The organism is Nostoc sp. CALU 1950, from assembly GCF_051172895.1.
GTDB lineage: Bacteria > Cyanobacteriota > Cyanobacteriia > Cyanobacteriales > Nostocaceae > Nostoc > Nostoc edaphicum_A.
On sequence record NZ_JBDNJQ010000013.1, the window covers coordinates 1 to 86,794 of the forward strand.

Here is an 86,794-nt window from a genome sequence, read left to right on the forward strand (position 1 = left end):
TTAACATATTTTGGGCTGTTTTTATCGGATTTTTCTTAACATTCAACACTTTTGCCTCAAAATGTAACTAACAATATTTGTATCTAATAAATAAGCCACTTTGTCTATTTTCGCTTTACTGCATCATCGTACATTTTGTTTTGCTCTGGGGTCAAATCATTTAACGTACCAGAAACCGCTTCTAAGACAAGAATCTTATCAATTCTGCGTGTCAGTTCATGCTCGGTTATAGCTCTGATTTCCTCTGGTGATAACTGCCCAAAGAGTTCTACTAACATTTCTATCATTTCCTGTTGGTTTAACTTAACTTGATATAAGCTATTACCTTTAATTAGCTTTTCAACGATTGGTGATATGCGATTACTCACTTCTTGATGATAATTAGCAACTTCTGGCATAATTCCCTCCATTTATCAAATAATTATCTTAATTATAAACAATTTTACTCAGCGAACCTCTGCGTTCCTTTGCGTTAAAAAAAAGGCGGGCCTTTCAGCCCACCCCACAAGATTTTGAGAATATTCTGTTGCTATTAACCCAACAATTGTTTAGCCTTAGCTAACACATTATCAACGCTAAAGCCAAACTTCTCTAAACAAACACCACCTGGAGCCGAAGCACCAAAGCGATCGATACTAACGCAATCGCCTTCAGTACCGACATATTTGTGCCAACCGAAACTGCTAGCAGCCTCTACAGACAAACGCTTGGTGACAGCTTTCGGCAGAACTGACTCTTTATAAGCCGCATCCTGTGCTTCAAACAGTTCCCATGAAGGTAGCGAGACGACACGGACTTTCTTACCTTCGGCTGTGAGTTTTTCGGCTGCGGTGACGGCGAGGCTCAATTCTGAACCAGTTCCAATCAGGATGATATCGGGTGTACCTTGGCTATCCACCACGGTGTATCCACCCTTCGCTACGCCCTCAATTGACGTACCTGCCAAGTTGGGAACGTTTTGACGGGTGAACGCCAACAGAGACGGAGCGTTTTCCTTCGCCTTCTCGATCGCTACTTTATAAGCGCCAGAGGTTTCGTTACCGTCTGCGGGACGGAACACCGTTAAGTTAGGAATAGCTCGCAAGGAAGCCAGAGTTTCAATAGGTTGGTGTGTTGGGCCATCTTCACCTTGTCCAATGGAATCGTGAGTCATCACCCAAATCACGCCAGCTTGGGAAAGGGCGGATAAGCGGATGGCAGCACGCATATAATCTGTGAATATCAAGAAGGTAGCACCGTAAGGGATTAATCCCGAAGTGTGCAGCGCTATACCATTACAGATTGCGCCCATAGCATGTTCCCGCACACCAAAGTGGATGTTGGGGTTTTCGTAGTGCCCTTTTTGGAAGTCGCCCTTGCCCTTGATTTCGGTCAAATTGGAGTGGGTTAAATCAGCCGAACCACCAATCAATTCAGGTAAAACTGCCGCTAGTTTGTTGAGGCAGGTTTCTGAGTGTTTCCGGGTGGGCAATCCTTTGTCTTCTGGGGTGTAGGTAGGTAATACCTTATCCCAACCGTCGGGTAGTTTGCCGCTGATGTAGCGTTCAAATTCAGCCGCTTCTTGGGGATACTTAGCTTTGTAGTCGGCAAATGTTTTGTTCCAGTCGCCTTCGTAGCCTGCACCGCGTTCCACTGCTTTGCGTGCATGGTTGAGGGCGTCTTGTGGGACTACAAAAGGCTCGTGTTCCCAATTCAGTTGTTTACGAGTCAAGGCAATTTCGTCTGCACCCAGAGCCGCGCCGTGAACGCCAGCAGTGTTTTGTTTGTTGGGCGAACCATAACCGATGGTAGTTGTCACCTTAATCATTGATGGTTTATCGGTGACAGCTTTAGCTTCTTCAATTGCTTTGGCGATCGCTTCTAAATCGGTATTCCCGTTCTCAACGTGCAAGACGTGCCAACCGTAAGCTTCAAAGCGCTTGGAAACATCTTCGGTGAATGCCACATCTGTGGAACCGTCGATGGAAATGTGGTTATCGTCGTACAGAGCGATGAGTTTGCCTAATCCCAAGTGTCCTGCAAAAGAACAAGCTTCACCGGAAATTCCTTCCATGTTGCAACCGTCACCTAAAATTACGTAGGTGTAATGGTCAACAATCTTGGTATCGGGTTTATTATATTTAGCGGCAAGGTGTGCTTCGGCGATCGCTAAACCAACTCCATTGGCAATTCCTTGACCCAAGGGGCCAGTTGTGACTTCCACGCCTGGGGTCATGAAGTTTTCGGGGTGTCCAGGGGTTTTGGATTCCCATTGACGGAATTGCTTGATATCTTCGATGGTGACGCTATCGTAGCCTGCCAGGTAGAGTAGGGCGTACTGCAACATCGAGCCATGACCGGCAGACAAGACAAAGCGATCGCGATTAAACCATTTGGGATTCTTGGGATTAAACTTCATAAAGCGATCCCAAAGGACAAAAGCCATCGGAGCAGCGCCCATTGGCAATCCTGGGTGTCCCGATTTTGCTTTTTCTACGGCATCAACAGCCAAGAAGCGGATCGAGTTAATACAAAGTTCTTCGAGGGATTGGGTTGCAACAGCCATAATCTCTTGTTTTTAACGACGGGTTAGCACTCTTCGTAGCTTCTCTTGCTGGGGTTATTTTAGATTCCCCACAGTATCCTCATCATCCCACTCCCGCTTGTCGATGGACAAGCGGGATCTCCTGAGTTTCTGGTGATAAATCAAGCTGATAATTGGGTCATGCTGAACGCTTACTTTATATCGGAATGATATTTCTGATACTTTGGGCATTGGGCATGGGGCATTGGGCATGGGGCATGGGGCATTGGGAATTGGGCAAACGAGCAGAGTCGGATTAAACTACTGAATTCAGAATTCAGAATTCTGCCTTCTGCCTCCTGCCTCCTGCCTCCTGTCTTCTGCCTCCTGACTTCTTTTAAACGTATTTCTTAAAGGCCAGTGTGACATTATGACCGCCAAACCCAAAAGAATTGGATATTGCCACCTCGACTTTTTGAGCGCGGCTAAAGTTAGGCACGTAATCTAAGTCACATTCTGGATCAGGATTTTCCAGATTAATTGTCGGTGGAATTTGGTCATTAGCGATCGCCAGTACTGTTGCCACTGCTTCAATACCTCCAGAACCGCCCAATAAATGACCTGTCATCGATTTGGTGGAGCTAATTGCTACCTTATAGGCATATTCTCCCAAGGCTTTTTTGATTGCTGAGGTTTCAGTTGAATCATTAGCTGGGGTGCTAGTGCCGTGGGCATTAATGTAGCTGATTTGTTCGGGAGCTATTCCCGCATCTTTAAGGGCTAGTTCGATAGCTCTAGCGGCTCCGAATCCACCAGGTACGGGGGAGGTGATATGGTAGGCGTCACAGGTCATCCCATAGCCGATCATCTCGGCATAAATGTGAGCGCCGCGACTCAGGGCGTGTTCCAGTTCTTCTAGAATTAAAATTCCTGAACCTTCACCCAAGACAAATCCGTTGCGATCGCGGTCAAAGGGACGGCAAGCTTTAGTTGGGTCATCATTGCTAAAAGAGAGTGCCTTGCAGGCGGCAAACCCAGCTACCGACAATGGTGTGACAGCTGCCTCCGTACCCCCACAAATCATCGCCTGGGCATATCCCCCTTGAATAAGACGAAAAGCATCTCCAATGGCGTTGGAGCCAGCAGCGCAGGCAGTTACAGGACAGGAGTTTGGCCCTTTAGCACCCGTGTGAATTGCCGTTAATCCTGCGGCCATATTGGCGATCATCATCGGGATCATGAATGGACTACAGCGATCGGGGCCACGGTTGAGGTAGATAGTTTGCTGGTCTTCTAATACCTTAATGCCACCAACGCCAGAACCGATCATGACACCGACCTGTTCTGCATTCAGGTCATTGATCACTAACTCCGCGTTAGCTAGAGCCTGTTTTGCTGCCGCGACCCCAAATTGGGAAAATCGATCCATCCGCTTGGCCTCTTTGCGCTCCAAGTAATCATGTGGATCGAAGTTTTTCACCTCACCAGCAATCCGGCAATCATGGCGAGACGCATCAAAAAATGTGATGTAGTCAATGCCATTGCGTCCACTTAATAATCCATCCCAATATTCTGTTGCTGTGTTACCTATCGGTGTAATCGCGCCAACACCAGTTACAACAACGCGTTTACGTGTATGATCTGTCATGATTCAGTTAAAAATGGCGAAAAAGCAGCAGGCAAAAAATTCGGGGTTAGTGAGTAAGTAGCGTCAGCCAGCGTGGTGTTGGGGGCTTCCACCCCACTTGTTTCTCCTGTTCGGAGACGCTACGCGAATACTTGAGGAAACCCCAATACCGCAGGGCTGCACCATGAGCGACTGGCGTTAGCTACGTTAAAAGCATCACCTCCATGTGACTAGGTGCGGGGAAAAATCTTCCCAATCCCCAATCCCCAATCCCCCATCTCCAATTAAGCTGATGCGGTAACTTTGTTATTGATGTAATCTACTGCGTCTTGAACCGATGTAATCTGTTCGGCAGCTTCGTCGGGAATTTCGATATCAAATTCTTCTTCCAAGGCCATCACCAATTCAACGGTATCCAGGGAATCTGCTCCCAGGTCTTCCATAAACTTGGATTGTGGTGTGACTTTATCAGGGGGGTCAACACTGAGTTGTTCGACGACGATTTTCTTGACCTTTTCAAAAAGTTCCGCTTGGCTCATAAATAAAAGTCCTTAACCACTTGCTACGATCTCCTCTAATGAGGAGACATTGTTTTTAGCATATACATCTTATCGTCAAGCGCGATCACCCGGATACTGCCAAGGATTTTTCTGTTAGAAAACCTTTCTTCTAAAAAGAATTGGCAAGTTTTCTAGCAACACTTAGGCAGTGGAGGTTGCTACGCCATCGCCGACACCGTGTAAATGCTTTGTTTTCCAATTATTGCTAAAATTTTTTACAATGTCTCTATCAGTATTTACAGCCTTGCTAGCAATAAAAATATGTAGCTGCTGCGGCTTTGAACCTAGACGGTTAAAGGGTCGCAAAACATCCAACATTAGAAATTCGGTGCTAACAAGGAATGATAAAACAGTTATTGTTTAGAGCGATCGCTCTAACCCAAACATACTTCTATGCTACCTCAGACACTCAAATACGCTTACTTCCCTGGTTGTGTTGCCCAAGGAGCCTGTCGGGAACTTTACCAGTCAACTCAAGCCCTTACCCAAGCACTAGGTATTGAACTGGTTGAACTTAAAAAAGCTGCTTGCTGCGGTTCTGGCACATTTAAAGAAGATTCCCAACTGCTAGAAGATACAGTCAATGCCAGAAATATTGCTTTAGCAGAAGAATTAAATCTGCCCTTACTTACCCATTGCAGCACTTGTCAAGGTGTTATCGGTCATGTCAACGAACACTTGAAAGAATGTCAGACTTCTAACCCTGTCTACATTGAACAGGTTAATGGCTTGTTGCATAAAGAAGGTTGTTCGCCTTATCGCGGTAGTACTGACGTTAAACATCTTCTCTACGCTTTAGTGACAGATTACGGTTTAGAGGAAATTACCAAACGTGTCACCAGAAAGTTAACTGGATTAAAATGTGCGGCTTTTTATGGCTGTTATCTCCTCCGCGCCCAAAAATCTATGCCTTATGACGATCCGTTCCAACCAGAAGCGATGGAGAATATGTTTCGGGCTGTGGGTGCAACACCAATTTATTACCGAGGTCGGACACAATGTTGTGGTTGGCCGCTTTCTAGTTATGCCACTACCCAATCTTTTAAGATGGCGGGGATGCATATTCAGGACGCTTTAGCATCTGGTGCTGATTGTATAGTTACACCTTGCCCTCTGTGCCACTTAAATTTAGATTCGCGTCAGCCAGAGGTAGAAAAGGTAATTGAACAAAAGCTAGGTTTACCAGTGTTGCATTTACCGCAGTTAATTGCTTTGGCACTTGGGGTTAGTCCAAAAGAATTGGGTTTAGAACGCCACATTGTTTCCACAAAGCCAGTGTTGGAAAAATTAGGATTTTAGGGGAAACAATGTTCACGACTATCAATAATTAGGTGAACACCTACTTATACCGTTTCTTTGTGAAGCTGCATATAATTCACCCCCCGGCTATCGCCGTCCCCCCGATGCCTTGGGGAGACTACAGGGGGGTATTATGATGTGCATCTTCATAGAGAAATAGAAACTAGAAAACAGGGCATCGAACCCTGTTTTCTAGTAATGGATGATAAATTTCACTTGTTGAAGATACCTCAAGTCCCGTAATTTAGGTATTTTGTAGGGTGGACAATAACCACCCAACCCAATTTCTGGTTTCTAGAGTGCGCCTTCATCTGTAGTTTTTGATTTAGCTTTTGCCTTATTGGCACTGCGTTTGAGGGCAGAAAGTCTTGCTTCGTATCTTGACCGTTGGCGCTTACTAGGAGTATTGTCAATCAGGGTTTTTAAGGCGCTACCGAGACTTTTGTAGGCATTGGGGAGGCTATAACCAAAACGAGTTGCCAAAGCGATCGCTTTCTCATCAGCATTGAGCAATTCTTTTAGTTGCTTTTCCCCATTATTCTTTTGGTACAGTCGCCAGCCTGACACGCCACAAAGCGACAAAGCTAACACCAGCAGCAATCCATCTTGTACCCACAATTCGCCTACAGCACCACCTAAACCTATAGCTAGTGCTGCCATTTCCCAACCATCTTTGGGAATTGTGTCATTTTGAACGCGAGCAACTTCATGCCAGAACAGCAGATTACGCTGATCCATTGCGAGGGCATCCCATTTCACCAAGTCAATTTGAATTTCTACCTGGTCTTTACCAATTTCTTCGCAACGAACCAGGGGTGGATTGACCTCAGTTGTGCCTTCAACCGTGACCCAGCTCTGTAATTCTGGCGGTAATAAGCCTTTCAACCGCCGGAGTTCACTCATTTCCGCTTTGGCAGAGGAGGTTGCATAGGATGTCATAATATCCAGCCCCAGAAAATTTCAGTATATAGTGAGGGTATCACTTTGGAGTATAGCTATTTAAGTGATGATCCGTCTCACTCGTTAGGAAAACTTCCTCGCTTTTTCCTCGCCTCCATTGCCTTTTCCAGCAAATCCAACAATCCTGGAGCTTCTTCTTGGATACTGAGTAACAGTCTTTCCCCAAGTTCTATATTCCCCGGATCAAGACCTGTTGCCATCACTTCTTTCAGGCGAGGTATTGCTATACCATCGACAATCTGAATTAACCCACTCAGACAACGGTGAAATTGTCTTTCTGTCAGAATCGAGTCTTCTAGAGGAAACTCAATAATGGCACGGATTTCGCCATCGGATGGGTCATACTCCCATTGCAACATTTTGGTTTCCCAGGAAATGGCAAGCATTGTCTGTAGGATCGCTCCCTTGTGAGGATGGTCTTGAATTCCTGCCAGAACTTGAGGGGCAAATACCCGAAAAAATTTTCCCTCTTCATCCAGCTGGACAACTATTAGGAAATCTTCTAGGTTATCAGCCTCCACACCTGTTATAATCCGGTCTTCTTCATCATCAAAACGGTAGTCCCAACCAAGGTTGTCTAAATAGTTGGCAATCTGTTCGAGGTTAGCTCCCATAAAAGCCTCATAAGGAACGTGGAGCAGTTGTTACCAGACCTAGTTTAACCTGCTAAGGGTAGTTGTTTGGGTTGGTGTGGATACTTCTAATCACATAGAAGTATGCAATTAGGGTAGGGGCATTGGGCATTGGGCATGAAGATAGAAAAAACAGATGATCATTCTGCGCTATGAATGATATTTTATGAAGGATTCTTGCTCATTATTAAAGAAGCGATAATGACTTGTTTTTAAATCTTACGTGGTGAAAGATATAGCACTAACTCACTTAAACTTTAATATTATCTTATGATTTTAATGAATTTACTGCTAGGACAAGCATGGTAGCAGTATTTCAAATCAAACTTGAAAGCTGAAGTCAATTTTAATTAATTTCTATGTAGCATCTGAGGCTTTTGAAAATATAAGTAAAAACGGTTCTTGCGCTTTTAAAAGCGAATAAAAATAGCACATAGACTGGTAAAGTTTTATATTACAAGCAACAAATTGTTTTCACTGAATGATTGTAGTGAGTAATACATTATTTCTGGTCTAGTAATTATGAACTTTATGCGTAAATCAGCTTTGATTCTAGCGATCGCACCTCTAGTTTTTGCGATCGCTGCTTGTGGTGGAGATTCAGGGCAAACAACAAATACACCCAGCACTCCAGGCAGTAGTCCAGCAGCACCAGTAACTCAAAATCGTTGGGATAGCATTAAAAGCCGTGGTCAGTTAACTTGCGGTGTCAGTGGTGAAGTGCCAGGGTTTAGCTTTGTGGGAACTGACGGTAAATACAGCGGCATTGACGTAGATATTTGTCGTGCGATCGCCGCAGCTTTATTCGACAACCCAGATGCAGTAGAATTTCGCAATCTCAATTCCAAAGAGCGGTTTACAGCTTTGCAAACTGGCGAAGTAGACGTTCTCAGCCGCAATACTACCTGGACACTTAGCCGCGATACCTCCGTAGGTCTAGAATTTGCACCTGTAGTCTTTTACGACGGACAAGCCATAATGGTTCGCAAAAATAGCAACATTAAGTCCCTAGCAGACTTGAAAGGTAAAGCTATCTGCGTTCAAACTGGAACTACGACTGAACAGAACTTAGCAGACCAAATGCGGAAAAGGAGCATCACCTACAAACCCGTTGTCTTTGAAGACGTTAACGTTACCTTTGCTACTTATGCTCAAGGTCGTTGCGACGGCATTACGGCTGACCGTTCAGCATTAGTTTCGCGGGGTACAATTTTACCCAAACCAGAAGATAACGTGATTCTCGATGAAGTGATTTCTTCAGAACCCCTTGCACCAGCAGTCGCCAAAGGGGATGCTAGGTGGGGTGATGCTGTCAAGTGGGTGGTTTATTCCCTAGTAAAAGCTGAAGAGTTGGGCATTAATTCCCAGAACGTAGGTCAGTTTGCTGCTAGTAATGACCCAGATATTAAGCGCTTTTTAGGAACCGAAGGCAACCTTGGCGAAGGACTGGGCTTAACAAACGACTTTGCAGCCAGGATAATTAAGCACGTTGGTAACTACGCCGAAGTTTACGATCGCAACCTCGGCCCCAAAACAAAACTTAATCTAGCTCGCGGTCAAAATCAACTCTGGAGCAAAGGCGGACTACTTTATTCTCCACCATTCCGGTAGAAGAGATTAGGGAGATGAGGAGAATAACTCATGCCAAATGACCAATGACAAATGACAAATGACAAACTCAAAACCGCTTATATGGCGTGATGTCCGCTTTTGGAGGATTGCCTTGCAATTAGTTGCCGTATTTTTAGCAGCAATTGTAGTAGTAATCCTGTGGGGCAATCTTCAGCGCAATTTGCAGCAATTGGGTATTCAGTTTGGATTTGATTTTCTTAAGCAACAAGCATCTTTTGACATTGGCGAGGCGCTGATTAACTATAAACCCACTGACACCTACAGTCATGCTTTGTGGGTGGGGTTAATTAACTCCTTGCGGGTGGCGGTTGCAGGAATTTTTCTCACAACAATTGTAGGGGTAGGTGCTGGGATTGCCCGACTTTCTGACAACTGGCTAGTGCGGAATATCACGATGGTTTACGTGGAGATTTTCCGTAATACGCCCTTACTGCTGCAATTGCTGTTTTGGTACTTTGCTGTTTTTCTTAGTTTTCCCAAAACAGAAAATAAGATATCCCTTTGGGGTTTTATTGGCGTTAGTCAAAATGGCTTAGAACTCCCTTGGTTTACCTTATCCCCAGAGTTTTCAGCTTTATTATTGGGATTAACTTTTTACACAGGTGCGTTTATTGCTGAGATTGTCCGAGGTGGGATTCAATCAGTACCGAAGGGACAATGGGAAGCAGCGCGATCGCTAGGATTAAAACCAGGGTTAGCAATGCGGTTAGTGATTTTTCCCCAAGCTTTGCGGGTAATCATTCCACCGTTAACGAGTCAGTATCTTAATTTGACCAAAAATACCAGTTTAGCGATCGCGATCGGCTACCCCGATATTTATTTTGTCGCCTCCACCACCTTTAACCTAACGGGGAAAGCCGTAGAAGTGATATTACTGATTATGCTCACCTATCTCACCCTAAGTTTAACCATCTCTGTAGTGATGAATTTATTCAATCGCAGCGTGCAAATTAAAGAGAGATGAGGAAGCAGTTGAACTCGAAAATTGAGTGTCTAAGTTTGAAGTATGAGTCTTTACAAATGACAAATGACAAATGACAAATGACCAATAACAAATTAACTTGGCTACGTAAAAACCTATTTAGTACTTGGTACAACAGCTTGTTAACTGTTGCCTGTTTGGTGTTGCTATTTTGGGCAGTGCGAGGAATTATAACTTGGGCAACTACTCAAGCACAATGGGCAGTAATTCAGGTTAATTTACCTTTATTTTTAGTTGGTAGATTTCCGCAAACGCTATATTGGCGAATTTGGATTGTGCTGGCGATCGCTTCGACTTTAGCCGCCATAACGGTAGGTGTATTCTTTGGTAAGCAACAGTTAACAAAACGTGGAATTGCTTTGTTTGCTTTTATCATCGGAATTTTGTTAGTTGTTTTACCACTAGACTTTACATCCCGCCTTTGGTTACTGTTAATTGCAGTTTTACTATTTGTATGTTTTTGGCTTGGAGGAAAGTTTACTAAGGTAGTAACTCCTTGGCTTTCCCTATTATGGTTATTGTCTTTCCCCATAATTCTTTGGCTAATTGGCGGTGGATTTGGATTGCAGCCAGTATCTACAAATTTGTGGAATGGTTTGCTACTTACCCTCCTGATGGCAGCAGTCAGTATTGTGCTTTCCTTTCCCATTGGGGTTTTACTGGCTTTAGGGCGCACAAGCAATTTACCCGTAGTCCGTTGGTTTTCTATCCTGTATATTGAAATCGTCAGAGGAGTGCCACTGATTGGAATTTTGTTCCTAGCTCAGGTAATGCTGCCATTGTTTTTATCAGCAGATGTGCGTTTAGATCGAGTATTGCGAGCAATTGCCGGATTGGTTTTATTTAGTGCCGCATACATGGCAGAAAACGTGCGTGGTGGACTCCAATCAGTTCCTCGCGGGCAAATTGAAGCTGCAAAAGCGCTAGGATTAAATACAGCCTTAGTAATTTTGTTAATCGTCTTACCTCAAGCCTTACGTACCGTTATTCCTGCAATCGCTGGTCAGTTTATTGGCTTATTTAAAGACACTTCACTATTATCTTTGGTGGGATTAGTAGAACTAACAGGTATTGCCCGTTCAATATTGGCACAACCACAATTTCTTGGACGTTATGCAGAAGTTTATCTATTTATTGGATTTATTTACTGGGTATTTTGTTACTCCATGTCGTTGGCTTCTCGGCGGTTAGAGAGACAGTTGAGTAATTAGTTATTGGTCATTAGTCATTAGTCATTGGTTATTGGTTGTTATCAAAATAATATTGATTATTCGGGCTTTGAATAATATGTCAGATATACAAAAGATAATTGTTGCTGAAGATGTTCATAAGTGGTATGGAAAATTCCACGTTCTTCAGGGTGTCAGCTTGACAGTCAATCGTGGAGAAGTCGTAGTGTTGATGGGGCCATCTGGTTCAGGAAAATCTACCTTTATCCGCACATTTAACGCTTTAGAAGAATATCAACAGGGAAAAATTGAAATCGATGGCATTACCCTCAGCCATGACTTGCGAAATATTGAAACGATTCGCAAAGAAGTGGGAATGGTGTTTCAGCAATTTAATTTATTTCCTCATTTGACAGTGCTGCAAAATATCTCTTTAGCACCAATTTGGGTACGGCAATCGCCAAAGGCAAAAGCTGAAGAATTAGCAATGCAACTCTTAGAAAGAGTGGGAATTTTAGAACAGGCGCAGAAGTATCCAGGACAGTTATCTGGTGGACAACAGCAACGGGTTGCGATCGCTCGTGCTTTAGCCATGCAACCCAAAATCATGCTGTTTGACGAACCCACCTCAGCCTTAGATCCAGAAATGGTACGCGAAGTTTTGGATGTAATGCGAGGTCTAGCCCGTGATGGGATGACAATGGTAGTAGTCACCCACGAAGTTGGATTTGCCCGCGAAGTCGCCGATCGAGTTATTTTAATGGATAGCGGTTCCCTCGTTGAGTCAGCTACCCCTGACGCATTTTTCACCAACCCTAAAGAAGAAAGAACACGCAAGTTTTTGTCACAAATTCTCTAAAACCTCTGCGCTACTTTGCGCTTACCTCTGCGCCCCTCTGCATTTCACTTCTAATTGTTATTTCACTAGGTTGTCAATGTATTATTGAAATGGAAAATCTTAAATCAAGCACCACCATAAATTGGAATTAAACCCGTGTCTGCTAAAGATGCTTTTCATACAGTTGTCAAAACAGCACTTGAGAAAGAAGGGTGGTTAATCACTCATGATCCCTATGCTCTCCAGGCGGGAACACTTGAGCTATATGTTGATTTAGGAGCAGAAAAAGTTATTGCAGCCGAAAAACAAGGACAAAAAATAGCTGTTGAAATTAAAAGTTTTCTAAGTCCATCAAAAATAACAGAACTTTATGCTGCATTAGGGCAATTTATCATTTACCGAATTGCTTTACAAAAACAAGAAGCCAATCGGACTTTATATTTAGCAGTTCCTAGTACTGTTTACAATGAGTTTTTTATACTTCCATTTATTCAATCTGTCATTCAAACTAATCAACTCTGTTTACTAATTTATAATATTGAACAGGAGGCGATCGCCCAATGGCAAAGCTAGACGAATATCGACAGTATATTAAGGATTTGCTTCAACAACACGCGAGTATTGTTTGGGATAATCGCATTCAAGCACAGATAATTTATGATACAGAACACGATCATTATCAATTAGTTTATGTAGGTTGGCGCGAACAAGACCGCATATATGGGCCTGTTCTCCATCTAGATATTATTGACGAGAAAATCTGGATTCAGCAAGATGGGACAGAGGTAGGAATTGCTAATGAATTGGTTGAATTAGGTGTCCCAAAAGAAGATATTGTTTTAGGTTTTCAGTTACCTTCTGTGCGTAAATATACAGACTTTGCTGTTAGTTAGTTGAATTTATTAAAAATAGCGATCGCTCTCTTCTTTTGCTTCGCATCCTCTGGTTAAAAAAGAGCGATCGCCTGAACTAAAACAATATCCCAGCCTTAATAATCTTTATTGCTCATAATGATATTTGCAAGTCCCAATAATCAATCTTCTTCAATTTTATAAGTTTGTGATTCAAAGGCAACTTTTTCATATTCATTTAAATTAACAAAAATTAAATTACCTTTTTCTAAATTTTCTAAAGCTTTCAGTAAATGTTTTTTGTTAGTTTCTGATTTCAGAAGATAGGTAGTTTCGTCTTCTTCAGATGGTGGTTCAACTAGCATAATGACTTGTACGAAATCTTTTGCATTTTTCCCACCCTATTGTAACTGTATCTGAGTGAGATGAATTTGAGCGATCGCTTTTTTGTTGGCGTGGACGGTTCGTTAAAAAGAGCGATCGCTAGTAGACAGAATAGAACTCAAATTGGGAATACTGAGTGAAGCACAGATATTTGCTGTGTATAAGTGGCTTGCTATAAAAGATCAGGCTGCTGATGCTTTACCAACTAGGAATCAGTTTTCATGACTGGCTTAAATTAACTCCGTCTACAGAAGTTAAACCAGAGGGTGCAGAATTAATGTGCATCATTCCATCCAAACCTTTAGAGTTACAGCCTTCCATGTGAACTAAGTACAGGATTAAAAATGAATTAATCAAGGTCAAGAAAGTCTCTGGGAGTAATAATCTGGTTTTGATATTCGGCTAGAGTCTTGAGTGATAAAAGGTCTTGATCTCCTGTGATTAAAAATTCTGCATTGGCATCTTTAGCAAGTTCTAAAAATTTGTTGTCATCTGGATCTCTACAGGTGTTTATTTGAGATTTTATTTCTATAAATTGACTGTACTTTTTAACTATGTCCAAAAAATCTTGTCGGTCTTCATCTGAAATATATTTATCGAACTTAGGTTTATAAATTCGTGTGTTTAATTCTTGATAAGTTTCATCGCTTTGAGCAATTTTGAATTCTTTATAGACTTTATCTAAAGCTTTACGGGCTGTTCCATTAGGACTTAGAGCAGCACTAAGTAAAACATTTGTGTCAATGACAATTAGTTTATGATTCATCGGCGAGTAATTCTTCTAGAGTTTCTTCAGTTAATCCTTTGGCTTGAGCATTTCTGCCGATTCTGTCAAAAACACTAAGTAAATCTTCATCTTTATTATTTGAAGAGGTTTTCTTGATTTCTTGAATAAGTTTTTCTTGTTCTTGTGCGGGAAGTTGTAAGACAAGATTAAGAATTTGCTCGAAGGTTAGGGGGAGTTGATAGGTTTTTTTAGTCATGGTGAGTTCTGAAGTTAGGGAATAGAAAATTGTTAGCTTTTTTAATTAGGTTTGAGCCAGTTTTTTACTTTTAAATCACGATTCCTCTATACCTTGGCGAATTGCATTATCCATATCCTCAAGAGTTTTAGGTTTTCCTTGATATTTTAAACAGCCTGCTACATCATCTAATTTAGTTTCTGGAAAAAGTTTCTTAGGCTTTAAAAGAATTCCATCACCCATATCAATAATAATAAATTCTTGACCTACTTCCCATTGATGAGCTTCCAGTAAAGATTGGGGAATAATTACTTGTCCTTGAGGAGATAATTTTGTAATTTCCATTATATTTAGAAGTAAAAAATATCAGACTAATATAAAAATTTTAGCATTTTTGATTATTCCAATTTCTCCTCTTCCTCTGTGTTCTCCGCGCCTCTGCGGTTCGTAAAAAAAAAGGGCGAACCCTAAAAGTTCGCCCGTAACATAGTATTATGCTGTTGCTAAATCCAAACTTAAATCTAAATCTTGGCTTCTTCTCTCACCAACTTATCCCAACCCAAATCTTTCAAATTATTATTCCGACGCAACGGACGAGTCACCAACTCTAACATGTCACGCGCATTCGTAAAGCCGTGAATTTGAGCAAAAGTGAACTCCACCGACCACTTAGTATTAATACCGCGTGCTTCCAACGGATTAGCGTGAGCCATACCAGTAATGACTAAGTCTGGTTTCAACTCATAAATTCGCTGAAGTTGATTGTAATTATCCGGCTTCTCTACAATCCTTGGCAGAGGTGAATTCATTTCCTGGCAAGTTTTCTCCAGCAATGCCAACTCAGCAGCTTGATAGCGCTTATCCATGTAGGGAATGCCGATTTCGTGAACTGTCATCCCACAACGGATTAAGAATCTGGCTTGGGAAACTTCCAGCAAGTTATCACCCATGAAGAATACAGACTTACCGCGAATCAGTTTCACGTAATCTTCCAAGCCTGCCCAAATTTGTGCTTCCCGTTCATCCAAACCCTTGGGAGTAATACCGAACACTGAGCAGATTTTCTCAATCCAAGCGCGGGTTCCATCGGGGCCAATTGGGAAGGGTGCGCCAATGAGTTTACACTTGCGGCGGCGCATTAAGGTGGTAGCTGTGCGGCTGAGGAAGGGGTTGACACCAGCGACATAATACCCTTCTTCCAATACTGGCAATTCTGTGAAGCGCTTCGCGGGTAGCCAGCCGGAAACTTTGATGCCTTGTTTTTTCAGTTCCAAGGTTAACTGAGTAACTACGGGGTCGGGAAGGGAGCCAAAGAGAACTAAGGGTGGATGATCTACGTACTCAGATTCATCTTGGGCGACATCTTCTTTCTTTTTACCGAAGTTGAGCAATTTTGCGATCGCATTACGTTCACTTTTTTCTGTTTCCGCCACCGGAGACTTATCAGGACAACGGTTAGCCATAGCAGCTAATACGGTGTCTTCTCCTTGGGTGAAGGCGTAATCTAGACCATTTGCCCGCGCTACAACGATGGGAATCCCGATTTCCGATTCCAGTTTCGGTGCCAAACCTTCCAAATCTGTTTTGATAATTTCGGTGGTGCAAGTGCCAATCCAGACAATTACACTAGGATTGCGATCGCGTTTAATCTGCAAGCACAACCGCTTTAACTCTTCATAATCACTCAGTTGTGCCGAAATATCGCCCTCTTCCAACTCTGCCATTGCATAGCGGGGTTCAGCAAAAATCATCACCCCCATCGCATTTTGCAGGAAGTAGCCACAAGTTTTTGTGCCAATCACCAAAAAGAAGCTATCTTCAATTTTTTGGTATAACCACGCCACGCAGCTAATTGGGCAAAAGGTATGGTAATTTCCAGTTTCACATTCAAAGCTTAAAGCTTCTGGTTGTTGAGCGACAGTCATTTTGGTTTTTTCTCCCCTTGATATTTAATGGCAGTTCAACCAATTTCAGATTTTAGATTGACGATTTTGGATTGGTGACTGGGACAACAAAAATATCCTATGCCTGACGACAATTTCCCTATATTCCTAATCCAAAACCCCAAATCTAAAACTTAAAATTGTGAGGAACGGCAATAATTAAGCGTTGGGGAAGAGACGGGCAATTTCTGATTCATCAAAAACGCCTGCTGGCAGTTCTTCCCCCAAAAAATCGTTACTTTCTTCAGCCTTTTGCAAAGCTGTTTCATCACCCCAGACATCTGATAACACGTCTTTAAACGCATTCTCATCTAGTGAACTATCTTCAAGTTCCTCGTCTTCATCCAGCTTTACTTCCATCGCAGCTGTTGAATCGAAGGCAATTTCCCCAAACTCATCTGCTTCTAAACTAGAGGTTTGGAGAGACTCATCTTTTGAGTTGTGTCCGTTGGTCAAGGAAATATCGCCAAAGCTATCTTCGGTTTCCTCCAACTCGCTGATCCCCAAACTTTCATCCTCAGAATCCACCATTGTGAACTCTTGAACTACCGCCACCGCCGCAAAGCCATTTGTATGAGAATGTGTCAATGTTTCATCTTCAGGCTTTTCGTCAATGACAGCTGCTGCTTCTTCTACGTAGCTCTCGACATCTGGGTTGACAACGAAGCGATTACCGAGAGCTAAATCTGGGTCAAAATGCAAATCCAGCACGTCAATTAGGGTATCGGCATCAGGATTAAGTTTGGCAAAGGGGAACATTAACTGCGCTAGCTTTGGCTCTAGGGCGTTAAGAACTCCCAGGATGAGGTAAGAAGGTGGTCGCTTCCCGCCATCAGGGGTGTAAACTGATTCCACTTCCATGTGCAGGGTAATCCAGTCTCGATTATTCTGGAAAAATTGCAACCACTTTTGCTTTATTGAATCCGTAAAGCTGTTAAAGAATGCCATGTTATTGTCCCCCATCCTGAGAACTTGGTGATTTATACAATCATCAAGTCTAGTTCCTCTTCTGAATTAGGAACCTGGGGTTTACCCGGATTTAGATAAAAATCGGACAACAAAGCGAACAACTCCCGATCTGGTGTGTCATTCGGTACAACACCTTCAGGACGCGCTAGAATTTGGTCGGCGATGTTGAGATAGTAGTCGCAAACGTAGTCTAGGGAAGGATCTTGCTCTGCCATCTCAAACAAAGTTTTCCCTTTCACACGGGAAACACGGATATCTTCAATTAAAGGTAAAACTTCCAAAACTGGCATTGGCACAGCTTCTATATATTTTTCAATCAAGTCGCGCTTGGAGGTGCGGTTGCCAATTAACCCAGCTAAACGCAGTGGGTGAGTTCGCGCTTTTTCGCGGACTGAAGCAGCAATCCGATTAGCCGCAAACAACGCATCAAAGCCGTTGTCTGTAACAATCAGGCAGTAATCTGCATAGTTGAGTGGCGCTGCAAAACCACCGCAAACTACGTCACCCAGAACGTCAAAAAGAATTATATCGTACTCATCAAAGGCGTTGAGTTCTTTAAGTAATTTTACGGTTTCGCCCACTACGTAGCCGCCACATCCAGCACCCGCAGGTGGGCCACCAGCTTCTACGCAATCAACACCGCCGTAGCCTTTATAAATCACATCCTCCGGCCAGACATCCTCGTAGTGATAATCCTTTTCTTGGAGGGTGTCGATAATTGTCGGAATCAAAAACCCAGTCAGGGTAAAGGTACTGTCATGTTTGGGGTCGCAACCAATTTGCAGCACTTTCTTGCCACGTTTAGCTAGGGCGACGGATATATTACAGCTAGTTGTGGATTTGCCGATACCACCTTTTCCGTAGACTGCTAGTTTCACTGTTGTTTCCCTCTTATAGCTTTTTGTCAAACTTGTGGCTCAAACATTTGCCTTCACCTTTCCTGAGATGGCGATGCGTGAGGTCTGTGAATTTCATTATTGGGCAAGTTACATAGAAAAGAAAGTGGCTCTTAATTTGTAAAACTGTCTTATCCGATGAATTAAAACTTAATTGTATGTATTTAGGGTTTTATCAATATAAAAGACTTTAATAGCTCTAAAAATAGCTAAAAAAAACTTTTTATTACTTACTTTTATAAAAAGAGTTACAAAATACAAAAAGCTATAATAGTCTTTTTTGAATGCTTTTCATGGAATTAGCTGATGTTTGTACAACGTGTTTTCAGGGCATTGAGGCACAGGGTTAAGGGTAAAGCGAGGTATATGCAGCCCTATGCTGAATAATACTATTGGAATTTGCGTTAGCGTGGCTCACCGTACCACTTCCCTGCGGGACGCTACGCGAACGTGGAAGCAAGCTACGCGTAGCGTCTGTCTGCGACACGCTGCGCGAACGTAGAGAAGGTATCGCAGATAAGTTGCCAGTTTTTAGTCGATAGTCACAACCATTTAATTGCTGCTTGAGAGTAAGTTAGTGTGATTTTGTAAAAAATTATTAATTTACCAGATATTGTCTAAGATTATTCAAATATTTCGGCTGCCACCAGACGGAGGCAGCCCACTTATTGACAAGACTAGGAGCGAGGCAAATCAGGACACCTCATTTTCAACTCCGTGGATTTCCTGTAATGTTTGCCAGCCAGCTTGCCACTGGGAGTTATCTTGTAATAATTTGGCATTTATCCAGAAACGGACTTTAGGATCACAAGCAGAAACCATTTCGGCGTAAACCCACTTAGCCTGATTTTTACGATTTACTACTTGGAAGTGCCGCCAGCCATCAACTTTTTGCTGTGCTGTCCACTTAGAACCAACTAGGTAAGGAAATTTTTGTTTTTTAGTCATTTGTCATTTGTCATTCGTCATTTGTCATTCGTCATTGGGAAAACACTTTCTTTATCTCTAGTCCCCAATCCCCAGTCCCCAGTCCCCAACTAAGATGCCACCAAATCACCGTTACGGGTAAACTTATGGCAATGCAACTCACTATCTTGCTGGACACATAGCGAAAACCATCTTATATGGCTCCAGCAGGTGTTGATGTTGTTGGTAATTTTGCGCTTTTTCTTGGAAAGGCGTTGTCTTACAACTTCATTAGGGCACAGAATTTCTAACGTACCCGTACCATCTTCGTAATTGACGATGCGAAATAGACAGTCTTGCAACATAGCCCGACTGCTGCTGTCGAAGAAGCGCTTAAACCGCTGTAGCTTTTCCCCTTCAGTCATTTGGCTGATGGGTTTTATTTTAAATAACTCTTCATCCTCAAAGTCAAAGTCATCATCTTCAAAGTCGTAGGGGTCAATCATTTTCAGCATCCACTAGGCGACCTGGAATTATGGTAACTCTGTGTGGGGACAGGGAAGGTTTATGTAGATGACTGTGCAACAACTGTTAGATATATCTCAGTGAGATTCTGTAAAGTACACCTGTTGTTGTTTATATAGCCTTTATACTGTAATTAAAGGTCTACTGACCACCTCTTTAGATGCCTATCAGCAGCTATGGCGTTTAATTTACCAAAAATTCCCAACTGGGTAAAAATAGTTATCAGTTTTCTAGCGTCTTTATCGCTTGCAGCTTTTAGTGGTGTTATTGGCAACCAAGCAGATAAAGTTTTTTCAGAAAAGCTATTGCCTTTAATTAACGAGCCACTACCTGTCAAACTATGGGTTTTGGCTTTAGTTCTATTAATTACTCTGTTGCCGCTTTCATTGACTGCAATACACTATCATAAAGCGCATCAAATCGCAATCAAGCTTAACGAACTGGATGAATCTTTGCTATTGCTTCTACCTAAGTTAGATGTAAATCCAAACATTCATGAATCACTCAAGCGGCTCTTAGAGCAATTTATCGAAAAAACACTCAACATCATGCCACTTCTAGATGGGTGTGGTATCGCCATTTATGCACCAGATCCTAGTGATCCAGACTTTTTAACTACTTGGTGTCAATCACAATCACCAAATGAATATGGAAATAAAGTACGTTTCTATATTGGTAAAGACCCTAATCCAAATCGAGGGTGTGCGGGTTGTACTTTCATTGACAAAAAACGACGGGTTGTACACTTATCACGCATAAATAATATGTGGCACGCGGATGATCCGCAATACGTTTTTAGCAAAGATAGAACTGGCCGTATTTTAGATTATGCAACATTGATTACTATACCAATAATCGGAGGTACGGATAGTTTAGGAGTTTTGTGTCTCTACAGTAGAGATGTGACAACTTTTGATTCTAAAGCCACCCAAGAGTTGTTATTTGTAATTGCTAATCGCCTAGCTGGAGTTATGCTAGTAGCGCGTAATTACCAAGTACAACATTCAATTACTAATTAAAACTATAATTTCAGCACATAGATAGATACTATCTAAGTTTAATTAGGTCTTGATCTTTGTTTTGCCGCCAAGGAGATGCCAAAAAACGCCAGAGCTTTGGCATGAGCTTATCTTTACTAGCTAATTCGAGGGTAACTGAACCATAATCTGTACCATATTTACGTTCAGCTTCCTGAAATTGGCTTAGGCTTTTCTTCCCGCGCATATAATCTTTGGATTCTCTCATTAACAGAGATTGGCGTTCTTCGGCTGTTAAACTTCTTATATGAATATCTTTCACCTTTTTCACCACTATTAAATAACGATAGATAATTTTACTGGTTTATATTTAGTTTTTATGCATTTTCTGACAGGAATCTTTTCATGACAGATCGTAGTATTATATATTCATTTTACTCAATTTATCAATAAAACTAGCTGCGACTCCCTAGAAACTCATTATATTCATTGTGCTAGCGCTCTGTTAACAGAAATTTACTGAATATCAGCAATAAGTTAATTTAAATTAAATTTCTGATGATTATGATGCTAGGATGCTCAGGGCGATCGCTTTAATGTGTCTTTAGCCTGGGAAATTTGTTTGTAGACGAACCAAAAGACGGTAGCAAAACCAGCAAGGGCGGTAATACTACTACTCTACAAAGACGTGAAGACCGATCCAGCTAAGAGCTTACCTTTTTTTACAATGTCTTTATGGGAGACTATTTGTCTCTCTGTGCCTTGTGCGCCTAGAGTGGTTTCTCTAAAAGCCTGCCTATATGCAACCTACTAATCCTAATCAATTTACAGAAAAAGCCTGGGAAGCGATCGCCCATACCCCGGATATTGTTAAACAATATCAACAACAGCAGATAGAAAGCGAACACCTGATGAAAGCGCTGCTAGAACAAGATGGTCTAGCAACAGGGATTCTCACTAAGGCGGGTGTTAACCTCCAAAAACTGCGCGATCGCACTGAACAATTTTTTAAACGTCAACCAAAAGTATCTGGTAGCAGCAGTTCTGTCTACTTGGGACGCAGCTTGGATACGCTTTTAGACCGAGCGGATGGGTATCGCAAGGAGTTTCAAGACGAATATATTTCAATTGAACACTTATTGCTGGCTTACGCTAAAGATGACCGCTTTGGCAAAGCTTTATTCCAAGAATTCGGTTTAGACGAAGGCAAGCTAAAAAATATTATTAAACAAATTCGTGGGAGCCAAAAAGTGACCGACCAAAATCCAGAAGGCAAATACGAAGCACTGGAAAAATACGGGCGTGACCTCACCGAAGCTGCACGTAAAGGTCAACTCGATCCAGTGATTGGACGGGATGATGAGATTCGTCGCACTGTCCAAATTCTCTCTCGCCGCACCAAAAATAACCCTGTGCTAATTGGTGAACCGGGTGTTGGTAAAACTGCGATCGCTGAAGGATTAGCACAACGCATTATTGCAGGTGATGTACCCCAATCCCTCAAAGACCGCAAGCTGATCTCTTTAGATATGGGTGCTTTGATTGCGGGGGCAAAATTCCGGGGTGAATTTGAAGAACGCCTGAAAGCAGTATTAAAAGAAGTTACTGAATCTGGCGGCAATATTGTTTTATTTATTGATGAAATTCACACCGTTGTCGGCGCTGGTGCAACCCAAGGCGCGATGGATGCTGGTAACTTGTTAAAACCGATGTTGGCGCGGGGCGAATTACGCTGTATTGGGGCGACAACTCTGGATGAATACCGCAAACATATCGAAAAAGATGCCGCACTAGAAAGACGCTTCCAGCAAGTTTATGTCGATCAGCCCAGTGTAGAAGATAGTATTTCGATTTTGCGCGGGTTGAGAGAACGTTATGAAAACCACCACGGGGTAAAGATTTCTGATAGTGCTTTAGTTGCAGCAGCCGTATTGTCGAGTCGTTATATTAGCGATCGCTTCCTCCCTGATAAAGCCATTGATTTGGTAGACGAAGCCGCCGCGAGATTAAAAATGGAGATAACCTCCAAACCAGAAGAACTCGACGAAATTGATCGCAAGATTCTGCAATTGGAAATGGAGAAGCTATCGCTGCAAAAAGAAAGCGATGCAGCTTCTCGTGAACGTCTAGAAAGACTCGAAAAAGAAATTGCTGATTTCAAAGAAGAACAAAGAACGCTGAATACTCAATGGCAATCTGAAAAAGATATCATTGACAAAATTCAGTCTGTTAAAAAAGAGATTGAACGAGTTAATTTAGAGATTCAGCAAGCAGAACGCGACTACGACCTTAACCGCGCTGCTGAGTTAAAATACGGCAATTTAACCAGTTTGCATCGTCAATTGGAAACAGTAGAATCTGAATTGGCAAGCACTCAAAAAAGCGGTAAATCATTATTACGCGAAGAAGTCACAGAAGCGGATATTGCCGAAATTATTTCTAAATGGACAGGAATTCCCATCAGCAAGTTGGTGGAATCTGAGAAAGATAAACTGCTGCATTTAGAAGATGAACTGCACCACCGCGTGATTGGACAAGAAGAAGCAGTCACAGCTGTAGCGGATGCAATTCAGCGATCGCGGGCTGGACTGGCTGATCCTAATCGTCCCATCGCTAGCTTTATTTTCCTTGGGCCGACAGGTGTCGGTAAAACCGAGTTGGCGAAAGCACTGGCGGCGTTTATGTTCGATAGTGAAGATGCGCTGGTGCGAATCGATATGTCTGAGTACATGGAGAAACACGCCGTCTCCCGCTTAATCGGTGCGCCTCCAGGATATGTGGGTTATGAAGAAGGCGGACAGCTTACAGAAGCGATTCGCCGCCGTCCTTACTCAGTGATTCTCTTCGACGAAATCGAGAAAGCACACCCCGATGTCTTCAATATCTTCTTGCAAATTCTCGATGATGGTCGCGTCACTGATGCCCAAGGTCATAAGGTGGACTTTAAGAACGCTATTATCATCATGACCAGCAACATCGGTTCGCAGTACATTCTTGATGTCGCTGGAGATAATGCCCACTACGACGAAATGCGCCGTCGGGTGATGGAGGCGATGCGAAATAGTTTCCGTCCAGAATTCCTGAACCGGATTGACGAAATCATCATCTTCCACGGTTTAGATAAGAAGGAATTGCGGCAAATTGTACTATTGCAAGTGGAGAGATTGCGCCAAAGATTGAGCGATCGCAAAATATCCCTGAAACTCTCGGATACTGCACTTGACTTTTTAGCAGAAGTAGGGTATGACCCAGTGTATGGGGCGCGTCCACTGAAGCGGGCGATTCAGCGAGAGTTGGAAACTCAAATTGCTAAATCCATCTTGCGCGGTGAATTCAACGACGGCGACACCATCTTTGTAGATGTCCAAAATGAGCGTCTTTCTTTTAGTCGCTTACCTGTCGAGGTATTTACTAGCTAATTGAAGATCATCTCACGCCAAGACGCCAAGTTAAGCAAAAGCCTCTTGGCGTTTTTTTGTGAAACATTCCTGGGGTAGTAAGTAGAGTCGTTGGCATAAGGCAGGAGGAAAGAGAGTTTGAGCCTTGTTTACATTTATCTAGAAAGGCAGAGAGCAGAAAACAGTATTCCTTCTGCCTCCTGCCTTTTGCCCTCTGCCTTCTTCAATTACACAGTTTGGTTTTATTGTGCCGACTTACTTAATTACTTAATTACGAATTACGAATTACCTTAACCCTTACAAATAACTTGTCGCATTTTACGCATATTTGCAGGCAATTCTAAATTCATTGCTTGTTGAATGAAAATTGATGGAATTGGAATCAAAGGGGTAGCTTGGACAGTGTAAGCAAGTATCGTGCCATTACCACAATCTTTGAGTTCTAAATTGGCGTTAAAGTCCTCAAAAGTCCCTTTTTCCATGCGAAATTGAATTTGCTGCCCCAGCACTTCTACAACGTTGAGGTAAATTTCCACTTGAGCTGTGAAAAAGAAGAAGGCTTTTTGTGCTGCTTGATACAGACGTTTGACTTCACCTTTATGTAATACCTCGCTCTGGGTGATATCGGGAAAATATTGTACCCACCGAGGATAATCAGTTAATTGCTGCCAAACGTGCGATCGCACCATCGGCAAATACATCCAGGCAGTCACCGCACCACCACACATCTTGTGCGATCGCGTTTCTACAAAAATTTCACCCTGTACCAGCAACTTTTGCTTGTCTTGATTCCAAGCCATATCTGAACCTGCAATAATTGAGTCTGATATATAAGACGCAGACATAATGATTTAAGTTACTCCTCAACTCATCCACCTAAATGGAGTTGAAATTACAAGCCATAAAACTTGATTTAAATCCAACCCATTAAATTTAGTTCCAGTCTAATCCTTATTTTTTCCGGAAACGGTGATTTTTTGCTAATTATTTCAGTCACTTTACTGTAAAAACTGTATTTCTTCTCACAATTCACACAATTAGTACTTAAGTGAGTTTTATCAAAGTAATACTTGTAGATGAAAAACTGCATTATTAACAGCTAGAATGTCACAAACACGAACTAATATCAAGCACCTTACCCCAACTTTTGGATAGCATATCTCAATTTTTACGTATTATTTCTGTTGAAACTGCAACTTCATCGTAACTTCATATCTAAATTATCAATATCAAATGTAATCTCTGTTGAGTTGAGAGGAAAAGTAAGTGAGTCAATCTTCTTTAAATCGTAGATTAATCCAGATTTTTGGTATCCTTCTCGGCGTTAGCGTCGCCGTCTGGGTACTGAGAGGCTTTGGTATTCTCACCTTTATTCCAGGTGGAATAATTTGGCTATTGCTACTTGGGGCGATCGCAATTGGGATTATCAGTTACGCCCAAAGGACATGGTGGCGTTTTTAACAAGAGAGGACTGCCAAAAGTATTTAATATTGAAGCAATGCCAACAATTTACTAGGGGAAAGGAACATGGCAAAGTATCTATGTACTGTTTGCGGCTATGAATATGACCCAGAAGTAGGCGATCCAGATAGTGAGATAGCACCGGGAACAATGTTTGAAGATATACCAGATGATTGGTCATGCCCCGTTTGCGGTGCCACAAAAGAGGAATTTGAACTAGTTGAAGAGTGAAGATAACGGCTAGCCTAGTAAAGTACGTGCTATTGAGAAATTTTAGAACTTGCTACCGTTACAAATTGTAGTTATTGGGGGTGGGGCTGCGGGATTTTTTGGCGCGATCGCTTGTGCTAAAGCTAATCCTGAAGCCGAAGTTACTTTACTCGAAGCCAGTCGCCAACCTCTAGCGAAAGTGCTAATTTCTGGTGGCGGACGCTGCAACGTAACTCACGCTTGCTTTGATCCGGAGGAATTAGTGCAAAATTACCCCAGAGGTGCAAAAGCTTTGCGGGGTGCTTTGACTCGGTTTGGGCCTCAAGATACAGTAGCTTGGTTTGCTGCTAGTGGAGTCTATCTAAAAACGGAAGCTGATAACCGGATGTTTCCTGTCACCAATACTTCAGAAACCATTGTGGAATGTCTGATTAAATCGGTGGCGAAAGCTGGTATAAAACTCCGTATCGGTACACATGTAACTTCGGTGAAACGAACCGCAGCAGATGGGGGTTTTGATATTCTTCTGAAATCGGGAGAGACGATTAAATGCGATCGCCTACTTTTGGCAACCGGCAGTAGCCTTGCGGGTTATAAAATTGTCCGAGAATTAGGTCATCAAATTGAACCGCCAGTACCCTCGTTATTTACCTTCAATATTGTCGATCAAAAATTGAGGGATTTAGCTGGAGTTAGCGTTAACCCTGCCCAATTGCGGTTATCTGCGGGCGGAAAATCCAAATTACAACAAACTGGGCCATTGCTAATTACCCACTGGGGTTTGAGTGGCCCCGCTGTTTTGAAACTTTCTGCTTGGGGTGCAAGAGTCCTGCACGAAAGCCGCTATCAAGCCACATTATTGATTAATTGGCTACCTGATTTGCAACAAGAACAAGTGCGAGAAAAAGTTTTAGCAGTTAAGGATGAATGGGGAAAGAAAGCGATCGCATTGCATCGCGGCGTTGAGTTACCCCATCGTCTCTGGCAATATATCATTGCCCGTGCAGGCATTACTACAGAAGACCGTTGGGCAGAAATATCTAGTAAAACCTTAAATCAACTGGTGCAAGAACTTACTCAGGGACAATACTTAATCAATGGCAAAGGAGCTTTTAAAGAAGAATTTGTTACCTGTGGCGGCGTCAACCTTAAAGAAGTCAACTTCAAGACAATGGAAAGTAGATTAGTTCCTGGTCTTTATTTTGCCGGAGAAATCTTAGATATTGATGGCGTCACCGGCGGGTTTAACTTCCAAAGTGCTTGGACAACCGGTTATTTAGCAGGAATAGCAATGGCGACTAGCGACTAGTACCGCAAGGCGGAATTAAAAATTAAAAATTAAAAATTAAAAATGAAGACAGCGTAAGGGTTTTGTTGATTGGGAATGGGTGGTTTATTTCCGCCGTGCTGTACTAGTAGTCTGTCAATAAATAATTGATGGATAAATTCCTTGTAGAGACGGCGATTTATCGCGTCTCTCTAACCTGAGCGCCGACTTTCAGCGCTCAGACTTTTCAGCGTGTTAACCTCAATCCATTTACAAAATATCTACGAAGAAGCGATCGCTACTTAACTATATTTACTTATAAAAATTCATACTAATCCTTTCGCATTTCCCACCTTGCCACTCCACATTCACACCAGCCACCCTAGAGAAGGCAAATTTTTCCGGGTGTATTACTTTTTTCATGAAAAATATATGATTACTGATAAAAATACTGCGTCTGAAATTACGTTACACGCTAGCCAGTATATGCTGCATGGTTTTCCAGTACTTGGTATTCCTGATGAGGATCGTGCTGTTAAATACTTCAGTCTCAATCCATTTCTGCCAAATGCCCAGAATCGTTGTCCAATTGAATGTGCCTATTGTGTCTGTCATCAAGACCGTGAATGGCATCATTATCCACAAAACTTTCAGGATGTCTCATCTCCGGTTGACCTGCTTGATATTTTGCTAGACTGCATTTTTGCTACAGAGGAAGGACAAAAAGGTTTTCCGATTTCACTATGCGACTACTCTGATCCCTTTATTCCAGCCCATCGAGAACGTGTACTCTCAATTCTGGATGCACTGATTGACCGCAAAGCCGCCAACATAGTCTACATCACCACCAAAGTCCATCCTGGTCAATCTTTTCTAGAGCGCCTCAAAACAACTCTAGAGCGACCTAATTCACTTCGAGTCACTGTCTTTGTCAGTCTACCACCCTTGAAACCAGGCTATGAGCAAGCCTCTATTCAGAGTCGGGTACAGTTGCTACAAGATTTAGTAAAACTTGGCATTCCGTGTTGTTGGTATCTGCGTCCACTAGTTGAAGAGTGGTTTGATGAAGCTTTAATGTGGCAATTAGCACGCACACTATTACCCCATGTTTCCCGCCACGTTATTCTGTCTGGGCTTGTCATGTCTGAGGAGATTGAAGCGAGTCTGTTAAAACAGAAGTTAATCGTTCCAGAATGGGATTGTACACAACCAGGACGTAAGCAATACTTGTCATTGGAGTTCGAGTCAAAACTGCGCTCAATTCTCAGCACAGTTGCTAGTGAACAAAGTATTTCTCTAGGCCCAGTGATGGGACATCGGCTGTGCGGTACTAACGGCAATCATGCCTATGGCTGCTTGATTTGCGCCAAACAAAACCGTTATTGCCAACTTTTTCAACTTCATCACTATGGTGAAACGATCGCAGCCGAAGATAATCAACGCCTCAAGACACTACTGATAGGCTCATCTTTACAACCAGAGCCATCAAAAGAAGAATGTCGGTAAAGTATTCCAACCTGAAGCGAAGTTAGGAAAAATCTGATTAGCTTACTGCTACGCACCTACAAAATTATTGTATTGGAACATAAAGAGGGAAAATTATTTTGCCATCGTAGATCAATTTTGAACACACCCAACAATGAAATTCAGCGAAATCCTCCGTCAATTTGGTGACGCGGCCACCAATAATAGCCTGACTAGCAACCCAGACCAAGACCCAGAAATTACAGGGGTAGCAGCCATTGATGAAGCTAGCATCGGTACTCTCTGTTACGTAGAAGGTGCAAAATTTAAATCTTTTGTCGGCAATACCAATGCTAGTGCTTTAATTTTGCCCCAAGATGAAAAATTACAGGCGCTTGCACAAGAGAGGGGTATTGTTTGGCTAGCAACCCCAGATCCGCGATTATTGTTTGCCAAAGCGATCGCACTTTTTTACCAACCATATCGCCCTACCCCAGAAATTCATCCCACGGCTGTGATTCACTCCACCGCAAAAGTTGGTAGTGATGTTTATATTGGCCCCCATGCTGTGATTCAACAAGGGGTAGAAATTGGCAATGGCGCAATCATTCATCCCAATGTAGTGATTTATCCAGATGTCAAAATAGGCGATCGCACCACCTTACACGCCAACTGTACCATCCACGAACGCACCCGCATCGGTGCAGATTGCGTCATTCACAGTGGTGCTGTCATTGGTGCAGAAGGCTTTGGTTTTGTTCCTACCCGTGCTGGTTGGTTCAAAATGGAACAATCAGGCTGTACAGTCTTAGAAGATGGCGTGGAAGTTGGCTGTAACACTGGCATTGACCGCCCAGCAGTCGGAGAAACACGAGTAGGACGCAATACAGTGATTGATAACTTAGTCCAAATAGGTCACGGTTGCCAAATTGGTTCTGGCTGTGCGATCGCAGGTCAAGTTGGCATGGCGGGAGGGGTTAAACTAGGAAATCGCGTTATTTTGGCTGGACAAACAGGAATAGTCAATCAAGTGAAGATGGGAGATGGGTCGATGACATCTGCTCAAACTGGAATTCACAACGATGTTGCACCAGGAGAAATTGTCTGCGGAACTCCAGCCCTTCCTTACAAACTATATCTCAAGGTATCTGCTGTTTATGGTCGCCTGCCAGATATGTATCAATCGCTAAAACAGTTGCAACGTAAATTCAAAAATAGCAATGATTAAGCTACTGCTGTAATGGATTTAAATCCCTGACTTTTTAATAAGTTGGATATCTGGGTAGCAACTTTATCAAGACTTACGCAAACAATAACCGAAAAGAATGATTTTCAGGTAGGGGCAATTCGTGAATTGCTCCTACAGCATATAGTTTTGCGTAAGTCCTATTTATAAGAATGTTTGTTGAAAACCCCAAATTCAAATTTGGGGGACGGCAGTTGCGATGAGTCGAGAAAGCCGCCCTAACCATTTCATAAAATCTTACTTTTTTCTTGACTACATCTTCATCAAACTCAAATTTGACAGAAATTTTTACAGTTGGTTCAGCATTTTATGCGTCTGGGGTATTACACGCACATGCCTGACAAAGCCCTTCATCAAAGCTTGCCACGTCAAAACTTGATCGCTCGAAGGCACAAGCATAGGTATTGGGGAAAATTGTTCAGATACTGCCAAAGGCGTAACAGGTTGTAAAAATACTGAGATATCTGGACTAACCTCTGCCACCAAGGAAGCTGAACGTTCTAACTCGGCGGGATCTGTGTTTTGAGACACAATTATCTTGACAAAAACATTTAAATATGAGTCATAACATAACTGGAGAAATTTACTATGTTCTTGCCAATGACTTTCGCCGCTAACACTGGGCAATTTGAAATCCATACCTACAGAGTCTAAGTAGGGGAGAATCATTGCTAGTTGTTCTGGGCGATGTCCGCCAGTTTCTAAGTATATAGGTAGACCAGTTATGGCTCGCACTTGAGGTAGAAACTGCGTTAGAAATGAGGCATGAAGAAGTGGTTCGCCTCCAGTTAAGCTAATGCTATCGTGTAGACAAGGTAGATTTTGCTGTTCCACCCATTCGATTAAGATGGGTAATGGGACAGGGTTAGAGTGGATTTCAAAGTCGCGCAATCCAGGCGATCGCTCTATCCGACAAGTTGCAGGTGCATTCCAAGTGTGGGCACTATCACAAAAGTGACAGCGCAAATCACACAAAGCAAAACGAATAAATATCTGACGCGTCCCTACATTCAGTCCTTCCCCTTGAATGGCAGAAAAGACCTCAACCAGGCGTGCGGTAGGTGTAACCGTATTTTTAGCAATCATTTGATGAGAGCAACGCGATCGCGCTGCGTCGGCACAACAGCAAGGATGTTTTTTGGCTTCTTGTTCTATTGTGAATCGTCGCTAGCGATCTCCAATCTCAGCCCCGGTAAATAACAATTAGTCCTTACTACTACTGATTCCAATATTAGGTTAGGTAATTTTGTAGGACAAAATAATGTTTGGCAGATTACATTATACATGGCAACGAAAGTGCAAAGCTTCATGACTAGCCAACCGACAGAGGTCGATTTTCCAGTTAATTCCCTAAACGACACGGCTATAGTGCAGGTGCCCGCGCGGTTGAGCGTGCTGGAGGCTTTAGGGTTTAAGCAAACCTGCCAAGGCTTAATCCAGCCCAATTCATATCCCAAGCAAATCATTATTGATTTTCACCAAACTACTTTTATGGATAGTAGTGGTTTAGGTGCCCTGGTCAGTAATTTTAAATACGCCCAGACCAAAGGGATTACATTAACACTGCGGAATGTGACACCTCAAGTAATGGCAGTCCTAAAACTTACCGGATTGGATCAGGTTTTTCCCTTAGAGCTTGTGGGCGATGAGTCGTTAATCAAACAAGAAGACTTAGCAGATAACCGGAAAACAACTTCCCGTAAAGTAGAGCAGTTACCCACTACTCACCCTTCTGTGGCATCTTGGATGAAACGGTTATTAGACATTGTGGGGTCTGTGGTCGGTTTATTAATTACAGGAGTTTTGTTTATTCCGATTGCGATCGCTATTCAAATTAATGATCCCGGCCCAATTTTCTTTAGTCAAACCCGCTGTGGTTGGATGGGTAAGCGGTTTCAGATTTGGAAATTCCGCTCCATGTGTGTGGATGCAGAAGCGAAGAAATCCCAAGTCAAAAACCAAGTGCAAGGTGCTTTTTTCAAGAATGATAATGATCCGAGAATTACCAAAGTAGGGCGTTTTTTACGGCGAACTAGTCTTGATGAACTGCCACAATTTTGGAACGTCCTCAAAGGACAAATGAGTTTAGTAGGTACTCGACCACCTACACCTGATGAAGTAGAACGCTACGAAGTACCAGAGTGGCAACGTTTAGATGTTAAACCTGGTATGACTGGGGAATGGCAGGTAAATGGACGTTCTACAGTCCGTAGTTTTGAAGATGTAATTCGCCTAGATTTGCAGTATCAAAAAAATTGGAGTTTGGTGTACGATTTAAAGCTAATTTTCAAAACTATAGCTATTCTGTTTAATAGAAACAGTGGTGCTGTTTAGCTAATTACCCTTATTCACAATTTTTTGCTAACTCTCAACTCTCACAATAATTGTTAGATACACCCAAGCCTATATTTAGGCTTGGGTAAATTTTAGGTTTACCTACAGCACCAGGTAAGTATTAGCCAATTTTGGATTTTGGATTGTGAATCATTCAATCCAAAATCTAAAATATGGTAATTCTCTGCGTCAGATTATCCTACTGCCTTCTGAACACCAAGTACTTCAACCGGTTGCACATCTGGCAATAAACGCTTCATGCCTTGCTTAACAAACCCCTGCAAAAAACCAATCTGCTGATTTTGCTGAAATACCTTTTGCAATGTTTGCCGTAAATTCTCCAAATTCAAACCAGTTCCAGAATCTATTGCTATTTCCTGGTGTTGGAAATACTCAACTAGGCTTAACCCTGCTACTCTGGTCAGATAAGCTGCACTTACGCCCTGGACTACGCCACCAGCAACAAAGGTAACGGCATTACTTTTAAGAACAGTACTAATAGCCTTTGTAGAAAGTTCAACTAAACCCAGTTTCAGCATTAAACTTCCCATTGCTCTAGCTACGGTTTGTGCTTGTTCAAGGGAAAATTTCTGCTGATAGATATTACCCAAATCCATTACCATTTGAGCATTAATTGCCGCAGTCGCCAGAATATCAAGGGCTGGGACTGGGTTAGCAAAGGCAGCAGCAGCAGCTATCCATTGATATTGTTCAATAATTGGAGTGGCGCGATCGCGTCTGGTTCCATTCAGCCAGTTTTTCGCCTCAGCTTTCAACAACCCAGCTTTTCTCATGGTAGTAACCCAAACCAGGCGTTGTCCTTGCTGTACCAAAGCTTCACCCAACTGCTGCGTCAACTGCTGGATATCTGCTGCTGGTTGTTCCATCCACTCTTGCACAGAACCATCAGCCTCATGCTTTCGGACTTTGATGGCAATGGGAGAGGCCGCGGTTGCAACTACATTTCCCTGCATCCGCTGTTTTAATGACAGCAAGATGTTGGCGCTTTCATCGGTTAAATACTGATCTTGCTTGTTGAAAACCAGGATTGTGGATTGATTTGCTGCTTTTAGCTGCTGTAAGGTTTGAAATTCTGAATCTGTCAAATCACCGTTTGTCAGGAATAAAACAAAATCTGATTTTGCTACTTCTGCCAAAATAGCCGCATCTGAATTTTCACCGACTTCTCTAAATAAAGGTGCTGTCTCTTCTAAAGACACAAAATTTTGTGTTTCTAGATTTTGCTTTAGCACGTGAATTAAAGTGCTTTTACCCACGGATTTCCCGCCAGTCACAGCCACTTTAATTTTTTGCCTGTCTAATTCCAACAACAATTGGGCAACTTGTTCTCGCAGTGTTTGTAAGGCCGGATGGTTTTCTGATTCTTGTGCCAGTTGGTTAATTACAGTCTCAGTCTTAGCGATCGCACTTTCCACAGTCGTCCGATCCACCACCATACCATCTAGCTGCTCTAAACTGTGTTTCGGGCGATTTTTTTGGAATAACCACAAACCACCGCCTACAGCTAAGGCACTTAATAAACCAAACTCACCCACCTGCACTATAGAATCGTGCCAACTGTCCAACATCCACAGAGAAAAGGACAATCCCAATCCTCCCACTAAAATTGGTCGCTGCAACTTCACAACCATGATTCTCCGCGCCTTTTAGATGGCTATTTCTTCCAGAATAGATCAAAAACCTGCTTTTTCAAGTTCAACAGCCGAACAGACACAACTTTCTTGACTTAGAGATTTTGCTGAAATTAACTCCCAAGCATTCCTATATTGTGCAGAACGCGGTTTACGCTGTCTTTTCTCAGCTTCAACAAGGTGTATTTCGCTACCGTAGCCAATGAATATGTCTATTGGGAAGATATAAAACAGGTCAAGATTTTCTATATAAACTAAAGCAAAATTAAAGTCTGCTGGAGTATACGCTTCTCGAAGCATTTGTCGCCGATTGGTTTTAGTGCGGCGATTATCTACAACATAATTGCCAGAAGGTTCATCAAACCAAGCAGATTTGACTTGAATTTTAACTAGAGTTCCCTCAAGATCAAATACTAAATCATAAGGTAGTCTATCACCAACAGGTTTCAAAACTCCCCAACCACGCTTTAAGGCATGAATAACAGCAGCTTGTTCAGCTATGTCTCCTCTAAGCTTTGTGTCCATCTGCAAAATAAAAATAATTAAATAAAATAAAACCCCAGAATCACTTAAGATTCCGGGGTTTTACTTTAATTTGGTGGCGGGAAGTGGATTTGAACCACTGACCTTCGGGTTATGCTTACCAACTACAACTTTCGTTGCCCAGATGTACTGGTTTGTGGTCTGGACTGTCCCTTCACCCTCGTCATTATCGTTAGGGTGTCTGCCTTCCAGTCTCTACACCTTCTCCATTTCTGGAGCTTGGTTCGGGATTACCGCGCTATTGGCTTCCCCGAGTTTGACAGATAAACGCACATAAGTTTCTTTATGTGCCGCCCATAGCAATATTAACTAATAAGCGTCTAGTTAACTTTGCCCGTTGAGCCCGACGAGCTACCAGGCTGCTCTATCCCGCGTTGCTCTCGACTTATTTATAATAACCTATAGTCAAGAGTTTGGCAACTACAAAAATGATAATTCTCCAATTACTTCTAAACGCTTGTATTTTCCCAAGGTGACAAACTTCTCTGAGAGGCTTTGTGCGGCGCTGGGACTAATCCAACCCATTTGTTGGAGTAAGTGAATAGCAACGGCGTGTTTTGCCCGTTTTGCCCCATCCATGACTTTAATTGCCAATCCCATGCCTTCACCGAGTCTACCAATGCACTGCACTCCTTCGGCTCCAGCTTTACTGACTAGTTCCCCTGGAGTTAAGCGCATCAGTTCCGTATCAAATTCTCCATCTCCTGATACCATCGCGGGGTGATGAGTCATAGCACGGACAATGCGCTCCATATCCAAGTTAGTACTAGAGGCTAACAGTGCATATAAAGATGCCATGTGACCGAGTTGCATCAGATAAGTTGGTGCACCACAGTCATCATGAGCGCTGATAAACTCTTCCGCTGGCATTCGCAGCAATTCTGCTACTTTGCCCAAAATCAACTGCTGTATTGGGTGCTTGCGATCCAAATAGTTATTCAAGGGCCAACGGCGTTGCTGACAAACAGCTAACATCCCTGCGTGTTTTCCAGAGCAATTGTATTCTAAAGGACTCCGCTTACCTTCAGGAATTGGACACTGGAGTATAGTCGGGTCAAGATCGGCCCGCCAAAGAATGTTAAATACCTGTCGGACTTGATCTATTCTGCCTTTATGGGAACTTGTAATAATTGCTAAGTCGCGATCGCTGAGTTGATAGCGTTCCAGTGTACCTGTAGTGGTGACAGCTAGTGCCTGAAACGGTTTGAGGGCTGAACGGATAAATGCAGCAGTTTCAGAATTTCCAGCAACGGTTAAAACCCGTCCTCGTTCGTCGCAGACAACAGCTTGGACTATATGCCTGGATTCAATAATACCTTCCCGCAGCAACCGGACTTCCAGTGCTGTGGCTTGAGTTCGTTTTCCCATTGTCATGGGTTTATATTTATCACCTTTATTTAATTAATTAGTCATTGGTCATTGGTCATTAGTCCTTAGCTAATGACTAATGACCAATGACTTTTTAAAACAAATGCCAAACTATAGTACCAATAACGTACATTCCCGCCAAGCCAGCAAAGGTAAATTGTAACCGCCGCAGAATGGGTTTGATTTCGTATGCAACAATTAAGCGATCGCGGTTGAGGACTTCTTGTGGTTTTGTCCAAGTTTGACCGTCGTACCAGCCGGACTCTTCATAAAAGACTGTGGGACTACAAAGGCGATCGCACACGTAGAACCAGCCTAAGTACAACCTTACCAGTATAAGCACTAACCCGACACTCGCTCCTGCTGCACCACAGAGAATAAAATGTGCAATATACTTGTGAGGTGCAAAACTTGCCGCAGCTATCGGCCCTGCAAAAAGCCAAGATAAACCCCAAATCCAAACAAGTTTCGTGATATACTCGCGCCAATCTAAAGTAGTATCACGAAACAGCCAGGAAGTTTTTAACTCTTCGTATTCATTGAGCGGTTGTTGGTCTGTAGGAACTGGGCAATTAGAAACCGAAGACCTAATCATGTTGGTTTACCCTCACCTTCATCAGATTCTGGAAGGGAAATACGCTCTGCATGAATCCAGAACGCTTCTAAATTATAAAACTCCCGTTCTTTGGGCATCATGATGTGAACGATCACATCACCGTAGTCTTGTAGTACCCAACTCCCCTCGACTTTTCCTTCTGTCCTTAAGGGACGGCGTTGCAACTCAGTTTCAACTTTTCCTTCAATTGCTTGAGCGATCGCCCTGACCTGTACTTTAGAATAGCCAGTCATCATCACAAAGTAATCAGCTAGGTAAGACACCTCTGCTACTTTCAGCAATAAAATCTCACCTGCTTTGCGGTCTGATGCCGCAACAGCGATCGTTGCAGCTAATTTTTCACTCGCCTCTTCGGTTTGGCCGTGGCTTATTACCGCACTCTTTGTCAGTGGGACAGATTGCAATGGGAAATTTCCTTGGAAATAATCAGTCATTAAACCTCAGGTGCTTTCTTCCTTTTGAAACAATTGTTTACATTTACTTACAAACAACAAACAATTGATCTGACCAAATGTGTCAATAGGTTTTTTTGAATACTAACAAAAAAATAGGTGTCTATGGGGCTAGTTTGATAATTGACTGTTTCGATGCAGTTGTGGATGGTTATTATGCAGCGATAAATCAACCAATAGCTTTCCAGAAATAATTTCCAGCGAAAATAATCGCAGATTCATCAAACAGCATAATATGTAATGAAAAGCTAGTAATTCGCAGATAAGACCACATCTAGCCTTTAGACTATCTGCTAAAAATTACGACACAACACAGCATACTCATAACTGGTCTACCAAAAGTGCAATTCCCATACGTGTATTGCTAGGTAGTTTTAGATACTTAATTATCCTTGAGCCACGGATTGAATGAAGCGAAGCCGTGGAATTTTTGGTTCAACAATGTACTTGGAAACCAGCTTTTCTATTGCTGTATATTTCCTAATAAAATTTGGCTACCCTCAAAATCTTCTATACCTAGATTTGAGGGCTTGACACTCTCCGATTCTAGCCTTGTGGTAGTTAAATGTAACTTTGCTGCGGAGATTAAACTTCTTGTTTCGTAACTATGCCTGTAGACTGAATTGCTCGACGATCTGCTGTCAATGAGTAACACAAGGATTCATACTGATTTAAAGCTTGCTCAAAAGCATATTGCTCAACGGCATATTGACGACTTTTGTAACCTAGAGTTTTGACTTTTTCGGGGTTTTGGTACAAATCTAAAATTGCCATCGCTAAGGCTTGGGGATCTTCTGGAGGAACTATAATTCCACCACCACTTTGCCTGATGGCTCTTGCTGCCGTACCATTATCGGGGACAGAGGCAACTAAAGCCCCTCCACTGGCAAGTAGCACTTGAATTTTTGACGGCATATTGAAGGATACAACATTTTTCTTTTGCACCACCAAGCCAACATCGGCAGCTGACAACATTTGTGGCAAATCTTTGCGGGGTTGAAATGGCAGTAGCAAAACATTATCTGCGCCGCAGTGTAGACATTCCTGTTGCAATCGCTGTAAACCTTTTGCCTCTCCAACGATGACAAAAACAATATCCGGGATATGGCGCAACACAGAAGCAGCTTTGACGACGCTTTCTAAGCCTTGGGTTAGAGCTATGTTACCGGAATAAAGTACTACAAATTTGCCATTCAGATTATGTGCTGCCCGAAAAGGATTATCTTCTTTAGGCAAAGGGCGGATAAAATTTACATCAACCCAGTTGGGAATTTGTACAATTTTGTCAGCTTCTACGCCCTTACCTCGCAAATTGTCCACAAACCCATCGGCGATGACGCTAATTTTACTAGCAGTCCGGTAGGCAAATTTTTCCAATAATGTAAACAACTGGATAAGTAATTTATTTTTCAGTAGACCGACGTGGACGGCTGCTTCTGGTAATATATCTTGTAGATTTAAGATCACAGGACAAGCACGTAACCATCCTAAAAGAGCAACTGGTACACAGCTTGGCAAGGATGGCGATGTTGAGAGGATTACATCTGGACGCCAACCGATGAGAGCAGGCAAAAAACTAGTGACAACGAAGCTAGCATCTAGTAATACCCGATCTAATAGGTTGGGTTGTGGACGAATCCAAACGTAACTGCGTTGAATTTGAACGCCGTTTTTATATTCGTTGAGATACCACTTGCCCCGATATTCTTGGTAAATTTGACGCTCAGGGTAGTTAGGCATAGCAGTGACTACGCGCACTTCATGCCCACGTTTCACTAGTCCCTCTGCTAATTCAGTCATCAGTGGGGCTATACCAATTGGCTCTGGATAGTAGTTGTAGGAGTAAATTAAAATCCGCATAAAAGTTAGTCCGAAGTACCCCGGTTTTTTATTTAATGACAAATACTTGTCTTAAACATCATTTGGAGCGTGAAAACTCCTATATCTAATTGTGACTCCAGACTCTTTTTCTGTCAGGGATTTTCCTTAAAGATTGAGTAAACTTTGATATTAGCTACTTAGTGGAATTGTGAATTTTTTTTACTATTTAAGCAATCTTCCAATTGTTCGTTTTTGATTGGTACTTACGTAGAAACCCTAAGTGTATTCGGTTTTACTAACCCTAAGACTAAATTGGGATAGTTAGTCTTAATTCTCCCTAGAGGTAAAGACATAACCAATTTTAGTAATATCTGATATTAATAAGATTGTTTTATGATACTAGTCATTCAATGAGCGATCGCCCTTGTATTTTCTCTTTTTTTGCTGGCTCAGGTTTCCTAGATTTAGGTTTTGAAGCCAGCGGTTTTAATATCGTTTATGTCAATGAAATTTTCCCTCCATTCATCGCTGCCTATCGCCATTCACGGGAAGTTCTGAAAATACGATCGCCTGAATATGGATATCATCACGGTGAAGCAGCAGATGTAACAAAACTTATCGCTGGGAAAGAAGCACAACGCCTTCAAGAATTAGTCAAAGATTGCCGCAAATCTCATAAGACAATTGGTTTCATCGGTGGACCTCCCTGTCCTGATTTTTCTATTGGTGGGAAAAATAGAGGACGTTTAGGAGATAATGGCAAGCTTTCTGCTTCTTACGTTGAATTAATTTGCCACAATCTTCCAGATTTCTTTTTGTTTGAGAACGTTAAGGGTTTATGGAAAACAACAAAACACCGTTTATTTTTTGAATCGCTTAAGCAACAATTACAGGAAGCAGGATATATATTAACAGAGCGGTTAATTAATGCTATTGAATATGGTGTACCGCAGGATAGAGAAAGAATTATTCTAATAGGTTTCAAAAATAATTTTCTTAAGGATATAGGGATAAAATTATGTACTGAACAGTTACTAACTGAGAGATGTTTTCCTTGGAAAAATTATATTTTATATCCTCAAGAAAATGTTTTCGCTTACCCTTGGCGTAAGTGTGATCCATTCCAAGAAAATTCCATCATTCCTTGTCCTGATGGCATCCCTCAAGAGTTAACAGTTGAATACTGGTTTAGAAAAAATAATGTGCTTCAGCACCCCAATGCTGAAAACTGTTTTCAACCAAGAGCAGGTATCACAAAATTTGCTGCTATTGATGAAGGAGATGATTCTAAAAAATCTTTCAAGCGTCTGCACAGATGGCGTTACTCTCCGACAGCTTGCTATGGAAATAATGAAGTACATTTGCATCCCTATCAAATCCGGCGAATATCTGTGGCGGAAGCTTTAGCCATACAATCCTTGCCTGAAAATTTTGTACTTCCAGAGAATATGTCGCTCACTAATATGTTTAAAACTATTGGAAATGGTGTTCCATATTTGGCATCGAAGGCGTTAGCTAAAACTATTTTTGACTTCTTAATAACTAAAGAATACCATTCTGAAAATGAAATCAAACAATTGGAGTTACCATTGATTTTTAGTTAAAGCTATAGAACTCAGTAATGTTCAATAGCCGCTGCAACTAACGGCACTAAATCTGCTTTCCTTGTATATGGGTATGTACCATCTACCAGATGAAAAGTCTGTTCTAGTGCCACACTATGAGGTGCAATTGCTGTACTAAATATTCTTCTATCAGCAGGGGTTAGCTCACTGACAACCATGTAGTATTTCCAACTTCGTTGTAATACATAAGCAATAGCTTTAATCATAGCTGCTTCAAATAAAGGCTGATAACGCCTATCTGGACGATTTGAAGTTTTGAGAGAAACTGCTGCTTTAACTTCTTCTATATGTAGTTTTCCCTTCAAAAAATTATAGAGTACTAAACTATCTGGATTTATTGCCTGTTGCTGTAAAAGTGAGTTAATCCTGGGCACAATTACCTCATTTTCAATAACAACTATAATATAATCTGGACTAGGCATAAAAATTTTGTCTTTAAATGGTTGAGTTTTTGATAAAGAATTATTTACATTAGCAAAACTATCTTTGGTAAATAAGTTTAAAAAATTTGAATATGCTTCATCAATTCCTTCTAATTGTAATTTTGAATTAGGCATAGAAAAAGCCGCAATACACATACCAGTTTCTTTATTAAGATCAAAGATAATTTCAGACAATAAGCTAGTTGCTATTAACTCGTTCCATCCTCCTATGGCCTTGTTGAGAGCGCCGACTTGGGGATTCTGTGAGTACTTTTCTCTAAAAGCTTTAATTGTTTCGTTTTTGATCCAGTCTAAAATCTCACTAACCGATAAGTTTTGAGCTAATTTAGTCACTATCTCAGAAGATAAATTTCTGTAGATAGCTCTGCTGTTAATGCGAAATTTGCCATTTGATATTTCTGTAAACCATACCGTGTCATTAAGCATTTTCTTGTTTTTCAGATAAGTAAGGGAAAAATTTTTGGCAAATAAATATTCTTGCCAAGAAGATTTTACCTTCCTAACCTTATTACCACTTAATGTCAACTTAAATACTTATAGTAGTTCCGGGATATCTGTAAAGCTGATATTCAAGGCAACTCAGCAGATTGTTTTCAGGATAAACTCGTAATAAATGTGGTTTAATATATATATATAAGAAATGTTTTAATTTTTTATAAAGTTTAATAATCAATCACTGGCAGAAGACACGATGGCAGCAGACTATCCAGACATTGATATTGCGCCATTTATCGATCACTCTCTGTTAACGTCAACGGCTACTCCAGAGCAGGTTGAGCAATGGTGTGAAGAAGCATACAGATTCAATTTTGCGGCGGTTTGCCTGTTCCCCGCTCATGTCAAGCAAGCAGTTGAACTTCTCCACGGTAAGAACCCGAAAGTCTGTACGGTGATTGGCTTTCCTTCTGGTGCGACAACTTCAGCAGTGAAACTATATGAGGCTCAAGAAGCGGTGGATAGTGGGGCCACTGAGTTGGATGTGGTAATGAATTTGGGCTGGTTGAAAGCTGGCAAAACTGAAGAAGTCCACCGGGAAATTGCCGAAATTTGCGAAGAGACTGGGCAAACGGTCAAGGTAATTTTGGAAACCAACCTGTTGACAGATGCGGAGAAAAAAATAGCTGCTGAAATAGCTATGGAGGCAGGAGCAGCATTCTTAAAAACTAGTACAGGTTGGAATGGTGGTGCAACAGTGGCAGATGTACGACTTTTGCGGGAATTGGCAAAAGAAAGGGTGGGAATTAAAGCTTCGGGTAGTATCCGTACTATCAATCAAGCTCTAGAGTTAATTGTAGCGGGTGCTACTAGATTAGGCACATCTCGCGGTATCGATTTGATCCGCCAGCGCGATAACCTGGGAAAAGGTGAATAGTCATTTGTCCTTTGTCCTTTGTCATTTGTCATTTGTCTTAAAGCTAATGACAAATGACAAAGGACTAATGACTAATAACTACTAATGATTAGTGACTAATGACTAATGACTAATGAGTAGAACCTACAAAGCAACTGGTATTAATCTTAAAACTCAGGCATTGGGAGAATCGGATAAAATAGTCACGATTTTGACACGTGAATTCGGTCTGATTCGAGCAGTGGCTCCAGGGTCACGTAAGCACAACTCCAGCCTGGGCGGTAGGAGTGGGATGTTTGTTGTGAATGAACTATTGATTGCGAAAGGGCGATCGCTTGATAGGATTACTCAAGCACAGACGTTAAAAACTTATCCTGGTTTAGCTAAAGATTTGGGAAAACTGGCTGCCAGTCAATATTTAGCAGAAATAGTTCTGTGTGAAGCTTTGAGCGAACAACCCCAAGAAGAACTTTATGATTTGTTCAATGAACATCTTCATCGCTTAGAGGCGGTGTCTAGTGTAAATCAATTTGGTGTTTTGGCTCATCTAGCTCATGGTGTGTTTCACCTTTTAGCCTTAGCAGGACTGACGCCGCAAGTGCAAATCTGTTGCATATCTGGGCGCCCCATTAAGCCAGATTTTACAAACCCCAACTGGCAGGTAGGATTTAGTATACCTGCGGGTGGAACAGTTTCCTTAGAAGCTAGGGAACGTTTGCTAAGGGAAATGAGGGCAGAGGGGCAGAGGAGCAGGGGAGCAGAGGAGCAGGGGGAGATTAATAACCAATTCCCTGTGCCTCATGCCCCATTCCCAATGCCCAATGCCCAAACAGTTGTTGTGCATCGGCAAGAAATACCTGTGATTTCTTGCCGTCTAGGTGCTATGGAACTGGCTTTGCTTCAACATCTGTCACAACCAGAGATAATGCAAATTGATGGTGCTAGAGATCATGACTGGTTATCTGTTGAGCAGATTTTGCGCCAGTATGCTCAGTATCAATTAGGTCGCCCTATTCGCTCTGCTACCTTGATCGACTCTTATTTTGCTGCCAACCATGATGCAACCGTCTGATTTGGATAAAAAAATCCTACCTTTGTCACCAAGCCTCGCCAAAAAACAGAATAGGGTATCAGATCCTACAGTCAGGAATCACTTGAGTGCCATTCCCAAGTGTACACCTAGTCAAATAGATGGACAAGAAATGTCTCCAAAAGACGTTTCTAAAAACGACCAAAGTTGGACAGCGGAGATCCCAAAAACTGATCTTCCAAGTCAATCAGAAACACAATCTGAAAACAAATTAACCACTGCTGAAGCAGATAGCAATGGCAATCGCAATGGGCAGAATTTGCCAGTAGCGACTGTCTCAGAAAAAGAACCACCGAAATCAGATGGATCTGGTTCAGGTGGAGAAGCTATTGCAGGGAATGTAAAACAGCTAGGATTTTTACCTGTATTGAAAAATCCTAATTTCTTGGCTCTTTGGGGTGGTCAAGTTTTCTCTCAACTAGCAGATAAAGTTTATTTAGTCTTGATGATTGCCTTGATTAATACTCAGTTTCAAGGAAGCAATCAGAGTATTAGTGGTTGGGTATCAGTCTTGATGATGTCTTTTACTATTCCAGCTGTTTTGTTTGGTTCCGTTGCTGGCGTGTTTGTCGATCGCTGGTCAAAAAAAGCTGTGCTGGTAGCAACGAATATTTGGCGCGGCATCCTGGTTTTGTCAATTCCCTTTCTGGTGTGGTTGACTCATGATTGGAAACCCATAGGAGTGCTACCCGTGGGTTTTGTAATCATCTTGGGTGTGACTTTTTTAGTTTCGACTTTGACACAGTTTTTTGCCCCGGCAGAACAGGCGGCAATTCCTTTAATCGTAGAAGAACAGCATTTACTCTCGGCTAATTCGCTTTACACAACAACGATGATGGCATCGGTGATTGTTGGGTTTGCCGTTGGAGAACCGTTGTTAGCGATCGCAGATGGACTTTGGCTGCAAATTGGTGGTAGTGGTAGTTTGGGCAAAGAACTTTTAGTAGGTGGCAGTTATGCGATCGCTGGACTAATTTTGTTCCTCCTGGCAACTAAGGAAAAACACCACCACCCCGATACAGAATTCCCTCACGTATTCTCTGACTTGCGGGACGGTTTTGCTTATCTCAAAGCAAATCATCGCGTCCGCAATGCTCTGCTTCAACTGATTATCTTATTTTCTGTCTTTGCAGCATTAACAGTTCTAGCTGTTCGCATGGCAGAAATAATTCCCAATATGAAAGCCTCACAGTTTGGCTTTTTACTAGCAGCTGGCGGTGTTGGCATCGCGGCTGGAGCAACAATTCTCGGTCAATTTGGTCAACGCTTCTCATACACCCAACTAAGTCTATACGGTTGTATGGGCATGGCAGCATCCCTGATTGGTCTATCAATATTTACAACCCAACTATGGCTAGTTTTGTTACTAGTGGCGCTATTGGGTATCTTTGGGGCACTAGTGGGAATTCCTATGCAAACCGCAATCCAAACAGAAACACCTCCAGAAATGCGTGGTAAAGTTTTTGGCTTGCAGAACAATGTAATTAATATTGCCCTTTCCTTACCTTTGGCATTAGCTGGTGTTGCAGAAACCTTTCTGGGATTACAGGTAGTTTTTTTGGGATTAGCTGCGATCGTCTTTTCAGGAGGTATATTAACCTGGTATAACTCACACAAGTAGTTATCAGCTAACAGGAGTTATTATTCATTACCTTGATGTAATTAATAATTTACTTAAAGCTTTTGTGTTCATGGTAAACTATGTCCAGTGAAAATTTATCACATACTTGCCGGATATGAGTCTGACATTAGTCAGAATAAGTTGTTTAAATATCAGAGATTAACAACTTATAAGTAGAATAAATAAAGCCATAAATCCATTGGTTTAATCAGCTTAGAATAAGCTTTTTAAACTAGAGTATTGTGGGAATTTTTAATAAATAAAAACCAGCAAGTATAGCTAGATAAAAGAAAAATCACAAAAATCATACAAGTAATATATTAAACCCGCTTTTCTTACAGCTAAATAAAGAATGCGTATAGCCTGGATTGGAAAAAAATCACCCTTTTGCGGCAATGTCACCTACAGTCGAGAAATTACAAATGCCTTGCTAGATAGGGGACATCAAGTTAGCTTTCTTCACTTTGCCCAGGAAGAGTCTGAACCTGACAATTGGCCAAATCTTCGAGAGGTTTCCCTGCCTTTCATTTACAAGTCACAGGTTTATACAATTCCCACTTTTAAAGCGACCAAACTTTTAACCGATTCACTGCGGGAAATCAAGCCAGATGTAGTCCATGCTTCCTTGACATTATCTCCTCTAGACTTTGTTCTACCAGAAATCTGTGAGGAACTGAGATTGCCCCTAATTGCCACTTTTCACACACCGTTTGCTGGGAAGGGGGCAAAACTGATATCGGGAACACAACTTTTGGCTTATCAGCTCTACGCGCCTTTTTTAGTTAACTATGATCGCGTGATAGTATTTTCCCAAATTCAGCGGGAATTATTGGCACGAATGGGCGTGCGGGAAGAAAATATTGCTGTAATTCCCAACGGTGTTGATACCGCCAAGTATTCTCCAGGATTTTCTCAAGTCAAAGCAGAATTTAAAGCCGAACGCTTATTTGTCTATCAGGGTCGCATAGCCCCAGAGAAAAATGTTGAAGCCCTCCTCCGCGCTTGGAAGCAGTCGGCAATGGCGCCTGGTAGTAAGTTGCTAATTGTTGGCGACGGGCCTTTGAAATCTTCTTTAGAGCCGTTTTATGGTTCAGAGTACGGCATTATCTGGTTAGGATTTGTCGCCGATGAAGACCGACGCATCGAAATTTTGCGGGGCGCAGATGTATTTGTTTTGCCTTCATTGGTAGAGGGTTTATCCCTATCTCTATTAGAAGGAATGTCATGTGGGTTGGCTTGTTTAGCAACAGACGTGGGTGCTGATGGAGAAGTATTGGAAAAGGGCGCAGGTGTAGTTATTAGTACCAAAACAGCGCGATCGCAATTAAGAACCCTTTTGCCAGTATTGCAAGACCATCCAGAGTTAACAACCTTACTGGGGCAAAAAGCCAGACAGCGTGTATTAGACCGCTATACCCTTAGTAAAAATATTACTCTGCTCGAAGAACTTTATAAAGAAGTTTTAGCACAGCGACCTCTACCACTAAGTCGCAGAGCGTAGGGAAAGAGAAGAAGTGCGATCGCACTCTAAATTCTCAGATGGTAATCAATGAGTGCGATCGGGTAAAATACAAATACCTAACTAACGATTATATTACCAGTTTTACAAGGCTATCTAAAGTTAACAAAATGAAGTATCACGCAAGTCAGATAAAGGTGAAAAATATCCCTGACTTAGAGCAGCTAGAAGATGGAAAGTGCTGCTGAACATACGTTTATTGCTTCACAAATCCGTTGCCTGAAGAAAACGTTATTGACCAAATTGCAAATAGTTTGGAGAAGAGATTCACCTTTTCAAAGGAAGTATATGAGATTCCTGAAGATGTTGAAATTTGTGCATCTATTTTCATAAAGCGTTTACAAGATAACGAAGCCAGAGTTCGTGTTTTGACAAATCAACCAGAAGAAGATTGCGTTTACATCTTTGGGACACACACTCTGCCACGCAAAATTGAGGAAAGGTTTGGAATTGTACAGTCTATTCAGGGGTAACAGCGAGAGACTTGGATTACTGACAGACGGTAGGGTATTACTTATCGATCAATTAATCTTTGAATTATCCACTAAAGACCATCCTAAACTGGTTGGCTGTTCATAAACCCGTTTTAGAGTATTTACATCTCTGGCAGAAATAGGCGACGGGTTACGAACTTGAGAAAAGTATAAAGCATCAGTTTGTAGCGGACTATGACCCCAAATTCCCAGTGCATGGCCAAATTCGTGGCGGCTAGCTGCAATGAGATACTCACCTGTTTGACTGGGGCTTAATAAGATGGTGAAGCGGTGGGATAAAACTTTGTTGCTGGTGTATAACTCGTAAGTAGTTTGTGCCGATCGCGCACGGGTTATATTACTACCAGGGGAAATTTGTAGAGGTGGCGCTTTTCGCGCGATCGTAATATCAGCAATTTCTGGCTGTTCGACTATTGTCAAAGGTAAATAAGTAATCCATTCCTGTACACCCTGTAAGACACCGTTAACCCATACTTGAGCTTGTTTTTTGCTGATGGCTCTTGGTGGTTCTACGTAAACTCGAATGGGAAATTGCGACCAGACTAAATAACCTACTTTGGTTGTTGTGACTTGAGAGAAGTAGTCACCACTGCTAGTGCTATCTTGCCACTGTGCGAGTGTGGGCGGTAAGGGATGTGGTTTTGGGGAAGATGATGGAGGGAGAGAGATTATTAAATCTGAGTATGCATAGTTTGGTGTTATTGTAAACCCGTGACTCGACTGGAAATTAGTAAAAACGATTAACAGCCCTGTGCCAAGAAAGAAGGCAAGAGCTGTCATTAACCGTCGTGAAATTAAATTTATTAGGGTGTTAAGTATCGGGTGTTGGGTTCTTTTCCCCATTTACCTATCCTTATTTAGGCAGCCAACCAGCACTTAAAACTACTGTTAAACCAAGAAAAATTACTGTCAAAGCCCAAGTAATTCGGTTTAAAGTGTTTTCTGCACTTTTGGTGCTGCTAAATAGCTGGGCTTGCCCGCCAATCGCTCCAATGCCATCACCTTTGGGGCTATGCAGTAAAACCAAGATAATCAAACCAGTGGCGGAAAATGCCCAAATGCCTTGCACTATATTAGTAGCTGTCATGGTAGGAATCTCTTTTATAAAAAGTTTCAAAAAACAGAAGTCAGGAGTCAGAATTCAGAATTCAAAAGTTAGGAGTTTACTAAAAACTCCTAACTCAGCACTCAGCACGGGCTAAACGCCCCGCTACCGCTAACAGCACTCAGAACTATTTTACAGTCCTACTTGCACTGGGGTGCGAGTGCGTTGTAGCTCATAATCTGCTGTTTTCAGCAGCGATCGCCCTGTCATTTCTGGTGGTTGAGGCAGCTGTAAAATCTCTAGAATCGTGGGGGCGATGTCGGATAGCTTGCCATCGCTTCGCAGTTCGACATTTGTACCATATCCAGGGATTTTGACTTTCTCGCCTTCTACCAATATAAAGGGGACTGGGTTAGTGGTGTGGGCTGTCCAGGGATTACCCCCATCATCTAGCATATACTCAGCGTTGCCATGATCGGCAGTAATAATTGTTGTACCGCCGGCTTTGATAACGCTCTCTAACAAGCGTCCCAAACAGCGATCAACTGTTTCAATTGCTGTAATCGTAGCGTCGATTTGACCAGTATGCCCTACCATATCTGGATTGGCATAGTTAATCACAACTAGGGAATATATACCCTTTTGAATCGCTGCGATCGCTACATCTGTAACTGCTGCTGCTGACATCGCTGGGGCATGATCGTAAGTCGCTACCATTGGGCTGCTTACTAATTCCCGATCTTCTCCAACAAAAGGTTCCTCCAGACCACCATTAAAGAAATAGGTGACATGGGCATATTTTTCTGTTTCGGCGGTGCGAAACTGATTCAGACTGTGATTGGCTATGACTTCTCCCAGAATATTACTGAGATTTTGCGGCTCAAAGGCTACAGCCACGGGTAAGTCTGAATCATACTGCGTAAACGTGACAAAAGACAGTGGTGTGATTTGCTGTCTTTCAAAACCATTAAATGTGGGACTGACCAAAGCCTGAGTCAGTTGTCTGGAGCGATCGGGGCGGAAGTTGAAAAATATCACTCCATCCCCTGGTTCTATTGCACCTGGTGCAATTCGGATGGGGTTGATAAATTCATCTTTTACCCCTTCGGCGTAAGATTCTTGCAAGATTTCCACAGCCGTGCGATTATCACCTGTACCATCTTGGGTCATCACGTCGTAGGCGCGTTTTACTCGATCCCAGCGATGATCGCGATCCATCGCGTAGTAGCGACCGCTGAGGGTGACTATGCGTCCAATGCCTGTGCGGTTTATATAATCTTGCAGCAGTGTGATTGCTTTTACACCGTCAGTAGGGGCGGTGTCACGACCATCGGTGATAGCGTGAATACAAACTTCTGGAATTTGCTGGTTTTTGGCTAAGTCAAGTAGTCCGAATAGATGGGTGATATGCGAATGTACCCCTCCCTCAGAACAAAGCCCGACTAGATGTAGCTTGCTATTCCGAGAACGAACTTCCTGGCAAATTTTGACAAGTGCTGGGTTTAAGGCAATAGAACCGTCTTCGACTGCATCAGAGATGCGTACCAGTTCTTGCGGTACAACTCGCCCAGCACCAATATTCAAATGACCTACTTCCGAGTTGCCCATTTGACCTTCTGGCAACCCTACGGCTTTTCCTGATGTGCGGATGAGAGTGTGCGGGTAAGCTGTCCATAAACTATCCACAATGGGAGTTTTAGCAGCAACAATAGCGTTTCCTCGCTTTTCCTCGCAGTAGCCCCATCCGTCTAAAATGACTAGCACCACAGGAGCAACAGGTGCTTTGGTCATAGTAAAATTGCCCTTTACTTTTTGTAATACCCGAATGATACCACTGCTAAACCACGCCGCAAGTGAATTTTTGCTTATTAATTTCTTTTATGAAAGACTTGCAGTTTTTTGAATAATTTTTTAAACTTTAGCAATTTTTCTGTAATGTCGGCGATCGCTAATAATAAGTGATTACTTAGTAGTAGCCTTTTATCACTACTACTAAGTCCGTATTCAATATCTTATTTCTTTTTGGTAGAAGCTTTTGCAGCTTTTTTAGCAGCTTTTTCAGCAGCGATCGCAGCTAATTTTGCTTGTTCTTTTTCTTCGGCAATTTTCTGGAGATAGTAATGATAGTCTCCTAAGTAAACGCGGAATTCACCATCACGAATTTCGACTATTTTGTTTGCTACTTGAGAAATAAAGTAGCGGTCATGGGAAACTACAATTGCCGTACCATCATAGTTTTTAAGCGCTTCTTCCAGCATTTCTTTCGCCGGAATGTCTAGGTGGTTTGTCGGCTCATCTAGAATTAGTAAGTTCGCGGGACGTAAGAGCATTTTTGCCAACGCCAGACGAGCTTTTTCTCCTCCACTTAATGCCCCAACTGCCTTAAATACAGTATCACCAGTAAATAAGAAGCGTCCCAAAAGCGTGCGAACTTCTTGATTATCCCAGTCTGGAACTTCATCATGGATAGTTTCCATGACAGTTTTCTTCAAGTCCAAAGCTTCAGCTTGATTTTGCTCAAAGTAACCGGGAATAACGTTGTGATCCCCTAATTGAACAATACCTTCTGTTGGTGGTTCCATACCCATGATGACGCGCAGCAGGGTAGATTTCCCAGCACCGTTGGGGCCAAGAAAAGCAATGCGATCGCCTCTTTCAATTAGCAGATTTGCTGATAAAAATAGGATTTTCTCACCATAAAGATGAGTTAAATCTTTAATTTCCACTACTTCGCGTCCACTGCGGGGTGCAGGGGGAAAACGGAAGTGGAGAGTTCTCATACCACCAACGGGTGCTTCAATGCGCTCGATTTTGTCGAGTTGCTTTTCTCGGCTTTTTGCCTGGGTACTGCGGGTAGCACTGGCGCGAAATCTATCAACAAAGGTTTGCTGTTTTTCTAATTCTTTCTGTTGGCGTTCGTAAGCACTCAGTTGTGCTGATTGACTTTCGGCTTTTTGTTCTAAGTATGCCGAGTAGTTACCAAGGTAGGTACTAGAAACGCCACGTTCCGTTTCCACAATTTGGTTGCAGAGGCGGTCAAGGAACTCCCGGTCATGGGAGACTATTACCATAGGGGTAATCAGCCCTCTGAGGTAATTTTCCAACCATTCAATGGTTTCTAAATCTAGGTGGTTAGTCGGTTCATCCAGCAGCAACAAGTCGGGTTTTTGCAGCAGGATTTTCCCTAAACTCATCCGCATTTGCCAACCACCACTGAAGGCACTGACGAGGCGATCGCCATCTTCTAGCCCAAACCCCATCTCTGGTAAAATTTTCCCAATGCGTGCATCTAAGTTGTAACCATCCAAGGCTTCAAATTTGCGCTGCAAGCGATCCAACTTGTCGATCAGTCGATCCAGTTCCTCTGGGTTAGCCGTTTCCATCTCTTGTGGTATGTGCGCCAGAGACAACTGTACTTCGTTGGCTTCTTTGAAGACAGTCCAAAATTCTTCTCTAACGGTGCGGGTGGGGTCTACTTCAAATTCTTGGTTGAGGTAGGCTATATGTAAGCTATTAGGACGGATAATTTCGCCTGCGGTGGGTTCAATTTCCCCAGAAATGATTTTGAGTTGGGTAGATTTTCCAGCACCGTTGACACCGACTAAGCCAATGCGATCGCCTGGTTTAACTTCCCAGTTGATATCTTTGAGAACTTCGCCTGTGGGATAAATTTTACTTATATGTTCTAGTCGCAGCATTAAGTTTCTCTCAGGTAGGGAGTGGGTGGTTGAGGACGAAGTACTAACACCGCCTCTAATATTAACAAAAATTAACTATAAATTCGTCGTGATCAAGTTTGGAAGCCGCAAACCAAATTTGGCTTGAGCCACGGATAAAATTTACCACATCTATCTCAAGGCTGGCTTTGTGTTACTTGTCTAACTTCTTCGACACTGAAATCAAATGCCTCAGCCACTTGTTCCACTGTCACCCCAAATTTCAACAAGGTGGGTATTAATTTTAATTTGGCTATACGCTCCCCTATTTGGATGCCATCATGATAGAGTTTTGCATTTTGAACTTGGTTTATAGTTAAACCTAATCCCTCCGCAACTTGCTCAATAGTTAACGCTAAATCTAATAGACGAGGTACTGATTGCCGTAAACCTTCCAAACGCCCTTCTTCAAATGCTTCTTGATAAATTTTTGTATCTTTGAAACTCATAGTTCCTATGTTGTAGTCCACCAATTCCTCTACTCCTTGATCAGAAGAATCCTACTGCGCGGCTTGTCTGACTTGTTCGACACTCAAATCTAGCGCCTGTGCTACTTGTTCTACAGTCAACCCGGCTGCCAACATTGCTGGTACTGCTCTGAGTTTACCTTGTTCAATGCCTTGAACCCTACCTTGTTCAATGCCTTGAACCTTACCTTGTTCGATGCCTTCAACCTTACCCTGTTCAACACCTTCCTGAAAGGCTTCCTGATAAAATCTGGTTTGCTTTAACTCGCTTAATCCAAACATTTCCTCCATCTCCTCCCTACTCATTGTGGGAAATTTATAAGCCAAAATAGTCTCTATAAATTGTAATAATTGCTGCTGTTTTGGTGGTGAACTTATTTCTGACTTAGTTCTGTCTATCAACTCTCTTGCTTGTGCGATCGCTATATCGTCGGTTGCAATTACTAATTTAGCAGTTGCAATGCCAATTGAAAGCGATGCACCTTCACCTAATTCATCCAAATAAATGCGCCTGACGCGCCCACTTGTGAAAAACTCTCGGTAATGTTTGATATTGCCTGTATCTACATTCCTGTTTGGGTATAAAACCACAGCACCCCAGTCATTTGATGGTTGATTCTGACGGAGGTATAAACATATTTCTGCAATTAGCCGTGAATAAATTTCCCCATCAGCTTGAAATTGCACTTCAACAAAGTAAATTGGGTTCTCGCTTCCTTGTGTAGGCAAAAAAACACCATCGATTCTGAAGGCTGTTTGTTTGATTTCAACTGATGAAAATTGATAAAGGCTAGCTGATTCTGGAGGATTACCAATAAGTTCAAAAAAGATATCAGGAAATTCTTGAAACAGCCGATAAAAAATGATGTCTGTTTTCACAATTTTATATCATTTGAAAATTTTGATTTGCTGTTCATGTGTTACTTGTTTCTTCAGAACCATCTCGCACTTTCAGCAATTGCTCTTTTGCCATCCCTAATATACGTGAAAGTGGCGCTAACAAACTATCATCAAATGCTTCTCCAGCATAAATATTATTCAGTTCTGTGGGAGATAATTTAAAGGTGTCGCAGAATTTAGCAAACTCCTGGTTACTCAAATCAAGCTCTTTTTGCCTATCGCTAAGTAAAACTGCGATCGCTCTAGTTCCATGCTTGGGACGTTCACTAGTTTTTACATATTTTTCCATTAAATAATTGACTTTTCTGGTATCGCCGCCTATTTTTTTAATTAAATCAGTACAAGCCATTTTCAGCGCTTTCTTTAAAACTTCTTCTTCATTTAAAATTTTAATAATTTCACTGGCATATTCTGGTTTAAAAAATCCCACCAAATTCCCTTGATGATAAACTGGTATATAAGGATTATCGGTTTCAAGTTGCCAATCTAAAGGCTCATTGCGTAGCGACATAGCTGCACCCCTAAATATTTTAAGATTGCACCATTTTAAAACCATTTATTCCTTAACTGCCAGTAAAATACCCTATCACTGGCGATTAGAAATCGCAGCTATACAGACAAAACCCACCTCCGTGGGTTTCGACTTGCTGGAGTCCACGCAGACGGACTTAGTTTGTGCAGCCATTACGTATTTCTACCAGAACCTTTAACTCATCCAACATTAGCGATCGCCAGGTTAATCAATGGGATTCTACTATTCACACACCTAGTTTTGTGATTCGTATTCTTCAAAAATTATTACAGCAGCTTCTAGATATCGATCTAATAGACGACGATCGTATATATCAGGTAATACTAATTCGACCGCCCTAGTGGTTTCCATTACTCCACCACGATCTTCTCCATCTTTAAAAGCTGCCATAGAACCCCATAGTCGAGCTATTGCAGTTTGAATTTCTTCCCTTTCAGGCAAATACCATATTTCTTGACTAATTTCATTACACTGTAAAGAAGTTAAAAAATTTGGCTCTGACAAAGCTTGCTGAATATATTTATTAAGCTGGGAGAGTTTGTCCGATTCAATCTCGGATGAATATATTTGTATGCATTCTATTGCCCATTGGATTGCCAAACTATAGTGATATTTTTGTAATTTCAGTGCAATTGGATAAGCCCAAAGTATTTGTTTTTGCTCTATAGTTTGTTTTACATGTTCTATTACTTCTTTCATAGATGTAACTATATCTAACTAACTTGGAGTAAAACTTATAAGTATATAATTTATTTCACTTTATTCTACTTAAGGTGTTTCCAAATAACAAATGAGTGTCATAAAAATGGTAGTAATTATCCTTCCCAGTCTTGACGAGTATCGCACAGAAAATTATCTGCGATCGCATCATCAAATAAATAAGGGCAATGTTCTGGAAAAGTTCGTAATGGTAAGTTAGTTTCTCGAAGCGCCAAATCGACTCCCGCTTCAAAGCCATCTAACAAAGCTTCTTCTATTCGAGACTTTAAGCTAGGGTTCTGCCGCAAATGCCTATTGATGGCGCGGCGCTGTTCTCGAATTGTTAAAAACCAAATGCGACAACGTTGTTCGGGTTGATACTCCCACTTCAAGAGATGACCAAGTAATACACTCAGACGACTCACGAGTTCCCGATACTCCTGTCTCCCCAAAGCTTGAATTTCCTCTTGCAGGTGTTGCCAGTCTAGTTCCATAACTAGCCTCTGTTCTAACGCTTTAGCCTGCTGCTGTGTCCAGCCATAGAAGTCTTGGTCATACAAAAAAGGTTTGTCCATAGAGTTGAACCTTGACAGCAAGAAACCACCAGCTACTTTGATCTGATTTTGCGCTAAATCGCCCTTAAAAAACTTAATTACGAATTACGAATTATTTTAATATTCAACTTGCTTTTGCTTCATCCCCGGATGCTTCAGCCACAGCCGCCAATCTATCTGCGGCAGCTTGGACGATTTGAGCCACTTGGGCTAAAGGCATGTGCTGGATTTGTCTAAGAATCAGACTCAAATCTGAGGTTTCTGGAATTGGCTTGCCATCTATGCAGCTGATTAACTCTTCCATTGTGTAGCCTGCTTTCGATGCGATTCGAGCCAAATTTTCTGTATCTGGAACCTTCACACCTTTTTCCCACATCTGAACAGCAGTAGCAGATACTCCCAAAAGCTTACCAAATGCTCGCTGACTCATTGAACCGCGAGCTAGTTTAATGATTTCAATCAGTTTTTGTTTGCTTTCGATCTTCACTGCTTATATAGCTAGCCAACTTTATTTACAAGTCTACTTTTAATATTACAAGTTTACTTTTATATTGACAGCCTTGTGTTTTAGTACTAAACTATATCTCTGGTTGTAAATCTGCAACTACAGGCATCAAGCTAGTAGAATAACCCATCTATCTTTAACCAACCCAAAAAACTTAGTTTGCTACGGCGCTTGTGCTAGTAGCTAGACTTTGCTGCGAAGAAATAATATCGAAGGTGCATCATGTTTCGCAAGCCACGCAAAATTAACCAATATCGCCGCAAAGGTAAAAACTTTATAGCCACTAATAAAATTAAACCAGAACAGTGGAACATTTCTGACGCAGAAACCAAAGAAGCTTTAAAAGTTAAAGGCTACGATGTTAAGCAAATCAAAAAAATCCACCTTCTGAAGCATCAAGTGTGTATTTCCTACTGGGATGCAAAAGGCAATATATGCAGCAGCTTTTTTAGCTACCGGATTTTTGCACGTTGGCAAGAAGAAGTGGAAAAGCTAATTTATACCTGTGAAACTCTGAAGGAATGGGCAAAGTTAAATTACCTTATGAAGTACGAATTTGCCTATTATCATTATCCCAGTGAAATAGAAGATACACTCCACGCGATATTAGAAAACCACCTGTCTATGTTAAAAGCAACAGTACAACAAGTGGTTTTACAGGATATTTAACAGCAAAAATTAGTTAGCGGCAGAAGTCGCTAACTCCGCCAGACGTTCTTGTTGGTCTAGAGATATACAAGATTGGATAAGTGTCTCTAAATCACCATCCAAAACAGGGGTAAGGGAATAATTCTGACCTAACCGATGATCGGTAGCGCGGTTATCTTTATAATTATACGTGCGAATTTTTTCCGATCGCGATCCAGTACCAACCTGCGATCGCCGCATCGAAGTTACAGCTGCTTGTTGTTCGCCTAACTTGATGTCATACAACTTCGCCCGCAGAATTTGCATGGCCCGTTCTTTGTTTTGTAACTGACTGCGTTCTTCTGTACAGAAAATGCGTATTCCCGTTGGTTTGTGCATCAAGTCAACGGCTGTTTCCACCTTGTTGACGTTTTGTCCACCAGCACCACCAGAACGGGCTGTAGTCATTTCAATATCTTTCGGGTCAATGTGAATTTCCACATCATCCACCTCTGGCATAATCGCCACGGTAGCTGTGGAAGTATGAACCCGTCCCCCAGATTCAGTTGCCGGCACGCGCTGCACACGATGCACTCCAGCTTCAAATTTTAACTGGCTATAAACGTCATTACCTTTAATTTCTAAAATGACCTCTTTCCAGCCACCCATTTCTCCACGAGATTCGCTCACCAGAGAAACTTTCCAACCTTGAGTCTGGGCATAGCGGGTGTACATCTGCATCAAATCGCCAGCCCAAATACTTGCTTCATCGCCACCAGTACCAGCGCGAATTTCCAACATGATATTCTTTTCATCATTCGGGTCGCGTGGTAGCAGCAAGACTTTCAAGCGAGACTCTAAATGTTCTATTTTTTCTTCAAGTTCTTTTACTTCCAGTGATGCCATTTCTTGCAACTCTGGATCACTCGCAGATTCTTTGTAAACCTGACGCGCTCCGATTAAGTCTTCTTGGGCTGTTTTCCAAATTTCATAAGTATCAACTACCTCTTCCAAAGAAGAACGAGACTTAGCAATTTCTTGATACTCATCAGGATTGCTAGCGGTATCGGGGTCGCCAAGACGACGGGTTAATTCATTAAAGGTTTGTTCAACGGATTTTAGTTTGTCCAGTAAGTATGATTCAGCCATGACGATTGCGATCGCTCCTTAAAAAATAACAAATTGGCTCGAGCATATAAATGAAAATCGACCCAGCTGATGCAGGGCCGTCGTTAACAGCAGAGCCAACTCGCTACTTTTTGTCTTGTTCGTCGCCAGATGTTTGAGTGCTGCTCATACCGTACTTGCGGAGGAAGCGCTCTACTCGACCCTCAGTGTCAATAATCTTCTGAGTACCGGTGTAAAATGGGTGATTTCCAGACCAAACATCTACATGCAATTCTGGCTTGGTAGAGCCAATGGTCATAACAACTTGACCATTGCAGTAAACTTTAGCATCTGGATACCACTTGGGGTGAATATCAGCTTTAGCCATTGTTCTTTTTGTGATGAATCTATATAAATTATAACTTTCAGCGTTCAATTGCAGCTAGAAGAAGGAAGAAGGGAACAGGTTAGAGGTAACAGAAAACTATCACCTGTCCCCTGTAACCTATCACCTTCTTCATCAATGCCCAATTCCCTAACGCTTAGAGTACTGAGGTGCTTTCCGGGCTTTATGTAAACCATATTTCTTCCGCTCTTTAGCCCTTGGATCACGAGTCAAGTAACCTTCGGTTTTCAAGGGTGGGCGGTTGTCTGGGTCTAGTTGGCACAAAGCACGAGCAACTCCCAAACGAACAGAATCAGCCTGTCCGGTCAAGCCGCCGCCTTCTGCTTTTACCAAAATGTCATATTCGTTTTCTAATCCCAGAGTTTCCAGGGGTGCTTTAATGACTCCCAGGTAGTTGGGGTTAAATTGGAAATACAAGTTTCCATCTTTACCGTTCACAGTCAGTTGACCTGTGCCTGGAACCAAGCGTACCCGTGCTACTGCGTTCTTACGACGGCCAGTACCCCAGTATACGGCGCGACCGCTATTAGCATCTGCGACTACCATTAATTTTCTTCTCCAGGAATTGTACTAACTTTTAGTTCTTTAGGTTTTTGAGCATCATGAGGATGCGTAGGGCCAGCGTAAACTTTCAGCTTGGTGAACAACTGCTTACCCAGGCTATTTTTAGGTAACATACCTTTAACAGCTTGTTCTAAAATCCGCTCTGGTATGCGGTCTTGCAATTTAGCGAAAGTTTCGGTTTTCATCCCACCGGGACGACCAGAATGTCGGCGGTAAAGCTTTTGAGTACGCTTTTTGCCTGTGACTGCTACTTTTTCGGCATTGATGACGATTACGAAGTCACCTGTATCGAGATGAGGTGTATATTCGGGTTTCTTTTTGCCTCTCAATACCTGAGCGATTTCGCTGGCGAGGCGACCGAGGCGTTTATCGGTGGCATCTACTATGTACCATTCACGCTCAAGGGTTGCTTGAGAAGGAAGGTATGTTTTAACTGTTGTCATTTGTCATTTGTCCTTTGTCATTTTTAATTTGTCATTAGTCATTTGTCTTTTGTCATTTTTAATTTGTCCTTTGTCCTTTGTCAGTTGTCCTTAGTTATTCACTAATGACCAATGACTAATGACTATTGACTATTGACCAATGACTAATGACTCTTGACTAGTGACGAACTTTGGCAAGGTGTCGTACCAAATCTCTTTCGGAAAGGGAAAATCGGGATAGCCGACTCGCAACAAACACAAGCCTTGAGGCGGTGCGGCATATTTCACTTCTTCCCGGCGTTCTTCTTTCCAGAGTTCGGTGAAGCTAGAAAGTGTTCGTTGTCCAGAACCTACTTCTACCAGCATCCCTACCAACAGCCGTACCATGCCATACAAAAATCCATCTGCCTGTATTTCAATATGGAGAAATGGCCCACTGCGACGACACTCTACTGCTTGCACCTCTACCCAGGAATGCGATCGCTTTGAGCCTGCACGGTGAAAAGCAGCTAAGTGATGCTTTCCCAAGAGAGGTTTCAAGGCAGCTTGGATTAAAGATTCATCCAGGGGTGCATAATAATAATGCCAACTGAAGGGTCTTACAAACAAGTTAAGCCGATCTTCAGTATATATTGTGTAGCGATACCGTCGATAGGCTGCGCTAAAGCGAGCGTGCCAACGGTTATCGACACTAGCTGAAGCCCTGATTAATATATCTGGCGGCAGGTAGCTGTTGAGGATTGTTGCCCACTTGTGAGGCGGAATAAAACCTGTTGCTTCAAAATGGGCTACTTGAGCAGCAGCATGAACTCCAGAATCGGTTCGCCCAGCACCATGTAATGTTACATGATGCCCAAGAATAGTAGCGATCGCAATTTCAATCTCTTCTTGGACTGTCCGGTGTTGTTTTTGCCGTTGCCAGCCATGAAAATGAGTGCCTAGGTATTGGATTACCAAGGCTACTCGATGAGTTTGTGTAGGCTGGTGGCTTTCTAACATACAGATTTTGTCCTTTGTCATTTGTCTTTTGTCAGTTGTCCTTTGTTATTCACTAATGACCAATGACTAATGACTCTTGACTAAATGACTTAAACCAATTCAATTATTGCCATTTTTGCATTATCACCCCGACGCGGTACGGTACGCAGGATGCGGGTATAACCGCCCTGGCGATCGCCATATCGAGTTGGAGCTTGCTCAAATAGAGCGTGAACCAGTTGTTTGTCGAAGATATAGCCAAGAGCTTCCCGACGTGCTGACAAGGAGCCATTTTTGGCTAGGGTAATCATTTTTTCCACTTCACTTCTGAGAACTTTCGCTCTAATTAAAGTGGTGGTGATCTTACCATGACGGATCAGCTCGGTGGCGAGCGATCGCAGTAAAGCACGGCGTTGATCGGCTGGTTTACTGAGTTTTTTGACGCGACAACGGTGACGCATAATTATGCACTATGAATTATGAAGGTTTTTCTTAAGGGTGTTTAGAGCCTCTTTCCATTGGCAGGGTGATGCCCAAGCGTCGCTGCAAAGCTTCCACGACTTCTTCTGCTGACTTCTGCCCAAAGTTCTTAATTTCTAAGAGGTCTTCTTGGGTGTAATCCAACAAATCTGCCACAGAGTTAACTTGTGCCCGTTTGAGACAGTTATATGCCCGCACAGAAAGTTGCAACTCTTCGATGGGTATCTGGGCAGTTGGGTCGTCTGGAATCTCCGAACCTGTGTCTGTTGGTTCTAGGGAGATGTCTTTCAACGGGTTGAATAAATCTACCAAGATCGCAGCGGCCGAAGATAGTGCTTCTTGAGGGGAAATACTGCCATTTGTCCAAACTTCCAACAGTAGTCGGTCTTTTGGAATTAAGCCTTCCCCACGAGATTCTTCAACACTGTAGTTGACTTTTCGCACCGGCATAAATATTGAGTCAATTTGGAGAAAATCCAACGATGTGGCTTCCTCACGTCCTCGCTCTACGGTGCGATAGCCTTTGCCTTTTTCGATCCGAAATTCCATTTCCAGCTTTCCACCTTCAGCGATGGTGGCTACATACTGGGTCGGATCGATGACTTCTACTTCACTGGGCAAATCAAAATGCGCCGCAGTGATTGTTGCTGGACCGTTAACGAGTAATCTACCAATCTGAGGCTGTGAGGAATAGTTTTTTAGGATAACTTCCTTCATTTTCATGAGGATTTCCAGCACATCTTCCCGCACGCCCGGAACTGTGGCAAACTCGTGTGAAACGCCTGCAATCCTCACTGCTGTAACTGCCGTACCCTCTAGATTGGATAGTAAAACCCGCCGCAGTGCGTTGCCAACAGTTGTTCCTTGACCACGCTCTAGAGGTTCCAGAACAAATTTACTGTAATGGTTCCGACTTTCGTCAGTATTCGACTCTACACATTCAATTTGAAACTGCGCCACGGATGAGCCTCCCTTTTTCTAAGGTGCTGCTAGCAGACAAGTCAATTGCCTCCCGAATTGAATTTATGTCCTGTAGATTATAGGTATATCAAAACTACTAGTATGAAATTACGGTATAGTTTGACGCCCCTATTGAGCTTGCAGGCGCTGATAATATTTTGGGTATCCTGAAGCTTAACAGCTTTCCCGGCGGGAAAATCTAACACGCTTCTGGTCGCCCAAGTTTTCACCTAATGACAGTTTGCACGTTAGACGCCCAAGCGGTCATTGCTGGCTGTAACTTTTCGTCCGCCCAAGTCTTAGTGTTTAAACTCGACGGCGCTTGGGTGGACGACAACCATTGTGAGGAATCGGGGTAATATCCCGAATCAGGGTAATTTCCAGTCCTGCTCCTTGAAGTGCCCGAATAGCAGTTTCTCTACCTGCTCCTGGCCCACTGACCATTACTTCAATTTGGCGCATTCCTTGATCAATAGCTCGACGGGCTGCACTTTCAGCAGCAGTTTGCGCTGCAAAGGGAGTTCCCTTTTTTGCTCCCTTAAAACCGCTAGAACCAGCACTGGCCCAGGAGATGACATCTCCATTTTGATCGGTAATGGTGACAATGCTATTGTTGAAAGTAGACTGGATGTAGGCCATCCCACTGGGCACATTCCGTTTCTGCTTCTTGCTCCCGGATTTTTTAGTTGGTTGTCTCGCCATACTTGTTTCGTTGGTTTAAGGTAAAACTTGCTCGGATTAGCAAGCGTTGCAAAATTATTTCCCTGGAGCCTTCTTCTTCCCAGCCACTGTCTGCCTTCTTCCTCGACGGGTTCTGGCATTTGTGCGAGTTCTTTGACCTCTGACTGGTAAGCCCATCCGATGACGACGGCCTCTGTAAGTACCAATGTCAACTAAGCGCTTGATGTTCAAAGACTCCAAGCGCCGCAAGTCGCCTTCAACTTGATAGTTGCTTTCTATTTCCCCTCGCAGGGCTGTTACATCAGCATCACTTAAGTCCTTAACGCGGGTGTCTGGGTTCACACCAGTAGCCGCTATAATTTCTTGAGAGCGTGATAACCCAATTCCGTAAATGTAAGTCAGACCGATCTCGACGCGCTTATCGCGTGGAAGGTCTACTCCGGCAATACGTGCCACAATGAACTCTCCCTATTGTTTTCGCAATTACTGTTGGTTAGAAAAACGTGATTAATCGCGTCTTTTCGTTTTAATGATGATATGCGTGTTACAACTCACTCCGTTGGTAAGAGCGTTATCCTTGACGTTGCTTGTGTTTGGGGTTCACACAGATCACCATCACGCGACCACGACGTTTGATCACGTTACACTTTTCACAAATTTTCTTGACTGAGGCTCTAACTTTCATGCCTTTTATTTTTTGACTCCAAATATAAAATTATAGCATTTCTAGGGAAATTAATCCAGTTAAATGACTAGCAAACAGTCAAAAAAATGGTTTTATGGTAAAATTCTCTACATATACTTACTTCTTACGCAAGCGATAGGTGATTCTGCCTTTGGTCAAGTCGTAGGGGGTTAACTCTACCTTGACGCGATCGCCGGGCAAAATCTTGATATAATTTCGGCGAATCTTGCCGGAAATGTGTGCTAGCACGTTAAATCCATTGTCCAAGTCAACGCGAAACATCGCATTGGGCAAGGACTCTGTAACCGTGCCTTCCATTTCAATCAAATCTTGCTTAGACAATTTGTTTTTTCCTCAACTCAACAATTTCGTGTTCAGTTGCAGCGCTTCATCTGCAAAGAAACACATTTTAAGAAATATATCAACAGTTTATTAATATATCTTAGCTAAAATTGATCTTTTTCTTGGTATGGGGTAGTGGGTAGTAGGGAATTCTCTACTCCCCACTACCCTTCTTTTCACGAAGCGATTACCTTTTGTAATTCAGCAGTGACATCTTCTTGGGACTGATTGCCATTGACTGTTAGGAGTTTATGGCGATCGCCATAATAATCAATTAAAGGTGCAGTTTCAGCGCGGTACACTTCTAAACGACGACGAATTACCTCTTCGGTATCATCTTTTCGTCCTCTAGCAAGCAAACGTGCGATGACAATTTCATCTGGTGCATCCAAATTGACTACTCTTTCGCCACCTTGATGTATTGCTTCCAATAACTTCTCCAGAAAAGCTGCTTGGGTCACTTTTCGAGGAAAGCCATCAAGAATCCAACCATTTTTGGCATCTGGTTGACCGAGGCGTTCCTGTACCAAGTCCTGCACTAGCTGGTCGGGTACTAACTCGCCGCTATCAACATAACTTTGAGCCTTAATTCCTAAAGGAGTTTGCTCTTTCATGGCTTGTCTTAATATTTCACCAGTAGAAATATGGGGAATATTCAAGTGTTCAGCCAAGGTTTGAGCTTGTGTTCCTTTACCCGCTCCAGGTGGCCCCAAGAAGATTAATCGCGTCACTATTATTTCACCATTCCTTCATAGCGCTGAGATATGACATAAGTTTGGACTTGTTTGGCTGTCTCAATTGCCACACCAACTAAAATTAACAATGAGGTGGCACCTATTCCCTGGAAAGTTTTCACATTCAAAGCGCTTTCCACTGCGGTGGGAATAATAGCAACAAAGCCCAAAAAGATTGCACCCAAAAAAGTGAGTCGGTTAGAAACGCGTTCGATATACTCGCTAGTTGCCTTGCCAGGACGAATTCCAGGAATACTAGAACCCATTTTCTTCAAGTTCTGCGCCACATCTACTGGGTTGAGAATCAACGAAGAATAGAAGTAGCTGAAGAAAACGATTGAAACCATGTAGACCAAGGCATAGACCCAGGAGCTAGAACCGCCTGGACTCAAATAAGTGTTAACTATATTCGCCAATTCGGCATTTTTAGTAAAATTGGCGATCAGCAATGGCAAGCTGAGGATGGCAGCAGCAAAAATAATTGGCATTACGCCGCCTTGATTTAGCCGCAAGGGCAGATAGCTACGCTGTTCTGCCAAAACTCTCCGACCTACTTGGCGACGAGCCGAAATAATTGGGATGCGGCGCATTCCTTCTTGCACAATCACAATACCAACAATCGTTGCTAGGAAAACTAAGATCAGCACGATCACGCGACCCACTGTTTCCCGACCGCCGACTTGTACCAAGTCGATGGTATCCCCTAAAGCTTTTGGTAATGACGCTACAATATTGACAAAAATCAACAATGATGCACCGTTACCAATACCCCGTTCTGTAATCAGTTCTGATGCCCACATGACGAACATAGAGCCAGCTGTCAGAGCGATCGCAGTTTCAGCTACGAAGATTGGACCTGGGTTTAAGGCAAATTGCTGGAGGAATAATGCCGAAAAAGCTGTACTTTGCAGAATCGCCCAAATTACAGTGACGTAGCGGGTAATTTGCGATATTTTTCGCCGACCTGCTTCGCCTTCATTTTTCTGTAAATTTTCTAAAGATGGAATTGCAGCAGTGAGCAATTGGATGATAATAGACGCATTAATGAAGGGCAAAATTCCTAAAGCAAAGACTCCCAAAGTCGAAAGTCCTCGCCCGGAAAATATATCCAATAAGCCGAATATGGAATTACTACCCGATATGGCTTCGGCAAATCTCGGTCTATCAATCCCTGGGACGGGTAAGAAGATACCCAGGCGAACCAAAATTAAAATACCGACGGTGACAAGCAGCCTACCTCTGAGGCCAGCTGCCTGCGCCATCTGCATAAAAGTTTCTTGAGCCGTTGGGGCTTTATCTCGACTGATCATAGAGTGCTACCTTTATAGTGAACCAAGCACTGGCAGCGAGTTGGCTTGCATTTAAGTGCGCTGTTCCGGCTCACTCATAAGACTTCACAACTACCACCAGCTGCCTCAATTTTGCTACGAGCTGAAACTGTGAAAGCTGCCGCTTGTACCTTGAGCGGAATGCTCAATTCCCCGTTACCTAAAACTTTCAATGGTCCTTTGACAGCAGTCAGAATACCTGCGGCTTTCAATGAGGTCAAAGTTACTTCCGTATTAGCGGGAAGGGAAGCTAGCTTCTCTACATTAATCGTAGTGTAAATCCTCTGATTAACAATCGGAAAGCCCTTCAGCTTAGGTAAGCGGCGGTACAATGGCTGTTGACCACCTTCAAAACCCGGTCTAGTACCACTACCAGAACGAGATTTTTGACCCCGCATACCTAGACCAGCACTGGCACCTTGTCCGGCAGAAATACCTCTAGCTACACGCTTCTTGCGTTTCTTTGAGCCTTTTTGCGGCTTAACATCATGGAGTCTCATAATTTATCAAGTTCTCATTTGTCGTTTGTCATTTGTCGTTTGTCATTTGTCATTTGTCCTTTGTTATTCACTAATGACTAATGACCAATGACTAATGACTAAATTAGATGTAGAGATTTTGAATAGGAATACCGCGATCTTCGGCGACTTCAGAAAGGGTACGCAGTGTAGATAAGGCATTAACTGCGGCTCTAGCATTATTGAGCGGATTGTTTGAGCCTAGTTGCTTGGCTAAAACGTTACGAACTCCTGCTAATTCCAACACAGTTCGCACAGCACCACCCGCAATTACCCCAGTACCAGGTGCGGCTGGACGCATAATCACCTTTGCACCACCACCGACACCATCAATAGGATGGGGGATGGAGTTGGATTTGGTGATTGGGATATCAATGAGGTGTTTTTTGCCGTCGGCTACACCTTTTTTGACAGCACCTATTACATCTGAAGCTTTGCCTACTCCGACTCCAACCTGACCACGTTCGTTACCAACGACAACGATCGCTCGGAAGCTGAGTTTTTTACCACCTTTGACCACTTTACTTACGCGGCGGATTTGGATAACCCGCTCTTGCCAAGTGGTTTCTTCTTTTTTGGCACGCTTTGTTCTACTTTTACGCTCTGTTGCCATAATTTATGCTCTGGTGAACGTCATTTGTCTGTTGTCATTTGTCATTTGTCCTTTGTCATTTGTCCAATAACTAATGACTAATGACTAATGACTTTAGAAATCTAAACCAGCTTCGCGTGCTGCATCAGCTAGTGCCTTGACACGACCATGATATAAGTTACCACCACGGTCAAAGACTACCTTGGTGATACCTTTTTCTAGCGATCGCACTGCGATCAACTTGCCAACTTGTGCCGATGCGTCGCGGTTTGCACCTGACGCTAAACTAGATTTCAAATCTGGTTCTACGGTCGATGCGGACACGATGGTTTGATGCTGAGTATCATCAATTAACTGGGCATAAATATGCTCATTAGAACGAAACACGGCTAAACGCGGACGTTCTGGGGAGCCAATAACTTTGCCACGAACGCGTCGATGACGACGATTTTTTGATTCTCTACGAGTAAGTTTCATTTCTACTTCTTACCACCCTTACCAGTCTTACCAGCTTTCCGTCTGACCACTTCACCGGCATAGCGAATGCCTTTACCTTTATAAGGTTCTGGTGGACGAACAGCACGAATTTTGGCGGCTGTGTTACCTACGATTTCTTTGTCATAGCCACTGACAATGACGTTAGTGGTACCTTCTACAGCAAACTGAATTCCTTCTGGTGGTTCAATTTGCACCTGATGGCTGTAACCCATATTTAAAACTAGGTTACGCCCTTGAAGTTGTGCCCTGTAACCTACACCTTGAATTTCCAAACGGCGCTGAAAACCTTGGGAAACTCCCTCGACCATGTTGGCAACTAAAGTCCGGCTCAAGCCGTGCAGTTGCTTTGAGGTACGAGTTTCATCCCGACGATTTACTTGTAATATTTCTCCCTCTTGGGAGATTGAGACATTAGGTGTGAGAGTGCGAGAAAGTTCTCCTTTCGGGCCTTTCACCACAATTTTCGTACCATCGATCGCCACTTGAACTTTGGCGGGAATAGTAATTGGACGTTTACCAATACGAGACATGACTTTTTGTCCTTTGTTATTTGTCCTTTGCCTTTTGTCCTTTGTCTTTCACTAATGACTAATGACAAATGACTAATGACCAATGACTACCAAACGTAACAAAGCACTTCGCCACCCAAGTTCTGACGCCGCGCTTCGCGGTCAGTCATAATACCACTGGATGTAGAAATAATGGCAATGCCAATGCCGCCTAGTACCCTTGGTAATTCTTTTTTATTGGAGTAAACACGCAAGCCAGGCTTACTGACCCGCTTTAAGGCGGTGATCAGAGGCTGACGGTTTTTACCCTTGTATTTCAGGGAAATCACCAGATTGTGTTTTACCCCTTCTTCTGCTTCTTCGATTTCAGCAATAAAGCCTTCCTCCCGTAGCACTTTGGCAATGCTCCGGGTCATTTTTGTCGCTGGCACTTGTGTAGTTTGATGCCGCGCCAGGTTGGCATTGCGGATGCGCGTCAGCATATCTGCAATTGTGTCGTTAGCCGCCATCGTTCCCTCTATAGATGAACTTATTGATCGCGAAAGGGCATTCCTAATTCTTTAAGTAAGGCGCGTCCCTCTTCGTCGTTTTTTGCTGTGGTGATGATGGAAATATCCATCCCACGTACTTGATCGATGCTGTCGTATTCGACTTCTGGAAAAATTAGCTGTTCTCTGACACCCAGAGTATAGTTACCGCGTCCGTCAAAGCTTTTAGGGCTAACGCCGCGAAAATCTCGAATTCTGGGTAATGACAGGCTAACTAGTCGGTCGAAAAAGGCATACATCCGTTCGGCTCTGAGGGTAACCATGATCCCCACAGGCATCCCCTGACGAATCTTAAAGCCAGCGATCGCCTTTTTCGCCCGTGTCACCACTGGTTTTTGACCTGTTACTAAGGCAATTTCGTTGATGGATGCCTCTAGTGACTTCGCATTTTGAGCTGCTTCACCCAAACCTCGGTTAATCGTAACCTTTACCAACTTCGGTACTTCATGAACGTTGGTATATTGAAACTGATTGATCAGTTTGGGGACGATTGTCTCTTGATATAAGGTTTTGAGTCTTGTTGTCGGCATAGTTTTTTGTCCTGATATCCCTGGGCTTGGTCAGGGAAACTTTAATTTTGGATTTTAGATTTTGGATTTTGGATTAAATTTAAAATCTAAAATTTCAAGTTGGCTAATTCTTATTTATCTAGAATTTCGCCAGTTTTCTTGAGTTTTCTGACTTTTTTGCCTTCTGAGGTAAAGGTGTAACCAACACGACTGGCAACGTTTTGCTTGGTGGAATAAAGCATCACGTTAGAGCTATGAATCGGGAATTCTTGGGTAATAATTCGCCCTGATTCCCCTTCTTGCTGGGGTTTGACGTGCTTGGTTTTAATGTTGACACCTTTGATGATGACTTTACTCAGTTGGGGCAATGCTTGAATAATTTCACCAACTTTTCCTTTGTCTTTGCCAGCAATCACTTGTACTGTGTCGCCAGTTTTGACATGCATTTTGTGGAATACTTTGGGCGTACCCTGTTTGGTTGCCATTAAAGCACCTCCGGAGCCAGAGAAACAATTTTGGTAAAGTTTTTATCGCGCAGTTCCCGTGCAACTGGGCCAAAAACCCGTGTGCCTCTGGGATTACCGTCTTTGTTGATGATCACAGCGGCGTTATCATCAAAGCGAATGCTCATGCCGCTGTCACGAGATACAGCTTTACGAGTCCGGACAATTACTGCTTCCACAACATCAGACTTTTTGACAGCCATGTTGGGTGTAGCATCTTTGACAACGGCGATAATTTTATCGCCGATAAAACCATAACGACGATTGCCTCCGCCTAAGATGCGGATGCACATTAGTTTGCGGGCGCCGCTATTGTCTGCGACATTCAGGTAAGTCTGGGGTTGAATCACAATTATTCTCCCTTGTAATGTTGTTAGTTTCTAACAACGATGAGGTTTAAGCAGGCTTGACGTTCAGGACTTCTGTGATTTTCCAGCGCTTGGTTTTACTCAGGGGTCTAGTTTCCTGAATGCGAACGCGATCGCCTACTTTACACTTATTTTCTTCGTCGTGAACTTTATATCGTTGGGTGTTAACCACAATCTTGCCGTACTTGGGGTGAGGAGCGCGGTTTTCTATGGCAACTACCACAGTTTTTTGCATTTTATCGCTCACTACCAAGCCAACTCGTTCTTTAACTGCCATAATCTCCTACTTTTCTTCTTTAGCCGATTGACTTGCTGCCCGTTTGCGTTCTGTTTCTAGCGTCAGCAATTGGGCTAGGCGGTGGCGCATTTGTCGGAACTGGTGGGGCTTTTCTAATTGTCTGGTGGCTTTTTGCAAGCGCAACTGAAATAGTTGTCTTTTGATCGCGACAATTTCATCAGAGAGCTTCTCGTCGCTTAATTCTCTAGCTTCTGAAATCTTGGGAAGAGGCATAAGCTACTCCTGCTCCTGTGGTTGAGAGCGCACAATAAATTTAGTTTTGATGGGCAGTTTAAATGAAGCCAAACGCATTGCTTCACGGGCGATTTCTTCAGAAACCCCACCGATTTCAAACAAAATTCTTCCTGGCTTGACTACAGCTACCCAAAACTCTGGATTACCTTTACCGGAACCCATCCGGGTTTCAGCAGGACGCATGGTTACAGGTTTATCAGGGAAAATCCGAATCCAGATTTGTCCACCCCTACGAATATAACGAGTCATTGCCCGACGGGAAGCCTCGATTTGACGCGAGGTAATCCAAGCAGGTTCTTGTGCTTGGAGTGCAAAATCACCGAAGTTGAGGGTACTACCACGGGTGGCTAGTCCTTCCATCCGTCCCCGCTGTTGTTTGCGGAATTTAGTTCTTCTAGGGCTTAACATGGTTTGTCATTTGTCATTTGTCATTTGCCATCTGTCATTTGCCATCTGCCATTTACTAATGACTAATGACTAATGACGATTTATCCTTCATTTGAGCGGTCTTCAAATTGCTGGCGACGACGTTGTTGTTGACGGCGACGGGGTTCCCGATCGCGATCGCGGGGGTCACGTTCGCGATCGCGGCTTGCTGGTGGTAGTGGATCTGGTTCCTGTCCAGGAATAATTTCTCCCTTAAACACCCATACTTTGATACCCAAAATGCCGTAAACAGTTTTTGCTGTGCAATAAGAGTAGTCAATGTCAGCCCGTAAGGTATGTAAAGGTACTCTACCTTCACGAGTCCACTCTGTCCGGGCAATTTCTGCACCGTTGAGGCGACCGCTAACTTGGATTTTAATACCTTGGACACCAGCGCGTTGGGCACGTTGAATCGATTGCCGCACTACCCGCCGAAAGGAAACCCGACGTTCCAATTGTTGAGCAATGTATTCGGCAATTAGGTAGGCATCAGCATCAACTCGTTGAACTTCAACTACGTTAATCCGAATTTGACGATTGCTACCCAATAATCCTTGGAGTCCGGTACGTAAGGATTCTATACCTTGTCCACCACGACCCACTACTACCCCAGGTCTAGCTGTGCGTACTTCTAAGTCGATTTGGTCGGCTTTGCGCTCAATCCTTACTTCGGAAATTCCGGCGTTGTTTTGAGCCTGTCTACCCAGCTTTTGTTCTATATATTGACGGAGTTTGTAGTCTTCTTGTAGAAGTTCTGGATAACGATCAGGAACAGCAAACCAACGGGATTGATGTTCATGTGTAATACCCAGGCGAAAACCAACTGGATGAATCTTCTGTCCCACGAATGCTTCCTCTAAAATTTCTTACTTTACGCAATTTATTCGTGTAAACGTGCTTATTTTTCTGGGGCGGCTGCAACGGCCACAGTAATATGACACGTCGGCTTGCGAATTTGGTAAGCTCGACCTTGCGCTCTTGGCTGGAACCGCTTCAATGGCGGCCCTTGATCGGCATAAGCTTGAGTAATCACTAGTTGAGTCCGATCTAACCCAGCGTTGTGTTCGGCATTGGCAGCAGCGCTTCTGAGAACCTTCAAGATGGGTTCAGTGGCGCGATAGGGCATGAATTCCAGGATGATTAACGCTTCTCGGTAAGATCGTCCGCGGATTTGATCGAGTACCCGACGCACCTTGTAGGCCGAGATGCGGATAAAACGAGCGATCGCTTTTACTTCAGTAGTATTAGTAGCCATAATTTTCTCCAATTTTGTCATTTGTCATTTGTCATTTGTCATTTGTCTTTAGCTAATGACTAATGACCTAATAACTAATAACTACCTACCCGCTTTTTTGTCGCTTTTTCCATGACCCCTGTAGGTGCGTGTTGGGGCAAATTCACCCAATTTGTGTCCTACCATCTGTTCATTTACAAAAACTGGAACGTGTTGGCGTCCGTTGTGAACAGCGATCGTGTGACCTACCATTAAGGGCAAAATTGTCGAAGCTCGTGACCAAGTTTTAATAACTTCTTTTCTGTTGTTGTCGTTGAGCTTTTCAATTTTTTTTAGGAGATGATCCGCAACGAAGGGACCTTTTTTTAGAGAACGACCCATAGTTCAATTTTGGATTTAGGATTTAGGAATTAGGAGTGAGGAGTTAGGAGTGAGGAGTTAATAAGTTAGATTCAACTCATAACTCATAACTCATAACTTCTAACTCTTTAAGATTCACGACCACCGCGACCGCGTTTAGAAGACTTACGACGACGACGTACAATCAACTTGCTGCTAAGTTTCTTGCGATTGCGTGTCTTTGCACCCAATGTGGGTTTACCCCAAGGTGTAACAGGCCCCGATCTACCGATAGGCGCTCTACCTTCACCACCACCATGTGGGTGATCCACTGGGTTCATGACGCTTCCTCTAACCTTAGGACGGCGACCTTTCCAGCGATTTCGTCCGGCTTTACCTGCACTCAGGTTTCTCGCATCGGTGTTGCCTACTTGCCCAATGGTGGCGTAGCACTCGCGCCGAATCAAGCGGACTTCTCCTGAAGGCAACTTGAGAGTTACATAATTACCTTCTTTTGCCACGACTTGGGCGCTAGCACCAGCAGCACGGACAATTTGACCACCTTTACCAGGAGTGAATTCTACGTTGTGAACACTAGTACCTAAAGGAATCTTCCAGAGCGGTAAGGCATTACCATCTTCAAAGGGAGAATCAGGTCCAGAAACAATTATTGTTCCAACTTTCAACCCGTTGGGGTGAAGGATGTACCGTTTTTCGCCGTCTTGGTAATACAAAAGGGCAATTCTGGCATTCCGGTTAGGATCGTATTCAATTGCTGCGACTTTAGCAGGAATATTATGTTTATCCCTTTTGAAATCGATGATCCGATAAAGCTGTTTATGTCCGCCACCCCGGCGACGACTAGTAATCCGTCCGTGATTATTCCGACCTTTAGCGCGATGCTTTGAGGTTGTTAGGGATTTTTCTGGCTCGGCTCTAGTAATTTCCGCAAAGTCAGAGATTGTAACTTGGCGAGTGCTGGGGGTATAAGGGCGATAAGAACGAGTACCCATATTTTTAAGTGTCTGAGTGCTGAGTGCTGAGTGTTGAGTTTGAAATTTTGAGTGCTGAGTTTTGAGCGTAGTAACTCATAACTCATAACTCCTAACTCACAACTTTTTTAGACTTCTGGGAATAGAACTTGTCTAATCTTGTCTTCATCCCCAGGTGCGACGGTAACAATGGCTCGCTTATATTGGGGCTTATAACCAATAAATTTACCAACGCGCCGCTTTTTACGCGGTGGTAGGGTGGTGTTGACTTTTACAACCTTGACCTGAAATAAGTCTTCGATAGCAGCCTTAATTTCTGGCTTAGATGCCTTTGGAATTACTTCAAAGGTGTACTTATTTTGCTCCATCAAGATGGTGGCTTTCTCGGTGACGATTGGGCGACGCACTAAGTCAGCAAGGTCGCGGGGGTCAAAGCTAGGCACTGTAGACCTCCTGAATTTTTTCTAGGGCTGATGCCGTAACTACAATTTTGTCAGCGTGCAGTAAATCAAAAACATTTAGCTGGTCGGCTGCAATTAGTTTTAAATTTTCAATGTTGCGGGCTGACAAATAAACGTTATCTGTATCCGCAATCTCAGACAAAATTAACAGTGCCTTGCTTTCTGGTACTACTCCCCAACGGGCAAGAGCTGCTACTAATTCTTTAGTCTTGGGGCGAGATAGCTCGGTGCTAAATTCTTCTACTACTATCAAGTCGTCAATGCGGCTGACAAATGCTGTCCGCAGTGCCAAACGTCGCTCTTTGCGGTTCAATTTGAGGTTGAAGTCTCTGGGTTTTGGCCCAAAGATCACACCACCACCACGCCACAATGGTGAACGAATAGACCCTGCACGAGCACGACCAGTACCTTTTTGTCGCCAAGGTTTGCGTCCGCCACCTCTGACTTCAGCACGAGTTTTTGTACTGGCATTTCCTTGACGAGCATTGGTCAATTGCCGTACTAAGGCGCGATGCACAATATGAGACGCTGTTTCTTCCTTGGCAACGCGCAACTCGAAGGTCGTCTCGCCGACCTGTTCTCCTTGCCAATTTTTAACTATGCTTTCAACCATCTTTGTTATCTGTCCTTTGTCCTTTGTCATTTGTCATTGGTCTTTTGCCATTTGTCCTTAGCCAATGACTTTTGACTAATGACTTTTGACTAATGACTTTTGACTATCCCACTACTTTTGCAGGCACAACACTTACTAAGGCACCTGGTTTACCAGGAATGGCTCCCTTAATTAGCAATAAGTTGCGTTCTGCGTCAACTCTTACTATGGTCAGTTTGCGGATTGTAATACGTTTACCACCTAAACGCCCTGCCATCCGCTTACCTGGATAGACACGACCTGGTGTTGTACCAGCACCAATAGAACCTGGCGCTCTGTGGTTTTTAGAACCGTGTGACATAGGCCCACGAGCAAAGTTGTTGCGCTTCTGGTTTCCCGCAAAGCCGCGACCAATACTTGTGCCGACTACATCGACAATTTGACCTGCGCTAAAAATATCTGCTTTAATCTCTTGACCTAAAGCATAATCACTAGAGCTATCGGTGTGATATTCATTTAAGTGACGCAATGCTGGGGCAGATGATTTAGCCAAATGTCCCAGTAGTGGTCTGTTTAGTGCCTTGGGTTTGACTTCGCCATAACCAACTTGAATGGCAAAGTAACCGTCGGTTTGTTTCGTTTTAACTTGTGTAACAGTGCATGGCCCTGCTTGAATGACAGTCACAGGAATAGCTACTCCTGCTTCGTCAAATATTTGGGTCATGCCCAGCTTGGTGCCGAGAATACCTACAGACACAATAACTGGTTCTCCTTTCTACTTGCTGACCTTGGAATTGGACTCTAGAGGACACGCTTTGTACGCATCAGTTTAGGCTGGGTTAGCCTGCGAAATTTGGAATGGCTTCAATAAGCCGCTCCAAATGCTTTCGGACACAACAAACCGTGTCCGTACTGCTTGGTGAATCTGTTTAGCTTCACTCACTAGATCACCAGAACAGCCACAAGTTCCTTCCTATTGGGAAGGGGTAACTTCTGGAATCAATGCAAGGCGCTACAGCTTTAAGCTGTGTGCAGCAATGCTTTCGTCCAAGCAATTGCTCTGGCACTTTCTGGAGGCAGCGCTGTCGGCGGGTTTTCCGATTTTTACACGCCCCAAGGGCGGCTTCCCGGAGATTGGCTACTGCCGTGTTGCAGTTGGACTTAAGCGGTTTTTACCGCCCAGTATCCGTTAACTGAGACTGACGTAATGCCATGAAACCAACATTGCTGCTCAGTCTTTACTTCCCTAAACACCTTAAACTATTGTTTAAGATTTTGCCTACTTTTTCAGAGGCACAGGAGTAAACTTACTTTGGAACTTACATAAGCTCCAATGTTGACCTGAAAGCTTTTCTAGTTTACCAGTCTATGATCAATCTGAGTCAGATTATCTAATTTGGATTTAGTAGTTAGTTTTTTATGCTAACACTACCCCAGAATGACAGTTAAGAAGTTCACTAATTTGCGTTTTTGGTCACAATCTAATAATATAAATTATTTATTTATGTTTGTCCAGTAATTTATAGAGTTATTTTTAGGGAGTGGGGACTGGGGACTAGGGAAGAAATAATTAATAGCCAATGCCCAATTCCCAATACCCAAAAAAATGCTTTTAATCTATCGGTTCAGGGTAAATAATAGAGATATCTAAGTGGGATAAGACGAAAATCTATGGCACTAATTACCACTGGCAACGGTTTAATCCGCGATCTGGAAAAATTTGGCGCTCTTGGAGTGTATGTACCTCTGGAAGGGGGTTATGAAGGTCGATATCAGCGCCGACTACGGGCTGCTGGCTATACCACCCTTCACATTACCGCTAAGGGACTGGGTGACGTAGCTGCGTATCTCACAAGAGTTCATGGAGTCAGACCTCCTCATCTTGGTAAAAAAAGTACTGGTAGCGGTGCAGCAGTAGGTCAAGTCTACTATCTACCCCCAATTCTCAATTCTCATCTAGAACAGTTACCACCAAAGTCAAAGGGGCTGGTCTTGTGGATTATTGAAGGGCATATTCTTTCCAATGAGGAACTTGAGTATTTAACGAATTTGCCTCAGCTAGAACCACGAGTGAAAGTAGTCATTGAGATAGGTGGCGATCGCGCTTTCCGTTGGACTTCTCTAGAAAAAACTCTGTTAGCTAGCTAACAGTTACAAAAGTGAGGAAGTTATAACTCATAACTTCCTCACTCTCAAAATATTGGCAATTATCGGTCAGAATCAAGTCAGAAGAACTATTTGCAACTTAAATGCTCATTAGTTTGTAAGTTTTTTGGTAAATCCCTGCAACCGGATTAACACTGGCTTCGCCCAATTTCCACCCAGCAAATCGTGCAACAGAGTATAAAAACAGGGGATGATAAACAGCGTCAGCACTGTTGCCAAAGATAAACCCGAAAACACCACTACGCCTAATGGTTGCAGAAATTCTGAGCCTTCCCCAATTCCTAACGCTAGGGGAAACATACCTAAAACGGTGGTAATAGTTGTCATTAAGATTGGTCGTAGGCGTTGAGGAGCCGCTTTCAAAATCGCAGTTTTCCGGTCAACTTTTTCCCGTTCCAGAATTTGATTCGCCAATTCAACCATGATGATGGCGTTATTGACCACAATACCCACTAGCAAAACCGCACCGACAATCACTGTCGCCCCAATGGCAGTTTTGGTGATGTACAGTCCAAAAATCCCCCCAGCTAATGCCAACGGAATTGTAAACATAATTACTAGTGGGTCAATGAGCGAATTGTATTGTACCGCCATCACCACAAAGACTAGAAAGGCAGCTAATCCACCTAATAGTTGTAGTGAGCTTTGGAGTTGCCGATTAGATTCAGCTGCTGAACTGGGTAAGCGGCTCACGCCTTCAGGTAAATCTAGACTATCTAGTATCGTACTGACCTGTTCTAGGGCGTCACTAAGGCTAGCTCCCTCAGTTAAGTTGCCAGCAATTAAGAAAACCTGGCGCTGGTTAATTCGCTGAACTTCTCCAGGAGCTTGAGCTTCAGCAATTTTGGCAACATCACTCAAGCGAATTTGGCGATTGTTATCCACAAACAACGGCAACCTCTGCAATTGAGAAGTTGCTTGCAATGATTTTTCATTCAACTTTACGCGAACATCGACTAAACGGTTGCCGCGTTGCAACTGAGTTGGTACGCTACCTTCAAGAGCAGTCTGAATTGTCTCTCCAATCTCTGTGGTAGTTAAACCCAAAGCTGAAACTCTCTCCCAATCAGGAAGAATCTGAATTTCTGGTTGGCGATCGTCTGCATCAGGACGAAATCTCGCTAGTGTAGCTTGTTCTTCCAAGGCTGCTAGTACCTGACGACCAGCTTCTTCTAAATTATTTACGTTATTTCCCTGAAGCATCACGTCAACATCAGCACCACGGATCGGAGAGTTGCTGAGAATCAAACCCCGCACTTGACCGGGAGAAAGGCGCAGGCGAATTCCGGCTAAATTTAACTTGTTAAACTCTTGGGTAAGTCTTTCTGTATAAGCTTGCACATTAGTACCCGGTTTTAGGGTAATATTTGCAGTACTTCGTAGGGGATTGGCATTGGTATTAGCACCAAATAGAGAACCACCAGATGTAGAGAAAACATATTCTGTTTCTGGTTGATTGCGGAGAATATCATCCACCGCAGCCATGACTTTTCGGTTAGTTTCTAGGGGTATACCGGGAGGGAATTGGGCGTTTAAGTTGGCTTGTCCGGTGTTGATGCGGGGGAGAATTTCTTGGGGAATTTGCGGAGCCATCCACAAACTGCCGCCGCCAAAAAGGATAATAGCGATCGCTACCGTAGCCACCCGCCAGCGTAATATCTCTGCTAAAAAACTGCCGTATCCTCTCGTAGAAGCATCAAAGCGGCTATTAAACTTTTGCAACAGCCAAAATTCGCTCAAACGGCTAGAAAACTTCCATGCCAACATCCGAGAGGCAAGCATCGGTACAACGGTTACGGCAATCAAAATTGAAGCCGCAACCGAAAAGGTGATGGTGAGAATTAACTCATTAAATAGTAGTGCGATAAAACCGCCGATGAGCAAAAACGGCAACACTGCCACTAAATTTGTACTAGTGGAAGCAATTAAAGCTGATTCTACTTCTTGGCTACTTTTTTCTGCTTGATAAATTAGTTGCTGCGAAGTCAAGCGGGTTTTATTATCCTTACCGGGAGTCATCCCAGCCCCCTCGGCAATGTTCTCTAACATGACGATGGAGTTATCTACCACAATACCCACACCTAATGCCAAACCACCCAAACTAAAAACGTTGATAGATAAGCCAAATAGCCCCATAAAGATGATGGCAGCTAGGGTTGCTAAGGGGATGGCTAGGACGATGATGAAAGTTTGACGTAGAGAACCGAGAAATAACAGAACTGCGATCGCTGCTAGGGCAGTACCTATCAACCCGGAACTGGTAACATTCGAGATAGAATTGCTAATAAACCGCGACTCATCCAAGGTAGGTGTAATAACTGTCCCTTCGGGAATTACGCCAGATTGTCGGAGTTCTTCCAAGCGTTTTTTCACACCTTCAACAACGTTGATAGTGTTAGCATCCGGCTGTTTTTGCACACTGACTTTTATCGCTGGTTCCCCGTTGAGTAAGACGTAAATCCGTTGTTGTTCCGAACCGTCAATAACTTCGGCAAAGTCCCGCAAATAGACGCGGCGTTTGGGAGTGGTGGAAGTAGCGGCAGAATCGGGAGATGAGGAAGATGAAGGAGTAGGCGAAGAGACTTCAAAGGAAAGATTGCTGATTTCATTGGCATTTTGGAAGCGCCCCACGGTACGGGTTAATGGCTCAGAATTCTGCCCCAAAATCCGACCACCAGAAATATCTATGTTGCGATCTCTAAGTTGATCTAGTACATCGGTCAAGCCTACACCTACAGCTTGCAACCGATCCAAATCAATATTGACCCTAACTTCTTCTTGAACTCCGCCTGATACATCTACCCCTGCAACTCCGGGTACAACACTTAGTTCGCGGACTAGTTCCTCTTCAGCAAAAACACGTAAAGCCATCCCTTCCAAGGAGGGCGAAGTTAATGCCAATTCGTAAACGGGTAGCTGGGAAGGATCAACTTTGAATAAGCGCGGTTCTTCTATGGTATCTGGTAATGTGCTTCTAGCTCTGTTAAAGGCAGCTGTAGCATCGTTTAAAGCTTGGTCAATATTGCCTCCCGTTTGAAAGTAAAGATCCAAATTTACCTGTCCCTCACGAGTTTGGGAAAAAATTTGGATCACACCCTCGGTAGCCGCAAAGGCTTCTTCCAGGGGTCTTGTGACTTCATCAACTGCTACCTCTGGTGAGATTCCAGGTGCTTGTATTCGCACACCAATCCGAGGATAGGTAATTGATGGTAGTAAATCTACGGGTAATTTGGCGATAAAAAAGAAGCCTAAGACTATCACTGCCAACGTCAGCATGAGTGTGCCGATGTGTTGGCGGATTGATATGGCACTGATACTAAATCCGCCACCATTTTTTACTTGCTGCATTACTGTTGCTGTACTCCAATTAAAAAGGCAAAATGAGAAATTTCAAAAAACATTTTGAATTTTTAATTCCCCTTAGGGGATGACTCTGCTGTTTCGGAAAGAATTGATAAACGTACAGAGGCTCCATCTTTTAGGGGTTGACCACTGCGAACAACATAGCGCTCCCCGGCTTGTAAGCCAGATAGAATTTCAACTTTGCCATCAACCCTTTTTCCTAAAGTGACAGCACGTGCTGCTACTTTCGTCTTACCATCTGTGTCTTTGACTACAAATAGCGTTCCAGATGGGTTTTCTTGCTCTCCCCCGGCTCTTTTCGCTGTCCCTGCTCCTTTGGCTGCCCCGGCTTGTTTTTGAATAGCTGTTTGTGGTACTACTACTCGCTGTTGAGTCTGAGTTTCAAAATTGACTCGCGCCAGTAATCCGCTACCAATCTTCCCTTGATTGTTGGGAATTACTACCTCTACAGGTATCAAACGAGATGTGGCATCGGCAGCTGGGGAAATGCGCGTAACTCTGCCAATTAATGTTTCGCTGGGGAAGGCATCTAAGCGGACTTTTACAGACTGTCCAACCTGAATTTGTGCCAGTTCTAATTCGGAAACTTGCACGACGACTTTGACACGGTTAAAGTCACCAATTTTCAAGACTTCGCTACCTGCTTGCAGAAGGTTGCCTGGTTCTGTCACCTTTTCTGTGACTACGCCAGTGATGGGTGATGTGAGTCGAGCATAAGACCTACGCTCTTTGGTTTGAGCAACCAATGCCTGTTGAGCAAGTACTCTACCTTGGGCGGCGGCGACGGCTTGCTGTTCTGTACGGACTTGCTCTTGGGCTGCCCGTAGTGCCTGGGCGGCTGTTTGCGCCTGGGTACGTGCTTGTTCGGCAGATTGTTGAGCGATCGCTCCGGCTTTGAATAGATCCTGTTGCCGTCTTGAGTCTGACTGAGCTTGTACCACTTCTAGCCGCGCCCGTTCAACGTCTGCACGGGCATTACTTACCTGATTAGTTGCCCTAGCTACTTCTGATTTCAGGGCTGCTAGTTCTGCTTCTGCTTGCTTTAATTCGGTCAAAAGTATGGCATCGTCTAACTGCCCGACGTTTTGCCCTTGTTTTACCGTATCGCCCACATCTAAATTCAAAGCCAACAACCGGGCTTCTACTTGCGATCGCACTGATACAATCCGAAAAGGTGTTGTATTACCTGTATATTCTGGTTGTGTTTGTAGCGAGTCAGTTCGAGCGATCGCCACATCTACAGGCGTTCCACCACCCCGTTCTCCACCACCAGGTTGCTGAGATTGTGCGCCAGCTGATTCCTTGGGCAGTGATCCGCAACTCGCCGTCAACAGTCCTATACCTACCAAACAGGGAATTAATAAACTTCTTACAGATGTGGAGGAAAGGGAATAATTTCCTTCTTTCTCTTTCCTACTTATTGCACAAGTGCTTTTTGCAAGAAGTCTACTCTTTAAATCTGCGGTAGCCACTTCAGTTTTCACAACTGAATCTAACTGGATATTAATTAGTTGGTTAGTGGCTACTGGATCTGTCATTTTCACCTGTTTGTGCGGCTTATTTGTGTCCAAAATCATTTATTTTTCTCCTATTGGGGAGCTTTTGGGGTTAAACAGCCGTGTTTTAATCAAGTAATTTTGAGAGATATCATTAACAAAAAACGGCGAGAATGAATAAGCTGTATGACAGTAATTTTTTGCATCAAAAACTACTGTTTTCCCACAAAAGTCCAAAACTTCTCACCGCTCTACTTCTGACGCAGAGGTAGATAATCTTCTTGCAGTTAACAAATTATAAACTTAGTATAAATATTTGTCATTTTTCTGGAATCTACCCACAGGCTAAATCTGGCTTTTTCTAAAGATATGAGCCAAAAAGTTTCATATTTTAACATAATGGGCAGTGTTAAAAAATAATTACTCCTGTTTTTATATATTCAGTACTGACAGTATTGAACTTTATTCTACTGTAATTTCAAGTACTTGCTGTACTTTAATTGTTAAAAATATTAAAGATTTATTGCTTTTTATGTCTATAATGTAATGGCAAACACTATTCTTTCTTACCCCCTTGCGTAAGATGGCAAGAGACAGGGCAATCAGTGTTATGGCAACAACAGCAAGAATTAACTTTTGCCAGAAATATATTTGGATTAGGTGAGGAAGGTAAGACGTGACATCTCTGTTAAAAATTGCACAAACTGCTGATGAATCCCAGATTTCCGAATTTTTCCAAGAATCAGCGGGTAATTGGCGATCGCAGCGGCGCTACTACACCCTACCTGAAGGAGAAACCAAGGAAATGGAGAGTATCGTTACGATCAATTTTCTTGAGCCGGGCTGTGATGAATTGCAAAAGCTAGCTCAGATGCACGATTTGGCTGACACAGGAAGTTTGATCTGTGGTGCAGCAGTTACATGGGAAAGTACGGATGTGCTGAAAGCAAGGAAAGAATCGCAAGGTTCGACGATATTTGGGGTTGTGGGAAACATTTTGTATCGCGATCGCGGCTTTGCCATATCTAAACCAGTCACCGCCCAGTATTATTTCTCCAACCCGAAAACACTGTGTTTACGAACTGAGTACAACGGTTCAGTGTTTGAGGAAGAGTTAAAGCTAATTGGCAGTAAATACCGCACCAGACAAACCATTATCTCCCGTGCTGGTGAGCAGTTGATGATTGGTCAATATTTAGAAAAAAGAGTGGAGAGTTAGTTTCTCTCGTTTATGCGGTTCGCTATAGCCTCACAGGTTTGGGGACTAGGCAGCAACTTTATATAACTTTTTATAACAGTTTTGCAAAACTTTTCCCCAGAAAGTAAGTTGCTATGTCATTATGGAAAGTGAAATGAGAATTAATTCGGCGACAGTGTTTGTTTTTAGTATTGACAGGCTTTTTCCTTTTGGTATTACAGACTTCTCTCCGAAATCTAAATCTCTACAAACTTATGATTTTGGAGACATTTAATGTCAATTTACGTTGGTAACCTCTCCTATGATGTTACACAAGATGCGCTAAGTGCTGTATTTGCAGAATATGGTGCAGTAAAGCGTGTTCAACTACCTACTGACCGTGAAACAGGTCGTTTACGCGGCTTTGCTTTCGTGGAAATGAGTTCAGAAGATGAAGAAACGAAAGCTATTGAAGCTCTTGATGGTGCTGAATGGCTTGGTCGTGACCTCAAAGTAAATAAAGCCAAGCCCAGAGAAGACAGAAGTGGTGGTGGTTCCTTCGGTGGTGGTAACCGTGGTGGTGGTGGCGGCGGCTACAACCGTAACCGCTACTAAGTTAAACCGACGAAAGTAACTTAATTGAATCTAGAAAAGGCTCAGGCAGAAATGCTTGAGCCTTTTTTATGCAAAACTTTGACCCTAGATAATTTTGAGCACATCTATGATTCTCTAATCAGAGTGCCCTGATGAAAGATCATTTTCCATGATGTCACATTTTGGATATGGCTATGATGCCGACATAATTTTTGATTAAGAAATGCTGAGAGCCATCAATTCTTCTGTTATTTCAAAGTTAGCTGTGACATTTTGCACGTCATCCAAGCCTTCTAGAGTGTCAATTAACTTGAAAAGCGATCGCGCCTGATCGGGATCAGTAACTTCTACACTATTACTAGGAATCCAGCGCAATTCGGCATCAATTACCTTAATGCCTTGGTTTTTGAGTGTCTGGCTAAGGGTTTCTAAATTTGCAATGTCAGTAAATACCTCAGCCATCTCATCTTCATTCATCTCATAAGACTGGGCACCACCTTCGAGGGATGCTTCTAAAAGCTGTTCTTCGTCAACCACACCCTGCACTAGACAAACGCCTTTTTGGTCAAACATCCAGCTAACGCAACCTGTTTCACCAAGATTGCCACCATTTTTACTAAAAGCTACACGCAAGTCAGCAGCAGTACGATTACGATTATCTGTGAGGGCTTCGATTAAAATCGCTACACCACCAGGGCCATAACCTTCATAGCGAATCGCTTCAAAGGTAGCACTATCGCCGCCAAAATTGCCTGCACCTTTAGCGATCGCTCGTTCAATATTATCATTAGGGATACTCGCTGCTTTTGCCTTGTCAATTGCCGTCCGGAGTTGAAAATTCAGCGCCGGATCTGGTACACCGCTTCTAGCAGCAACGATAATCGCTCTGGATAACTGAGTGAAGGTTTTTCCCTTTTTTGCATCTACTATGGCCTTCTGGCGCTTAATATTTGCCCATTTACTGTGTCCTGCCATAATCTGAAAATATCAAAACTCTATTCAAGTTTAGGATATATCTAGCTTTTGCCCCGTGCTAAAAGGGAGTGGGGAAGTAGTAGTGCTGAGTGGGTAGTCTTACTTCTTTACTCAGTACTCAAAACTGTTTTGCCCAATACCCAATCTAATTAACATCATGCACGATTTTTTTTACCCTCCTCGCCATGCCAAGCGAAAAAGTAAGAAAGTGTCACACTATTTTAGGAGCTTACTCCTTGTATTATTAGTGGGCATAGTAGCTTTAGTTGGATGTCAAAGTATTCTACCTGGTCTTAAGGAAGATAAAATAATTCATTTAACCCTGTGGCAAGGTGTAAATCCGCCGCCAAATCGGGATGTACTGCAAAAGCTGGTAGACAAATTCAATCAATCCCATCCAGATATTCAAGTTGAGTCACTTTATGTTGGACAGCAGGATCAGCAAACGCCCAAGATTTTAGCGGCGGTGGTAGGAAATGCACCCCCAGATTTGTTGTGGTATAATCCGACGATCGCAGGTCAATTGGTGGAACTCGACGCAATTTTAGCTTTGGATGAAATGCTCGAAAAATCTTCAATTAAAGCCGAAATTGACCCTGCTTTGTATGAATCGATGAAATACAACGGTAATATTTGGTCTGTGCCCTTTGCTACAAATAATGTTGGTATTTTTTACCGTCCGAGTTTGTTTAAGGCAGCGGGGATTACTGAATTACCCCGCACTTGGCAGGAGTTTGGACAAGTTGCGAGGAAATTAACTCGTGATACTAATGGTGATGGACGAACTGATCAATATGGAATGTTTCTGCCTTTGGGAAAGGGAGAATTTACAGTGTTCACCTGGCTACCATTTATGTGGAGTGGTGGCGGCGAGTTGGTGAGTGGTGATTCACAGAATGCAGCAGCAGTAGATTTGCAAGATAATCAAGGAGCGATCGCAGCTTTGCAATTCTGGCGTAATTTAATTACGGATGGTTCCGCTATTTTATCTGGCCCAGAACGGGGTTATGAGACGGATGACTTGCTGACTGGTAAAGTCGCAATGCAATTAAATGGCCCTTGGACTCTGGGGCAATTTCAAGAGACTGGTGTCGATTTTGATGTTTTTCCGATTCCGGTTGGAGAAAAACCTGCTACTGTTATTGGCGGTGAGAATCTCTTCTTTTTCAAAACCACACCGGAACGCGAAAGAGCAGCTTTTAAGTTTGTCGAATATGCTTTGAGTGAAGAATTTCAGACAGAATTAGCATTGGGAACTGGCTATTTACCAGTGAATTTGAAGTCTCGTCAAAGTCCAAAATATCAGGATTTTGTAAATAAAATACCCCAGGTGAAGGTATTTTTAGATCAAGCTAAATATGGGCGATCGCGTCCGATATTTCCTGGTTACAATCGGATTTCTGACAGTGTAGGTCGAGCAATTGAATCTGTATTGTTGGGTAAAAGTTCACCAGCAGACTCACTCAAAGCAACCCAGCAACGCTTAGATTTGATTTTTAAGTGACATGGGTAATTTGTAGAGACGCGATTCATCGCGTCTGTTAATCGCGCATCCCGTTTAAATCACAAAAGGTTCAAGTTCACTGTTATACCACTCATCTTTAACCCGTTCAGTAATCAGCGGTCTAATGATAAACTTGGGCGGGCAACCATCTAGAACATCAATCCGCACGCATGAGTAAGGCAGTCGGTTCTGGAAATTGTAGTCATGACGACCCACAAAAAGCATCGAATCTGCAACTTTCCGAGTGGGTTTACCTGCAATCTCGGCAAAAGTCTCCATCAATTCAGTCCCTCCTCGGCGTTGATAGCGGGGACGATGACCACTACCACCAGAGATAATGCAGTTAATGTGAGAGTCAGCAAATCCGGTATCAGTTGTGCAAAGATGCTCCAAACAGTGAGCGTGTCCATTTAAAATCAAATCGACTATGGGACGTTCTTTAATTAGAGAACCAAGAGTTTGTGCTACTTGTTCAAACACCCAGCGCAAGCGATGGCGAACCGCCAAGGTTTGTGCCTGATTCCACTTTGTAGCCTCGGTGACGTAGGGGGGATGGTGGAAAAAGATTACACGTCCACGCACTTCGGAGGTATTCCAAGATTCGATTAGTCTGCTTCGCAACCATTCAAGTTGTTCAAAGTCGATGGCAGGCATTTGATGAGATGCTAGTTGTTTTTCAATATCGATTTTGATTTCGTCTATTTGGTCTAATTTGGCACTGAGGTCATCAAGTTGTTCTGCTTCGCTTGGTTTATCTGGGTTGAGGCGATCGCATATTTTCAAAATCTGCAATTCTTCTTGATCGATTTCATGGCGACGCTTTTGCAATTCTCGGCGGTAAATTTCCCCTTCTTGAGTCGCAGGCAAAGGTGACGGTGTATTAAAGGTGTTAGAATCCAGTGCGAAAAAGTCTATCCCGCCGTAACGAAAGGTGTAATAGCGATTAGGTAAGCGGGTAAACTTTCCAGGTTCGTAACGTAAACAGCTTCCTGTGTCAGTCTTTGCAGTGTAGTGGCGATCTAAATGACGTTCTAACTCTTGTGGGGACATCGCCTGGGTGTAGTCCATAAATGCCCGTGCATAGGCATTCCCTTGATACGATCCATGCCAGCCAATCTCGATATCTTTGTAGCGGAACAGGCGACGTAGTGATGATGTTGTGCCAGTAAATAAACGGTACATCAATGGTACATCGTAGTAATCATGATTACCGAGTACTGGCAAGAACGGCAGATTAAACACCATGCGGTCATAAGGAATGCTTTTCGGGTTGTCGCCACCGACAAGAAATTCCCGGTAAGGCTGAATAAAGTTTGTTGAATAATACTCTTGGGAACCCACCACATAGATTACATCGCCTGTGTGCAACACAAAATTGCAATCATCGCAGTGAGGAAGCATCAGTTCGGCAACTCTTCGTTGGGGGTGGTGTCGAGAATGGGACTTAGTGCCAGAATCACCGATAACCATAAAGGAAAATTCTGGATTATCCTGCCTGCGATCGTCAATAACTATACTGGTTTGGTCAATTCCCCGTTGCACAAAACTTGGATGCATCCACCGCACCCGTTCCTTCATCTTTTGAATTTTGACAGGAATCGGTGGATCGGAAATCAATTTCATGGCTGATAACTCTTGAATGCCTAATGCACACACCGATTGTAACGAAATATTTAATTGTCATTAGTCATTTGTCATTAGTCATTTGTGAATAACTAATGCCCCATCCCCAATTTTTAAGGCAAATTTTCTCGCAGTAATGCTCGAAAGCCTGCTTGTTGAAAATGCTCATCAGCAGTCAGTGCTTCAGTGATTCCGCTATATTCCATCACAATAAAAGATACGCAATCGACAAATCCCCATTCTTTCTCTGTTCGTTCCCGATATAGCTGGAAAGCACGTTCGTAGAGTTCCTGGGAGAGGGGGACAATTTCTACTTTGGAGTCTGCTACTAGAGAATTTAATAATATAATTGCCGCTTGACGATAAGGTTGTTGGGATAAGGCATTGCCAATTTCCAACATCACAGCTTGTGTTGTTACCAAACGAGTTTCTGCTGCTTGTAACATTTTAGCCAGATGTAAGGCACGGTCATGTAAGCGATCGCTCGGTGCAGATAAGGCAATGGCAAATGATGTATCAAGAAAGACTTCAGAATGCATGAAAAGTTTACTTAATAATTTACTTACTGTATAAATATTTATCTATATTGGCAGACCATTCAGCTGGCCCTTCGAGGTTGAGCGATCGCGCCGTTTGCAGAAATGATACCGTTTCATGTTCACTTGGCGGTAAAATTTCAATACTGATTCGCACGCGGGTATTGATTGGCAGTGCGATCGGTTCAGCCGGATAGAACACTTTGCCATTAAACACAGCTGTGATTTTTTCTACCATTTTCCCCAAAAATTGCTTCTAGTCTATCCTAAGCTGGTTGTGGTGATACGGGTAGGGTAGACGACGCTTTAATTAGTGAAGATACGTATACTTGTCTTACAAATTATCTCGATTTTTTAGAATTGTCTAAGAGGATGTTTGAAAAGTTTCTCTCTGTAACTTTAGGCACTTTTGATCCC

The 86,794-nt window shown here is 42.9% G+C and carries 98 protein-coding genes; 26 read left to right on the forward strand and 72 right to left on the reverse strand.

The annotated features are described in order from the left end of the window. Nucleotides 1–104: 104 nt before the first annotated feature. The 4 genes from ABF638_RS06005 to acpP form a co-directional block, all read right to left on the reverse strand. A complete protein-coding gene (locus tag ABF638_RS06005; protein WP_181928704.1) occupies nt 105–398 on the reverse strand; it encodes a hypothetical protein in 294 nt (97 codons plus the stop codon). Nucleotides 399–532: 134 nt separating this feature from the next. Continuing rightward, nucleotides 533–2,545 (reverse strand): transketolase, encoded by a 2,013-nt coding sequence (gene tkt / locus ABF638_RS06010; protein ID WP_435021124.1) that lies wholly within the window; start codon nt 2,543–2,545, stop codon nt 533–535. Between the two features lie 355 nt (nt 2,546–2,900). After that, complete coding sequence (gene fabF / locus ABF638_RS06015; RefSeq protein ID WP_181928702.1) at nt 2,901–4,151, reverse strand: beta-ketoacyl-ACP synthase II; 1,251 nt, start codon at nt 4,149–4,151, stop codon at nt 2,901–2,903. 263 nt (nt 4,152–4,414) lie between these two features. Beyond that, nucleotides 4,415–4,669 carry an acyl carrier protein gene (gene acpP, locus ABF638_RS06020; protein WP_069070709.1) on the reverse strand — a complete coding sequence of 85 codons (255 nt, stop codon included), beginning with the start codon at nt 4,667–4,669 and terminating at the stop codon, nt 4,415–4,417. A gap of 414 nt (nt 4,670–5,083) precedes the next feature. Here acpP and ABF638_RS06025 point away from each other — a divergent pair, with 414 nt between their 5' ends. Next, nucleotides 5,084–5,989: a CoB--CoM heterodisulfide reductase iron-sulfur subunit B family protein gene (locus ABF638_RS06025; protein WP_069070710.1), complete on the forward strand. Its 906-nt coding sequence runs from the start codon at nt 5,084–5,086 to the stop codon at nt 5,987–5,989. 294 nt (nt 5,990–6,283) lie between these two features. Here the strand turns inward: ABF638_RS06025 and ABF638_RS06030 are convergent, their stop codons facing one another. Together ABF638_RS06030 and ABF638_RS06035 are read right to left on the reverse strand one after the other, a co-directional pair. Further along, nucleotides 6,284–6,928, reverse strand: a complete 645-nt coding sequence (locus ABF638_RS06030; protein WP_069070711.1) for a DUF3318 domain-containing protein — start codon at nt 6,926–6,928, stop codon at nt 6,284–6,286. A 77-nt stretch (nt 6,929–7,005) separates the two neighbouring features. After that, entirely contained in the window at nt 7,006–7,563 is a 558-nt protein-coding gene (locus tag ABF638_RS06035; RefSeq protein ID WP_181928701.1) for a hypothetical protein, read from the reverse strand. A gap of 549 nt (nt 7,564–8,112) precedes the next feature. Here ABF638_RS06035 and ABF638_RS06040 point away from each other — a divergent pair. The 6 genes from ABF638_RS06040 to ABF638_RS06065 all read left to right on the forward strand — a co-directional run bounded on the left by ABF638_RS06040 (nt 8,113) and on the right by ABF638_RS06065 (nt 13,095). Then, nucleotides 8,113–9,192, forward strand: a complete 1,080-nt coding sequence (locus ABF638_RS06040) for an amino acid ABC transporter substrate-binding protein (protein ID WP_435021240.1) — start codon at nt 8,113–8,115, stop codon at nt 9,190–9,192. A gap of 58 nt (nt 9,193–9,250) precedes the next feature. Then, nucleotides 9,251–10,177, forward strand: a complete 927-nt coding sequence (locus tag ABF638_RS06045; protein WP_435021127.1) for an amino acid ABC transporter permease — start codon at nt 9,251–9,253, stop codon at nt 10,175–10,177. Between the two features lie 77 nt (nt 10,178–10,254). Further along, nucleotides 10,255–11,406: an amino acid ABC transporter permease gene (locus tag ABF638_RS06050; RefSeq protein ID WP_435021129.1), complete on the forward strand. Its 1,152-nt coding sequence runs from the start codon at nt 10,255–10,257 to the stop codon at nt 11,404–11,406. Between the two features lie 76 nt (nt 11,407–11,482). Beyond that, entirely contained in the window at nt 11,483–12,223 is a 741-nt protein-coding gene (locus ABF638_RS06055; protein WP_435021131.1) for an amino acid ABC transporter ATP-binding protein, read from the forward strand. 135 nt (nt 12,224–12,358) lie between these two features. After that, a complete protein-coding gene (locus ABF638_RS06060) occupies nt 12,359–12,775 on the forward strand; it encodes an element excision factor XisH family protein (protein ID WP_114085032.1) in 417 nt (138 codons plus the stop codon). Further along, entirely contained in the window at nt 12,763–13,095 is a 333-nt protein-coding gene (locus ABF638_RS06065) for a XisI protein (protein ID WP_435021133.1), read from the forward strand. The genes ABF638_RS06060 and ABF638_RS06065 overlap by 13 nt, the downstream gene beginning before the upstream one ends. A 140-nt stretch (nt 13,096–13,235) precedes the next feature. On the opposite strand, the gene ABF638_RS06070 is transcribed toward ABF638_RS06065, so the two are convergent. The 9 genes from ABF638_RS06070 to ABF638_RS06110 form a co-directional block, all read right to left on the reverse strand. Continuing rightward, nucleotides 13,236–13,418, reverse strand: coding sequence for a hypothetical protein (locus ABF638_RS06070; protein ID WP_435021135.1), 183 nt, complete (start codon nt 13,416–13,418; stop codon nt 13,236–13,238). 368 nt (nt 13,419–13,786) lie between these two features. After that, nucleotides 13,787–14,203 (reverse strand): putative toxin-antitoxin system toxin component, PIN family, encoded by a 417-nt coding sequence (locus tag ABF638_RS06075; protein ID WP_435021137.1) that lies wholly within the window; start codon nt 14,201–14,203, stop codon nt 13,787–13,789. Next, complete coding sequence (locus ABF638_RS06080) at nt 14,193–14,420, reverse strand: hypothetical protein (RefSeq protein WP_435021139.1); 228 nt, start codon at nt 14,418–14,420, stop codon at nt 14,193–14,195. Before ABF638_RS06080 ends, ABF638_RS06075 begins: the two co-directional genes overlap by 11 nt. A 75-nt stretch (nt 14,421–14,495) precedes the next feature. Then, complete coding sequence (locus tag ABF638_RS06085) at nt 14,496–14,744, reverse strand: AbrB/MazE/SpoVT family DNA-binding domain-containing protein (RefSeq protein WP_435021141.1); 249 nt, start codon at nt 14,742–14,744, stop codon at nt 14,496–14,498. A 176-nt stretch (nt 14,745–14,920) separates the two neighbouring features. After that, on the reverse strand, nt 14,921–16,324 hold the full coding sequence (locus tag ABF638_RS06090; RefSeq protein ID WP_069070721.1) for a ferredoxin:protochlorophyllide reductase (ATP-dependent) subunit N: 1,404 nt from the start codon (nt 16,322–16,324) through the stop codon (nt 14,921–14,923). 177 nt (nt 16,325–16,501) lie between these two features. Continuing rightward, nucleotides 16,502–17,290 (reverse strand): DUF5331 domain-containing protein, encoded by a 789-nt coding sequence (locus ABF638_RS06095; protein WP_435021143.1) that lies wholly within the window; start codon nt 17,288–17,290, stop codon nt 16,502–16,504. A gap of 32 nt (nt 17,291–17,322) precedes the next feature. Continuing rightward, entirely contained in the window at nt 17,323–18,189 is an 867-nt protein-coding gene (gene bchL / locus ABF638_RS06100) for a ferredoxin:protochlorophyllide reductase (ATP-dependent) iron-sulfur ATP-binding protein (RefSeq protein ID WP_435021145.1), read from the reverse strand. A 711-nt stretch (nt 18,190–18,900) separates the two neighbouring features. Further along, on the reverse strand, nt 18,901–19,155 hold the full coding sequence (locus tag ABF638_RS06105) for a TIGR02450 family Trp-rich protein (protein ID WP_181928692.1): 255 nt from the start codon (nt 19,153–19,155) through the stop codon (nt 18,901–18,903). Nucleotides 19,156–19,244: 89 nt separating this feature from the next. Beyond that, complete coding sequence (locus tag ABF638_RS06110; RefSeq protein ID WP_435021147.1) at nt 19,245–19,619, reverse strand: hypothetical protein; 375 nt, start codon at nt 19,617–19,619, stop codon at nt 19,245–19,247. Nucleotides 19,620–19,814: 195 nt separating this feature from the next. Between ABF638_RS06110 and ABF638_RS06115 the strand changes: the two genes are divergently transcribed. Beyond that, a complete protein-coding gene (locus tag ABF638_RS06115) occupies nt 19,815–20,657 on the forward strand; it encodes a hypothetical protein (protein ID WP_435021149.1) in 843 nt (280 codons plus the stop codon). 28 nt (nt 20,658–20,685) lie between these two features. Here the strand turns inward: ABF638_RS06115 and ABF638_RS06120 are convergent, their stop codons facing one another. Continuing rightward, nucleotides 20,686–20,937: a hypothetical protein gene (locus tag ABF638_RS06120; RefSeq protein WP_435021151.1), complete on the reverse strand. Its 252-nt coding sequence runs from the start codon at nt 20,935–20,937 to the stop codon at nt 20,686–20,688. Nucleotides 20,938–21,415: 478 nt separating this feature from the next. Here ABF638_RS06120 and clpB point away from each other — a divergent pair, with 478 nt between their 5' ends. Then, a complete protein-coding gene (clpB, locus tag ABF638_RS06125) occupies nt 21,416–24,034 on the forward strand; it encodes an ATP-dependent chaperone ClpB (protein WP_069070728.1) in 2,619 nt (872 codons plus the stop codon). 269 nt (nt 24,035–24,303) lie between these two features. Here the strand turns inward: clpB and ABF638_RS06130 are convergent, their stop codons facing one another. Beyond that, nucleotides 24,304–24,858 (reverse strand): SRPBCC family protein, encoded by a 555-nt coding sequence (locus ABF638_RS06130; protein ID WP_181928686.1) that lies wholly within the window; start codon nt 24,856–24,858, stop codon nt 24,304–24,306. A 421-nt stretch (nt 24,859–25,279) separates the two neighbouring features. Between ABF638_RS06130 and ABF638_RS06135 the strand changes: the two genes are divergently transcribed. From ABF638_RS06135 to lpxD, 5 genes are all read left to right on the forward strand, one after another. Next, complete coding sequence (locus tag ABF638_RS06135) at nt 25,280–25,474, forward strand: hypothetical protein (protein WP_069070730.1); 195 nt, start codon at nt 25,280–25,282, stop codon at nt 25,472–25,474. A 66-nt stretch (nt 25,475–25,540) separates the two neighbouring features. After that, entirely contained in the window at nt 25,541–25,705 is a 165-nt protein-coding gene (rd, locus tag ABF638_RS06140) for a rubredoxin (RefSeq protein WP_069070731.1), read from the forward strand. A 49-nt stretch (nt 25,706–25,754) separates the two neighbouring features. Then, complete coding sequence (locus ABF638_RS06145) at nt 25,755–26,993, forward strand: NAD(P)/FAD-dependent oxidoreductase (protein WP_435021154.1); 1,239 nt, start codon at nt 25,755–25,757, stop codon at nt 26,991–26,993. A 390-nt stretch (nt 26,994–27,383) separates the two neighbouring features. Continuing rightward, complete coding sequence (locus ABF638_RS06150; RefSeq protein WP_435021156.1) at nt 27,384–28,457, forward strand: hypothetical protein; 1,074 nt, start codon at nt 27,384–27,386, stop codon at nt 28,455–28,457. 133 nt (nt 28,458–28,590) lie between these two features. Next, a complete protein-coding gene (lpxD, locus tag ABF638_RS06155; RefSeq protein ID WP_435021158.1) occupies nt 28,591–29,643 on the forward strand; it encodes a UDP-3-O-(3-hydroxymyristoyl)glucosamine N-acyltransferase in 1,053 nt (350 codons plus the stop codon). Nucleotides 29,644–29,949: 306 nt separating this feature from the next. Here the strand turns inward: lpxD and ABF638_RS06160 are convergent, their stop codons facing one another. Beyond that, a complete protein-coding gene (locus tag ABF638_RS06160) occupies nt 29,950–30,747 on the reverse strand; it encodes a 7-carboxy-7-deazaguanine synthase QueE (protein ID WP_435021160.1) in 798 nt (265 codons plus the stop codon). Between the two features lie 198 nt (nt 30,748–30,945). Between ABF638_RS06160 and ABF638_RS06165 the strand changes: the two genes are divergently transcribed. Continuing rightward, the gene (locus ABF638_RS06165) at nt 30,946–31,995 is read left to right on the forward strand and encodes a sugar transferase (RefSeq protein ID WP_435021162.1); all 1,050 of its coding nucleotides are present in this window, start codon (nt 30,946–30,948) and stop codon (nt 31,993–31,995) included. A 194-nt stretch (nt 31,996–32,189) separates the two neighbouring features. Here ABF638_RS06165 and ABF638_RS06170 read toward each other — a convergent pair whose 3' ends face one another. The 6 genes from ABF638_RS06170 to ABF638_RS06195 all read right to left on the reverse strand — a co-directional run bounded on the left by ABF638_RS06170 (nt 32,190) and on the right by ABF638_RS06195 (nt 38,486). After that, a complete protein-coding gene (locus ABF638_RS06170; RefSeq protein ID WP_435021164.1) occupies nt 32,190–33,647 on the reverse strand; it encodes a YcjF family protein in 1,458 nt (485 codons plus the stop codon). A 42-nt stretch (nt 33,648–33,689) separates the two neighbouring features. Beyond that, entirely contained in the window at nt 33,690–34,172 is a 483-nt protein-coding gene (locus tag ABF638_RS06175; RefSeq protein ID WP_435021166.1) for a group I intron-associated PD-(D/E)XK endonuclease, read from the reverse strand. Nucleotides 34,173–34,610: 438 nt separating this feature from the next. Beyond that, nucleotides 34,611–35,564: an asparaginase gene (locus tag ABF638_RS06180; RefSeq protein ID WP_435021168.1), complete on the reverse strand. Its 954-nt coding sequence runs from the start codon at nt 35,562–35,564 to the stop codon at nt 34,611–34,613. 88 nt (nt 35,565–35,652) lie between these two features. After that, nucleotides 35,653–36,153: a CGLD27 family protein gene (locus tag ABF638_RS06185; protein ID WP_435021170.1), complete on the reverse strand. Its 501-nt coding sequence runs from the start codon at nt 36,151–36,153 to the stop codon at nt 35,653–35,655. Then, the gene (gene rsfS, locus ABF638_RS06190; protein ID WP_181928677.1) at nt 36,150–36,608 is read right to left on the reverse strand and encodes a ribosome silencing factor; all 459 of its coding nucleotides are present in this window, start codon (nt 36,606–36,608) and stop codon (nt 36,150–36,152) included. The genes ABF638_RS06185 and rsfS overlap by 4 nt, the downstream gene beginning before the upstream one ends. Before the next feature lie 603 nt (nt 36,609–37,211). Then, complete coding sequence (locus tag ABF638_RS06195; RefSeq protein WP_435021172.1) at nt 37,212–38,486, reverse strand: glycosyltransferase family 4 protein; 1,275 nt, start codon at nt 38,484–38,486, stop codon at nt 37,212–37,214. Between the two features lie 371 nt (nt 38,487–38,857). Between ABF638_RS06195 and ABF638_RS06200 the strand changes: the two genes are divergently transcribed. After that, nucleotides 38,858–40,051: a DNA cytosine methyltransferase gene (locus tag ABF638_RS06200; RefSeq protein ID WP_435021174.1), complete on the forward strand. Its 1,194-nt coding sequence runs from the start codon at nt 38,858–38,860 to the stop codon at nt 40,049–40,051. An 11-nt stretch (nt 40,052–40,062) separates the two neighbouring features. Here ABF638_RS06200 and ABF638_RS06205 read toward each other — a convergent pair whose 3' ends face one another. After that, on the reverse strand, nt 40,063–41,040 hold the full coding sequence (locus ABF638_RS06205) for a Cfr10I/Bse634I family restriction endonuclease (protein ID WP_435021176.1): 978 nt from the start codon (nt 41,038–41,040) through the stop codon (nt 40,063–40,065). Nucleotides 41,041–41,206: 166 nt separating this feature from the next. On the opposite strand from ABF638_RS06205, the gene deoC reads away from it, so the two are divergent. The 5 genes from deoC (at nt 41,207) to ABF638_RS06230 (ending at nt 46,569) form a co-directional block, all read left to right on the forward strand. Continuing rightward, nucleotides 41,207–41,887, forward strand: coding sequence for a deoxyribose-phosphate aldolase (deoC, locus tag ABF638_RS06210; RefSeq protein WP_181928673.1), 681 nt, complete (start codon nt 41,207–41,209; stop codon nt 41,885–41,887). A gap of 112 nt (nt 41,888–41,999) precedes the next feature. Beyond that, entirely contained in the window at nt 42,000–42,938 is a 939-nt protein-coding gene (recO, locus tag ABF638_RS06215) for a DNA repair protein RecO (protein WP_435021179.1), read from the forward strand. Next, nucleotides 42,925–44,577, forward strand: a complete 1,653-nt coding sequence (locus ABF638_RS06220) for an MFS transporter (protein WP_435021242.1) — start codon at nt 42,925–42,927, stop codon at nt 44,575–44,577. The genes recO and ABF638_RS06220 overlap by 14 nt, the downstream gene beginning before the upstream one ends. 352 nt (nt 44,578–44,929) lie before the next feature. Next, a complete protein-coding gene (locus tag ABF638_RS06225; protein ID WP_181928671.1) occupies nt 44,930–46,078 on the forward strand; it encodes a glycosyltransferase family 4 protein in 1,149 nt (382 codons plus the stop codon). A gap of 233 nt (nt 46,079–46,311) precedes the next feature. Continuing rightward, nucleotides 46,312–46,569: a hypothetical protein gene (locus ABF638_RS06230; RefSeq protein WP_435021181.1), complete on the forward strand. Its 258-nt coding sequence runs from the start codon at nt 46,312–46,314 to the stop codon at nt 46,567–46,569. Nucleotides 46,570–46,617: 48 nt separating this feature from the next. Here the strand turns inward: ABF638_RS06230 and ABF638_RS06235 are convergent, their stop codons facing one another. From ABF638_RS06235 to ABF638_RS06280, 10 genes are all read right to left on the reverse strand, one after another. Beyond that, nucleotides 46,618–47,433, reverse strand: coding sequence for a peptidase (locus ABF638_RS06235; RefSeq protein WP_435021183.1), 816 nt, complete (start codon nt 47,431–47,433; stop codon nt 46,618–46,620). A 10-nt stretch (nt 47,434–47,443) separates the two neighbouring features. Further along, nucleotides 47,444–47,677 (reverse strand): preprotein translocase subunit SecG, encoded by a 234-nt coding sequence (secG, locus tag ABF638_RS06240; protein WP_012410686.1) that lies wholly within the window; start codon nt 47,675–47,677, stop codon nt 47,444–47,446. A 150-nt stretch (nt 47,678–47,827) separates the two neighbouring features. Next, complete coding sequence (gpmI, locus tag ABF638_RS06245; RefSeq protein ID WP_435021185.1) at nt 47,828–49,426, reverse strand: 2,3-bisphosphoglycerate-independent phosphoglycerate mutase; 1,599 nt, start codon at nt 49,424–49,426, stop codon at nt 47,828–47,830. Nucleotides 49,427–49,647: 221 nt separating this feature from the next. After that, on the reverse strand, nt 49,648–51,333 hold the full coding sequence (locus tag ABF638_RS06250; protein ID WP_435021187.1) for an ABC-F family ATP-binding cassette domain-containing protein: 1,686 nt from the start codon (nt 51,331–51,333) through the stop codon (nt 49,648–49,650). A gap of 155 nt (nt 51,334–51,488) precedes the next feature. Further along, nucleotides 51,489–51,800: a hypothetical protein gene (locus ABF638_RS06255; RefSeq protein ID WP_435021189.1), complete on the reverse strand. Its 312-nt coding sequence runs from the start codon at nt 51,798–51,800 to the stop codon at nt 51,489–51,491. A gap of 51 nt (nt 51,801–51,851) precedes the next feature. After that, complete coding sequence (locus ABF638_RS06260) at nt 51,852–52,697, reverse strand: Rpn family recombination-promoting nuclease/putative transposase (RefSeq protein WP_435021191.1); 846 nt, start codon at nt 52,695–52,697, stop codon at nt 51,852–51,854. 34 nt (nt 52,698–52,731) lie between these two features. After that, the gene (locus ABF638_RS06265; protein ID WP_435021193.1) at nt 52,732–53,229 is read right to left on the reverse strand and encodes a hypothetical protein; all 498 of its coding nucleotides are present in this window, start codon (nt 53,227–53,229) and stop codon (nt 52,732–52,734) included. 255 nt (nt 53,230–53,484) lie between these two features. Beyond that, nucleotides 53,485–53,949: a hypothetical protein gene (locus ABF638_RS06270; RefSeq protein ID WP_435021195.1), complete on the reverse strand. Its 465-nt coding sequence runs from the start codon at nt 53,947–53,949 to the stop codon at nt 53,485–53,487. A 116-nt stretch (nt 53,950–54,065) separates the two neighbouring features. Further along, nucleotides 54,066–54,524 (reverse strand): DUF29 domain-containing protein, encoded by a 459-nt coding sequence (locus ABF638_RS06275; protein ID WP_435021197.1) that lies wholly within the window; start codon nt 54,522–54,524, stop codon nt 54,066–54,068. Nucleotides 54,525–54,627: 103 nt separating this feature from the next. Then, nucleotides 54,628–54,990 carry a helix-turn-helix domain-containing protein gene (locus ABF638_RS06280; protein WP_012410694.1) on the reverse strand — a complete coding sequence of 121 codons (363 nt, stop codon included), beginning with the start codon at nt 54,988–54,990 and terminating at the stop codon, nt 54,628–54,630. Between the two features lie 240 nt (nt 54,991–55,230). Here ABF638_RS06280 and ABF638_RS06285 point away from each other — a divergent pair, with 240 nt between their 5' ends. Beyond that, nucleotides 55,231–55,677, forward strand: coding sequence for a hypothetical protein (locus tag ABF638_RS06285; RefSeq protein WP_435021199.1), 447 nt, complete (start codon nt 55,231–55,233; stop codon nt 55,675–55,677). Nucleotides 55,678–55,686: 9 nt separating this feature from the next. On the opposite strand, the gene prfA is transcribed toward ABF638_RS06285, so the two are convergent. From prfA to rplC, 31 genes are all read right to left on the reverse strand, one after another. Further along, the gene (gene prfA, locus ABF638_RS06290) at nt 55,687–56,784 is read right to left on the reverse strand and encodes a peptide chain release factor 1 (protein WP_185583541.1); all 1,098 of its coding nucleotides are present in this window, start codon (nt 56,782–56,784) and stop codon (nt 55,687–55,689) included. A 103-nt stretch (nt 56,785–56,887) separates the two neighbouring features. Next, a complete protein-coding gene (rpmE, locus tag ABF638_RS06295; protein WP_069070756.1) occupies nt 56,888–57,130 on the reverse strand; it encodes a 50S ribosomal protein L31 in 243 nt (80 codons plus the stop codon). A gap of 147 nt (nt 57,131–57,277) precedes the next feature. Then, the gene (gene rpsI / locus ABF638_RS06300) at nt 57,278–57,694 is read right to left on the reverse strand and encodes a 30S ribosomal protein S9 (protein WP_012410698.1); all 417 of its coding nucleotides are present in this window, start codon (nt 57,692–57,694) and stop codon (nt 57,278–57,280) included. Next, nucleotides 57,694–58,155 (reverse strand): 50S ribosomal protein L13, encoded by a 462-nt coding sequence (rplM, locus tag ABF638_RS06305; protein ID WP_012410699.1) that lies wholly within the window; start codon nt 58,153–58,155, stop codon nt 57,694–57,696. Before rplM ends, rpsI begins: the two co-directional genes overlap by 1 nt. Before the next feature lie 129 nt (nt 58,156–58,284). Next, nucleotides 58,285–59,133: a tRNA pseudouridine(38-40) synthase TruA gene (gene truA, locus ABF638_RS06310; RefSeq protein WP_435021244.1), complete on the reverse strand. Its 849-nt coding sequence runs from the start codon at nt 59,131–59,133 to the stop codon at nt 58,285–58,287. 89 nt (nt 59,134–59,222) lie between these two features. Beyond that, complete coding sequence (gene rplQ, locus ABF638_RS06315) at nt 59,223–59,573, reverse strand: 50S ribosomal protein L17 (protein ID WP_094349105.1); 351 nt, start codon at nt 59,571–59,573, stop codon at nt 59,223–59,225. Nucleotides 59,574–59,604: 31 nt separating this feature from the next. Beyond that, a complete protein-coding gene (locus ABF638_RS06320) occupies nt 59,605–60,552 on the reverse strand; it encodes a DNA-directed RNA polymerase subunit alpha (RefSeq protein ID WP_181928657.1) in 948 nt (315 codons plus the stop codon). Between the two features lie 306 nt (nt 60,553–60,858). Further along, entirely contained in the window at nt 60,859–61,254 is a 396-nt protein-coding gene (gene rpsK, locus ABF638_RS06325) for a 30S ribosomal protein S11 (protein WP_012410703.1), read from the reverse strand. A gap of 54 nt (nt 61,255–61,308) precedes the next feature. Then, the gene (gene rpsM, locus ABF638_RS06330) at nt 61,309–61,689 is read right to left on the reverse strand and encodes a 30S ribosomal protein S13 (RefSeq protein WP_069070762.1); all 381 of its coding nucleotides are present in this window, start codon (nt 61,687–61,689) and stop codon (nt 61,309–61,311) included. Between the two features lie 115 nt (nt 61,690–61,804). Continuing rightward, on the reverse strand, nt 61,805–61,918 hold the full coding sequence (gene rpmJ / locus ABF638_RS06335; RefSeq protein ID WP_015129703.1) for a 50S ribosomal protein L36: 114 nt from the start codon (nt 61,916–61,918) through the stop codon (nt 61,805–61,807). 117 nt (nt 61,919–62,035) lie between these two features. Next, nucleotides 62,036–62,260, reverse strand: a complete 225-nt coding sequence (infA, locus tag ABF638_RS06340) for a translation initiation factor IF-1 (RefSeq protein ID WP_006276978.1) — start codon at nt 62,258–62,260, stop codon at nt 62,036–62,038. A gap of 176 nt (nt 62,261–62,436) precedes the next feature. After that, nucleotides 62,437–62,991 carry an adenylate kinase gene (locus ABF638_RS06345; protein ID WP_435021209.1) on the reverse strand — a complete coding sequence of 185 codons (555 nt, stop codon included), beginning with the start codon at nt 62,989–62,991 and terminating at the stop codon, nt 62,437–62,439. Between the two features lie 2 nt (nt 62,992–62,993). Next, nucleotides 62,994–64,304 carry a preprotein translocase subunit SecY gene (secY, locus tag ABF638_RS06350; protein WP_435021211.1) on the reverse strand — a complete coding sequence of 437 codons (1,311 nt, stop codon included), beginning with the start codon at nt 64,302–64,304 and terminating at the stop codon, nt 62,994–62,996. Nucleotides 64,305–64,378: 74 nt separating this feature from the next. Beyond that, a complete protein-coding gene (rplO, locus tag ABF638_RS06355; protein WP_190942902.1) occupies nt 64,379–64,822 on the reverse strand; it encodes a 50S ribosomal protein L15 in 444 nt (147 codons plus the stop codon). Between the two features lie 103 nt (nt 64,823–64,925). Next, nucleotides 64,926–65,453, reverse strand: coding sequence for a 30S ribosomal protein S5 (gene rpsE / locus ABF638_RS06360; RefSeq protein ID WP_012410709.1), 528 nt, complete (start codon nt 65,451–65,453; stop codon nt 64,926–64,928). A 93-nt stretch (nt 65,454–65,546) separates the two neighbouring features. After that, nucleotides 65,547–65,909, reverse strand: coding sequence for a 50S ribosomal protein L18 (gene rplR, locus ABF638_RS06365; RefSeq protein ID WP_181928654.1), 363 nt, complete (start codon nt 65,907–65,909; stop codon nt 65,547–65,549). Between the two features lie 2 nt (nt 65,910–65,911). Next, nucleotides 65,912–66,460 carry a 50S ribosomal protein L6 gene (gene rplF / locus ABF638_RS06370; protein WP_435021214.1) on the reverse strand — a complete coding sequence of 183 codons (549 nt, stop codon included), beginning with the start codon at nt 66,458–66,460 and terminating at the stop codon, nt 65,912–65,914. A gap of 86 nt (nt 66,461–66,546) precedes the next feature. Continuing rightward, nucleotides 66,547–66,948 carry a 30S ribosomal protein S8 gene (rpsH, locus tag ABF638_RS06375; RefSeq protein WP_069070769.1) on the reverse strand — a complete coding sequence of 134 codons (402 nt, stop codon included), beginning with the start codon at nt 66,946–66,948 and terminating at the stop codon, nt 66,547–66,549. 20 nt (nt 66,949–66,968) lie between these two features. Then, a complete protein-coding gene (gene rplE / locus ABF638_RS06380) occupies nt 66,969–67,517 on the reverse strand; it encodes a 50S ribosomal protein L5 (protein ID WP_181928652.1) in 549 nt (182 codons plus the stop codon). A 110-nt stretch (nt 67,518–67,627) separates the two neighbouring features. Continuing rightward, entirely contained in the window at nt 67,628–67,981 is a 354-nt protein-coding gene (gene rplX / locus ABF638_RS06385; protein WP_435021217.1) for a 50S ribosomal protein L24, read from the reverse strand. After that, nucleotides 67,981–68,349 (reverse strand): 50S ribosomal protein L14, encoded by a 369-nt coding sequence (rplN, locus tag ABF638_RS06390; RefSeq protein ID WP_069070772.1) that lies wholly within the window; start codon nt 68,347–68,349, stop codon nt 67,981–67,983. Before rplN ends, rplX begins: the two co-directional genes overlap by 1 nt. A 46-nt stretch (nt 68,350–68,395) precedes the next feature. Continuing rightward, a complete protein-coding gene (gene rpsQ / locus ABF638_RS06395; RefSeq protein ID WP_094328457.1) occupies nt 68,396–68,644 on the reverse strand; it encodes a 30S ribosomal protein S17 in 249 nt (82 codons plus the stop codon). A 6-nt stretch (nt 68,645–68,650) separates the two neighbouring features. Further along, nucleotides 68,651–68,878, reverse strand: a complete 228-nt coding sequence (rpmC, locus tag ABF638_RS06400; RefSeq protein ID WP_069070774.1) for a 50S ribosomal protein L29 — start codon at nt 68,876–68,878, stop codon at nt 68,651–68,653. Between the two features lie 3 nt (nt 68,879–68,881). Next, nucleotides 68,882–69,307: a 50S ribosomal protein L16 gene (gene rplP / locus ABF638_RS06405; protein ID WP_012410718.1), complete on the reverse strand. Its 426-nt coding sequence runs from the start codon at nt 69,305–69,307 to the stop codon at nt 68,882–68,884. 80 nt (nt 69,308–69,387) lie between these two features. Next, nucleotides 69,388–70,170, reverse strand: a complete 783-nt coding sequence (gene rpsC / locus ABF638_RS06410) for a 30S ribosomal protein S3 (RefSeq protein WP_094342453.1) — start codon at nt 70,168–70,170, stop codon at nt 69,388–69,390. A gap of 53 nt (nt 70,171–70,223) precedes the next feature. Continuing rightward, nucleotides 70,224–70,580, reverse strand: a complete 357-nt coding sequence (gene rplV / locus ABF638_RS06415; RefSeq protein ID WP_069070777.1) for a 50S ribosomal protein L22 — start codon at nt 70,578–70,580, stop codon at nt 70,224–70,226. Nucleotides 70,581–70,661: 81 nt separating this feature from the next. Further along, nucleotides 70,662–70,940, reverse strand: a complete 279-nt coding sequence (gene rpsS, locus ABF638_RS06420) for a 30S ribosomal protein S19 (protein WP_012410721.1) — start codon at nt 70,938–70,940, stop codon at nt 70,662–70,664. 107 nt (nt 70,941–71,047) lie between these two features. Further along, complete coding sequence (gene rplB / locus ABF638_RS06425; protein WP_181928650.1) at nt 71,048–71,911, reverse strand: 50S ribosomal protein L2; 864 nt, start codon at nt 71,909–71,911, stop codon at nt 71,048–71,050. Between the two features lie 107 nt (nt 71,912–72,018). Next, on the reverse strand, nt 72,019–72,333 hold the full coding sequence (locus tag ABF638_RS06430) for a 50S ribosomal protein L23 (protein ID WP_069070779.1): 315 nt from the start codon (nt 72,331–72,333) through the stop codon (nt 72,019–72,021). Next, on the reverse strand, nt 72,326–72,964 hold the full coding sequence (rplD, locus tag ABF638_RS06435; protein ID WP_435021246.1) for a 50S ribosomal protein L4: 639 nt from the start codon (nt 72,962–72,964) through the stop codon (nt 72,326–72,328). Before rplD ends, ABF638_RS06430 begins: the two co-directional genes overlap by 8 nt. A gap of 103 nt (nt 72,965–73,067) precedes the next feature. Further along, nucleotides 73,068–73,700 (reverse strand): 50S ribosomal protein L3, encoded by a 633-nt coding sequence (rplC, locus tag ABF638_RS06440; RefSeq protein ID WP_069070780.1) that lies wholly within the window; start codon nt 73,698–73,700, stop codon nt 73,068–73,070. A gap of 914 nt (nt 73,701–74,614) precedes the next feature. Between rplC and ABF638_RS06445 the strand changes: the two genes are divergently transcribed. Further along, complete coding sequence (locus ABF638_RS06445; RefSeq protein ID WP_181928648.1) at nt 74,615–75,091, forward strand: NAD(P)H-quinone oxidoreductase subunit N; 477 nt, start codon at nt 74,615–74,617, stop codon at nt 75,089–75,091. Nucleotides 75,092–75,199: 108 nt separating this feature from the next. On the opposite strand, the gene ABF638_RS06450 is transcribed toward ABF638_RS06445, so the two are convergent. Both ABF638_RS06450 and ABF638_RS06455 read right to left on the reverse strand, forming a co-directional pair. Then, entirely contained in the window at nt 75,200–78,457 is a 3,258-nt protein-coding gene (locus tag ABF638_RS06450; RefSeq protein WP_435021224.1) for an efflux RND transporter permease subunit, read from the reverse strand. Nucleotides 78,458–78,519: 62 nt separating this feature from the next. After that, on the reverse strand, nt 78,520–80,049 hold the full coding sequence (locus ABF638_RS06455; RefSeq protein WP_435021226.1) for an efflux RND transporter periplasmic adaptor subunit: 1,530 nt from the start codon (nt 80,047–80,049) through the stop codon (nt 78,520–78,522). Nucleotides 80,050–80,644: 595 nt separating this feature from the next. On the opposite strand from ABF638_RS06455, the gene ABF638_RS06460 reads away from it, so the two are divergent. After that, on the forward strand, nt 80,645–81,187 hold the full coding sequence (locus tag ABF638_RS06460) for a phycobiliprotein lyase (protein WP_435021228.1): 543 nt from the start codon (nt 80,645–80,647) through the stop codon (nt 81,185–81,187). Nucleotides 81,188–81,439: 252 nt separating this feature from the next. Beyond that, nucleotides 81,440–81,760, forward strand: a complete 321-nt coding sequence (locus ABF638_RS06465; RefSeq protein ID WP_181928645.1) for an RNA recognition motif domain-containing protein — start codon at nt 81,440–81,442, stop codon at nt 81,758–81,760. A gap of 195 nt (nt 81,761–81,955) precedes the next feature. Here ABF638_RS06465 and ABF638_RS06470 read toward each other — a convergent pair whose 3' ends face one another. Then, the gene (locus tag ABF638_RS06470; protein ID WP_435021231.1) at nt 81,956–82,714 is read right to left on the reverse strand and encodes a YebC/PmpR family DNA-binding transcriptional regulator; all 759 of its coding nucleotides are present in this window, start codon (nt 82,712–82,714) and stop codon (nt 81,956–81,958) included. 208 nt (nt 82,715–82,922) lie between these two features. Here ABF638_RS06470 and ABF638_RS06475 point away from each other — a divergent pair, with 208 nt between their 5' ends. After that, on the forward strand, nt 82,923–84,218 hold the full coding sequence (locus ABF638_RS06475; protein WP_435021233.1) for an ABC transporter substrate-binding protein: 1,296 nt from the start codon (nt 82,923–82,925) through the stop codon (nt 84,216–84,218). 54 nt (nt 84,219–84,272) lie between these two features. On the opposite strand, the gene ABF638_RS06480 is transcribed toward ABF638_RS06475, so the two are convergent. The 3 genes from ABF638_RS06480 to ABF638_RS06490 all read right to left on the reverse strand — a co-directional run bounded on the left by ABF638_RS06480 (nt 84,273) and on the right by ABF638_RS06490 (nt 86,615). After that, complete coding sequence (locus tag ABF638_RS06480; RefSeq protein ID WP_435021235.1) at nt 84,273–85,841, reverse strand: metallophosphoesterase family protein; 1,569 nt, start codon at nt 85,839–85,841, stop codon at nt 84,273–84,275. A 113-nt stretch (nt 85,842–85,954) separates the two neighbouring features. Then, nucleotides 85,955–86,380: a type II toxin-antitoxin system VapC family toxin gene (locus ABF638_RS06485; protein WP_069070788.1), complete on the reverse strand. Its 426-nt coding sequence runs from the start codon at nt 86,378–86,380 to the stop codon at nt 85,955–85,957. Nucleotides 86,381–86,399: 19 nt separating this feature from the next. Beyond that, nucleotides 86,400–86,615 carry a hypothetical protein gene (locus ABF638_RS06490; RefSeq protein WP_435021238.1) on the reverse strand — a complete coding sequence of 72 codons (216 nt, stop codon included), beginning with the start codon at nt 86,613–86,615 and terminating at the stop codon, nt 86,400–86,402. Between the last annotated feature and the right edge of the window lie 179 nt (nt 86,616–86,794).

What these genes read in the sequence shown, in the direction of transcription:
- ABF638_RS06005 (WP_181928704.1), bottom strand. Translation starts at nt 398, where the DNA reads ATGCCAGAAGTTGCTAATTATCATCAAGAAGTGAGTAATCGCATATCA.
- tkt (WP_435021124.1), bottom strand. Translation starts at nt 2,545, where the DNA reads ATGGCTGTTGCAACCCAATCCCTCGAAGAACTTTGTATTAACTCGATC.
- fabF (WP_181928702.1), bottom strand. Translation starts at nt 4,151, where the DNA reads ATGACAGATCATACACGTAAACGCGTTGTTGTAACTGGTGTTGGCGCG.
- acpP (WP_069070709.1), bottom strand. Translation starts at nt 4,669, where the DNA reads ATGAGCCAAGCGGAACTTTTTGAAAAGGTCAAGAAAATCGTCGTCGAA.
- ABF638_RS06025 (WP_069070710.1), top strand. Translation starts at nt 5,084, where the DNA reads ATGCTACCTCAGACACTCAAATACGCTTACTTCCCTGGTTGTGTTGCC.
- ABF638_RS06030 (WP_069070711.1), bottom strand. Translation starts at nt 6,928, where the DNA reads ATGACATCCTATGCAACCTCCTCTGCCAAAGCGGAAATGAGTGAACTC.
- ABF638_RS06035 (WP_181928701.1), bottom strand. Translation starts at nt 7,563, where the DNA reads ATGGGAGCTAACCTCGAACAGATTGCCAACTATTTAGACAACCTTGGT.
- ABF638_RS06040 (WP_435021240.1), top strand. Translation starts at nt 8,113, where the DNA reads ATGCGTAAATCAGCTTTGATTCTAGCGATCGCACCTCTAGTTTTTGCG.
- ABF638_RS06045 (WP_435021127.1), top strand. Translation starts at nt 9,251, where the DNA reads ATGACAAACTCAAAACCGCTTATATGGCGTGATGTCCGCTTTTGGAGG.
- ABF638_RS06050 (WP_435021129.1), top strand. Translation starts at nt 10,255, where the DNA reads ATGACCAATAACAAATTAACTTGGCTACGTAAAAACCTATTTAGTACT.
- ABF638_RS06055 (WP_435021131.1), top strand. Translation starts at nt 11,483, where the DNA reads ATGTCAGATATACAAAAGATAATTGTTGCTGAAGATGTTCATAAGTGG.
- ABF638_RS06065 (WP_435021133.1), top strand. Translation starts at nt 12,763, where the DNA reads ATGGCAAAGCTAGACGAATATCGACAGTATATTAAGGATTTGCTTCAA.
- ABF638_RS06070 (WP_435021135.1), bottom strand. Translation starts at nt 13,418, where the DNA reads ATGCTAGTTGAACCACCATCTGAAGAAGACGAAACTACCTATCTTCTG.
- ABF638_RS06075 (WP_435021137.1), bottom strand. Translation starts at nt 14,203, where the DNA reads ATGAATCATAAACTAATTGTCATTGACACAAATGTTTTACTTAGTGCT.
- ABF638_RS06080 (WP_435021139.1), bottom strand. Translation starts at nt 14,420, where the DNA reads ATGACTAAAAAAACCTATCAACTCCCCCTAACCTTCGAGCAAATTCTT.
- ABF638_RS06085 (WP_435021141.1), bottom strand. Translation starts at nt 14,744, where the DNA reads ATGGAAATTACAAAATTATCTCCTCAAGGACAAGTAATTATTCCCCAA.
- ABF638_RS06090 (WP_069070721.1), bottom strand. Translation starts at nt 16,324, where the DNA reads ATGACTGTCGCTCAACAACCAGAAGCTTTAAGCTTTGAATGTGAAACT.
- ABF638_RS06095 (WP_435021143.1), bottom strand. Translation starts at nt 17,290, where the DNA reads ATGGCATTCTTTAACAGCTTTACGGATTCAATAAAGCAAAAGTGGTTG.
- ABF638_RS06105 (WP_181928692.1), bottom strand. Translation starts at nt 19,155, where the DNA reads ATGACTAAAAAACAAAAATTTCCTTACCTAGTTGGTTCTAAGTGGACA.
- ABF638_RS06110 (WP_435021147.1), bottom strand. Translation starts at nt 19,619, where the DNA reads ATGATTGACCCCTACGACTTTGAAGATGATGACTTTGACTTTGAGGAT.
- ABF638_RS06115 (WP_435021149.1), top strand. Translation starts at nt 19,815, where the DNA reads ATGGCGTTTAATTTACCAAAAATTCCCAACTGGGTAAAAATAGTTATC.
- clpB (WP_069070728.1), top strand. Translation starts at nt 21,416, where the DNA reads ATGCAACCTACTAATCCTAATCAATTTACAGAAAAAGCCTGGGAAGCG.
- ABF638_RS06130 (WP_181928686.1), bottom strand. Translation starts at nt 24,858, where the DNA reads ATGTCTGCGTCTTATATATCAGACTCAATTATTGCAGGTTCAGATATG.
- rd (WP_069070731.1), top strand. Translation starts at nt 25,541, where the DNA reads ATGGCAAAGTATCTATGTACTGTTTGCGGCTATGAATATGACCCAGAA.
- ABF638_RS06150 (WP_435021156.1), top strand. Translation starts at nt 27,384, where the DNA reads ATGATTACTGATAAAAATACTGCGTCTGAAATTACGTTACACGCTAGC.
- lpxD (WP_435021158.1), top strand. Translation starts at nt 28,591, where the DNA reads ATGAAATTCAGCGAAATCCTCCGTCAATTTGGTGACGCGGCCACCAAT.
- ABF638_RS06160 (WP_435021160.1), bottom strand. Translation starts at nt 30,747, where the DNA reads ATGATTGCTAAAAATACGGTTACACCTACCGCACGCCTGGTTGAGGTC.
- ABF638_RS06165 (WP_435021162.1), top strand. Translation starts at nt 30,946, where the DNA reads ATGGCAACGAAAGTGCAAAGCTTCATGACTAGCCAACCGACAGAGGTC.
- ABF638_RS06170 (WP_435021164.1), bottom strand. Translation starts at nt 33,647, where the DNA reads ATGGTTGTGAAGTTGCAGCGACCAATTTTAGTGGGAGGATTGGGATTG.
- ABF638_RS06175 (WP_435021166.1), bottom strand. Translation starts at nt 34,172, where the DNA reads ATGGACACAAAGCTTAGAGGAGACATAGCTGAACAAGCTGCTGTTATT.
- ABF638_RS06180 (WP_435021168.1), bottom strand. Translation starts at nt 35,564, where the DNA reads ATGACAATGGGAAAACGAACTCAAGCCACAGCACTGGAAGTCCGGTTG.
- ABF638_RS06185 (WP_435021170.1), bottom strand. Translation starts at nt 36,153, where the DNA reads ATGATTAGGTCTTCGGTTTCTAATTGCCCAGTTCCTACAGACCAACAA.
- rsfS (WP_181928677.1), bottom strand. Translation starts at nt 36,608, where the DNA reads ATGACTGATTATTTCCAAGGAAATTTCCCATTGCAATCTGTCCCACTG.
- ABF638_RS06195 (WP_435021172.1), bottom strand. Translation starts at nt 38,486, where the DNA reads ATGCGGATTTTAATTTACTCCTACAACTACTATCCAGAGCCAATTGGT.
- ABF638_RS06200 (WP_435021174.1), top strand. Translation starts at nt 38,858, where the DNA reads ATGAGCGATCGCCCTTGTATTTTCTCTTTTTTTGCTGGCTCAGGTTTC.
- deoC (WP_181928673.1), top strand. Translation starts at nt 41,207, where the DNA reads ATGGCAGCAGACTATCCAGACATTGATATTGCGCCATTTATCGATCAC.
- recO (WP_435021179.1), top strand. Translation starts at nt 42,000, where the DNA reads ATGAGTAGAACCTACAAAGCAACTGGTATTAATCTTAAAACTCAGGCA.
- ABF638_RS06220 (WP_435021242.1), top strand. Translation starts at nt 42,925, where the DNA reads ATGCAACCGTCTGATTTGGATAAAAAAATCCTACCTTTGTCACCAAGC.
- ABF638_RS06225 (WP_181928671.1), top strand. Translation starts at nt 44,930, where the DNA reads ATGCGTATAGCCTGGATTGGAAAAAAATCACCCTTTTGCGGCAATGTC.
- ABF638_RS06235 (WP_435021183.1), bottom strand. Translation starts at nt 47,433, where the DNA reads ATGGGGAAAAGAACCCAACACCCGATACTTAACACCCTAATAAATTTA.
- secG (WP_012410686.1), bottom strand. Translation starts at nt 47,677, where the DNA reads ATGACAGCTACTAATATAGTGCAAGGCATTTGGGCATTTTCCGCCACT.
- gpmI (WP_435021185.1), bottom strand. Translation starts at nt 49,426, where the DNA reads ATGACCAAAGCACCTGTTGCTCCTGTGGTGCTAGTCATTTTAGACGGA.
- ABF638_RS06250 (WP_435021187.1), bottom strand. Translation starts at nt 51,333, where the DNA reads ATGCTGCGACTAGAACATATAAGTAAAATTTATCCCACAGGCGAAGTT.
- ABF638_RS06255 (WP_435021189.1), bottom strand. Translation starts at nt 51,800, where the DNA reads ATGAGTTTCAAAGATACAAAAATTTATCAAGAAGCATTTGAAGAAGGG.
- ABF638_RS06265 (WP_435021193.1), bottom strand. Translation starts at nt 53,229, where the DNA reads ATGTCGCTACGCAATGAGCCTTTAGATTGGCAACTTGAAACCGATAAT.
- ABF638_RS06270 (WP_435021195.1), bottom strand. Translation starts at nt 53,949, where the DNA reads ATGAAAGAAGTAATAGAACATGTAAAACAAACTATAGAGCAAAAACAA.
- ABF638_RS06275 (WP_435021197.1), bottom strand. Translation starts at nt 54,524, where the DNA reads ATGGACAAACCTTTTTTGTATGACCAAGACTTCTATGGCTGGACACAG.
- ABF638_RS06285 (WP_435021199.1), top strand. Translation starts at nt 55,231, where the DNA reads ATGTTTCGCAAGCCACGCAAAATTAACCAATATCGCCGCAAAGGTAAA.
- prfA (WP_185583541.1), bottom strand. Translation starts at nt 56,784, where the DNA reads ATGGCTGAATCATACTTACTGGACAAACTAAAATCCGTTGAACAAACC.
- rpmE (WP_069070756.1), bottom strand. Translation starts at nt 57,130, where the DNA reads ATGGCTAAAGCTGATATTCACCCCAAGTGGTATCCAGATGCTAAAGTT.
- rpsI (WP_012410698.1), bottom strand. Translation starts at nt 57,694, where the DNA reads ATGGTAGTCGCAGATGCTAATAGCGGTCGCGCCGTATACTGGGGTACT.
- rplM (WP_012410699.1), bottom strand. Translation starts at nt 58,155, where the DNA reads ATGACAACAGTTAAAACATACCTTCCTTCTCAAGCAACCCTTGAGCGT.
- truA (WP_435021244.1), bottom strand. Translation starts at nt 59,133, where the DNA reads ATGTTAGAAAGCCACCAGCCTACACAAACTCATCGAGTAGCCTTGGTA.
- rplQ (WP_094349105.1), bottom strand. Translation starts at nt 59,573, where the DNA reads ATGCGTCACCGTTGTCGCGTCAAAAAACTCAGTAAACCAGCCGATCAA.
- rpsK (WP_012410703.1), bottom strand. Translation starts at nt 61,254, where the DNA reads ATGGCGAGACAACCAACTAAAAAATCCGGGAGCAAGAAGCAGAAACGG.
- rpmJ (WP_015129703.1), bottom strand. Translation starts at nt 61,918, where the DNA reads ATGAAAGTTAGAGCCTCAGTCAAGAAAATTTGTGAAAAGTGTAACGTG.
- secY (WP_435021211.1), bottom strand. Translation starts at nt 64,304, where the DNA reads ATGATCAGTCGAGATAAAGCCCCAACGGCTCAAGAAACTTTTATGCAG.
- rplO (WP_190942902.1), bottom strand. Translation starts at nt 64,822, where the DNA reads ATGAGACTCCATGATGTTAAGCCGCAAAAAGGCTCAAAGAAACGCAAG.
- rpsE (WP_012410709.1), bottom strand. Translation starts at nt 65,453, where the DNA reads ATGGCAACAGAGCGTAAAAGTAGAACAAAGCGTGCCAAAAAAGAAGAA.
- rplR (WP_181928654.1), bottom strand. Translation starts at nt 65,909, where the DNA reads ATGAAACTTACTCGTAGAGAATCAAAAAATCGTCGTCATCGACGCGTT.
- rplF (WP_435021214.1), bottom strand. Translation starts at nt 66,460, where the DNA reads ATGTCTCGTATTGGTAAACGTCCAATTACTATTCCCGCCAAAGTTCAA.
- rpsH (WP_069070769.1), bottom strand. Translation starts at nt 66,948, where the DNA reads ATGGCGGCTAACGACACAATTGCAGATATGCTGACGCGCATCCGCAAT.
- rplE (WP_181928652.1), bottom strand. Translation starts at nt 67,517, where the DNA reads ATGCCGACAACAAGACTCAAAACCTTATATCAAGAGACAATCGTCCCC.
- rplX (WP_435021217.1), bottom strand. Translation starts at nt 67,981, where the DNA reads ATGGCAACCAAACAGGGTACGCCCAAAGTATTCCACAAAATGCATGTC.
- rpsQ (WP_094328457.1), bottom strand. Translation starts at nt 68,644, where the DNA reads ATGGCAGTTAAAGAACGAGTTGGCTTGGTAGTGAGCGATAAAATGCAA.
- rpmC (WP_069070774.1), bottom strand. Translation starts at nt 68,878, where the DNA reads ATGCCTCTTCCCAAGATTTCAGAAGCTAGAGAATTAAGCGACGAGAAG.
- rplP (WP_012410718.1), bottom strand. Translation starts at nt 69,307, where the DNA reads ATGTTAAGCCCTAGAAGAACTAAATTCCGCAAACAACAGCGGGGACGG.
- rplV (WP_069070777.1), bottom strand. Translation starts at nt 70,580, where the DNA reads ATGGCTACTAATACTACTGAAGTAAAAGCGATCGCTCGTTTTATCCGC.
- rpsS (WP_012410721.1), bottom strand. Translation starts at nt 70,940, where the DNA reads ATGGGTCGTTCTCTAAAAAAAGGTCCCTTCGTTGCGGATCATCTCCTA.
- rplB (WP_181928650.1), bottom strand. Translation starts at nt 71,911, where the DNA reads ATGGGTACTCGTTCTTATCGCCCTTATACCCCCAGCACTCGCCAAGTT.
- rplD (WP_435021246.1), bottom strand. Translation starts at nt 72,964, where the DNA reads ATGGTTGAAAGCATAGTTAAAAATTGGCAAGGAGAACAGGTCGGCGAG.
- ABF638_RS06445 (WP_181928648.1), top strand. Translation starts at nt 74,615, where the DNA reads ATGGCACTAATTACCACTGGCAACGGTTTAATCCGCGATCTGGAAAAA.
- ABF638_RS06450 (WP_435021224.1), bottom strand. Translation starts at nt 78,457, where the DNA reads ATGCAGCAAGTAAAAAATGGTGGCGGATTTAGTATCAGTGCCATATCA.
- ABF638_RS06455 (WP_435021226.1), bottom strand. Translation starts at nt 80,049, where the DNA reads ATGATTTTGGACACAAATAAGCCGCACAAACAGGTGAAAATGACAGAT.
- ABF638_RS06465 (WP_181928645.1), top strand. Translation starts at nt 81,440, where the DNA reads ATGTCAATTTACGTTGGTAACCTCTCCTATGATGTTACACAAGATGCG.
- ABF638_RS06470 (WP_435021231.1), bottom strand. Translation starts at nt 82,714, where the DNA reads ATGGCAGGACACAGTAAATGGGCAAATATTAAGCGCCAGAAGGCCATA.
- ABF638_RS06480 (WP_435021235.1), bottom strand. Translation starts at nt 85,841, where the DNA reads ATGAAATTGATTTCCGATCCACCGATTCCTGTCAAAATTCAAAAGATG.
- ABF638_RS06485 (WP_069070788.1), bottom strand. Translation starts at nt 86,380, where the DNA reads ATGCATTCTGAAGTCTTTCTTGATACATCATTTGCCATTGCCTTATCT.
- ABF638_RS06490 (WP_435021238.1), bottom strand. Translation starts at nt 86,615, where the DNA reads ATGGTAGAAAAAATCACAGCTGTGTTTAATGGCAAAGTGTTCTATCCG.